The 111385-nt window shown below is 73.8% G+C and carries 105 protein-coding genes and 3 tRNA genes (2 of these 108 cut by a window edge); 68 read left to right on the top strand and 40 right to left on the bottom strand.

Annotation, left to right across the window (positions count from 1 at the left end):
- Both NLU66_RS15880 and NLU66_RS15875 read left to right on the top strand, forming a co-directional pair.
- Positions 1–714 carry the 3' portion of a GuaB3 family IMP dehydrogenase-related protein gene (locus tag NLU66_RS15880; protein WP_259362606.1) on the top strand. Its footprint begins 396 nt before the window's first position, so the window shows 714 of its 1110 coding nt (coding positions 397–1110); the start codon falls outside the window, past its left edge; the stop codon is at positions 712–714.
- 71 nt (positions 715–785) lie between these two features.
- Complete coding sequence (locus NLU66_RS15875; RefSeq protein ID WP_259360575.1) at positions 786–1373, top strand: GNAT family N-acetyltransferase; 588 nt, start codon at positions 786–788, stop codon at positions 1371–1373.
- Between the two features lie 43 nt (positions 1374–1416).
- Here NLU66_RS15875 and NLU66_RS15870 read toward each other — a convergent pair whose 3' ends face one another.
- The 3 genes from NLU66_RS15870 to pta form a co-directional block, all read right to left on the bottom strand.
- On the bottom strand, positions 1417–2004 hold the full coding sequence (locus NLU66_RS15870) for a hypothetical protein (protein WP_259360574.1): 588 nt from the start codon (positions 2002–2004) through the stop codon (positions 1417–1419).
- A gap of 93 nt (positions 2005–2097) precedes the next feature.
- Complete coding sequence (locus tag NLU66_RS15865; protein WP_259360573.1) at positions 2098–3378, bottom strand: acetate kinase; 1281 nt, start codon at positions 3376–3378, stop codon at positions 2098–2100.
- Positions 3375–5483 carry a phosphate acetyltransferase gene (pta, locus tag NLU66_RS15860; RefSeq protein ID WP_259360572.1) on the bottom strand — a complete coding sequence of 703 codons (2109 nt, stop codon included), beginning with the start codon at positions 5481–5483 and terminating at the stop codon, positions 3375–3377. Before pta ends, NLU66_RS15865 begins: the two co-directional genes overlap by 4 nt.
- Before the next feature lie 142 nt (positions 5484–5625).
- Between pta and NLU66_RS15855 the strand changes: the two genes are divergently transcribed.
- From NLU66_RS15855 to NLU66_RS15840, 4 genes are all read left to right on the top strand, one after another.
- On the top strand, positions 5626–6507 hold the full coding sequence (locus tag NLU66_RS15855; protein WP_259360571.1) for an SURF1 family protein: 882 nt from the start codon (positions 5626–5628) through the stop codon (positions 6505–6507).
- Positions 6482–6862 carry a DUF3817 domain-containing protein gene (locus NLU66_RS15850; RefSeq protein WP_103385005.1) on the top strand — a complete coding sequence of 127 codons (381 nt, stop codon included), beginning with the start codon at positions 6482–6484 and terminating at the stop codon, positions 6860–6862. The genes NLU66_RS15855 and NLU66_RS15850 overlap by 26 nt, the downstream gene beginning before the upstream one ends.
- Positions 6863–6939: 77 nt before the next feature.
- Entirely contained in the window at positions 6940–8529 is a 1590-nt protein-coding gene (guaA, locus tag NLU66_RS15845) for a glutamine-hydrolyzing GMP synthase (RefSeq protein ID WP_259360570.1), read from the top strand.
- Positions 8530–8801: 272 nt separating this feature from the next.
- Positions 8802–10004 carry an amidohydrolase gene (locus NLU66_RS15840; RefSeq protein WP_259360569.1) on the top strand — a complete coding sequence of 401 codons (1203 nt, stop codon included), beginning with the start codon at positions 8802–8804 and terminating at the stop codon, positions 10002–10004.
- Positions 10005–10017: 13 nt separating this feature from the next.
- Here the strand turns inward: NLU66_RS15840 and NLU66_RS15835 are convergent, their stop codons facing one another.
- Positions 10018–11007 (bottom strand): LacI family DNA-binding transcriptional regulator, encoded by a 990-nt coding sequence (locus tag NLU66_RS15835; protein ID WP_259360568.1) that lies wholly within the window; start codon positions 11005–11007, stop codon positions 10018–10020.
- 153 nt (positions 11008–11160) lie between these two features.
- Between NLU66_RS15835 and NLU66_RS15830 the strand changes: the two genes are divergently transcribed.
- The 3 genes from NLU66_RS15830 to NLU66_RS15820 are packed head-to-tail and all read left to right on the top strand — an operon-like array spanning position 11161 to position 14439.
- On the top strand, positions 11161–12174 hold the full coding sequence (locus NLU66_RS15830; protein ID WP_259360567.1) for an alpha/beta hydrolase: 1014 nt from the start codon (positions 11161–11163) through the stop codon (positions 12172–12174).
- 1 nt (position 12175) lies between these two features.
- Complete coding sequence (locus tag NLU66_RS15825) at positions 12176–13168, top strand: alpha/beta hydrolase (protein ID WP_259360566.1); 993 nt, start codon at positions 12176–12178, stop codon at positions 13166–13168.
- Positions 13165–14439: an MFS transporter gene (locus NLU66_RS15820; protein WP_259360565.1), complete on the top strand. Its 1275-nt coding sequence runs from the start codon at positions 13165–13167 to the stop codon at positions 14437–14439. The genes NLU66_RS15825 and NLU66_RS15820 overlap by 4 nt, the downstream gene beginning before the upstream one ends.
- A 31-nt stretch (positions 14440–14470) precedes the next feature.
- Here the strand turns inward: NLU66_RS15820 and NLU66_RS15815 are convergent, their stop codons facing one another.
- Together NLU66_RS15815 and NLU66_RS15810 are read right to left on the bottom strand one after the other, a co-directional pair.
- Positions 14471–15547: a GNAT family N-acetyltransferase gene (locus NLU66_RS15815; RefSeq protein WP_259360564.1), complete on the bottom strand. Its 1077-nt coding sequence runs from the start codon at positions 15545–15547 to the stop codon at positions 14471–14473.
- Between the two features lie 137 nt (positions 15548–15684).
- Positions 15685–17436 (bottom strand): MDR family MFS transporter, encoded by a 1752-nt coding sequence (locus NLU66_RS15810; protein ID WP_259360563.1) that lies wholly within the window; start codon positions 17434–17436, stop codon positions 15685–15687.
- A 169-nt stretch (positions 17437–17605) separates the two neighbouring features.
- On the opposite strand from NLU66_RS15810, the gene NLU66_RS15805 reads away from it, so the two are divergent.
- Positions 17606–18238, top strand: a complete 633-nt coding sequence (locus NLU66_RS15805) for a TetR/AcrR family transcriptional regulator (protein WP_259360562.1) — start codon at positions 17606–17608, stop codon at positions 18236–18238.
- Positions 18239–18249: 11 nt separating this feature from the next.
- Here the strand turns inward: NLU66_RS15805 and NLU66_RS15800 are convergent, their stop codons facing one another.
- Positions 18250–19257: an acyltransferase domain-containing protein gene (locus NLU66_RS15800; RefSeq protein WP_259360561.1), complete on the bottom strand. Its 1008-nt coding sequence runs from the start codon at positions 19255–19257 to the stop codon at positions 18250–18252.
- A 92-nt stretch (positions 19258–19349) separates the two neighbouring features.
- On the opposite strand from NLU66_RS15800, the gene NLU66_RS15795 reads away from it, so the two are divergent.
- Positions 19350–20945 (top strand): DUF853 domain-containing protein, encoded by a 1596-nt coding sequence (locus NLU66_RS15795; protein WP_259360560.1) that lies wholly within the window; start codon positions 19350–19352, stop codon positions 20943–20945.
- 111 nt (positions 20946–21056) lie between these two features.
- On the opposite strand, the gene NLU66_RS15790 is transcribed toward NLU66_RS15795, so the two are convergent.
- From NLU66_RS15790 to NLU66_RS15775, 4 genes are all read right to left on the bottom strand, one after another.
- Positions 21057–21683 (bottom strand): C39 family peptidase, encoded by a 627-nt coding sequence (locus NLU66_RS15790; RefSeq protein ID WP_259360559.1) that lies wholly within the window; start codon positions 21681–21683, stop codon positions 21057–21059.
- A gap of 165 nt (positions 21684–21848) precedes the next feature.
- Positions 21849–22595 carry a phosphoglyceromutase gene (locus NLU66_RS15785; protein ID WP_259360558.1) on the bottom strand — a complete coding sequence of 249 codons (747 nt, stop codon included), beginning with the start codon at positions 22593–22595 and terminating at the stop codon, positions 21849–21851.
- Positions 22596–22642: 47 nt separating this feature from the next.
- On the bottom strand, positions 22643–23068 hold the full coding sequence (gene dtd / locus NLU66_RS15780; protein ID WP_259360557.1) for a D-aminoacyl-tRNA deacylase: 426 nt from the start codon (positions 23066–23068) through the stop codon (positions 22643–22645).
- A 7-nt stretch (positions 23069–23075) separates the two neighbouring features.
- Entirely contained in the window at positions 23076–24569 is a 1494-nt protein-coding gene (locus tag NLU66_RS15775; RefSeq protein WP_259360556.1) for a phosphotransferase, read from the bottom strand.
- A 57-nt stretch (positions 24570–24626) separates the two neighbouring features.
- Here NLU66_RS15775 and NLU66_RS15770 point away from each other — a divergent pair, with 57 nt between their 5' ends.
- The 7 genes from NLU66_RS15770 to purM all read left to right on the top strand — a co-directional run bounded on the left by NLU66_RS15770 (position 24627) and on the right by purM (position 30746).
- Complete coding sequence (locus NLU66_RS15770) at positions 24627–25052, top strand: DUF3151 domain-containing protein (RefSeq protein WP_259360555.1); 426 nt, start codon at positions 24627–24629, stop codon at positions 25050–25052.
- Positions 25053–25172: 120 nt separating this feature from the next.
- Positions 25173–26471 (top strand): adenylosuccinate synthase, encoded by a 1299-nt coding sequence (locus NLU66_RS15765; RefSeq protein ID WP_259360554.1) that lies wholly within the window; start codon positions 25173–25175, stop codon positions 26469–26471.
- Position 26472: 1 nt separating this feature from the next.
- Positions 26473–26892, top strand: coding sequence for a sterol carrier family protein (locus NLU66_RS15760; RefSeq protein WP_259360553.1), 420 nt, complete (start codon positions 26473–26475; stop codon positions 26890–26892).
- Complete coding sequence (locus NLU66_RS15755) at positions 26889–27686, top strand: copper homeostasis protein CutC (protein ID WP_259360552.1); 798 nt, start codon at positions 26889–26891, stop codon at positions 27684–27686. Before NLU66_RS15760 ends, NLU66_RS15755 begins: the two co-directional genes overlap by 4 nt.
- Entirely contained in the window at positions 27683–28024 is a 342-nt protein-coding gene (locus NLU66_RS15750) for a hypothetical protein (RefSeq protein WP_259360551.1), read from the top strand. Before NLU66_RS15755 ends, NLU66_RS15750 begins: the two co-directional genes overlap by 4 nt.
- Before the next feature lie 74 nt (positions 28025–28098).
- Positions 28099–29598, top strand: a complete 1500-nt coding sequence (gene purF / locus NLU66_RS15745) for an amidophosphoribosyltransferase (protein ID WP_259360550.1) — start codon at positions 28099–28101, stop codon at positions 29596–29598.
- Positions 29595–30746 (top strand): phosphoribosylformylglycinamidine cyclo-ligase, encoded by a 1152-nt coding sequence (gene purM, locus NLU66_RS15740; RefSeq protein ID WP_259360549.1) that lies wholly within the window; start codon positions 29595–29597, stop codon positions 30744–30746. Before purF ends, purM begins: the two co-directional genes overlap by 4 nt.
- A 99-nt stretch (positions 30747–30845) precedes the next feature.
- Here the strand turns inward: purM and NLU66_RS15735 are convergent, their stop codons facing one another.
- On the bottom strand, positions 30846–31037 hold the full coding sequence (locus NLU66_RS15735; protein WP_103385032.1) for a DUF3073 domain-containing protein: 192 nt from the start codon (positions 31035–31037) through the stop codon (positions 30846–30848).
- Between the two features lie 446 nt (positions 31038–31483).
- Here NLU66_RS15735 and NLU66_RS15730 point away from each other — a divergent pair, with 446 nt between their 5' ends.
- Genes NLU66_RS15730 through NLU66_RS15720 form a run of 3 tightly spaced genes read left to right on the top strand, consistent with a single transcriptional unit; the run spans position 31484 to position 33214 of the window.
- Positions 31484–31699 carry a BldC family transcriptional regulator gene (locus NLU66_RS15730; RefSeq protein ID WP_259360548.1) on the top strand — a complete coding sequence of 72 codons (216 nt, stop codon included), beginning with the start codon at positions 31484–31486 and terminating at the stop codon, positions 31697–31699.
- Positions 31696–32733, top strand: a complete 1038-nt coding sequence (locus NLU66_RS15725; protein WP_259360547.1) for an alpha/beta hydrolase — start codon at positions 31696–31698, stop codon at positions 32731–32733. Before NLU66_RS15730 ends, NLU66_RS15725 begins: the two co-directional genes overlap by 4 nt.
- Positions 32723–33214: a hypothetical protein gene (locus NLU66_RS15720; protein WP_259360546.1), complete on the top strand. Its 492-nt coding sequence runs from the start codon at positions 32723–32725 to the stop codon at positions 33212–33214. Before NLU66_RS15725 ends, NLU66_RS15720 begins: the two co-directional genes overlap by 11 nt.
- A 20-nt stretch (positions 33215–33234) precedes the next feature.
- On the opposite strand, the gene NLU66_RS15715 is transcribed toward NLU66_RS15720, so the two are convergent.
- Positions 33235–34401: a flippase-like domain-containing protein gene (locus NLU66_RS15715; protein WP_259360545.1), complete on the bottom strand. Its 1167-nt coding sequence runs from the start codon at positions 34399–34401 to the stop codon at positions 33235–33237.
- Positions 34402–34461: 60 nt separating this feature from the next.
- Here NLU66_RS15715 and NLU66_RS15710 point away from each other — a divergent pair, with 60 nt between their 5' ends.
- The gene (locus tag NLU66_RS15710) at positions 34462–34797 is read left to right on the top strand and encodes a hypothetical protein (protein ID WP_259360544.1); all 336 of its coding nucleotides are present in this window, start codon (positions 34462–34464) and stop codon (positions 34795–34797) included.
- 74 nt (positions 34798–34871) lie between these two features.
- Complete coding sequence (locus tag NLU66_RS15705) at positions 34872–37646, top strand: UvrD-helicase domain-containing protein (protein WP_259360543.1); 2775 nt, start codon at positions 34872–34874, stop codon at positions 37644–37646.
- Between the two features lie 22 nt (positions 37647–37668).
- Here the strand turns inward: NLU66_RS15705 and NLU66_RS15700 are convergent, their stop codons facing one another.
- Genes NLU66_RS15700 through NLU66_RS15690 form a run of 3 tightly spaced genes read right to left on the bottom strand, consistent with a single transcriptional unit; the run spans position 37669 to position 38785 of the window.
- The gene (locus NLU66_RS15700) at positions 37669–38100 is read right to left on the bottom strand and encodes a VOC family protein (protein ID WP_259360542.1); all 432 of its coding nucleotides are present in this window, start codon (positions 38098–38100) and stop codon (positions 37669–37671) included.
- A complete protein-coding gene (locus NLU66_RS15695) occupies positions 38097–38489 on the bottom strand; it encodes a hypothetical protein (RefSeq protein ID WP_259360541.1) in 393 nt (130 codons plus the stop codon). Before NLU66_RS15695 ends, NLU66_RS15700 begins: the two co-directional genes overlap by 4 nt.
- Positions 38490–38521: 32 nt before the next feature.
- Positions 38522–38785 carry a hypothetical protein gene (locus NLU66_RS15690; protein WP_259360540.1) on the bottom strand — a complete coding sequence of 88 codons (264 nt, stop codon included), beginning with the start codon at positions 38783–38785 and terminating at the stop codon, positions 38522–38524.
- Between the two features lie 189 nt (positions 38786–38974).
- Here NLU66_RS15690 and sucC point away from each other — a divergent pair, with 189 nt between their 5' ends.
- The 5 genes from sucC to NLU66_RS15665 all read left to right on the top strand — a co-directional run bounded on the left by sucC (position 38975) and on the right by NLU66_RS15665 (position 44034).
- Complete coding sequence (sucC, locus tag NLU66_RS15685; RefSeq protein WP_259360539.1) at positions 38975–40141, top strand: ADP-forming succinate--CoA ligase subunit beta; 1167 nt, start codon at positions 38975–38977, stop codon at positions 40139–40141.
- Between the two features lie 9 nt (positions 40142–40150).
- Positions 40151–41041, top strand: coding sequence for a succinate--CoA ligase subunit alpha (gene sucD / locus NLU66_RS15680; protein ID WP_259360538.1), 891 nt, complete (start codon positions 40151–40153; stop codon positions 41039–41041).
- A gap of 144 nt (positions 41042–41185) precedes the next feature.
- Positions 41186–41917, top strand: a complete 732-nt coding sequence (locus NLU66_RS15675; protein WP_259360537.1) for a metal-dependent transcriptional regulator — start codon at positions 41186–41188, stop codon at positions 41915–41917.
- Positions 41918–42139: 222 nt separating this feature from the next.
- Positions 42140–43111, top strand: coding sequence for a C40 family peptidase (locus tag NLU66_RS15670; RefSeq protein ID WP_259360536.1), 972 nt, complete (start codon positions 42140–42142; stop codon positions 43109–43111).
- 95 nt (positions 43112–43206) lie between these two features.
- Positions 43207–44034 (top strand): hypothetical protein, encoded by an 828-nt coding sequence (locus NLU66_RS15665; RefSeq protein ID WP_259360535.1) that lies wholly within the window; start codon positions 43207–43209, stop codon positions 44032–44034.
- Positions 44035–44083: 49 nt separating this feature from the next.
- Here the strand turns inward: NLU66_RS15665 and NLU66_RS15660 are convergent, their stop codons facing one another.
- Positions 44084–44929 (bottom strand): HAD hydrolase family protein, encoded by an 846-nt coding sequence (locus NLU66_RS15660; RefSeq protein WP_259360534.1) that lies wholly within the window; start codon positions 44927–44929, stop codon positions 44084–44086.
- Between the two features lie 36 nt (positions 44930–44965).
- Positions 44966–46228, bottom strand: a complete 1263-nt coding sequence (locus NLU66_RS15655; protein WP_259360533.1) for a multidrug effflux MFS transporter — start codon at positions 46226–46228, stop codon at positions 44966–44968.
- Between the two features lie 49 nt (positions 46229–46277).
- Between NLU66_RS15655 and NLU66_RS15650 the strand changes: the two genes are divergently transcribed.
- The 11 genes from NLU66_RS15650 (at position 46278) to hutH (ending at position 59459) form a co-directional block, all read left to right on the top strand.
- Positions 46278–46751 (top strand): MarR family winged helix-turn-helix transcriptional regulator, encoded by a 474-nt coding sequence (locus NLU66_RS15650; protein ID WP_259360532.1) that lies wholly within the window; start codon positions 46278–46280, stop codon positions 46749–46751.
- Positions 46748–47557, top strand: a complete 810-nt coding sequence (locus tag NLU66_RS15645) for an IclR family transcriptional regulator (protein ID WP_259360531.1) — start codon at positions 46748–46750, stop codon at positions 47555–47557. Before NLU66_RS15650 ends, NLU66_RS15645 begins: the two co-directional genes overlap by 4 nt.
- A gap of 25 nt (positions 47558–47582) precedes the next feature.
- A complete protein-coding gene (locus NLU66_RS15640; RefSeq protein ID WP_259360530.1) occupies positions 47583–48569 on the top strand; it encodes an alpha/beta hydrolase in 987 nt (328 codons plus the stop codon).
- Complete coding sequence (locus NLU66_RS15635) at positions 48566–50053, top strand: alcohol acetyltransferase (protein WP_259360529.1); 1488 nt, start codon at positions 48566–48568, stop codon at positions 50051–50053. The genes NLU66_RS15640 and NLU66_RS15635 overlap by 4 nt, the downstream gene beginning before the upstream one ends.
- Complete coding sequence (locus NLU66_RS15630) at positions 50050–50733, top strand: DUF6320 domain-containing protein (RefSeq protein WP_259360528.1); 684 nt, start codon at positions 50050–50052, stop codon at positions 50731–50733. The genes NLU66_RS15635 and NLU66_RS15630 overlap by 4 nt, the downstream gene beginning before the upstream one ends.
- 117 nt (positions 50734–50850) lie before the next feature.
- Positions 50851–52608 (top strand): urocanate hydratase, encoded by a 1758-nt coding sequence (locus NLU66_RS15625; RefSeq protein WP_259360527.1) that lies wholly within the window; start codon positions 50851–50853, stop codon positions 52606–52608.
- A 1-nt stretch (position 52609) separates the two neighbouring features.
- The gene (locus tag NLU66_RS15620; RefSeq protein WP_259360526.1) at positions 52610–54028 is read left to right on the top strand and encodes a purine-cytosine permease family protein; all 1419 of its coding nucleotides are present in this window, start codon (positions 52610–52612) and stop codon (positions 54026–54028) included.
- Positions 54025–55239, top strand: a complete 1215-nt coding sequence (locus NLU66_RS15615) for an allantoate amidohydrolase (protein WP_259360525.1) — start codon at positions 54025–54027, stop codon at positions 55237–55239. Before NLU66_RS15620 ends, NLU66_RS15615 begins: the two co-directional genes overlap by 4 nt.
- Positions 55236–56615 (top strand): formimidoylglutamate deiminase, encoded by a 1380-nt coding sequence (locus NLU66_RS15610; RefSeq protein ID WP_259360524.1) that lies wholly within the window; start codon positions 55236–55238, stop codon positions 56613–56615. The genes NLU66_RS15615 and NLU66_RS15610 overlap by 4 nt, the downstream gene beginning before the upstream one ends.
- Complete coding sequence (gene hutI, locus NLU66_RS15605) at positions 56612–57871, top strand: imidazolonepropionase (RefSeq protein WP_259360523.1); 1260 nt, start codon at positions 56612–56614, stop codon at positions 57869–57871. Before NLU66_RS15610 ends, hutI begins: the two co-directional genes overlap by 4 nt.
- Positions 57872–57902: 31 nt before the next feature.
- Positions 57903–59459: a histidine ammonia-lyase gene (hutH, locus tag NLU66_RS15600; RefSeq protein WP_259360522.1), complete on the top strand. Its 1557-nt coding sequence runs from the start codon at positions 57903–57905 to the stop codon at positions 59457–59459.
- Between the two features lie 22 nt (positions 59460–59481).
- On the opposite strand, the gene NLU66_RS15595 is transcribed toward hutH, so the two are convergent.
- A complete protein-coding gene (locus tag NLU66_RS15595) occupies positions 59482–60351 on the bottom strand; it encodes a methyltransferase domain-containing protein (protein WP_259360521.1) in 870 nt (289 codons plus the stop codon).
- 40 nt (positions 60352–60391) lie between these two features.
- Here NLU66_RS15595 and NLU66_RS15590 point away from each other — a divergent pair, with 40 nt between their 5' ends.
- On the top strand, positions 60392–60976 hold the full coding sequence (locus NLU66_RS15590; protein WP_259360520.1) for a GNAT family N-acetyltransferase: 585 nt from the start codon (positions 60392–60394) through the stop codon (positions 60974–60976).
- A gap of 58 nt (positions 60977–61034) precedes the next feature.
- On the opposite strand, the gene NLU66_RS15585 is transcribed toward NLU66_RS15590, so the two are convergent.
- On the bottom strand, positions 61035–63398 hold the full coding sequence (locus tag NLU66_RS15585; RefSeq protein ID WP_259360519.1) for an excinuclease ABC subunit UvrA: 2364 nt from the start codon (positions 63396–63398) through the stop codon (positions 61035–61037).
- A gap of 82 nt (positions 63399–63480) precedes the next feature.
- On the opposite strand from NLU66_RS15585, the gene NLU66_RS15580 reads away from it, so the two are divergent.
- Positions 63481–64923, top strand: a complete 1443-nt coding sequence (locus NLU66_RS15580) for a mycothione reductase (RefSeq protein WP_259360518.1) — start codon at positions 63481–63483, stop codon at positions 64921–64923.
- A gap of 42 nt (positions 64924–64965) precedes the next feature.
- Here the strand turns inward: NLU66_RS15580 and NLU66_RS15575 are convergent, their stop codons facing one another.
- Positions 64966–67329: an LCP family protein gene (locus NLU66_RS15575; protein ID WP_259360517.1), complete on the bottom strand. Its 2364-nt coding sequence runs from the start codon at positions 67327–67329 to the stop codon at positions 64966–64968.
- A gap of 95 nt (positions 67330–67424) precedes the next feature.
- On the opposite strand from NLU66_RS15575, the gene NLU66_RS15570 reads away from it, so the two are divergent.
- The gene (locus NLU66_RS15570) at positions 67425–68885 is read left to right on the top strand and encodes a GuaB1 family IMP dehydrogenase-related protein (RefSeq protein WP_259360516.1); all 1461 of its coding nucleotides are present in this window, start codon (positions 67425–67427) and stop codon (positions 68883–68885) included.
- A gap of 59 nt (positions 68886–68944) precedes the next feature.
- Positions 68945–69922, top strand: coding sequence for a UDP-glucose 4-epimerase GalE (gene galE / locus NLU66_RS15565; protein ID WP_259360515.1), 978 nt, complete (start codon positions 68945–68947; stop codon positions 69920–69922).
- Between the two features lie 85 nt (positions 69923–70007).
- Here the strand turns inward: galE and ilvA are convergent, their stop codons facing one another.
- Genes ilvA through NLU66_RS15550 form a run of 3 tightly spaced genes read right to left on the bottom strand, consistent with a single transcriptional unit; the run spans position 70008 to position 72135 of the window.
- On the bottom strand, positions 70008–71333 hold the full coding sequence (gene ilvA, locus NLU66_RS15560; RefSeq protein WP_259360514.1) for a threonine ammonia-lyase IlvA: 1326 nt from the start codon (positions 71331–71333) through the stop codon (positions 70008–70010).
- Positions 71330–71842 carry a 2-C-methyl-D-erythritol 2,4-cyclodiphosphate synthase gene (gene ispF / locus NLU66_RS15555; RefSeq protein ID WP_259360513.1) on the bottom strand — a complete coding sequence of 171 codons (513 nt, stop codon included), beginning with the start codon at positions 71840–71842 and terminating at the stop codon, positions 71330–71332. The genes ilvA and ispF overlap by 4 nt, the downstream gene beginning before the upstream one ends.
- On the bottom strand, positions 71839–72135 hold the full coding sequence (locus tag NLU66_RS15550; protein WP_259360512.1) for a PTS sugar transporter subunit IIB: 297 nt from the start codon (positions 72133–72135) through the stop codon (positions 71839–71841). The genes ispF and NLU66_RS15550 overlap by 4 nt, the downstream gene beginning before the upstream one ends.
- A gap of 112 nt (positions 72136–72247) precedes the next feature.
- On the opposite strand from NLU66_RS15550, the gene NLU66_RS15545 reads away from it, so the two are divergent.
- A complete protein-coding gene (locus tag NLU66_RS15545) occupies positions 72248–73000 on the top strand; it encodes an IspD/TarI family cytidylyltransferase (RefSeq protein WP_259360511.1) in 753 nt (250 codons plus the stop codon).
- A 10-nt stretch (positions 73001–73010) separates the two neighbouring features.
- Positions 73011–73322, top strand: coding sequence for a hypothetical protein (locus tag NLU66_RS15540; protein ID WP_259360510.1), 312 nt, complete (start codon positions 73011–73013; stop codon positions 73320–73322).
- Between the two features lie 106 nt (positions 73323–73428).
- On the opposite strand, the gene NLU66_RS15535 is transcribed toward NLU66_RS15540, so the two are convergent.
- The gene (locus NLU66_RS15535) at positions 73429–74133 is read right to left on the bottom strand and encodes an IspD/TarI family cytidylyltransferase (RefSeq protein WP_259360509.1); all 705 of its coding nucleotides are present in this window, start codon (positions 74131–74133) and stop codon (positions 73429–73431) included.
- A gap of 55 nt (positions 74134–74188) precedes the next feature.
- Positions 74189–74671, bottom strand: a complete 483-nt coding sequence (locus NLU66_RS15530) for a CarD family transcriptional regulator (protein ID WP_137771373.1) — start codon at positions 74669–74671, stop codon at positions 74189–74191.
- Between the two features lie 233 nt (positions 74672–74904).
- On the opposite strand from NLU66_RS15530, the gene NLU66_RS15525 reads away from it, so the two are divergent.
- Positions 74905–75456, top strand: coding sequence for a hypothetical protein (locus tag NLU66_RS15525; RefSeq protein WP_259360508.1), 552 nt, complete (start codon positions 74905–74907; stop codon positions 75454–75456).
- A 102-nt stretch (positions 75457–75558) separates the two neighbouring features.
- On the opposite strand, the gene NLU66_RS15520 is transcribed toward NLU66_RS15525, so the two are convergent.
- Both NLU66_RS15520 and NLU66_RS15515 read right to left on the bottom strand, forming a co-directional pair.
- Positions 75559–76251 (bottom strand): response regulator transcription factor, encoded by a 693-nt coding sequence (locus NLU66_RS15520; protein ID WP_259360507.1) that lies wholly within the window; start codon positions 76249–76251, stop codon positions 75559–75561.
- 1 nt (position 76252) lies between these two features.
- A complete protein-coding gene (locus NLU66_RS15515; protein WP_259360506.1) occupies positions 76253–77473 on the bottom strand; it encodes a sensor histidine kinase in 1221 nt (406 codons plus the stop codon).
- 193 nt (positions 77474–77666) lie between these two features.
- Between NLU66_RS15515 and phoU the strand changes: the two genes are divergently transcribed.
- Positions 77667–78347 (top strand): phosphate signaling complex protein PhoU, encoded by a 681-nt coding sequence (phoU, locus tag NLU66_RS15510; RefSeq protein ID WP_137771369.1) that lies wholly within the window; start codon positions 77667–77669, stop codon positions 78345–78347.
- 90 nt (positions 78348–78437) lie between these two features.
- Here phoU and NLU66_RS15505 read toward each other — a convergent pair whose 3' ends face one another.
- From NLU66_RS15505 to NLU66_RS15470, 8 genes are all read right to left on the bottom strand, one after another.
- Positions 78438–78803 carry a DUF4235 domain-containing protein gene (locus NLU66_RS15505; protein WP_259360505.1) on the bottom strand — a complete coding sequence of 122 codons (366 nt, stop codon included), beginning with the start codon at positions 78801–78803 and terminating at the stop codon, positions 78438–78440.
- A gap of 45 nt (positions 78804–78848) precedes the next feature.
- On the bottom strand, positions 78849–79892 hold the full coding sequence (locus NLU66_RS15500) for an LCP family protein (RefSeq protein WP_259360504.1): 1044 nt from the start codon (positions 79890–79892) through the stop codon (positions 78849–78851).
- A gap of 109 nt (positions 79893–80001) precedes the next feature.
- Positions 80002–80841 (bottom strand): tRNA (guanosine(46)-N7)-methyltransferase TrmB, encoded by an 840-nt coding sequence (trmB, locus tag NLU66_RS15495; protein WP_416232167.1) that lies wholly within the window; start codon positions 80839–80841, stop codon positions 80002–80004.
- A complete protein-coding gene (locus NLU66_RS15490; protein WP_259360503.1) occupies positions 80838–81269 on the bottom strand; it encodes a ubiquinol-cytochrome c reductase iron-sulfur subunit in 432 nt (143 codons plus the stop codon). The genes trmB and NLU66_RS15490 overlap by 4 nt, the downstream gene beginning before the upstream one ends.
- 38 nt (positions 81270–81307) lie before the next feature.
- Complete coding sequence (def, locus tag NLU66_RS15485; RefSeq protein ID WP_137771365.1) at positions 81308–81874, bottom strand: peptide deformylase; 567 nt, start codon at positions 81872–81874, stop codon at positions 81308–81310.
- On the bottom strand, positions 81871–83019 hold the full coding sequence (locus NLU66_RS15480) for a YihY/virulence factor BrkB family protein (RefSeq protein ID WP_259360502.1): 1149 nt from the start codon (positions 83017–83019) through the stop codon (positions 81871–81873). The genes def and NLU66_RS15480 overlap by 4 nt, the downstream gene beginning before the upstream one ends.
- 73 nt (positions 83020–83092) lie before the next feature.
- Positions 83093–85636 (bottom strand): glycoside hydrolase family 65 protein, encoded by a 2544-nt coding sequence (locus NLU66_RS15475; protein ID WP_259360501.1) that lies wholly within the window; start codon positions 85634–85636, stop codon positions 83093–83095.
- Positions 85633–86415: an HAD family hydrolase gene (locus tag NLU66_RS15470; protein ID WP_416232166.1), complete on the bottom strand. Its 783-nt coding sequence runs from the start codon at positions 86413–86415 to the stop codon at positions 85633–85635. Before NLU66_RS15470 ends, NLU66_RS15475 begins: the two co-directional genes overlap by 4 nt.
- Positions 86416–86605: 190 nt before the next feature.
- Here NLU66_RS15470 and NLU66_RS15465 point away from each other — a divergent pair, with 190 nt between their 5' ends.
- The 6 genes from NLU66_RS15465 to NLU66_RS15440 all read left to right on the top strand — a co-directional run bounded on the left by NLU66_RS15465 (position 86606) and on the right by NLU66_RS15440 (position 92449).
- Positions 86606–87379, top strand: coding sequence for an SRPBCC domain-containing protein (locus NLU66_RS15465; protein WP_259360499.1), 774 nt, complete (start codon positions 86606–86608; stop codon positions 87377–87379).
- 79 nt (positions 87380–87458) lie between these two features.
- Positions 87459–88799, top strand: a complete 1341-nt coding sequence (locus NLU66_RS15460; RefSeq protein WP_259360498.1) for an MFS transporter — start codon at positions 87459–87461, stop codon at positions 88797–88799.
- A gap of 128 nt (positions 88800–88927) precedes the next feature.
- Positions 88928–89413, top strand: coding sequence for a VOC family protein (locus NLU66_RS15455; protein ID WP_259360497.1), 486 nt, complete (start codon positions 88928–88930; stop codon positions 89411–89413).
- A gap of 71 nt (positions 89414–89484) precedes the next feature.
- Positions 89485–90186 carry an ABC transporter ATP-binding protein gene (locus NLU66_RS15450; RefSeq protein WP_259360496.1) on the top strand — a complete coding sequence of 234 codons (702 nt, stop codon included), beginning with the start codon at positions 89485–89487 and terminating at the stop codon, positions 90184–90186.
- Positions 90183–91694 (top strand): hypothetical protein, encoded by a 1512-nt coding sequence (locus tag NLU66_RS15445; protein ID WP_259360495.1) that lies wholly within the window; start codon positions 90183–90185, stop codon positions 91692–91694. Before NLU66_RS15450 ends, NLU66_RS15445 begins: the two co-directional genes overlap by 4 nt.
- Positions 91691–92449 carry a class I SAM-dependent methyltransferase gene (locus NLU66_RS15440; protein WP_259360494.1) on the top strand — a complete coding sequence of 253 codons (759 nt, stop codon included), beginning with the start codon at positions 91691–91693 and terminating at the stop codon, positions 92447–92449. Before NLU66_RS15445 ends, NLU66_RS15440 begins: the two co-directional genes overlap by 4 nt.
- A gap of 22 nt (positions 92450–92471) precedes the next feature.
- Here NLU66_RS15440 and NLU66_RS15435 read toward each other — a convergent pair whose 3' ends face one another.
- Positions 92472–93683 (bottom strand): PLP-dependent aminotransferase family protein, encoded by a 1212-nt coding sequence (locus tag NLU66_RS15435; protein ID WP_259360493.1) that lies wholly within the window; start codon positions 93681–93683, stop codon positions 92472–92474.
- A 114-nt stretch (positions 93684–93797) separates the two neighbouring features.
- Here NLU66_RS15435 and NLU66_RS15430 point away from each other — a divergent pair, with 114 nt between their 5' ends.
- A complete protein-coding gene (locus tag NLU66_RS15430; protein ID WP_259360492.1) occupies positions 93798–94238 on the top strand; it encodes a thioredoxin family protein in 441 nt (146 codons plus the stop codon).
- Positions 94235–94747 carry a DUF4395 domain-containing protein gene (locus NLU66_RS15425; RefSeq protein WP_259360491.1) on the top strand — a complete coding sequence of 171 codons (513 nt, stop codon included), beginning with the start codon at positions 94235–94237 and terminating at the stop codon, positions 94745–94747. Before NLU66_RS15430 ends, NLU66_RS15425 begins: the two co-directional genes overlap by 4 nt.
- Positions 94748–94821: 74 nt before the next feature.
- Here the strand turns inward: NLU66_RS15425 and NLU66_RS15420 are convergent.
- Positions 94822–94892, bottom strand: a tRNA-Gly gene (locus tag NLU66_RS15420).
- 216 nt (positions 94893–95108) lie between these two features.
- Here NLU66_RS15420 and NLU66_RS15415 point away from each other — a divergent pair.
- From NLU66_RS15415 to NLU66_RS15405, 3 genes are all read left to right on the top strand, one after another.
- A tRNA-Pro gene (locus NLU66_RS15415) sits at positions 95109–95182 on the top strand.
- A gap of 91 nt (positions 95183–95273) precedes the next feature.
- Positions 95274–96827, top strand: a complete 1554-nt coding sequence (tig, locus tag NLU66_RS15410) for a trigger factor (protein ID WP_259360490.1) — start codon at positions 95274–95276, stop codon at positions 96825–96827.
- Positions 96828–96961: 134 nt separating this feature from the next.
- Entirely contained in the window at positions 96962–97552 is a 591-nt protein-coding gene (locus NLU66_RS15405) for a dihydrofolate reductase family protein (protein WP_259360489.1), read from the top strand.
- 164 nt (positions 97553–97716) lie between these two features.
- Here the strand turns inward: NLU66_RS15405 and NLU66_RS15400 are convergent, their stop codons facing one another.
- On the bottom strand, positions 97717–98535 hold the full coding sequence (locus NLU66_RS15400; RefSeq protein WP_259360488.1) for a C40 family peptidase: 819 nt from the start codon (positions 98533–98535) through the stop codon (positions 97717–97719).
- A gap of 377 nt (positions 98536–98912) precedes the next feature.
- Between NLU66_RS15400 and NLU66_RS15395 the strand changes: the two genes are divergently transcribed.
- From NLU66_RS15395 to nrfD, 7 genes are all read left to right on the top strand, one after another.
- Entirely contained in the window at positions 98913–99542 is a 630-nt protein-coding gene (locus tag NLU66_RS15395) for an ATP-dependent Clp protease proteolytic subunit (protein WP_137771351.1), read from the top strand.
- Between the two features lie 115 nt (positions 99543–99657).
- A complete protein-coding gene (locus NLU66_RS15390) occupies positions 99658–100287 on the top strand; it encodes an ATP-dependent Clp protease proteolytic subunit (RefSeq protein ID WP_137771777.1) in 630 nt (209 codons plus the stop codon).
- 159 nt (positions 100288–100446) lie between these two features.
- On the top strand, positions 100447–101823 hold the full coding sequence (clpX, locus tag NLU66_RS15385; protein WP_259360487.1) for an ATP-dependent Clp protease ATP-binding subunit ClpX: 1377 nt from the start codon (positions 100447–100449) through the stop codon (positions 101821–101823).
- Positions 101823–102182, top strand: coding sequence for a chorismate mutase (locus tag NLU66_RS15380; protein WP_259360486.1), 360 nt, complete (start codon positions 101823–101825; stop codon positions 102180–102182). Before clpX ends, NLU66_RS15380 begins: the two co-directional genes overlap by 1 nt.
- A 75-nt stretch (positions 102183–102257) precedes the next feature.
- Positions 102258–105563 carry a formate dehydrogenase-N subunit alpha gene (gene fdnG / locus NLU66_RS15375; protein ID WP_259360485.1) on the top strand — a complete coding sequence of 1102 codons (3306 nt, stop codon included), beginning with the start codon at positions 102258–102260 and terminating at the stop codon, positions 105561–105563.
- Entirely contained in the window at positions 105560–106555 is a 996-nt protein-coding gene (locus NLU66_RS15370; protein WP_259360484.1) for a 4Fe-4S dicluster domain-containing protein, read from the top strand. Before fdnG ends, NLU66_RS15370 begins: the two co-directional genes overlap by 4 nt.
- Positions 106552–107736 carry an NrfD/PsrC family molybdoenzyme membrane anchor subunit gene (nrfD, locus tag NLU66_RS15365; protein WP_259360483.1) on the top strand — a complete coding sequence of 395 codons (1185 nt, stop codon included), beginning with the start codon at positions 106552–106554 and terminating at the stop codon, positions 107734–107736. Before NLU66_RS15370 ends, nrfD begins: the two co-directional genes overlap by 4 nt.
- A gap of 50 nt (positions 107737–107786) precedes the next feature.
- Here the strand turns inward: nrfD and selD are convergent, their stop codons facing one another.
- Positions 107787–108830: a selenide, water dikinase SelD gene (selD, locus tag NLU66_RS15360; RefSeq protein WP_267136236.1), complete on the bottom strand. Its 1044-nt coding sequence runs from the start codon at positions 108828–108830 to the stop codon at positions 107787–107789.
- Positions 108831–109023: 193 nt separating this feature from the next.
- Here selD and NLU66_RS15355 point away from each other — a divergent pair, with 193 nt between their 5' ends.
- From NLU66_RS15355 to selA, 3 genes are all read left to right on the top strand, one after another.
- A complete protein-coding gene (locus tag NLU66_RS15355) occupies positions 109024–110127 on the top strand; it encodes a fatty acid desaturase family protein (protein WP_259360482.1) in 1104 nt (367 codons plus the stop codon).
- Between the two features lie 92 nt (positions 110128–110219).
- Positions 110220–110314: transfer RNA gene (locus NLU66_RS15350), tRNA-Sec, on the top strand.
- A 60-nt stretch (positions 110315–110374) separates the two neighbouring features.
- Positions 110375–111385 carry the 5' portion of an L-seryl-tRNA(Sec) selenium transferase gene (gene selA, locus NLU66_RS15345; RefSeq protein WP_259360481.1) on the top strand. 324 nt of this gene lie beyond the right edge of the window, so only the first 1011 of its 1335 coding nucleotides appear in the window; the start codon lies at positions 110375–110377; its stop codon lies off the right edge, out of view.

The raw sequence follows: 111385 nt of genomic DNA, 5'->3' as shown, positions 1-111385 counted from the left end.
ACGGCGGCCGGCTCGCTGTCCCCGCAGCGCACGCAGGAGCACTGGAAGACGGTCGTGGACGCGGGCGTGGACCTCTTCTTCATCCGCGGCACCACCGTCTCCGCGGAGCACGTCTCCTCGGACCGCGAGCCGCTGAACCTCAAGCGATTCATCTACGAGCTCGACGTCCCCGTCATCGTGGGCGGCTGCGCGACCTACACGGCCGCCCTGCACCTCATGCGCACGGGCGCCGCGGGCGTCCTCGTCGGCTTCGGCGGCGGAGCCTCGCAGACCACCCGCGAGACCCTCGGCATCCAGGTGCCGCTCGCGAGCGCGGTGGCGGACGTCGCCGCGGCCCGCCGCGACTACATGGACGAGTCCGGCGGCCGCTACGTGCACGTCATCGCCGACGGCGGCCTGGGCCGCTCGGGCGACCTCGTCAAGGCGATCGCCTGCGGCGCCGACGGCCTCATGGTCGGTGCGGCGCTCGCCCGCGCCGAGGAGGCCCCGGGCCGCGGCCACCACTGGGGGAGCGAGGCCCACCACCCCACGCTCACCCGCGGCCACCGCGTCGAGGTGGGCACGGCGGCGCCGCTCGAGCAGATCCTCTTCGGCCCCTCGATCTCCGCGGACGCCACGACGAACCTCGTGGGCGCCCTGCGCCACGCCATGGCCACCACCGGCTACACGGAGCTCAAGGAGTTCCAGCGCGTCGAGGTCGTCACCACCGCCTGAGCCGCGTCGCGCCGGCGCGGACCGATCCGGACCGAGTGGGAATAGCGGACCGAGTGGACCGAGGAGGCCCCATGGAGCACAGCAGGATCCTCACCCGCGGCCCGGTGCGCCTGCGGCCGCTGAGCGTCGAGGACGCGCCGGCGTTCCGCGCCCTCGTCGACGAGGAGATCTGGCACGGGATGTCCTCCCCGCTGCCCGCGAGCGACGAGGCCATGGCCGAGCACCTGCGCGGGCTCATCGACCGTCCGGGCGGTCTCGCCTTCGCCGTCGAGCGGGAGGGGCGGCTCGTGGGCCGTACCACCCTGTACGACCTCGAGCCGGGGCTGCGCGTCGAGATCGGCAACACGATCTACGCCCGGGAGGCGTGGGGCACCGAGGTGAACCCGATCGCGAAGCTGCTGCTGTTCACCTGCGCCTTCGAGGACCTCGGCGTGGGCCGGGTCGCGCTGCGCTGCGATCACCGCAATGCCCGCTCGCACCGGGCGATCGCCCGGCTCGGCGCCCGCTTCGAGGGCACGCTGCGGGCGTTCCGGCCCGCGGCGGACGGCACCGTCGCCGACGTCGACTACTTCTCGGTGCTCGCCGACGAGTGGCCCGCCGTGCGCCAGGACCTCGAGAACCGCCTGCGGCCCGCGGAGCCGGTGCCCGGCATCGCCTGAGCCGCCCCGCGCCCCGGACGGGGCGCGCGGCGGGAGCGGTGCGTCAGGAGCGGACGCGCGCGATGATCCCCCAGATCAGCAGGGCGATCGCGGCGAGGCCCAGCAGCACCGGGACGAGGATCCCGATCCCGAGGCTCACGAACACCCCCGTCATGCCCATCTCGGAGACCGCGGCGGCGGAGGCGCCCTCGCAGTGGACGGTGAGGGTCTGGTCGGCGGTGACCGAGACCTGCCGGACCACCGTGTACTCGCGGCCGTCGAGCGTCGCGACGAGGCCGTCGGAGGAGACGTCCTCGGCGGAGAGATCGGCCGGGGCCGTGCCGTCGACCGTGCAGGTGGCCGAGCCCGCCTCCTCGGTGGGGACGGCGACCATGATGACGTGCATCGAGGAGGCCTCCACGGTGCCGCCCTGCGGCGAGGTCGCCGTGAGGTCGAGCATCCCCATGGCCGCGATGAGCGAGCCGATGATCCCCGCGACGATCGGCATCACCACGAGACCGATCGCGTTCGCGAGGATCCCGAGCGCGCCGAACACGATCCGCTTCGTGCCGCGCTTCCGCGGCGGCGGCGGGGCGTAGGCGCCGTAGCCGGGGATCTGCTGCTGCGACGGGTACGGGACGGGTGCGGACATCGGCGCTCCTGGGATCGTGCGGTGTCCCGCCAGCGTAGGGCAGTCCCCGGATCCTCGCGCAGGCCACAGCCCGGATGGTGGAGGGACGCGGTGTCAGCGGGCGGAGCGCGCCACCTCGAGGGACTGCTGCGCGATCGCGAGCTCCTCGTCCGTCGGCACGACGAGCACCCGCACCGCGGACTCCGGCGCGGAGATCGTGCGCACGCCCTTCTCGCGCCGGGCGTTCGCCGCAGGATCCAGCACGATGCCGAAGGCCTCGAGGCCCTCGAGGGTGCGCTCGCGCACCTCCGGCACGTTCTCCCCGATGCCGGCGGTGAACGCGATCGTGTCCAGACCGCCCAGGGTGAAGGCGTAGGAGCCCACGTACTTGCGCAGCCGGTGCACGTAGACCCGCATCGCGAGCTCCGCCCGCTCGTCCCCGGCGCGGATCGCGGCGGTGATGTCGCGGAAGTCGTTCATCCCGCACAGGCCCTGCATGCCCGAGGACTTGTTCAGGAGCGTGTCGATCTCGTCGATGCTCATGCCCGCGCTGCGGGACAGGTGGGCGTACACCGAGGCGTCGATGTCGCCGGTGCGGGTGCCCATGACGAGGCCCTCGAGCGGGGTCAGGCCCATGGAGGTGTCCACCGGCGCGTCACCGCGCACGGCGGAGGCGGAGGCGCCGTTGCCGAGGTGCAGGACGATCTGGCGCAGATCGGAGACGTCCGTCCCCTCGGAGGCCAGCAGCGCGGAGACCTGCTCGGAGACGTAGCGGTGGCTCGTGCCGTGCGCGCCGTAGCGGCGGATCCGGTACTCGGCGGCGACCTGCGAGTTCAGGGCGTAGGTGCGGGACTCCTCCGGCAGGGCGGTGAAGAAGGCGGTGTCGAAGACGGCCACGTGGGGGATGTCCGGCAGCAGCTCGCGGGCGGCGTCGATGCCCTGCACCGCGGCGGGGTTGTGCAGCGGGGCGAGGGCGCCGAGGTCCGCGATCTGGTTCCGCACCCAGGAGTCCACGAGCTGCGGGGAGCTGAAGCGGGCGCCGCCCTGGACCACGCGGTGCCCCACGGCGACGACGTTCGCCTCCTGGAGGCTCATGCCGGCGTCCTCGAAGAGGCCGGTGACGATCTGCATCGCGACCTTGTGGTCGGGGACCTCACCGGAGTAGGGCTGGCGGAGGTCGCCGGCCTCGAGATGCGCCTGGCCGCGGTCCTGGCCGATCCGCTCGACGATGCCGGAGGCGTGGACCACCTCGGCGACGGGATCCAGGAGCTGGAACTTCAGCGAGGAGGAGCCGGAGTTCAGCACCAGGACCGTCGCGGCGTCCGGGACCCCGGGGAGGCGGCCGCCGGCGTCGGACCGAGGGGCGGAGGAGGCGGGGGAGCTAGGGGGAGTCATGCGGTCTCCTTCGGGGAAGCGCCCGGGGCCGGGCTCTCGTCGGCGGCCTGCGCCTGGATCGCCGTGATCACCACGGTGTTGATGATGTCGTCGACGAGCGCGCCGCGGGAGAGGTCGTTGACGGGCTTGTTCAGGCCCTGCAGCACCGGACCGATCGCGATCGCCCCGGCGGAGCGCTGCACGGCCTTGTACGTGTTGTTGCCGGTGTTGAGGTCCGGGAAGACGAACACGGTCGCGCGACCGGCGACCGCGGAGTCCGGGAGCTTCGTGCGGGCCACCGAGGCGTCCACCGCGGCGTCGTACTGGATGGGTCCCTCGACGTCGAGCCCGGGGGCGAGCTCGCGCACCAGGGCGGTCGCCTCGCGGACCTTGTCGACGTCGGCCCCGCTGCCGGAGGTGCCGGTCGAGTAGGACAGCATCGCGACCCGGGGCTCCACGCCGAAGCGGCGCGCGGTCTCCGCGGACTGCAGGGCGATGTCCGCGAGCTGCTCCGCCGTCGGATCCGGGTTCACGGCGCAGTCGCCGTAGACGAGCACCCGGTCCTGCAGCGCCATGAGGAACACGGAGGAGACGATCTTCGCGCCGGGCTTCGTCCGGATGATCTCGAAGCTCGGCCTGATGGTGTGGGCGGTGGAGTGCACGGCGCCGGAGACCATGCCGTCCGCCTGGCCCGTCTGCACCATCATCGTGCCGAAGTAGGAGACGTCCTGGACCTTCTCCCGTGCCTGCTCGAGGGTCACGCCCTTCTTCGCCCGCAGCCGCGCGTACTCGGCGGCGAAGGACTCCACGAGCTCCGGGTCCTGCGGGGAGACGATCCGGGCCTCGGAGATGTCGTGGCCCAGCTGCGCCGCCCGCGCGCGGATCGCGGTCTCCTCGCCGAGCAGCACGATCCGTGCGACGCCGCGCGCGAGGATCGACTCCGCGGCGGCGAGGATGCGCGGCTCGTCGCCCTCGGGCAGCACGATCGTCTTCTTCTCGCCGCGGGCCCGGGCGAGCAGCTCGAACTCGAACATCATCGGGGTGACGACCTCGCTGCGCGTGACCTCGAGGGCGGAGAGCACGGCGGAGGCGGGGAGGTGCTCGGCGACGGCGCGGCGGGCCGCGTCGAGCTTCTGCGGGCTGTCGCCGCTCAGCCGGCCGCGGGTCCCGGCGACCTTCACCGCGGTGTCGAAGGTCGAGAGGTCCGTCGCGATGATCGGGAGGTCCTGCTGCACGCCCTCGATGAGCCGGTGCACCGCGGGCGGGATGTCGTAGCCGCCGGTCAGCACGATCGAGGAGAGCGCGGGGAAGGTGCCCGAGTGCTGCGCGAGGATCAGCCCGGGCAGCAGGTCGTAGCGGTCCCCGGGGGCGACGACGGTGCAGTTCTCGGTGAGCCGCTCGAGCACGTTGGGCAGGCTCATCGCGGCGACCACGGTCCCGGTGGAGACGCGGCCCAGCCACTCGGGGCTGCCCTGCAGGAGCGTGCCGGAGACGGCGTCCTTCACCTGCTGCACGGTGGGCGCGAGGATCACGGGGTTCTCCGGGATCGCGGAGACCAGCAGGCCCGGCACACGGGCGCTCACCGCCTCGCGCACCGCGTCCAGGCACGCCGGGTCCGCGCGGTTGACGACCACGGCGATGGGGGTCGCGTGGTGGCCGGCGAACTCGCCCTGGGCGACCGCGGCGAGTGCGCCCACCTGGTCCGGGCTGCGGTCCATGCCGGAGAGCACGAGGATCACCGGGGCGCCGAGGTTCGCGGCGACCTCGGCGTTGAAGGCGAGCTCGGTGGGGTTCACGAGGTCGTCGTAGTCGGAGCCGAGCACCACGAGCAGCGAGTACTTCGCGGAGAGCTCGCGGTGGCGGCGCAGGATCTCCTCCTGCGCGGCGTCCGGGTCCGCGAGCACCTGCTCGTAGTCGACGCCGACAGCCTCCTCGTAGGGCTGGTCCACGGCGGGATGCGCGGTCAGCAGGCTGACGGCGTAGTCCGGTGCGCCCGCGGACTTCACCACGGGGCGGAAGACGCCCACCCGCTCGGAGCGGGAGGCGAGGGCTTCGAGGAGACCGAAGGCCACGATGGACTTCCCGGTCATCCCCTCGGGGCTGGCGACGTACACGCTCTGGGACACGGGCTCACCCTACGGCGGGGACGGCGCGGTGGGGAGGCCCGAGGTCCCGCGCGGACCGTCGTGGGAGGTGCACGGGGCCGACGGCGGTGAGGAGGGCCACCTCGCCCCGGCCGCGTCCAGCCGCGGCTCCTACGATGAGGGCATGCTCCGTGCCGCCCTGCGCCCCCGCTCCCTCGGGATGCTCGCCCTCATGGTGGCGGCCACCGTCGTGTGCGGCATGCTCGCGGGCTGGCAGTGGGACCGTGCGCACCGGGCGATCACCGAGCGCACCTCCGCCCCGGCGGAGCTCGGCGACGTGCGCGACGTGCTCGAGATCGGCGGTGTGGTCACCAACGACGACTCCGGCGGCATCGTCACCGCGACCGGCACCTACGACGCGTCCCAGCAGATCCTCGTGGGCGGGCGGCACATCGACGGGACGGACGCCGCGATCGTCGTCACCGCCCTCCACCTGACCCTCGCCGACGGCTCCGAGGCGCTGCTGCCCGTGGCCCGCGGCTGGGTCGCGGCGGCGGACGTCACCGGGGCCGACGGCGAGCTCGACCCGGCCCTCGCCCCCGCCCCGCCGAGCGGCGAGGTGACCGCGACCGGCCGGCTCGAGGCGAGCGAGGCCGCGACCGACGGCGTCGAGGGCGGCATCGCCTCGGAGATCTCCACCCCGCTGCTCGTGAACGAGTGGGGGAGCCCCATGTACGCGGGCTACGTCGCGCAGACCTCCGCCGCGGAGGGCCTGCAGCCGATGCCGGAGGCCGAGTCCGCCTTCTCCCGCGGCCTGGACTGGCAGAACATCGGCTATGCGGCCCAGTGGATCGTGTTCGGCGTCTTCTTCCTGTACCTGTGGTGGCGCACCGTGCGCACCCACCACCTCGACGAGCAGGAGGCGCAGCGGGAGGCCCTGCGCGCCGCCCTCGACGAGGAGACCCCGCGTCCCGCCCCCGGCACGGACGCCCCGACCCCCGCCGGCGCCCCGGGCGCCGCCCATCCCCAGGAGGACGCCGATGCCGGCACCCCGCCCGCTCGATGAGGTGCAGGTGCGCACCTCCTTCGCCCGCTTCCGGGTCGCCTCGATCGTCGAGGGCTGTGCCCTGCTCGTGCTCTGCGCGATCATGATCATGCGCTACCTGGTCTACGGCGGCACCTCCCACACCTGGGAGCAGGTCTCCTCGGTGTGGTCCCCGATCCACGGCCTCATCTACATGGTCTACGTGATCCTCGGCTTCGACCTGTGGCTGAAGATGCGGTGGGCGCTGCCGCGCATGCTGCTGCTCATGCTCTTCGGCGTGGTGCCGGTGCTGTCCTTCTTCGGCGAGCGCTGGACCCACGAGTCGGTCGAGCGCGAGCTCGCCCGTCGGCCCACCCTGCAGGACGGCGAGCGCTGAGGTCCCGCGCACGGTGAGACGAGCACCCCACGGGACGCGGGCGCGCCCGGGGCGCCGCGGCCCGTAGACTCTGCCGGGTGACCGACACCGACCAGCGCCCCGTCCTCGTCGTCGACTTCGGCGCCCAGTACGCCCAGCTCATCGCACGCCGCGTGCGTGAGGCGCGCGTCTACTCCGAGGTCGTCCCCCACACCATGGGTGTGCAGGACGTGCTCGCGAAGCAGCCGCGCGCGATCATCCTCTCCGGCGGCCCGTCCTCCGTGTACGCCGAGGGCGCCCCGCGCCTGGACCCGGCGCTGCTCGAGGCGGGCGTCCCTGTGCTCGGCCTCTGCTACGGCTTCCAGTCGATGGCCGCGGCCCTCGACGGGACCGTCGCCCCCACGGGCGTGCGCGAGTACGGCGCCACGCGCCTCGAGGCCCTCGACGGCGGCTCCGAGCTGCTGCGGGACCAGGACCTCGAGCAGAACGTGTGGATGAGCCACGGCGACTCCGTGACCGAGGCCCCGGCGGGCTTCCGCGTGGTCGCACGCTCGCAGGGCTCCCCGGTCGCCGCCTTCGAGCATCCCGAGAAGCGCCTCTACGGCGTGCAGTGGCACCCCGAGGTGGGCCACAGCGACCGCGGCCAGGAGGTGCTCGAGAACTTCCTGCACCGCGGCGCGGGCATCGAGCCCACCTGGACCACCGGCAACGTCATCGAGGAGCAGGTCGAGCGGATCCGCGCCCAGGTGGGCGAGGGCACCGCGATCTGCGGCCTCTCCGGCGGCGTGGACTCCGCGGTCGCCGCGGCGCTCGTGCAGCGCGCGATCGGTGACCGCCTCACCTGCGTGTACGTGGACCACGGGCTCATGCGCCAGGACGAGTCCGCGCAGATCGAGAAGGCCTTCGGCGAGTCCACCGGCGGTGCCCGGCTCGTCATGGTCGACGCCGAGGAGCAGTTCCTCAGCGCGCTCGCCGGGGTCACCGACCCCGAGGAGAAGCGCAAGATCATCGGCCGCGAGTTCATCCGCTCCTTCGAGGGCGCCCAGGCGGAGATCCTCCGCGAGCAGGGCGTCATCCAGGGCGACCACGCCGAGGCGAAGACCTTCCTCGTGCAGGGCACGCTCTACCCCGACGTCGTCGAGTCCGGCGGCGGCGAGGGCGCGGCGAACATCAAGAGCCACCACAATGTGGGCGGCCTGCCCGAGGATCTCTCCTTCGAGCTCGTCGAGCCGCTGCGCGCCCTGTTCAAGGACGAGGTCCGCGCCGTCGGCTCCGAGCTGGGCCTGCCGGACGAGATCGTCTGGCGCCAGCCCTTCCCGGGCCCGGGCCTCGGCATCCGGATCATCGGCGAGGTCACCAAGGAGCGCCTGGACGTGCTGCGCAAGGCCGACGCGATCGCCCGCGCCGAGCTCACCGCCGCCGGCCTGGACCGCGACATCTGGCAGTGCCCCGTCGTGCTCCTCGCCGAGGTCCGCTCCGTGGGCGTCCAGGGCGACGGCCGCACCTACGGCCACCCCGTCGTGCTGCGCCCTGTCACGAGCGACGACGCGATGACAGCGGACTGGGCGAAGGTCCCCTACGAGGTGCTCTCCCGCATCTCCACACGGATCACCAACGAGGTCAGCGAGATCAACCGCGTCACCCTCGACATCACCTCGAAGCCCCCGGGCACCATCGAGTGGGAGTGACGGCGCGTCCCTGACGCGCCCGCGCACGCGCTCGGCCACCCCGGCCCGGCCCGGCCCGCCCCGCGGCCCGTGCCCCGACCCGCTGGCCGGCGGTCGATGCGCCCCAGCGCCTCCCGCCTGCGCGATGGTCCGATTCCGTTCCAGATCCGCTCGCGATCCGGAACGGAATCGGACCTTCCTGCGTTCCGGGCGCGGGGCGCGCGGGTCGGTGCCGAGACGGGGCGAACCGCGCCGGTGCGCGCCCCTGTCGCACGGATCCGTAGGCTTGAGCGATGATCACGACAGCGCCGTCCCTCGTCCTCACGAACGTCCGCCCCTGGGGCGGTGAGGCGGTGGACCTCGTCATCGGCGGGTCCGAGATCCTCGCCGTCGTCCCGGCCGGCAACGCCCCGTCCGGTGCCGCGCGGGCCCTCGACGGGCGGGGCCTGCTCGCGCTCCCGGGCTTCGTCAACGCCCACGCGCACGTCGACAAGTCCTGGTGGGGCATGCCGTGGCAGTCCTACGGCGGAGAGGCGACCACGCAGGGCCGGATCGCCCACGAGCGGGAGCGGCGCGGCGAGCTCGGCATCCCGAGCGTCCCGGCGACGGTCGCGGTGCTCCGTGAGCTGCTGCGCCACGGGACCACGGCCGTGCGCAGCCATGTCGACGTGGACCTCGGTGTGGGACTGCGCGGGGTGGAGACCGTGCGGGAGGCGGCCGCCGCCCTCGGCGGCGCGATCGAGATGCAGGTCGTCGCCTTCCCCCAGGACGGCGTGGTCCGCCGCCCGGGCGTGCTGGACCTGCTCGAGCAGGCGGCCGCGGCCGGGGTCGACGCGATCGGCGGGCTGGACCCGTGCCTCATCGACCGTGATCCGGTCGCGCAGCTCGACGGCCTGTTCGCGATCGCGGAGCGCCACGGCTGCGGGATCGACATCCATCTGCACGCGGGCGGTGAGCTCGGCGCCTTCGAGTTGAAGCTGATCGTGGACCGCACGCGTCGCAGCGGGCTCACGGGGCGGGTGAACGTGGCGCACGGCTTCGCGCTGGGGGAGCTGCCGCCCGGGCGCCAGGAGGAGCTGCTCGCGCAGTTCGCGGAGCTCGGCATCTCCTGGAGCACCGTCGCCCCGATCCGCAGCGCCCCGCTGCCCCGCGGGCGCATGCGGGAGCTCGGCATGGTGCTCGGTCTGGGCACGGACGGCATCCGTGACCTGTGGTCGCCCTACGGCGACGGGGACCTGCTGCGGGTCGCGCTCGACTTCGCACGCCTGCACGGGGTGCGCCACGACGAGGACTTCGAGGAGGTCCTGCACCTGGCGACCGACGCCGCCGGCCCCTTCGTGGGGCGCGAGGGCGCGGGGCTCGTGCCGGGCGCACGGGCCGACGTCGTCCTGCTGGACGCGGAGAACCCGGCCGACGCACTCGTGCGGGCGCCGCGCCGGGAGACGGTGCTCGCGGGAGGCCGCGTGGTCGTGGAGGCAGGGGAGCTGCTGCTCTGAGGTGCGCCCCTGCTCAGCGCGGGGCGGTCGTGGTGCGGCCGGGCAGCAGGCGGCAGTCGAGCGAGACCGTCCGCACCGCGGGGGAGGTGCCGGCGAGCAGCGCGAGGAGCAGATCGGCCGCGGCCGCACCGCTCTCCGTGAGCGGCTGAGCGATCGTGGTGAGGCCCAGCGCCGTGGCGAGCGGCCCGCCGTCGTAGCCGGTGAGCGAGAGGTCCCCGGGCACGTCGATCCCCGCGGCAGCGGCGCCGGCGAGGATCGAGGCGGCGAGGTCGTCGTGGTTGGCGACCACCGCCGTGGCGCCCGCGGCGAGCGCCCGTGCGGGGAGCTCGGGATCGGCGAGCATCGGCTCGACCGTGCCTCCGGCGGCGGTGAGCGCCTGTGTGAGCCCGTCGAGGCGGTGCATGCCGGAGGAGACGTAGTCGTCGGAGACCTGACCGTCGTGCGCGAACACGACCGTGCGGTGGCCGAGGCCGGCGAGGTGCTCGCCGAGCAGCTGCCCGCCGCGACGGTCATCGGTCGTGACGCTCGGCAGCTGCTCGCCGGGGGAGTCGACGAGGACGGTGGGGATGCCTGCCCGCCGGATCGCGTCCTCGGCGGCCGCGCTGAGCGGGGAGCCCATGATGATCACGCCGTCGATGTCACCGCGCACGGGCAGAGCGTCCAGCAGCGGGGCGGCGACGGCGCTGCTCGAGGGGAGGTCGTGCACGAGCACCTCGAGCCCGGCGGCCGCGGCACGGGGGAGCACGCCGTCCAGCCGCGTGTAGTAGCTGGGCCAGCTCGAGAAGGGGGCGGCGACGGCGATGGTCCGCAGCCCGGACCGGCCCCCGGATCCGGTGCGGGGCCCGCTGCGGTACCCCAGCTCCTGGGCCGCCTCGGCGACGCGCCGGCGGGTCGTGGGGCTCACGCGCCCGGGGTGGTTGAGCGCGAGCGAGACGGTGGAGATGCTGACCCCGGCCGCGGCGGCGACCTCGTAGATCGTGGGGGAGGAGCGCTCGCGGGACATGGGGTGGAGTGTATCGACGTCCGTCGCCGGAGGGCCTTGCCGAGGGCCGACGGCGGGCCTACACTCACGGCCACGAAGATGTTCGATCGAAGAACTTCGATAGCCGACGGAGGCACACGTCGTCGGCGCAGCAGCCGCGACGGAGGGGCCAGGATGGACGAGTTGGACGGCGGCACCCGCGCCTGGATCCGCGCCGAGGCCGGCCTGCGGGCGCTGCTCGCGGAGCTGCCCGGCGCCGGCGCGGACCCGATCACCGCAGGCGCGGCGCCCGGAGCACACCCGTTCACCGCGCGACGTGCGGACGCCCGCCGCCTCGCCGACGCCCTCGCGGCCCTCACCGCCCGGATCCCTCCGGCCGCCTGCCGGATCAGCGAGATCCTCCTGCCCGAGGTCGCCGTGCCCGGCGCCCGCCGGCCGATCCTGCGGATCCACGAGCCCTGGGACGCCACCGGGCCGCTGCCCGCCCAGCTCTTCCTCCACGGCGGAGGGTTCGTGCACGGGAGCTCCCGCGAGAGCGTCAACGACGCCGTGCTCGCCGAGCGCACCCTGCGCACCGGCATCCGCCACCTCTGCCTCGACTACGCGCTCGCGCCCGAGCACCCGTTCCCCGCGGCGCGGGACCAGGCGATCGCCGCGCTGACGGCGCTCCGCGAGCGGGCCGGAGAGCTGGGCATCGACGCCTCCCGGCTCGGGCTCGGCGGGAACTCCGCCGGGGCCTCGATCGCCGCGGCCGCCGCCGTCGAGATCGCGCGCCGCGGTGAGGAGTCCCCGCACCACCTCCTGCTCGAGGTCCCCGCCGTCTCCCTCGAGGCGCTCGGATCCGCCGCCGCGGAGCAGGTCGCCGAGGCGCAGCAGCTCGTCGCCCTCTATGCCCCCGATGCCGGGGCGGAGGCCTTCGTCGCCGACGCCCCGGACCTCCCTCCGCTGCCGCCCACGATCATCGCGACCGCCGAGCACGACCCCCTGCGCGCGGGCGCCGAGCTGCTCGCCCGGCGGCTGCGCGAGGCCGGGGGAGAGGTGCGCGAGATCCTCACCCCCGGCACCGTCCACGGCTCGCCCGGGATCACGGGGATCTCCGCCGCCGCCCGCGACTGGCAGGAGGCCGTGGCCCGCGAGCTCGTGGACCTCTGCGGCTCGACCTCGTTCCCCGACGACGACGGAGCATGAGATGACGCTCGATCCCGAGATCCGCCGGCTGCTGCGTGAGGAGGGCGGCGGGCGACCGACGCCGTGGGGACTGCTGCGCGCACTGCGCACGCCCCGCCCCGAGGAGCGCCGGCTCCGCGGCGCCGAGGCCGACGCCCGACGCGCCGCCCTCCTGGGCCTGCAGGTGCCCGACGTCGACCTCACGACGCTGACCGTGCCCGTCGACGGGCACCCGGACGTCACCGTCCGCATCCACCGGCCGCCGGGCGCCGACGGCCCGCTGCCCGGGATCCTCAGCTTCTTCGGCGGGGCGTTCCGCCAGGGCTCCAACGACTTCGCGACGAACCGCTGGATGCACGCCCGTCGTGCCCTCGACGCCGGGGTCGCGGTGATCGCGGTCGACTACGCGCTCGCCCCCGAGCACCGCTTCCCCTGCCAGATCGAGCAGGGCCTCGCCGCGCTGGGCCGCCTCGTGGCGCACGGGCCCGAGCTCGGCGTGGACCCCGCCGCGCTCGCCGTGGGCGGGCAGTCCTCCGGGGCGGCGATCGCGGCCTGCGTCGCCCAGCGGAACCTCGACGGTCCCCGCCACCCGCTCGCCCTGCAGCTGCTCGAGGTGCCCGGCCTCGACCTCACCGGCGGCCACGCCGACCGTGCCGTGCTGCGCGAGCAGCGGATACCCGGCTTCCTGCTGCGCCGGGAGGTGCGCGGCATCGGCCGCGACTACCTGCCGAGGGGCGTGAGCGCCGCCGATCCCGCGGTCTCCCCGCTGCTGCGGGAGGACCTCCGCGGCCTGCCCCGCACCGTGATCCTCGCCGCGGAGCACGACCCCCTGCGCGGGGACGCGGCCGCCTATCACCGCAGGCTGCGGGCGGCGGGCGTCCCCTCGAGCGCGACGATCGCCCTGGGCCAGACCCACGACTCGGCGGTCCTCGTCGGCATGCTCGAATCCGCGGACCACTGGCACCGCGCCGTCGTCGGCGCCCTGCGCTCGCTGCACGACGGGAACCGCCCGTGACCGCGCGCGAGGCCGCTTCCGCGTCCGGGGAGCTCACGGGGGACGAGATCCTGGGCGGTCCGCAGGGCCGGCAGTTCCTCCCGCTCTTCGTGCTCGCCTGGTTCGGCGCGGGCATCACCCTCGGGGCGATCACCGGCGCCGCGATCCCGAAGCTGCTCACGATCCTGGACGAGCCGGCGAAAGAGGACAACCTCGCCCTCGTCTCCGCCGTGGGCGGGATCGCGATCACCCTCGCGACCCCGCTGATGGGCCGCCTCTCCGACCGCACCACCTCTGCGCTGGGCATGCGGCGCCCGTGGTTCCTCGGCGGGCTCGCCGTCGGGACGATCGGCTGCGTGCTCATGGCCCTCGCGGGCGGCCTCCCCCTGCTCCTGGTGGGGTGGGTCGTCGTGCAGCTCGGCTACGGCGCCGTCGCGATGGCGAACCACACGCTGCTGGCCGATCAGGTCCCCGCCCGGATCCGGGCCCGGGTCGCGGCGGCGGTGGGCGTCGCCACAGCGGTCTCGACGATCCTCGGCGTGGGGCTCGTCGCCGCGCTGCCCTTCGGCAGCAACTGGACCTGGTTCGCCGTCCCCGGGCTGATCGGCCTGCTCGCCGTCGCCCCGATCTGCGTGGGCTACCGGGACGCGGTGCGCACGGGCCCGGTCCCGCCGCTGCGGGCGCGGGAGCTGCTGGGCAGCTACTGGCTGGACCCGGTGCGCTATCGGGACTTCGCCTGGGCCTGGGCCAGCCGCTTCTTCATGACGATGTCGATCCTCACGATCTCGCTGTTCCTGTTCTTCCTGATCATCGACACCCTCGGCTACTCGGCGCAGGAGGCGGGCGGCGTGCAGACCCGCGCGCTCGGCGTGTTCTTCGTGGGCAACGTGGTCGCGACCGTGCTCTTCGGCTGGCTGAGCGACCGGCTCGGGCGCAGGCGCGCGATCGTGTGGGCCTCCGGGCTCTGCTCGGCGGCCGGGGTCACCGTGGTCATGCTGAGCGACGGCATGGGCGCCTTCCTCGTGGGGATGGCGGTCGTCGGCTTCGCGCAGGGCGCCTACATCGCGGTGGACGTCGCCCTCATGACCGAGGTCCTGCCCAGCCGTGAGGACGCGGGCAAGGACCTCGGGATCGTCGCCCTCGCCTATCAGCTCCCGCAGATCATCGGGCCCGTCGTGGGCGCGGCCGTGATCGCGCTCGCGGGCGGCGACTACCGCGGGCTCTTCGTCTTCTCGATCGTGTGCTCGGTGCTCGGCGGTCTCGCCGTGGTGCCGATCCGCGGGGTCCGCTGAACCGGCCCCCGTGCCCTGCGCCCCGGCGGCCTCAGGCCGGCGGCTCGAGCAGGCGCGAGGGATGCGAGGGCGCGGTCGCGTGCCAGGTCTGCGTGCGCTCGAAGGTCGTGAAGCCCATCGCCTCGTAGAGGCCGTCGGCCCCGGTGGGGGAGTCCGCGTCGACCTCGAGCTCCACGCGTGCGCGGCCGCGGGCGGCGGCGTCCGCGAAGGCCGCGCGCAGCAGCGATTTCGCCACCCCGTGCCCGCGGGCGCTGCGGTGCACGCCGAGGTACTCGAGGTAGGTGCCCTCGCCCAGGTCGCCGCGGGGCGCCTGCCGGGCGGCGACGAGGCCGCCCGCGGGGAGCCAGCTGCCCTCGCGCTCGATCTCCGCGATCCACCAGTGGTCCCAGTCCGCCTCCTGCGGGTCCTCGACGAGGCGCTGGACGAACTCGGCGAAGGACTCGCGGTAGGAGCCCCAGTGGTCCGCGAAGGACTCCTCGAGCATGCGGTGCACGGTCGTGACGTCCTGCGCGATGGGGAGGCCCGAGGGATGGAGGTGGACGCGGCGCACGCGGGTGCCGTCGCGCGGGGCGGGCAGGCCCGTCGCCTCCGCCGGGTCGACGGGGCGGCGCATGTGCAGCCAGGTGCGCACGTGGGCGTAGCCGGCGGCCGTGAGCAGGCGTGCGCGGTCCGTGTCGAGCGCGTTCGCCGTCGCGTCGAGCTGGGTCGCGTCCACGCCGCGGTGACGGGCGAAGGAGCCGCCGGCCTCGGCGGCCCAGTCCAGCAGCGCGGCGGCGACGTCGTCCCGGCCGGGCAGGTCGCGGGAGACGGCCCACTGCACGTCGGAGCGACCGGCGGCGCGGTCCTCGATCGCGATCCAGGCGACGGGCGCGGCCGCGGTCGCGGAGCCGTCGGCCGCGGCGGGGACCACGACGACCTGCCGCCGCGCCCACGAGCGCAGCCCCACGAGGCGCGAGCGCAGCGCGTCCTCGGAGACCTCCGCCCCCGGGCTGTGGGTGCGCCGGTCCGCGGTGAGCAGCGCGGCGAGCGGCGCGACGTCGTCCTCCACGGGGAGCCGGGAGGCGAGCCCCGCGGGCAGGACGGGCGGGAAGTGATCGGAGAGCAGCACCCGCCCATCGTTCCACGCCCTGTCCCGGACGTCTGGGCGCGCCCCGGGTTCCTGCCCGGGACGGCCGACGGCCCCCTGCCGCTGGCAGGGGGCCGTCGTGCCCGTGCGGTGCTCTCCCCGGAGCGCCGGTGGGGCGGTCAGCGCTCGGCGGGGCCGTCCGCGCGGTGCGTGTGCCCGGACTCCGGGTCCACGTGCGGGAACTCGCCGGTCGTGGTGACCGACTCGCTCGCGCCGATCGCCGCGAGGGCGCCGGTGGTGGTGTCGCGGAACTCGTGCTTCTCCTCGGCGGTCTCCGTCGCGCCCTCCTCGTGGAAGGAGTCGCGCAGCCTGACCTGCTTGATGAAGAGCGACAGGACGAGCGCGACGACCACGAAGGGCACGGCGGTGAGGAACACGTCGTGCATGGCCTCGCCCATGCCGGTGCGGATCGGGTCCACGAGGAACGCGGGCAGCTCCGCGAGGGCCGACGGGTCGAGCACCGCGGACTCGAGCTGGGAGGCGTCCAGGCCGCCCTGCTGCTGCAGCGCCGCCATCTGCTCGGCGGGGAGCTTCGCGAGCTGCTCGGGGATCGCGGTCGCCATCTGCGCGGTCATCACGGTGCCCAGCACCGCGGTGCCGATGGTCGAGCCGATGTTGCGGAAGAACTGGATCGCCGCGGTCGCGATGCCGAGCTCACGACGGTCCACGACGTTCTGCACCACGAGCGTGTAGACCTGCATGCACAGGCCCAGCCCCAGGCCGATGACGATCATCGCGAGGGTGAGGTGCCACTGCGAGTCGCCGTACTGGAGGTTCGCCAGCAGCAGGTAGCCGCCCACGAGGACGAGGCCGCCGATCACGAGGAAGGGCTTGTAGCGCCCGGTGCGGGTGATGAGCAGGCCCACCACGATCGAGGTGACGATCATGGCGACGGAGAGCGGGATGAGGATCGCGCCGGAGTTCGTGGCGGAGACGCCCATGACGCCCTGCGCGTAGACCGGGATGTAGATGATCGCGCCGAACATGGCGACGGCGATCGCGAAGGACGCGCCGACGGACAGCGCCACGATCGGGCGGGCCAGCAGGTGCATCGGGAGCAGCGGCTCGGAGACCCGCGTCTCGATGACGACGAACGCGGCGAGGAACACGGCGGCCACGGCGTACATGCCGATGATCGTCGCGGAGCCCCAGTCGTAGGTGTTGCCGCCCCAGGTGGTGGCGAGCAGCGCGATGACCAGGCCCGGGGTGAGGGTGAGGATGCCCGGGAAGTCGACCTTGCCGTGCTGGCCGGAGACCGGCAGGTGCAGGTAGCGCAGGATGAAGCCGAAGGCGACCACGCCGAGCGGCAGGGTCAGGTAGAACAGCCAGCGCCAGCCGAAGTTGTCCGTGATCGTGCCGCCGATGAGCGGGCCGACGACGGAGGTGACGCCGAAGACGGCGCCCATGATGCCCTGGTACTTGCCGCGCTGACGCGGCGGGATGATGTCGCCGATGATCGTCTGGGACAGCGGCATGAGCGTGCCCATGCCGAGGCCCTGGACGGCGCGGGCGAAGACCAGGAACCAGAAGCCCTGGGAGAGGCCGGCGAGGATCGAGCCGATCATGAAGACGGCGAGGCCGCCGAGGTAGAACCAGCGGCGACCGTAGAGGTCGGAGAGCTTGCCGACGATCGGCACGGCGACCGCGGAGACGAGCATCGCGGCGGTGGCGATCCAGCTGTAGTGCTCGACGCCGCCGAGCTCGGCGACGATGCGCGGCATCGCGGGGCCGACGATGGTCTGGGACAGGGAGGCCACGAACATGCCGAGCATGAGGCCGACGAAGACGAGCTTGCCCTGCCGGTCGAGGCCGGTGAAGGCGGTCTGGGGTTCGGCGCCGGAGCCCGGCGCCTGGGGGGTGGATGTGCTCACGAGTACCTCGGGGAGATGGTCGGACGGATGCTAGAGGGGCGCGGCGTGCGCGCCCGGCGGTCGCAGCACGCCCTCGGGCTTCGACCTCGCCATGCTAGCCAAGTGTTGCATTGACTGCACTATTGCATCGAGTGCACTTTTTGTGAGATGGCGGACCTACGATGGACCCGTGACCGAGACCCGCCATCACGCCGACGCCCCCGCTGACCCCGCCCCCGCGGAGCTCGGGCTCCGTGAGCAGAAGAAGCGCCAGACCCGCCTGGACATGCACCAGGCCGCGATCGAGCTGGTCGCCGAGCACGGCCTCTCCGCCGTGACCGCGCAGATGATCGCCCAGCGCGCCGGCGTCTCGACCCGCACCTTCTTCAACCACTGGTCCACGAAGGAGGCGGCGATCCTCGGCGTCATCGGGGACGAGGGGCCCCGCGCCGTCGCGTCGCTGCGCGAGAAGATCGGGGTCATGGGGGCCCGGCAGGCGCTGCACGCGGTCATGCGGGACGGCATCGCGAACGTGCCCGTCGACCCCGAGCTGCGCGAGCTCAAGAAGAAGGTCATGGCCAAGGAGCCGAGCCTGCAGAGCATCTCCTCGGGCAACCTCCAGCACATGCAGGCGGAGCTCGTCGACGTGCTCGCCGAGGCGCTCGACGGCGAGTACGCGCGCGACCACGCCGTGATCCTCGTGCAGGTGGCCTTCGCCCTCATGCGCAGCGCCTTCGCGATCTCCATGCGCCGCGGCATCGATCTGGTGCGCGCCTTCGACCAGGTCGTCGCCCTCTACGAGCGGGACGACCTCGACATCTGAGCGCAGCGGCCTCAGCGCAGCAGGCGCCCCGTGCCCCCGGTCCAGCCGCGGCCGTCGGCCAGGCGCTCCGCGACGCCCTGCTCGAGGTGGGTGCGGCGGGGGAGCGAGGCCGGGTCCACGGGCGGACGCAGCCCGAACACGAAGAACAGCGCCGCATCGTCCATGCGGGTGCGCACGAGCATCTGCCAGAGCGCGGCGAAGCGCGCGAGGTTCGAGGTGGGGCCGGTGACCTCGGCGAGCTCCTCGCTCAGCAGCCAGGAGTCGCACGTGAACTCGTGGCCGAAGGCCGGCTCGTCCTCGCCGCGATCGGCGCCGAGATCCGCGTAGTGCTCCGAGAAGTAGGCGGTCGCGGCCGCGAAGGAGGCCTCGACCTCGGCGGGGTCCAGCGGCCCGGTCGCGGGGATGTGCGTGCCGACCACCCAGCGGGAGGGCTCGTCCGGTGAGGTCCGCTCGGCGCCGGTCGCGAGCCGGGCGACCCGCCGGCGCGAGAGGTCGAACTGGAGCCGGCCCAGGTGCACCAGGCGCCCCGCCCAGTTCCCGCCCACCCAGTTCAGCTGGTGCAGGCCCAGGCGGCCGGTGCCCGCGCGGTGCACCCGCATCTGCTGGCCGAGGTCCGCGAGCACGTGCCACGACTGCTCGGTGCTCAGCCCGCGGGCGGCGTGCCAGGCCCGCACGGTCGAGGTCGAGACGAGCAGGGCGAGGATCGGCACGAGGCCCTCGCCGGGAGCGAGGCGCTGCTGGAGGGCGTCGTGGCGGGACTTCTCCGTCTCGAGGTCCACGGCGGGCACCTCGAGGCCCGCGCCGGAGCGCAGACGGTTCGCGAGCGCGGTGACCTCGGTGAGGATCTCCTCGTCGGCCGCGGCGGCGTCGAGCAGCGCGGGGAGCTCCGCGGCATCCTCACCCGTGATCCCGAGGCGGTCGAGGAGGGCGGAGCGCGAGGGGGCGGTGAGCATGACGCGCACGGCGGCGGCCTCGAGCTCGTCCTCGGCGTGCAGGGCGGTGGGCGCAGGCGACGTCATGGGGACACGCTAGTGGGTGACGGGCGCCACGGTGGTTACGATCACGGGGTCCCGTCCACCAGCGCCGTCCCCCGGCGACCAAGGAGCCCTCGATGACCGCCACGCCGCAGGATCCCTCCGCCCCTGCCACCCCGCCCGCCGCCGGCTCCGAGGAGGCGCAGCAGATCCGCGACGCGTACGCCTTCGAGGGCGGCCGCATCCATCTCGGCGCGATGCTCGACGGCGAGGAGCCCGACCCCTCCGTCCCCGTGAACCTCGCGGTCTCCATGCTCAACCGCCACGGGCTCATCGCGGGCGCCACCGGCACCGGCAAGACCCGCACCCTGCAGATCATCGCGGAGCAGGCCGCGCACGCGGGCGCCGCCGTCTTCGTCGCCGACATGAAGGGCGACCTCTCCGGCATCGCCGTCCCCGGCACCGCCTCGGAGAAGCTCACCGCGCGCGCCGCCGCCCGCGGCCAGGAGTGGGTCTCCCGGGCCGCGCCCACGGAGTTCTACACGCTCGGCGGCGAGGGCGAGGGCGTGCCGATCCGCACCACCGTGAGCGACTTCGGCCCCGTGCTCATGGCGAAGGTGCTCGAGCTCAACGAGACCCAGGAGTCCTCGCTGGGCCTGATCTTCCACTACGCGGATTCGAAGGGCCTGGCCCTGCTGGACCTCAAGGACCTGCGCGCGCTCATCCAGTTCCTCACCTCGAAGGAGGGCAAGGGCGAGCTCGAGGGCATCGGCGGGATCTCCTCGGCGACCGCGGGCGTCATCCTGCGCAGCCTCACCGCCTTCGAGGCCTCCGGGGCCGACGTCTTCTTCGGCGAGCCGGCCTTCGACACCCAGCAGCTGCTGCGCACGAAGGACGGCGCGGGGATCATCTCCTGCCTCGAGCTGCCCGGCGTCGCGACGCGGCCCGCGCTCTTCTCGACCTTCATGATGTGGATGCTCGCGGAGCTCTACCAGGAGCTGCCCGAGGTGGGCGACCAGCCCGTCCCTAAGCTCGTGTTCTTCTTCGACGAGGCGCACCTGCTGTTCAAGGACGCCTCCAAGGCGTTCCTGGACCAGGTCGTGCAGACGGTCCGGCTGATCCGCTCGAAGGGTGTGGGGATCTTCTTCATCACCCAGACCCCCAAGGACATCCCCTCGGAGGTCCTCGCCCAGCTCGGGAACCGGGTCCAGCACGCCCTGCGCGCCTTCACCCCGGACGACGCGAAGGCCCTCAAGGCGACCGCGAAGACCTTCCCCACCTCGAGCCACGACCTCGAGGAGGTCATCCCGGCGCTCGGCACCGGCGCCGCGATCGTCACCGTCATGAGCGAGGACGGCGCCCCCACGCCCGTCGCGATCACCGCGGTGCGTGCGCCGGAGTCCTCGATGGAGCCCGCGGGTGCGGAGGTCATCAGCGGGATCGTCGCCGCCTCCCCGCTGCAGGCCGAGTACGGGACCCCGGTGGACCGCGAGTCCGCCTACGAGATCCTGCAGAAGCGCGCGGCCGGCGCCCCGGAGGCCGGTGCGGCCGACGGCGCACCCGCTCAGCAGGGCCGGGCGGCGGAGTCCGAGGCCGAGCCGGCCGCGAAGCCGGAGAAGAAGGAGGAGGGGATGCTCGACAACCCCGCCGTGAAGTCCTTCCTCCGCTCGGCGGGAACCGTCCTCGGCCGCGAGATCAGCCGCTCCCTGTTCGGCACCCGCAAGCGGCGCTGAGCCGCCGGGCGCCGCGCGCGCCAGGGCCCCGGGGACACGCTCCCCGGGGCCCTGGCGTGCGCGAGCCCTCTCGTCGGCGCCGTCGGCCTCATGAGAGGAGGAGCGCACCGATCACCAGAAGTAGCCGCGCCCCGCGCAGTACGTCGCGACCTGCTCGACGCTGAGCCAGTGGTGGCTCGGCAGGGACGGGGAGAGCGTCGCCCCGGCCGGGTCCGCGATCCGCAGCATCCGGCCCTCGGTGCGGTACCCGTCGATCGTGACGAAGTGGAAGATGTCGCTCGTGTTGCCGCCCCAGTCCGGGTACTCCCCGGCGACCACCCACCAGTTGCAGACCGTCGCGTAGCCCGTGTCGACGTTGGCCCGCGCGCGGGACCACAGCAGGTCCGCGTCGGCCTGCGTGGCGCTCGACCCCTCCATCCACTGGTCGCGGTAGGTCGCCCCGGGCAGACGGGCGGTGAGCACGGGGGAGATCGCCCCGAAGTTCGTGCCGGCCTCGGAGGTGCCGAGCTCCGCCGCGAGGGTGTCCAGGCCCGGTGGGGTGACCTTCGCGCTCAGCGCGATCGAGACGGCGGTGGGCCCGCAGTAGTAGAACGTGGGCTGCTCGCGATAGGTCGTGGGCAGCACCCGCTCGTCGGCCGCGGAGGCCCGCGGGGCGAGGGTGAGCGCGCCGAGGCCGGCGGCCGCGCCGACCCCCACGGTCCGGAGGAAGGTCCTGCGATCGGAAGCGATGGTCGTCATGGGATGCCTCGTCCTTCTGCGTCGTCCGCGGTGCGCCGGGGACCCGGCACGGTTCGACGCTGGCACGCCCCCGGCGACCCGGGGAAGGGGGAGAAGTCCCCATGGACAGCACGACGCCCCCACCCTGCAGCAGGATGGGGGCGCCGTGGGCGCGGAGCGCTCAGCTCACTTCTTGCCCTGGTTGGCGACGGCCTCGGCGGCGGCCTTCGCGGCGACCGGGTCGAGGTAGCGGCCGCCCTTCTCCACGGGGGAGAAGGACTCGTCGAGCTCGTAGACCAGCGGCTGGCCGGTCGGGATGTTCAGGCCGGAGATCTCGTCGTCGGAGATGCCGTCGAGGTACTTCACGAGCGCGCGCAGCGAGTTGCCGTGCGCCGCGATCAGCACGACCTTGCCGGAGACGAGGTCGGGCTTGATGCCCTCCTCCCAGTAGGGGAGGAAGCGCTCGACGACGTCCTTGAGGCACTCGGACTTCGGGAGCTGGTCGCCGAGGTCCGCGTACTGCGGTTCCTGGTCCTGCGAGAACTCGGAGCCGAACTCGATGGGCGGCGGCGGGGTGTCGTAGGAGCGGCGCCAGGCCATGAACTGCTCCTCGCCGTACTTCTCCCGGATCTCGGTCTTGTCCAGGCCCTGCAGGGCGCCGTAGTGGCGCTCGTTCAGGCGCCAGTCGCGGCGCACGGGGATCCAGTGGCGGTCCGCGGCGTCGAGCGCGAGGTTCGCGGTCATGATCGCGCGGCGCTGCAGGGAGGTGTGCACGACGTCAGGGAGGATGCCGGCCTCCTTGAGGAGCACGCCGCCGCCGGCGGCCTCCTCACGGCCCTTCTCGGTGAGGGCCACGTCGACCCAGCCGGTGAACAGGTTCTTCGCGTTCCATTCGCTCTCGCCGTGGCGGAGCAGCACGAGTGTGTAGGTCATGCCCTCAGCGTACTGGGCGCGCCCCGGCAGCCGCCGGGCCTCTCATCTCAGGACTCGACGAGCACCGTGAAGGGGCCGTCGTTCAGGAGGCCCACGCGCATCTGCGCGCCGAACACGCCGGTCGCGACGGTGATCCCGCGGCCGCGCAGGTCCGTGACGACGGCGTCGACGAGCGGCTCCGCGACCGGTCCCGGGGCGGCGGCGCTCCACGAGGGCCGGCGACCCTTGCGGGTGTCGCCGTAGAGCGTGAACTGGGAGACGACGAGGACCTCCGCGCCGGAGTCGGCCACGGAGCGCTCGCCGTCGAGGATCCGCAGCTCCGCAATCTTGCGGGCGATCGTGGCCGCCTGCTCGGGGCCGTCCTCGTGGGTGACGCCGACGAGGGCGAGCAGCCCCTCGCCCTCGATCGCGCCGACGACCTCGCCGTCGACCTCCACGCTCGCGCCGTCCACGCGCTGCAGCACCGCTCGCACCGTGGCCTCAACCCGGGAGGTTCGTGGGCAGGCGGCGCTCCTGCGTGGGCGCGTCGTCCTCCACGTCGAGAGGGGGCTGCGGCGCGGTCGCGACGCCGGGCGCCGAGGGGACCCATCGCGTCGGGGCGCCGGAGGGTGCGCCGACGGCCGGCACCGGGGCGGGCGCCGCCGCCGGGACAGGACCCGGGGCCGACGGCGTGGGCGCGACGGGCAGCCGCTGCGACTCCGCCGCCCGTGCCCGCTCGACCCAGTGCTCGGCGACCCGCACGATGGCCTCGGTCGCCGCCTCCCAGGACGCCTCCTGCTGGCGGTGCGGGCCGGTCGCGAGCGAGAGGACCACGCCCGCGGAGCGCAGGGCGAGCTCGGTGGGGTCCACGCGCTGGGCGAAGGTGACCTGCCAGGTCGTGATCGCCTCCTCGACGCGCTGCTGCATCGCCCGATCGATCCGGCCGGCGTTGCCGTAGTCAGCGAGCACGCTCAGGTGCGCGAGCAGGCACGCGAGGTCGTCGGAGCGGCGGCCCGGACCCACGGTGTCGATGTCCAGCAGGCCCACCACGCGGCCGTCCTGCACGAACACCTGCGCCTCGTAGAAGTCGCCGTGGACGACGTCGTGCGGGCGCACGTCCATCCGCCGCTCGAGCGCGGCGAGGCCCTCGCGGATCGCGCGCACGAGGCCGTCCAGGCGCGGCCCGAGGGCGGGGACGGAGGAGGCGACGATGCCGGCGTAGAACTCCACGGAGTCCGTCCACGGCGGGCGCAGCGGCAGCGGGTACAGCGAGGCGGGGAGACGGTCCAGCAGGGCGACCAGGTCCCCGGCGGAGCAGGCCTGCACCCCCTCGTCCACGACCGCCCGGGAGAGCGGGCGGCCCGGCAGCTCGCGGAGCACGACGAGGCCGTCGTGATGGGCGAGGACCTCCGGGACGGGCACGCCGGCGCCGAGCAGCCGCTGGTGGCGGTCCACGATCTCGCCGCTGCGATGGGGCTGCATGACCTTGAGGAAGACGGCGACGCCGTCCTGGCTCGCGCGGAGCACCGCGCGCCGGCCGGGACGGTAGGAGACGACGTCGATCGCGATCGGCGCCTGCGGGTCCGGTCCCAGGGCGACGCCGAGGTCGTGGAGGGTGCGGCCGACGACGTCCGGGTAGCAGACCTGGGGGAGCATCGGCAGCCACGGGTCGTGCGGGTAGCGCCAGACGCGGACGTTGATGTCGCCGTCGGTCATGACGAGGGTCTGCTCGGCGACGTAGAGGTCCTTCTCCCGCTCGCCGATGTGGGCGCTCGCCCCGAACAGCTCCTCGCGGGCGGGGGCGTCCGGCCCGTCGAGCTCCGGCCAGGAGACCATCGTGCGGTACAGGGCCTTCGTGCTCCGGCCGGGACGGTGGTCCACGTGGTCGAGCTGCCAGCTGTGCAGCACCCCACCGGAGTTGCCGACGGCGGAGCGGAGGAGGCCTCCGGCGCCCGTGCCGGTGAGCAGCTCCGAGCCGTCCTGCGTGCGTGCCATGGATCGTTTCTACCAAGCGTCGGGGGATCGTGAAGCGGGCTCGCCTACGATGCGTGCATGGCTGATCGTACCGACACCCCGCGCTCCGCGAACCTCCTGGGGATCCCGGAGACCCTCCTCCCCGATGACTTCGTCGACGTCGAGGTGGCCGAGAAGCTCGTCGACGGGGACCCCCGCGAGATCGCGAGCGCCCACCTCGATTCGCCCCTGGCCTGGGCGATCCTCGCCCAGGACGCCCTCGAGGACGGCGACGAGGTCGCCGCCTACGCCTATGCCCGCACCGGTTACCACCGCGGTCTGGACGCATTGCGACGCAACGGCTGGCGCGGCCAGGGCCCGGTGCCCGCCTCCCACGCCCCCAACCGCGGGTTCCTGCGGGCCCTGGTCATGCTGGGGGAGACCTCCCGCCGGCTGGGCGACGAGGCCGAGCACGAGCGGGTGCAGGACTTCCTGCGCGAGGCGGATCCCACACTCCTGCCCTGATCCCCGGGAATCCCCCGGGGACCCTGAGGCCCCTGTCGCCGCGGCGGCGGCTCCCGGCCCGGTCACGGGTGGCGCTTGGTACGATCCTCGCGTCCTTCCACCGTCCTCCGAGGAGTCGCCATGCCCGCCGTCGTGATCGTCGGAGCCCAGTGGGGCGACGAGGGCAAGGGAAAGGCCACCGACCTCCTCGGTGAGCGCGTCGACTTCGTCGTCAAGCCCAACGGCGGCAACAACGCCGGGCACACGGTCGTCGTCCACGGCGAGAAGTTCGAGCTCAAGCTCCTCCCCGCCGGCATCCTCTCGCCGCAGGTGACCCCGGTCATCGGCAACGGCGTCGTCGTGAACCTCGAGGCGCTCTTCGAGGAGATCGCGACGCTCGAGTCCCGCGGCGTGGACACCAGCCGGCTGCGGATCAGCGCGAACGCGCACGTCGTCGCCCCGTACCACCAGACCCTCGACAAGGTCACCGAGCGCTTCCTCGGCAAGCGCGCGATCGGCACCACCGGCCGCGGCATCGGCCCGGCCTACATGGACAAGATCGGTCGCCTCGGCATCCGCGTCCAGGACCTGCTGGACGCGTCGATCCTGCGCCAGAAGGTCGAGGGGGCGCTGCGCCAGAAGAACGAGCTGCTGGTCAAGCTCTACAACCGCCGCTCCGTCGACGTCGACGAGATCACCGACGGCCTGCTCGCGTACGCCGAACGCCTGCGCCCGATGATCGTGGACACCACCGAGCTGCTGAACTCGGCGCTGGACCGCGACGAGGTCGTCCTCATGGAGGGCGGCCAGGCCACCTACCTCGACGTGGACCACGGCACCTACCCGTTCGTCACGAGCTCGAACCCCACCGCGGGCGGCGCGTGCACCGGCACGGGCATCGGCCCCACCCGGATCGACCGCGTGATCGGCATCGTCAAGGCGTACACCACGCGCGTGGGCGCCGGACCGTTCCCGACCGAGCTCGAGGACAAGTGGGGCGAGTACCTCCAGCGCGTGGGCCACGAGGTCGGCGTGAACACCGGCCGTCCCCGCCGCTGCGGGTGGTACGACGCGCTCATGATCCGCCACGCGGTGCGCATCAACGGCTTCACGGACATCGTGCTCACGAAGCTCGACGTCCTCACCGGCATCGAGGAGGTGCCGATCTGCACCGCGTACGACGTGGACGGCGTGCTCCACCACGACATGCCGATGACGCAGACGGACTTCCACCACGCGAAGCCGGTGTTCGAGACCCTCCCCGGCTGGACCGAGGACCTCTCGCTCGCCCGCAGCTTCGAGGAGCTGCCCGAGAACGCGCAGAACTACGTGCGCCGCCTCGAGGAGCTCGCCGGCTGCCGGATCAGCGCGATCGGCGTGGGACCGGACCGCGAGGACACGATCGTCGTGCACGAGCTGCTCCCGGCGGCGACCCGCTGACGTGGTGACCCGCCGCACCGATCCGCAGGAGGGACGGGACGCGCTCGCCGCCTGGGCCCGCGATCCCGAGGGCGCCCGTCGGCCCGTGCTCGCCCCGGCCGTGCGGCACACCCTCGAGCTGTTCGCCGAGGAGTACCCCGGGGGCGCCGTCGAGCTGCGCGTCCCGCCCTACGCCGCGGTCCAGGCGGTCCCCGGCACCCGGCACACGCGCGGCACCCCGCCGGCCGTCGTCGAGACCGATGCCGCGACCTGGCTCGCCCTCGTGACCGGCGGCCTCACCTGGGCCGAGGCCCGCGCCGCCGGCCGCCTGACGGCCTCGGGGGAGCGCAGCGACCTCTCCGAGCTGCTGCCGCTGCCCGGTCCCCGTCGCACCGTCCGCACGGCGCTCGCCCCGGGAGCCGCGGAGGAGGGGACCGCATGAGCGTCGCCGTCGAGATCGCCGTCCAGGACCTCGCGGGGCTCGAGATCGCCGCCCTCGCGGGCGCCGACAGGGTCGAGCTGTGCGTGGACCTCGAGCGCGGCGGCATCACCCCGCCCGTCGACCTGGTCGCCGAGGCGGCGGAGCGCGCCGCGGCGCTGGTCTCCGTGCGCGACGCCCGGCCCCAGTTCGACGTCCATGTGCTGCTGCGCACCCGCGCGAGCACGGGCGACTTCCTCGGCCGGCCCGAGGAGTTCGTGCACGACGCCGAGGAGATCTCGCTGCTCGCCGCGCAGGCCGCCGAGGTCGTCGAGGCGGGCGCCGCGGGCGTGGTCCTCGGCGCGCTCACCCCCGCCGGCGAGCTCGACGTCCCCGCGCTCACCACGATCCGCGACGCGGCCCTGGGCGCCGCGCAGTCCGCGATGCGCGGGCTCACGCTCACCGCGCACCGCGCCGTGGACGCCCTGCCCGGCCGGGACGCCCGCGAGGAGACCGTGCGCACGCTGCTCGGCCTCGGATTCCACCGGGTGCTGAGCTCCGGCGGCGCCGCGCGGGCCCTCGACGGCGCCGCCGACCTCGCCGCCATGGTCCGTGCGGGCGAGGAGCTCATCGACATCTGCGCCGGAGCGGGCATCCGCCCGGCGGACATCGCCGAGCTCGTGCGCACCACGGGCGTCGCCGACGTCCATCTCTCCGCCCGCCGCCGCCCCGGCTCCGCCGTCGAGGCGGACGCCCCCGACACCCCCACCGACCCGGCGATCGTCGCCGCCGCGGTCGACGCCGCAGGAGCACTGTGAACGACACGTCCCACCCCGCCAGCCCGTCCACCCCCGAGGCCGCCCCGGTGGCACCCGCCGCCGAGGGCGCTCCGACGGAGCCGGAGCTCGCGGGCGCCACCACGCTCTACAAGCGCACCGGCCGGGTGCCCACGCTCGGCTTCTGGATCGTCATCGCCTTCCTCGCCCCCGTTCTGGTCGCCCTGATCGTCTCCCCGTTCCTGCAGCTCGGCGGTCTCGCCGGCGCCGTGACCCTCGCGCTGGACGCGGCGCTCTTCGTGGGTGTGCCGCTCGCGGCCATCGTCTGCCTCGTCGAGATGCTCGTGCTCCGCGCACGCTCCCGCCGCACCGGCCGCTGACCAGCGACTCCGTCGCCGGAACGGGCGCGCGGACGACCGTCGCCGGGTATCTGGCGCTGTGGCAGAATGGCCGGGTGGCACGCGGCGACGGAACCCTCTCCCACGACCTCCTCCCCGGCGAGAAGGGCCCCCAGGACGCCTGTGGCGTCTTCGGAGTCTTCGCCCCGGGGGAAGAGGTCTCCAAGCTCACCTATTACGGGCTCTACGCCCTGCAGCACCGCGGGCAGGAGTCCGCGGGCATCGCGACCTCCGACGGCTCGCAGATCCTCGTCTACAAGGACATGGGGCTCGTCTCCCAGGTCTTCGACGAGACCAGCCTCGAGGCGCTCCAGGGGCACATCGCGATCGGGCACACCCGCTACTCGACGACCGGCGGCTCGATCTGGTCCAACGCCCAGCCCACGCTGGGCCCGCGGCCGGACGGCACCGTCGCCCTCGCCCACAACGGCAACCTCGTGAACACCGAGGAGCTCCTCGCGCTCGTCGAAGAGCGTCACGGCGGGCAGTCCCGCGGCGAGATCGCCCGCGGCAACACGACGGACACCGCCCTGGTGACGGCCCTGCTGAACACCGAGGGGTCCCTCGAGGACTCCCTCGCCGAGATCATGCCCCGCCTGCACGGCGCCTACTGCTTCACGCTCATGGACGAGCGCACCCTCTACGCCGCACGGGACCCCCAGGGGATCCGCCCGCTCGTGCTGGGCCGTCTCGAGCGCGGCTGGGTGGTCGCCTCCGAGACCGCCGCCCTGGACATCTGCGGCGCGAGCTTCGTGCGGGAGGTCGCCCCGGGCGAGATGCTCGTCATCGACGAGCAGGGCCTGCGCAGCCGCCAGGTCATCGAGCCGCAGCCCAAGGGCTGCGTCTTCGAGTACGTCTACCTCGCCCGCCCGGACACCCGCATCGCCGGCCGCAGCGTCAACGAGTCGCGCACCGAGATGGGCCGACGCCTCGCCCGCGAGCACCCCGTCGAGGCGGATCTCGTGATCCCCACCCCGGAGTCCGGCACGCCCGCCGCGATCGGCTACGCGCAGGAGTCCGGCATCGCCTACGGCCAGGGCATGGTGAAGAACGCCTACGTGGGCCGCACCTTCATCCAGCCCAGCCAGACGATCCGCCAGCTCGGTATCCGCCTCAAGCTCAACCCGCTGCGCGAGGTCATCGCCGGCAAGCGCCTCGTCGTCATCGACGACTCGATCGTGCGCGGCAACACGCAGCGCGCCGTCGTGCGCATGCTGCGCGAGGCCGGGGCGGCGGAGGTGCACGTGCGCATCTCCTCGCCGCCCGTGCGCTGGCCCTGCTTCTACGGCATCGACTTCGCCTCGCGGGCGGAGCTGATCGCCAACGGCCTGGACACGGAGGAGATCGCCCGCTCGATCGGCGCCGACTCCCTCGGCTACATCTCCGAGGACGGGATGATCGCGGCGACCGGCCAGGACCGCGGCGCCCTGTGCACCGCCTGCTTCTCCGGCGAGTACCCCGTGTCCCTGCCGGACCCCGTCGCCCGCGCGCAGGGGATCCCCGCCTCGGCGAACTCCTCCACCCTCGAGCACCGCACCGTCAAGGAGCCCGCATGACCACGAGCGAGTCCGCCTCGCCCTCCGGCCTGACCTACGCCGCCTCCGGCGTCGACACCGCGGCGGGCGACCGCGCGGTGGACCTCATGAAGGAGGCGGTGGCCGCGACCCACGGCCCCGAGGTGCTCGGCGGGATCGGCGCCTTCGCGGGCCTCGTCGACGTCAGCGCCCTGAAGGACTACCGTCGCCCGCTGCTCGCCTCCTCGACCGACGGCGTCGGCACGAAGATCGCGATCGCCCGCGCCCTGGACGTGCACGACACGATCGGCCAGGACCTCGTGGGCATGGTCGTGGACGACATCGTCGTGGTCGGCGCGCGACCGATCGCGATGACCGACTACATCGCCACCGGCAAGGTCGTCCCCGAGCGGGTCGCGGACATCGTCCGCGGCATCGCCGAGGGCTGCCGGCTCGCGGGCTGCGCGCTCGTGGGCGGCGAGACGGCGGAGCACCCGGGCCTCATGGCCGCCGACGACTACGACGTGGCCGGAGCGGCCGTCGGCGTCGTCGAGGCCGATGCGCTGCTGGGCGCGGAGCGGGTGCGGCCCGGCGACGTCGTGCTCGGCATGGACGCCTCGGGGCTGCACTCCAACGGCTTCTCCCTCGTGCGCGCCGTCCTCGACGGCGCCGGCATCGCCCTGGACCAGCACGTGGAGGCCTTCGGTCGCACGGTGGGGGAGGAGCTCCTGGAGCCCACCCGCATCTATGCGGCGGACGTCCTCGCCCTGCTCGAGGACGCGCGCACCACGGGCGCGGTGCACGCCCTGAGCCATGTCACCGGCGGCGGGCTCGCCGCGAACCTCGCCCGCGTGGTGCCCGAGGGCGTCGGGGTGCGGATCGACCGCTCGTCCTGGACCCCGCTGCCCGTCTTCGGGGAGATCGTCCGCTGGGGCGCGGTCCCGCAGCTCGACCTAGAGGGGACCCTGAACATGGGGATCGGCATGATCGCGGTCCTCGACGCGGGGAGCGCCGAGGCCGCGATCGCCGTGCTCGCCGAGCGCGGTCTCGGGGCGCGCGTGATCGGTGAGGTCCGCGAGCCCGCGGCGCTGCCCGCCGCGTCCGGCCCGATCGAGCACGTCGTCACCGGCGCCAAGGGCGTCGAGGGCGGCGCGGTGCTCATGGCCGGCCAGCACCCGGGCTGGGCCTGAGCGGGCTCGGACGCTCACCAGGAGCATGACGGAAAGACGGAGGGCCGCCCCGATGGGGCGGCCCTCCGTCGCACGGATCCGGTGCGTGACCGGGGAACGTCAGCGGCGACGTGCGGACGGTGCGTCCTCGTCGGCCCAGTCGTCGCTGTCCTCGTTCCCGTCGCTCTCGCCGACCTCGCCTCGCTGGTTCTGCAGCTCGCGCTGGAGCGCGGTGAGGTCGGTGGGCGGGCTGTAGTACTTGAGGTCCCGTGCCACCTTGGTCTGCTTGGCTTTCTGTCGGCCGCGACCCATGGATCTGACCCCCTGTGCGTCGGCTGGCGGGCGCTCTGACGGGCCCGGGAGATGGCAATGTTTCGGATCCCAAGAATACATGCCTGCACCACCTTCCGCCCACCGCGTCGGAGGAGACGTGGGCGACTCCCTCGACGCGGGGGCCGACGGGAGGTTCGACGAGGTGGACCCTGAGGTGTTCGGGAGGTGGTCGGGAGATGTCCGGCGAGGTCCGTGCGGAGCGGTCGTGCACATGTGGACACGTGTCGCGGGACACGGCACCGCAAACGTTTTACGATGCAGTGCATAGACGTACATAATGCAGGCCGCATCGGTGTGCGATGGGTCCGTTCCAGCTCCTCGGATGGACGGACCCCGACCGTGGGCGTCTACGCTTGCCCCCGGCTCGTCGGGTTCCCCCCGTCCCGCAGCCGCTCTCCCCGCCCCCGTCGAAAGGCCCACCTCCGATGAACGGATCCTCGGAAGCACCCACGAACGGTGACGAGCAGACACAGCTGCTCACGCCGGCCGAGGTGGCCCAGATGTTCCATGTCGACCCGAAGACCGTGACCCGCTGGGCGCAGGCCGGGAAGCTGTCCTACATGCGGACCCTCGGCGGTCACCGCCGCTACCACCGCCACGAGGTCATCGAGCTGCTCAAGGAGAGCTCCGGGGACGCATGATCCGCGACCCCGTCTTCGGGGCCGGATACACGGCACGGCGGATCGATCTCGGCGAGGACGCCGAGGGGCCGCTGATCGCCACCCTCGTCCACCGCGAGCAGGAGGACGCACCGCAGGAGCGACGACTCCCCCCGGTGCTCGCGCTGCACGGGTGGTCCGACTACGTGCTGGACCGGGACCTGCTCGACCACCTCGGCGCGTCCGGTCACGACGTCTGGGGACTGGACCTGCGCAAGCACGGCCGCAGCCTGCTGCCGGGCCAGACGCCCACCGCGATCGACCACCTCTCCCGGTACGACCGTGAGCTCGATGCCGCGCTCCGGATCATCGGGACGCCTCCCGTCCTGCTCGCGCATTCCACGGGCGGGCTCGTCGCCGCGCTGTACGCGCAGCGCCGACCGGGCGCCGTCGCCGCGCTCGCGCTGAACTCCCCGTGGCTCGAGATGCACCTGGGCCGGGCCGCCCGGGCCCTGCTCGAGGCGCCGATCGCGGCCCTCGCGGCGCGGCGGGGCGACCTGCCCGTGCTCCCGCCGGGGCCGTCGCACTACGTGCGCACCGTGCACCGCGACTTCGGCGGGGAGTACCACTACGACCTCGAGCTCAAGCCGCCCGGCGGCCACCGCTTCCCGACCTCCACGCTCGCCGCGGTGCTCGACGGCCAGCACCGCCTCGCCGCGGCCGGTCCGCTCACCGTGCCGGTGCTCGTCCTGCACTCCGAGCGCAGCCGGCTCGGATTCCGCTTCCAGGAGTCGATGCGCCGCGCGGACGTGGTGCTCGACGTCCGCGCGATCGCCGCCGCGGGGAGGCGGCTCGGGCCGTCCGTGCGGGTCGTCGCGCTCCCCGGCGCCCGCCACGACGTGTTCCTCTCGGAGGAGTCCGTGCGGACAGCCGCGATCGACGTGCTCGACGGGTGGCTCGAGGAGCTTCCCGCGCCGCCGGACGGCCCTACGATGGGCAGGCAGCAGTCCCCGGGCGGCACGGCCGGGGGCCCGAGGACGGCGAGCAGCGGGGGTGCACCGAGCGATGGACTCTGACCTGCGACTTCACGCCTCCGCCCTGCGTCGCGGCGCGGACCGCCTGACCCTCCTGCGGCTGCGCGTCTCCCACGGGCTCGGCGCCCTCGCCGGATCCGGTCCGGAGCCGGAGCCTTCCGGGGCCGACGGTCCTGCCGCGGGCGAGGCCGTGGGGGAGGACCTCCTGGAGCAGTGGTCGGAGGGCGCCTATCCCGCGCTGGGCCGGGCCGCCGCGATGCTGCGCGGACGCGCCGGGGAGCTCGAGCGGCACGCCGAGCGGATCGAGCGCCGCAGCGGTCGCCGGCTCGGCGGCTACGCGGGCGCCGGGTTCCTGGGGCGAGGCGAGGAGGCCGGGCACCACGTGCGGGCCGTCGCGCGCTTCGTGGGGGCGGAGCAGGGCGCCGGGATCGGCGGGTTCCCGCTGCCCGGAGGGGCGACGCCTGCCCCGCTGCACGTCTCCGACGACCTCGGCCAGTCCACGCCGGACGATCTCGAGGACTGAGCCGTCGCCTGAGGCGACCCTCAGGCGGAGGCGCTGCGCCGCCGGGGCAGGAGCGCCGCGGCGACCGCGCCGATCGCGATCGGCACGAGGGTCGTCGTCACCATGAGCAGCAGCATCGCGGAGGCCGCGGCGGCGGCCGGGACGCCGATCGCGACGAGCAGCGCCGCCCCGGCGGTCTCCGCGATCCCCGTGCCGCCGGGGGTGAGCGGGACCAGGGCGAGCAGCCGCCCCAGCGCGTAGACGACGAGCACGAGCAGCAGCGGGAGCACGACGTCCACCGCCCGCAGCGCCAGCCAGAGCGAGAGCAGCTGCACGGCGCGGGCGAGCAGGGTGGGGACCAGAAGGCCCGCGGGGCGACGCCGGAGCAGGGTGACCAGCCGGTCCCGCTGCTCGAGCACGGTGCCGAGGAAGACGGCCCGGCGGGACTCGTCCTGCTCCGCGGGGGCGAGGGCGGCGTCGGCCTCCTTCCGTGCGGGATCGCGCAGGTCCGGGAGGTCCGTGAGGCGACCCGCCTGCTCCAGGAGGGTGCTCAGCACTCCCCGGCGCAGCGCGAGCATCAGCAGGCCCAGGCACAGCAGGGCGACGAGGACGGTCGCGATCGCCGCGCCGATCCCCCCGGGCAGATCCACGGACGCCGCACCGGTCGACGAGACGACCGCGTAGCTCCCGAGCCCGAGCACGGGGATCAGCATGGAGCCGATCACGAGCTCGACGAGGGAGGCGGCGATCACGCCCACGAGGATCGTGAGCAGGGCGCTTCCGCGCCGGCGGAGCACGAGACCCAGCAGGAAGGTCCCGATGATCCCGCCGCCGGGCACGGCCACGGAGACCGCGGTCGCGGCGGCATGCCCCTGCAGCGCCGCGGGATAGCGCGAGCCGGTGACGGCGACCTGCACAGTGCGGGCCTCGAGCGCGAGCGCGAGCGCCCCGGAGAGCACCGCGGCGGGCAGCGCCCAGGCGGGCAGGGCGCCCAGCGCGCCGCCGATCTCGGTCCACGTGGTGCCGGTCAGGCGGGGCAGCGCCCAGCCCAGCAGCGCTCCCACGAGGAGCAGGGAGGCGAGGGCCGCGAGGACCCGGCCGCGGCCCAGGCGCGGGGCCTGCGCGGCGAGCTGCTCGTCGGTCAGCCAGGCCGGATCCGCCGACTCGTGCGAGGGCGGGGGAGCGGCGTCGCGGCGGGGCTCGGGCATCTGCCGATTCTCGCACGTGACCTGGGGAACCGGCGGGGACCGGGGACGTACCCTGGAGGCATGTCCTTCCTGATCTCCCTGTTCGTCGTCCTGCACATGATCTGCTGGGCCATGGCCCTCGGCACCTGGGTCGCGGCCGCCCGCACGAAGGAGCCGAACCCCGGCATGGCGCACGCCGCCGCGGGTGCGCTCGTGTTCGGTCTCGTGCTGATGATCCTGGTGTCCTTCGGCGGTGACGCGAACCAGGCCAAGCTCGGCGTGAAGTTCCTGCTCGCGCTGGTCGCGACCGCCTTCGCCTTCGTCGCGAAGAACCGCCGCGCCGAGACGCCCGACGTCGTGTGGTTCGGCATCCCCGTCGCGATCGTCGCGAACATCGTCATCGCCGTCTTCGTCTGAGCCGCGGAGACCTCGTCCACACCGGGCCCCGTCGGCGCTGCGCCGTCGGGGCCCGCGCCTATCCTGGGTGGGCCATGAGCTCACTCTTCGACGACCTCTCCCTCCCTGACTCCTTCCGCGCCCTCGAGGGGGTGCGGGCGGATCCGGCCGCCCCCGCGCGCCGGGACGACCCCGACGCGGAGGTCCCGCCGGAGGAGGCGCCCGTCGAGGACGCCCCGCCGGAGGAGGACGCCCCGCCGGAGGAGGACGGCCCCGAGGAGGAGGACCCCTTCGCCGGGGACGCCCCGTGGACCCCGGCCCCGCCCGCGCCGCGACGCCAGGTCGACCCCGCCGCGCTCGCCGTGCTCGTCGAGGACCTCAACGGGCCCCAGCGCGAGGCCGTCGAGCACCGCGGCGGGCCGCTGCTGATCGTCGCGGGCGCCGGCTCCGGCAAGACCCGGGTCCTCACCCGGCGCATCGCCCACCTGCTCCGCTCCGGCGAGGCGCTGCCCGGCGAGATCCTGGCGATCACCTTCACGAACAAGGCCGCCGCGGAGATGCGCGAGCGCGTCGCGGAGCTCGTGGGCCCTGCGTCGGCCGGTATGTGGGTCTCCACCTTCCACAGCGCCTGCGTGCGGATCCTGCGCCGCGACGCGCAGGCAGCGGGCCTGAAGAGCTCCTTCACGATCTACGACAGCGCGGACTCCCTGCGGCTGATCACCACGATCTCCAAGGACCTCGAGCTGGACACCAAGAAGAACGCGCCGCGCGCGATCGCGGCGCGGATCTCCGCGCTCAAGAACGAGCTCGTGGACCCGATCGACTTCGCGGACCAGGCGGAGACCGCGAAGAACCCCTTCGAGAAGACCCTCGCGCGCATCTACACGAACTACACCGAGCGCCTCCGCCAGGCGAACGCGGTGGACTTCGACGACCTCATCGGCCTCACGGTGCAGATGCTGCGGGAGAACCCGGCGATCCGCGAGGGCTACCGGCGCCGCTTCCGCCACCTCATGGTGGACGAGTACCAGGACACGAACCCCGCCCAGTACGCGCTCGTCCAGGAGCTCGTGGGGGAGGACCCGCGGGCGGACCTCACCGTCGTCGGCGACTCCGACCAGTCCATCTACGCGTTCCGCGGCGCGACGATCCGCAACATCGTCGAGTTCGAGCAGGACTTCCCCTCCGCGCGCACGATCGTGCTCGAGCAGAACTACCGATCGACGCAGAACATCCTCTCCGCGGCGAACACGCTCATCGCGGGCAACGAGGGACGGCGCCGCAAGAACCTGTGGACCGACCACGGCTCCGGGGAGAAGATCACCCTCTACGTCGCGGACGACGAGGCCTCCGAGGCCCGCTACATCGGCCGGCAGATCGACGCCCTCGTCGACGCCGGGCGCCGCGCGGGCGACGTCGCGATCTTCTACCGCGCCAACGCCCAGTCGCGCGCGCTCGAGGACCAGCTGATCCGCGTGGGCCTGCCGTACAAGGTCGTGGGCGGGACGCGCTTCTACGAGCGCCGCGAGATCAAGGACGCCCTCGCCTACCTGCAGGTCCTCGCGAACCCTGAGGACGAGGTCAACCTGCGCCGCATCCTCAACGTGCCCAAGCGCGGCATCGGGGACCGGGCGGAGGCCGCGGTCGCCATGCTCGCCGAGCGGGAGCGGATCGGGTTCGGCGAGGCGCTGCGCCGCGCCGAGGAGGCGCCGGGCATCGCCACGCGCTCCCTGAACGCCGTGCGTCTGTTCGTCGTCATGCTCGACGAGCTGCGGGAGCTGAGCGAGCAGGGCGTGACGCCCGCGGAGCTGCTCGAGGCGATCCTCACGAAGTCCGGCTACTACGCGGAGCTGCAGGGCAGCGACGACCCGCAGGACGAGTCGCGCCTCGAGAACCTCGCGGAGCTCATCAGCGTCGCCGCCGAGTTCGAGGCACAGCAGGAGGCCATGGCCGCCGCCGCGAGCGAGGCGGAGGACGAGGAGCTCGACGGGGCCGTCGGCGCGGACGGGGCCGACGGCACCGCCGCGTCCGACGGGGCCGGGACCGCCACGGCCGGTGGGGCTGCCGCCGCAGGTGCCGACGCGGCGTCGGCCGCCGAGGGCGCGGGGGACGGCGCGGCGGGCACGCGCCTGCCGAGCGTCGAGGACCCTGACGCGACGCTGCTGGACGCCTTCCTCGAGAAGGTCGCCCTCGTGGCGGATGCGGACCAGGTCCCCGGGGGTGAGGACCAGTTCGTCACCCTCATGACCCTCCATACCGCGAAGGGCCTCGAGTTCCCGGTCGTGTTCCTCACCGGCATGGAGGACGGCACCTTCCCGCACCAGCGCACCCTCTCGGATCCCACGGAGCTCGAGGAGGAGCGGCGGCTCGCGTACGTGGGCATCACCCGTGCCCGCGAGAAGCTCTACCTCACGCGCGCCCAGATGCGGGCGACCTGGGGTGCCCCGCAGTTCATGCCCGCCAGCCGTTTCCTCGACGAGGTCCCCGACGAGGTGCTCGACGTCGCGCGCGCCGGCTCCTCGCTGAGCGGCGTGGGCTACGGCGGCGGCTACGGGGGCCGGGGCGGATCCGGCGGCTACGGGGGCACGGGCGGATCCGGTGGTCGCGGGCCCTCCTTCTCCGGCGGGCTCGGCGGCGGCCGCAGCGACGTCAAGCGCGCGAGCAGCTTCGGCTCGGGCCGCACACCCACGCCGACCGCCTCGCTCCCGCAGCTCGCGGTGGGGGACCGGGTCACCCATGACTCCTTCGGCATGGGCACGGTCTCCGAGGTCGCCGGCCAGGGGGAGAAGACCCAGGTCGAGGTGCAGTTCAAGGCGCCGCACGGCACCAAGCGGCTGCTGCTGCGCTACGCCCCGCTCACGAAGCTCTGAGCCCCGGGGCGGTCGCCGGGCCTCAGGGGCCGGCGACCACCTCGACCTCGATGCCCTCCGCGGTCTCCGCGAACCAGGCCGTGTGGTCGGGGCCGCCCGCATGCGGGTAGGCCTCCGCGAACAGCTCGGTCCAGCCGTGCACGGGACCCTCCGCGCGCAGGCGGTCCAGCAGCGGGACGCTGTCGGCCCGCAGGGCGAGATGGTTCATGTCCGGTGCCGTCCGCTCGGCGCGGTCGCCCGTGAGGTCCGGGGACTGCTCGAGCACGAGATAGACCTGGGCGGCGCCGTCGCCGTGGCGCCAGATCAGGCCGCGGTCCCAGCCCTCGACGCGCTCGCCGCGCCAGCCGAGGCGCGTGAGCAGCCAGTCCCAGGCCGGAGCCGCGGCGGCGAGGTCGCCGGTCCACAGCTCGAGGTGGTGCAGCGCGCCGCGGGCGCCGGGGAAGGGGACCGTCACCGGTCGCGGGGATCCGCGGCGCGCTCCCGCTGCCGGCGGACGTTCGCGTAGAGGCTGCTCGCGAAGGCGATGAGCACGATGATCAGCACCGCGACGATCACGGCCGTGAACGGGATGGGCAGCCCGGCGGCGTAGAGCACGCCCCAGATCGCGAGCAGCGAGCCGCCGATCAGCAGCGCGTCGCGGAAGGCGCGGGCGATCTTCCCGCCCAGGCCCTCCGCCTTCGCCCGGTCGCCCGCGCGCTGCGCGGTGCGGCCGGCGACCGTGGCGTACGCGTTCGCGCTGCGCCGGGCGCGGTCAGCGGAGTCCTGCACGGCGCGCTTCGCCCCGGGCGCCTGCTTCTTGGCCGTGTTCTGCGCGGCCTTCACATAGGTCTTCCAGTCGGCCATCGCGTCTCCTCGTGCTCTGTCCTCGCCGCGGCTCAGCGGCGGTCGTCCTCGCGCCAGCGGATGTCCCCGCCGCCCTGCGCCGGCGGGTTCCGCCGCGCGGTGCGGGCGCGGTGCTCCGACCAGTAGGACAGGCCGACGTTCAGCGCGAGGGTGATGAGCACGCTGAAGAAGAAGCCGGAGACCGTGGAGCGGACCCCGAGCAGGCGCAGCAGGATGAACAGCACGAGGATCGCGACCACGCTGAAACCGAGGTGCTCGCGGATGCGCTGGGAGAGGCTGCGGGAGGAGCGGCTCATCACGCCATCGTAGTCGTGGACCCTGGGACCTGCGTCACGGGAGCCGCGGCCGCTGTGACGGCGGGCACGCTGCCGCGGAGGCGTCCGGGAACCCCTGGTGGAGCGGCTACGCTGGCACCGATCACAGGGGCGGCCCCGAGGCCGAAGGCGGCCGGTCGCCCGCTGCCGACTGGGAAGGAAACTCACCCCGTGGACCTGTTCGAATACCAGGCCCGCGACATCTTCGAGAAGCACGGGGTTCCCGTGCTCGGAGGAGTCGTCGCGGAAGATCCCGCCGCCGCCCGAGCAGCCGCAGAGCAGCTCGGCACCCCCGTCGTCGTCGTCAAGGCCCAGGTCAAGACCGGCGGTCGTGGCAAGGCAGGCGGCGTGAAGGTCGCGAAGTCCCCCGAGGAGGCGGAGCAGAAGGCCTCCGAGATCCTCGGCATGGACATCAAGGGCCACACCGTGCACCGCGTCATGGTCGCCGCCGGTGCCGACATCGCCGAGGAGTACTACTTCTCGCTGCTGCTGGACCGCGCGAACCGCAACTACCTCGCCATGTGCTCCGTCGAGGGCGGCATGGAGATCGAGCAGCTCGCCGTCGAGCGGCCCGAGGCCCTCGCCCGCGTCGCCGTGGACCCGAACGTGGGCATCGACGAGGCCAAGGCGAAGGAGATCGTCGAGGCCGCGAAGTTCGACGCCGAGACCGGCGCGAAGGTCGCCCCCGTGCTGCAGAAGCTCTGGGACGTCTACCGCGAGGAGGACGCGACCCTCGTCGAGGTGAACCCGCTCGTGAAGACCGGCGCCGGCGACATCGTCGCGCTCGACGGCAAGGTCACCCTCGACGAGAACGCCGAGTTCCGCCACGAGGACCACACCGCCCTCGTGGACACCAGGTCCGAGGACCCGCTCGAGGCGAAGGCCAAGGCCCTCGACCTCAACTATGTGAAGCTCGACGGCGAGGTCGGCATCATCGGCAACGGCGCCGGCCTGGTCATGTCGACCCTCGACGTGGTCGCCTACGCCGGTGAGGCGCACGGCGTGAAGCCCGCGAACTTCCTCGACATCGGCGGCGGCGCCTCCGCGGAGGTCATGGCCAACGGCCTCGACGTCATCCTCGGCGACGAGCAGGTCTCCGCCGTGTTCGTCAACGTCTTCGGCGGCATCACCGCCTGCGACGCGGTCGCCAACGGCATCGTGGGCGCGCTGCAGAAGCTCGGCGACGCCGCCACCAAGCCGCTCGTGGTGCGCCTCGACGGCAACAACGTGGAGGAGGGGCGGAAGATCCTCGCGGACTTCGCCCACCCCCTCGTCACCCAGGCCGACACCATGGACGGCGGCGCGGCCAAGGTCGCCGAGCTCGCCGCCGGAAAGTGAGGGACCGCCATGTCGATCTTCCTCGATGAGAACAGCAAGGTCATCGTCCAGGGCATGACGGGCTCGGAGGGCATGAAGCACTCCCAGCGCATGCTCGACTCGGGCACCCGGATCGTGGGCGGCGTGAATCCGCGCAAGGCCGGCCAGTCCGTCGCCTTCGAGGGTGGCCACGAGGTGCCGGTCTTCGGCTCCGTCGCCGAGGCCATGGAGGCCACCGGCGCGAACGTCTCGGTCGTCTTCGTGCCGCCGAAGTTCGCCAAGGACGCGGCGCTCGAGGCCATCGACGCGGCGATCCCGCTGCTCGTGGTCATCACCGAGGGCATCCCGGTGAAGGACTCCGCGGAGTTCTTCAACTACGCGCAGGGCAAGGGCACCACCCGCATCATCGGCCCGAACTGCCCGGGCCTCATCAGCCCCGGGAAGTCCAACGCCGGCATCACCCCCGCGAACATCACGGGCGCCGGCAAGCTGGGCCTGGTCTCCAAGTCCGGCACGCTGACCTACCAGATGATGTACGAGCTCGCGGACATCGGCTTCACGACCGCGATCGGCATCGGCGGGGACCCGGTCATCGGGACCACGCACATCGATGCGCTCGAGGCCTTCGAGAATGATCCCGACACCGTGGGCGTCGTGATGATCGGCGAGATCGGCGGCGACGCCGAGGAGCGCGCCGCCGCGTACATCAAGGACAACATGTCCAAGCCGGTGGTCGGCTACGTCGCGGGCTTCACCGCCCCCGAGGGCAAGACCATGGGCCACGCCGGCGCGATCGTCTCCGGCTCCGCCGGCACCGCGCAGGCGAAGAAGGAGGCCCTCGAGGCCGCCGGCGTGAAGGTGGGCAAGACCCCCACCGAGACCGCCGATCTCATGCGCGAGATCGTCAAGGGCCTCGCCTGAGCGAGCCCGCACCGCACCGGCGCCGCCGGTGAGCGCGCCCCGGAGCCCCACGGCTCCGGGGCGCGCCCGCGTCGGGGCGGGGCGGGGCGTCCGCGCGGACGACTAGGCTGGGGTGATCTGCCGGCCGACCAAGGAGGGGACCGAGTGAGCGGCGATCTCATCGACACCACCGAGATGTACCTGAAGACGGTGTTCGAGCTCCACGAGACGGGGACCGCGCCGATGCGCGCCCGCATCGCCGAGCGACTGGGTCATTCGGGACCCACCGTCTCGCAGACGGTCGCACGCATGGAGCGCGACGGCCTGCTGCACCTCGACGAGAACCGTCGGATCCAGCTGACGGACGCGGGCCGGGAGCTCGCGACGGACGTCATGCGCCGCCACCGGCTCGCCGAGCGGCACCTGCTCGACGTGATCGGGCTCGACTACGCGCTCGTCCACGAAGAGGCGTGCCGCTGGGAGCACGTCATGAGCCGTGAGGTGGAGCGTCGCATCGCCGAGCGCATCACCCCGCCCTACGTGGACCCCTACGGCAACCCGATCCCGGGGCTGCGCGAGCTCGGCGTCACCCTCGCGGGTGGCGAGGAGCAGGTCACCCCGGAGGGTCAAGAGCGTGCCAAGGCGATCGCGGACCTCGGCGACGTCGTCGCCGACGGCGCCCGCGCGGAGGTGCGCATCGAGCGGATCGGTGAGGTGCTCCAGTCCGATCCCGGCCAGCTCGGCGAACTCGCAGACCACGGCATCGTCCCCGGTGCGGTCGCGGACGTCGACCGGGTCGCCGACAGCTTCGTGCTGCGCGGGCCGGCCGGCGGTGAGATCGGCGTCCCGCTCGCCGTCGCAGGTCAGCTGCGTGTGACCGTGATCTCACACGGGTAAAGGCTTCTCCAAGCTCTTCCCCAGAAGCGCCCAGCGTGCGCGCAGGGGCGGGTGGGTCCCCCTAGGGTCGGACGCGTGCCGCGGCGAGGATCGCCCGGTTCGTCCCCCGGGTCCCCCACTGCGCACCGGGCAGGACAGCGAGGAGATCCGTGCGCAGGGCGAGAGCCCCGGGGATCGGGAGCTCACGTGTCGAAGACTGCGAACAACACTCACCGTCGCGCCATGCGCACGGTGACCCCTGCCGTCCGCGCCGGGCGCGCCGCCGCCGGTGCTGCCGTCGCCGCGGGCCTCATGCTCGGCGGGGCCTCCGCCGCCCTCGCCGATCCGCAGTCCGACTCCGCTCCGCAGGCCGAGGCCGCCGCCGCGCCCGTCCTCGCCCCGGTGACCGCCCCCGCCGTCGGCATCCCCGCGGTGCAGGCCTCCGGTGACGACGAGGCCGAGGCCGCCCCGGCGCTCGCCCCCGCCGCCGGCACGATCTCCATCGAGCTGCCGCCCGAGCCCGAGCCCGTCGTCGAGGAGACCACGACCGAGGACGACACGACCTCGGACGAGGCCACCGACGAGGACACCACCACGGAGGACACCTCCTCTGAGGCCGCCGACGACTCCTCGGAGGACACCTCCTCCTCGCAGGAGACCCGCTCGGAGAGCTCCTCCTCGCGCAGCACCGAGCGCACCTCGACCGATGACGACGACGAGGACTCCTCGAGCTCCTCCTCGTCCTCCTCGAGCGAGAAGAAGTCCTCCTCGAAGAAATCCTCCACGAAGAAGAAGTCCTCCTCGTCCTCGGACAGCGACTCCTCGGACGACTCGTCCTCCTCGGAGGAGTCGGAGAGCTCCGCCCCGGCGCCGTCCGCCGGCAAGGGCTCCTCGATCCTCGCGACCGCCCGCAACGGCATCGGCGTCCCCTACGTGTACGGCGGCTCGACGACCTCCGGCTGGGACTGCTCGGGCTTCACCGCCTGGGTCTACGCCCAGCACGGCGTCTCGCTGCCCCACAGCGCGGGCGCGCAGGCCGCCATGGGCACGAAGGTCTCCGCCTCCGAGGCCCGCCCGGGCGACCTCGTCTACAAGCCCGGCCACATCGGCATCTACGCCGGCAACGGCAAGTTCGTGGACGCCGGCAACAAGCGCGTGGACACCTCCGAGCGCAACATCTACTCCGGCAGCTGGACCTACATCCGCATCGGCTGATCCTCGGCCCGCCCGCCGCGGCCCCGCATCCCTCCTCGGATGCGGGGCCGCGGTGCGTCCGGGGACCCTCAGGCGCCGCCGGTACCGTGGGGCCCGTGACCGCCCTCCGCGACCTGCTCTCCGTCCTGCTGCTCCTCGGCGCCCTCGTGCTCGGGGCGGCCTGGCTGCCCGCCGTGTGGTTCGAGCAGAACGTCGTCGACCAGGAGGGCTTCCTCGCGGTGACGCAGCCGCTCGCGGACGACCCCGCCTTCCGCACCACGCTCACGGACAGCGCCGTCGAGCAGCTCCTCGCCGACGACGCCGTGCCCTCCTGGATCCAGGAGTCGCTGACCCCGCTCGCCCAGGACCAGGCCTCGCAGCTCGCCGGGACCGACGCCTACGCGGCCATGTGGGACGAGACGATGGTCCAGCTGCACGGCGCGCTGTTCACCCCCGGCGGCGCCCCGGTCGACGTCGACCTCGCCCCCGGGATCGACGCGATCCTCGACGGGGTGGAGACGCACCTGCCGATCACCCTGCCGCGCCCGGACAGCGCCTCCGTCACGCTCTTCACGGTGCCGGATGTCCCGTTACTCCACCATGCGACGGTGCTGGACCCGTGGGCGCAGCGTCTGGGGCCGATCGCCCTGGGCATGGCGCTGCTCGCCCTGCTGATCGGCGGCCACCGCCGAGGGCTGCTGCTGCTCGCCGGGATCGCCGCGGCGGCCGCGGGGGCGCTCGACTGCCTGCTCGCCTCGAGGATCGAGCAGGTGGTGCCCGATGCCGTGGACCAGGCCGCGTTCCTGGGCCCGCTCGTGCAGGTCTTCGAGGGCCGCTTCGCCGATCAGCTGCCGGCGCAGGCGGTCGTGCTCATGGGGGCCGGGGCGCTCGTCGCCGTCGCGGGCCTCGTGCTCCTGGGCCTGCGCCGGCGTCCGGTGCGCTGAGGCCGCCGGGCGCCGGGCGCTCGTTCGCGGCTCCGTCGCGGGGAGGGCCTCAGAGCAGGCCGAGGCGCTCGAAGGCCAGGGCGAGGCCTGCCTCCTCCGGGCCGGGGACCACAAGATCCGCCGCCTCGAGCACCGACGCCGGGGCGCCCTCGATCGCGATCGAGGTGCCCGTGGCACGCAGCATGCCGAGATCGTTCAGCCCGTCGCCGGCGCCGACCGTGGCGTCCATGCCGAGCCCGAGGTGCTCCGCCGCCAGCTGCACGCCGCCCGCCTTGTCGAGGTGGCGCAGGAACAGCTCCCCGGCGCTGCCGTCCACCCGGCTCATCGAGCTGGGCAGCGCGGCGATCTCCTCACCGATCTCCGCAGCGAGCTGCTCGACGGCCACAGGGGAGCGCCACAGCGAGATCTTCGCGAAGGAGCAGCTCGCGAGATCCTCGGGGAGCCGCACGGCGCGCGCCAGGTCGAGGGTGCCGCCGCCCACGGTGCCAGCTGCGGCGGGCGGGAGCGCCTCGGCGCGGTCGCGGATCCACGCGGCCATCGCCGGGGTGCACAGCAGGGCGTCGGGGGCCTCGAGCACGAAGGGGACCTCGTGCGCGGTGAGCACCTCGACGGCGCGGCGGCCGAGCGCCTCCGGGTAGCGCTCGTCCCGCAGCAGGGCGTCGCCCACACGCACGTGGGCGCCCGCGGAGCAGACCGCGCCGTCGAGCAGGTCGAGCACCTCGGGGGCGACGATCGAGGCGCAGCGGCCGGTGCTGAGCAGCACCGCGTGGCCGTTCTCCCGCACCGCCCGCACGGCCTCGACATGGGCGGCGGGCACGACGCCCTGCTCCGCGAGGGTCCCGTCGTAGTCGAGGAAGACGGCGCGGCGGTCGGACGGGGCGGGGGTGGTGGGCACGACGCTCCTGGTGCGGTCGGGACGGATGCTCCCAGCCTATGCCGTGCGCACGGTCGGGGGAGCGGCCTCGTCGGGGGCGGTCCGCGCGATCAGCCCACCCGCCGCGGCGGCGAGCGTGCACACCGCCATGACGAGCAGCATCGGCAGCGCACCGGTCCCGTCGCCGAGGCTGACGAGCGGGGTGACGAGCGCCCCGAGGCCGAACTGCAGCGCCCCGAGGACGGCGGAGGCGGTGCCCGCGCCCTGGGGGACGGACGCGAGGGCGAGTGCGGTGGCGTTGCCGAGGATCAGGCCCTGGGCGGCGGTCGCCGTGAGGATCGGCAGCATGAGCCAGCGCGGGTCCGCGCCGGTGAGGCAGAGCGCGAGGCCGGCGGCGACGGAGATCCCGAGCGCGGTGATCCCGATCCGGAGCAGGCGTGCGGGGTCCATGCGGGCGGCGAGCCGGGCGGAGAGGGCGCTGACGGCCATGAGGGCGAGGGCGTTGGCACCGAAGGCCGCCCCGTAGGCGGCCGTGCCGAGGCCCATGAGCTGCTGGTAGATGAACGGCGAGGCGGAGATGTACGCCATCATCGCGGCGAAGGAGCAGGCGAAGGTGATCGTGCGGCCGAGGTAGACGCGGCTGCGCAGGGGGCTCGTGGTGGCGGCGCCCGCGGCCCGCTCGCGGCGGCGGGTGCGCCGCGCGGACGGGAGGGTCTCGCGGGTCCCGAGCAGCACGGTGAGAAGCATGATCAGGGAGAGTGCGAGGACGAGGGAGAGGAGGCCCCGCCAGCCCAGCCGGTCGCCGAGAAGGCCGCCGAGGACCGGGGCGATCACCGGGGCAACGCCGCTGACGAGCATCATCAGGCTGAAGGCCCGTGCGGCGGCGGGCCCGGCGGCCAGGTCGGCGATCATCGCGCGGCCGATCACCATGCCTGCGGCCCCTGCGAACCCCTGGACGAGCCGGGCGGCGACGAGCACGGTCGGATCGGGGGCGAGCACGCAGGCGAGGGAGGCGGCGACGAGCAGCGCGGAGCCGATCACGAGGGGCACTCGTCGGCCGAAGCGGTCGGAGAGGGGGCCGAAGACCAGCTGTCCGACGGTGAGGCCGAGGAGGAAGGTGGTCAGGGTCAGCTGGATCACGGTCGAGCTGGTCCCGAGCTCCGCCGCCATGGTCGGGAAGGTCGGGAGGTAGAGGTCGGTGGCGAGCGGGGCGATCGCGCTGAGGAGCCCGAGCGCGAGCAGGACGGTGGTGCCGATGGCGTCGGCGGTGGGGGCGTCGGTGCGAGTGGCCCGGGTGCCGGGCGGGGAGGTGGCGGTCATAGATAGTTATGAAAGCATAACTAGTGTGGGGGGCGATAGGATCCGGGACGTGACATCGCCGACGTCGAAGGGCGCCCACCCCGCACCGCCGCCGGACTCGGTGCTCGCCGACCTGGGGGACGAGATCGTGCAGCTCGCACGCCACCTCCAGCGCGGAGCCCACGAGCGCAGCGGCGCCGTCCCGCTCACGGGGACCGAGGTCATGGTCCTGCGGTACGTCGACCACCATCCCGGCGCGGGCCCGAGCGCCGTCGCGGAGGGCCTCGGGCTGCGCAGGCCGAACCTCTCCGCCGCCCTGCGCGGTCTCGAGAGCAAGGGCATGCTCGCGCGGCGTCCGGACCCCGAGGACTCGCGCGCCACGCGCCTCGAGCTCACCGACCGCGCCGCGGAGAGCAACCGACGCATCCGCGAGCACTGGGGACGCGAGCTCTCCGCCCGGCTCGGCACGCTCACCGACCACGAGCAGGAGGCGCTCGCCCGCGCCGTCGCGATCCTCGCCCGCGCCGATCAGGCGGTGACGTGACGAGCGGACGCGACCGCGACGCCGGCGCCGCCCCGGGCAGATCGAAGGTCCCCGCGGCCGATGCCACCCTGCGCATCCTCACGCACCTCGCGACCCAGCAGGGCCCGGTCGCCGCGGCGCGGATCGCGCAGGACCTCGACCTCCCGCGATCGCGGACCTACGACCTGCTCTCGGCACTCACCGAGCACGGGTACGTCGTGCACCTGGGGGAGGAGCGTCTGTACGGGCTCGGGCCGTCGGCGCACGAGCTCTCCGGCGGCCACCTGCGCCAGGTGCCGCTCGCGAGGATCGGCCGGCGTGTCGTGGAGACCATGGTCGACGAGGTGGGGGAGTCCGGGCACCTCGCCGTGCTGCGCGGGGCCGACGTCCTCTACGTCGTCGAGGAGCGCGCGCCACGGCGCCCGAGCCTCGTCACCGACATCGACGTGCGGCTCGCCGCGCACCTCACGGCGAGCGGCCGGGCGATCCTCGCGCAGCTCCCCGCGGCGCAGCTGCGCGCCCTCTACGGGCGCGAGGCGGACTTCTCCGCCCGCACCGACGTCCCCGGCCCCACCTCGCCGCGGGAGCTACGGGAGCTGCTCGCGCGGGTGCGCGCCGAGGGCGTCGCCCACGAGCACGGGGAGGTGACGGCGGAGCTCGCCTCCGTCGCGGCGGTGGTCCGCGACCATGCCGGCTACCCCGCGGCCTCCGTCGCCCTCACCTATCCCGCCCCGCAGGAGGGCGGGAACCTCGCGGCGCGCTGCGAGGCGGCCGTGCGCAGCGCCGCCGCGGAGATCACCCGGCGGCTGCGCGGCGTCGCGGCCTGAGCCGCGCGCCGCCTATCCTGCGCCCATGGACCCTTCCGACCGTGCCCGCCCCCGGACCGGCTCCGGGCGCCCTCCCGTGGGCGAGCTGCGGTCGCGGCTGCTGGGCCTGTTCTCCGCACCCCGCGTGAACATGCGCGAGGACTACGCGAAGGTGCGCCGCCTGCAGCGCGCGCTCGCCGGTCTCCCCTCGCTGCGCTACCAGCCGATCGACGTCACCGCCCGCTACGGCGAGGGCACCCATCCGGTGCCGATCCGGATGTTCCTGCCGCGCGAGCGGAGCCGCGAGGAGGTGGTCCTGTTCCTCCACGGCGGCGGCTGGGTCACCGGGGACGTGGACAGCTACACACCCGCCTGCGCCGCGATCGCGGACGCGCTGGGCTGCCCCGTGGCCTCCGTCGACTACCGGCTCGCGCCCGAGCACCCGTTCCCGGCCGGTCTCGAGGACTGCTACCGCGTCGCCAGGATGTTCCTCGCGGAGCCCTGGCGGGTGGGCCTCGAGGACGCCCGCTCGCTCGTGCTCATGGGCGACTCGGCCGGCGGCAACCTCGCCGCCGTCGTCTCCCAGCGGCTCGCCCGCGAGGGGCACGGGGTGCCGCGGCGGCAGATCCTGCTCTACCCGGTCACGCAGGAGGACCACGACCCGGCGACGAGCCCCTTCGAGTCCGTGCGCCGCTACGGGGAGGGGCTGCGGCTGACCTCCGCCGAGGTGCGCGACTACCTGGAGCTCTACGTCCCCGATCCCACGCGCCGGCACGATCCGGAGGTGGCCCCGCTGCACGGCACCGACCTCACGGGGCAGCCCGACACGCTCGTGATCACCGCGCAGCTCGACCTGCTCGCGGACGAGGGCGCCGCCTACGCCGCCGCGCTCGAGGCGGCCGGGAACCGGGTGCGCCTGCACGAGGTGGCGGGCGCCCTCCACGGCTTCATCACCCTGCCCCGCCGGGCCCGCGCACCCCGCGAGGCGCTCGGCGTCATGACGGCGTTCCTCGACGACGGGCCGCCCGGGTGAGCACCCGCGCCTGGGCACGGCTCGACAATGCCTCGAACATCTTCCTCGCGGCGCGCAGCGCCCGCGATCCCAAGGTGTTCCGCCTCGGCGCGGAGCTCGACCACGAGGTGGATCCGGTGCTGCTCCAGCGGGCGCTCGAGCTCACCGTGGACCGCTACCCGCTGTTCCGGGCGGTGCTGCGCCGCGGGCTGTTCTGGTACTACCTGCAGGGCAGTGACAAGCATCCGCAGGTCGTGGCCGACGTCCTGCCGCCCTGCGCCCCGCTCTACGAGCCGGGACACCCCGGCCTGCTGTTCCGTGTGGTCCACCACGCGGACCGGGTGGGCCTCGAGGTCTTCCACGCGCTGGTCGACGGCACCGGAGCGCTGTGGTTCCTCGGCGACCTGCTCGCCGCGTACCTGCGGCTGCGGGGAGAGGGACGGGACGCGAGCGACGAGGAGGCCGAGGGGGAGCGCCGGGAGGCCGCCCAGGAGGCGACCCGGGACGTGAACGAGGCGGAGGCCTCCGCGCACCGGGGGATCACGGTCGACGCCTTTCGCCACCACTTCCGACGCCGCCGGATCCGTGACCGGGCCCCCGATCCCGCCCGCTTCGCCCGCGACGCCGCCCCCGCGGCCCTGCGTGCCGCGGAGGAGCTCGCCTCCCTCGTCTCCACGGGGGCGACCGGGCGGGGCGGTCGCCCCGCTCGCATCTCCGGGGCCGACGGCGCCCACCACCGCTCCCGCGTCCACCGGGTCCACGGGGAGCTCACCCCGGACCTCCGCCCCCGCACCGTCGAGCTGTCGATGCCCGCGGACCAGGTGCTCGTCCTCTCCCGCGCGGCGGGTGTGTCCCTCTCCTCGTACCTCACGGCGCTGCTGCTCGAGGGGGTGCGCCGCTCCTCCGGCGGCCTCGGCACGGCCCGCACGCTCGCGGTCTCCGTGCCCGTGAACCTGCGGCAGTTCTTCCCCTCGCACTCCCCGCGCAACTTCTTCGCGACCGTGCGCCTCGAGCACACCTATGCGCCCCACGAGGCGGTTCCCGAGGTCGAGGTAGACCTCGACGAGCTCGCCCGGTCCCTCGAGGAAGGGTTCCGCCCGCAGGTGAGCGCGGAGGCGCTCGCGGCGCGGCTGCGCCGGTTGATCGGCCTCGAGCAGATGCTCGTGCCGCGACTGGTGCCGCGCCCGCTCAAGGACCTGCTGCTGCGGGTCGTCAACGCGCGCGTGAACCGCAGCCTGACTCTCGCCGTCTCGAACCTGGGCCGGGCGCAGCTGCCGGAGCCCGCGGAGGCGCATGTGCGGCGGATGATGTTCGAGGTCTCCGCGGTGCGCCCGCAGTTCTGCGCGATCTCCCACGCCGGGATCCTCACCGTGAGCTTCACCGCGCCCTTCGTGCGCACCGACCACGTGCGGGAGGTGGTGCGGCTGCTCGTCGCGCGCGGCGTCGAGGTGTCCGTCGCGGCGACCCGCGTGACCGAGCACGAGCTCGCCGAGGTGGGCGTGTGAGCCGCTGCCGCGGGTGCGAGGCCCGGATCGAGGGGAGCTGGACGCGCTGCCCGCTGTGCGGCACGGAGCTCGAGCCGTTCACGGACGGGACCGGCCCCGGCTCGCCCCGTCCCGCGGAGCCGTTCCCCGCCGTCGCGCTGCGCTACTCGGGCCGGCGCGTGCTGCGGGTGCTGCTGCTGGTCTCCGTGGGGATGGTGCTCGCCTCCTTCGCGCTGCAGCTGCTGCTGCCGCACACCGAGTCCGGCTGGGGCTGGCTGCGCGCCTCCTGGCTGGGGCTCGCGACGACCTGGCTGCTGGTCCTCATCGCGCTGCGGGAGCGGCGCAACCTCGCCCGGGCGACGGCCTATCTCGTGGTGCTCGTGGGGCTGGTGAGCGCGTACTGGGACTACCTCACCGGCTGGCACGCCTGGTCGGTGACCTACACCGTGCCGATCGTGTGCGGCAGCTCGATCATCGCAGTGCTCGTGCTGGTCCGGGTGCGGCGCATGGAGCCGGGGGACCACGTCCTGTACGCGGCGCTCACGATCGCACTGGGCCTGGTCCCGCTGCTCTTCCTGGTCCTGGGCTGGGTGACGACGCCGCTGCCCTCGCTGCTGTGCGCCGCGCTCGCGCTCGCGCAGATCACCGCCTCGCGGGGCCGGGAGGTCCTGCGGGAGCTCTCGAGGAGGCTCCATCTGTGACAGGCGTGAGAACTGTCCGGGATACCGGACAGTGACCGATCGGGGGCTCTCGACGGCCGGGGCCCCGGATGGTGTCCTGGATCTCACCCCGATCCCCATCCCGCAGCAGGAGTCCCGATGTCCCTCCCCGGCGCACGCCCCGTCCGCGCACCGCGCGGCACCGACCTCACCGCGAAGTCCTGGCAGACCGAGGCCCCGCTGCGGATGCTCATGAACAACCTCGACCCCGAGGTCGCCGAGCGTCCCGACGACCTCGTCGTCTACGGCGGCACCGGCCGCGCCGCCCGCAGCTGGGAGGCCTTCGACGCGATCGTCGCGACCCTGCAGGACCTCGAGGAGGACGAGACCCTGCTCGTGCAGTCCGGCAAGCCGGTGGGCGTGCTGCGCACCAACCCCTGGGCGCCGCGCGTGCTCCTCGCGAACTCGCACCTCGTCCCGGACTGGGCGACCTGGCCCGAGTTCCGGCGCCTCGAGGGGGAGGGCCTGCTCATGTACGGGCAGATGACCGCCGGCTCCTGGATTTACATCGCGACGCAGGGCATCCTCCAGGGCACCTACGAGACCTTCGCGGCGGTCGCCCGCGCCCGCTTCGGCGGCACCCTCGCCGGGACGATCACCCTCACCGGCGGCTGCGGCGGCATGGGCGGGGCGCAGCCGCTCGCCGTGACCCTCAACGGGGGCGTGTGCCTCATCGCCGACGTCGACCGCTCGCGCCTCGAGCGCCGCGTCGCCAAGCGCTATCTCACGGAGATCGCGGAGGACCTCGACGACGCCGTCGCCCGCGCCCGCGCCGCCCGCGACGAGGAGCGCGCCGTCTCCATCGGCATCGTCGGCAACGCCGCCGAGGTCTTCCCCGCGCTGCTCGAGCGCCACCGCGCGGGGGACCTGCGGATCGACGTCGTCACCGACCAGACCTCTGCCCACGACCCGCTCTCCTACCTCCCGCTCGAGCACGAGGTGGGCTCCTGGCAGGCCGAGGCCGCCGCGGACCCCGAGGGCTTCACCAAGAAGTCCCGTGAGTCCATGGCCCGCCAGGTCCAGGCCATGGTCGACTTCCAGGACGAGGGCGCCGAGGTCTTCGACTACGGCAACTCGATCCGCGACGAGGCCCGCACCGCCGGATGCGAGCGCGCCTTCGCCTTCCCCGGCTTCGTCCCCGCCTACATCCGCCCGCTGTTCTGCGAGGGCCTCGGCCCGTTCCGCTGGGTCGCCCTCTCCGGCGACCCGCAGGACATCGCCGTCACCGATGCCGCGCTCAAGGAGCTCTTCCCCGGGAACGAGCACCTGCACCGCTGGCTCGACGCGGCCGGCGAGTACGTCGAGTTCGAGGGCCTCCCCGCCCGCATCTGCTGGCTCGGCTACGGCGAGCGCCACCTCGCCGGGCAGCTCTTCAACCGCCTCGTGAAGGAGGGGAAGGTCTCCGCACCGATCGTCATCGGCCGCGACCACCTCGACTCCGGCTCCGTCGCCTCCCCGTACCGGGAGACCGAGGGCATGCTCGACGGCTCCGACGCGATCGCCGACTGGCCGCTGCTGAACGCCCTCACCGCCGCGAGCTCGGGCGCGACCTGGGTGTCCCTCCACCACGGCGGCGGCGTCGGCATTGGCCGCTCGATCCACGCCGGCCAGGTGGGCGTCGCCGACGGCACCGACCTCGCCGCCGCGAAGCTCACCGCGCTGCTCACCAACGACCCCGCCATGGGCGTGATCCGCCACGTCGACGCCGGCTACTCCCGCGCCGCCGAGGTCGCGGAGGAGCGGGGCGTCCGTGTCCCCCTGCCCCCGCACGTGCGCGACGCGGGGGACCCCGCCGGCGCCCAGCGCGAGGCGACCGCGCGCGCCGCGTCCCGCACCGCGCCGAAGGCGGGTGCCTGAGATGGCCCCCGCCGTCGCGGGCCTCGAACGGCGCAGCATCGACTTCGTCCCGGACGCCGAGCGGCACGGCCGCGTCTCCCAGCAGCTCACCCTCTGGTTCGGCGCGACCACGCAGATCACCGCCGTCGTGGACGGCGCCCTCGCGGTCGTCTTCGGCTCCCACGCCCTGTGGGCGATCGTCGGGCTCACGCTCGGCAACGTCCTCGGCGGGACCGTCATGGCACTGCACTCCGCGCAGGGACCCCGGCTGGGACTGCCCCAGATGATCTCCAGCCGCGCCCAGTTCGGCGTGATCGGGGCGGCGCTCCCGCTGGTCCTCGTGATCCTCATGTACCTCGGGTTCGCGGCGACGGGCACCGTGCTCTCCGGCCAGGCGATCAACCGCGTCCTGCACGTCGACGCCCCCTGGGTGGGGATCGTGCTGTTCGGCCTGATCACCTTCGTGGTCGCCGCGGTCGGCTACCGGTGGATCCACGGGCTGGGGCGGATCGCCACGGTGATGGGTGTGCTGGGCTTCGCCTGGATCACGCTGCGGCTGTTCACCGCGTACGACGCCGCGGGCCTGCTCTCCGACGCGACCTTCGACGCGGTGCCCTTCCTCCTGGCCGTGTCCCTCGGCGCCGGCTGGCAGCTGACCTTCGGCCCCTACGTCGCGGACTACTCCCGCTACCTCCCCGCGGGGACCCCGGCCCGCCGGACCTTCGGGGCGACCTTCGCCGGATCGGTGATCGGCTCCACCTGGGCCATGGCGATCGGGGCGCTCATCGCCTCCGTCCCGGGCTCCACCTTCCTGGACGACCAGGTGGGCTTCGTCGGCGAGCTGGCCGGAGGCGGGGCGATCGCGATCGTCATCTACCTCGTGATCGTCTCCGGCAAGCTCACCGTCAACACGCTCAACGCCTACGGCGGCGCGATGACCATGCTCACCACCGTCACCGGCTTCTCGCGGCGCGTCGTGGTCCGACCCGGCATGCGCCTCGCCTTCGTGCTCCTGTTCCTCGCGCTCTCCGTGATCATCGCGATCGCCGCCTCCGCGGACTTCCTCGCGAACTTCAAGAACTTCGTGCTGCTGCTGCTCATGGTGTTCACGCCGTGGAGCGCGATCAACCTCGTGGACTTCTACCTGGTCTCCCGGGAGCGGGTGGACATCCCCGCCCTCTACGACCCCCACGGCCGCTACGGCGCGTTCCGCGCGCCCGCCCTGGTCACCTACGTGATCGGCGTGCTCGTGCAGATCCCGTTCCTCGCCCAGACGATGTACACGGGCCCGCTGACGGTCGCCCTCGGCGGGGCGGACGTGAGCTGGATCGTGGGCCTCGTGGTCCCCGGCGCGCTCTACTGGGTGTGGGGCCGCGCCACGGACGTCTCGCCCGAGCGCACGATCCTCCCCGTCGACGCGCAGGAAGGGGCCCGGTCATGAGCGCCGTGCACGCCGGCTTCGACCGCCGCTGGGCCGAGCTGCTGCCTGTGGGCCGCGACGCCGCCTCGGGCGGCTACCGCCGCTTCGCCTGGACCCGCGAGGACCACACCCTGCGCGAGTGGTTCGCGGGGGAGTGCGAGGCCCTCGGCCTCGACCTCACCGAGGACCGCATGGGCAACCAGTGGGCCTGGTGGGGCGATCCCGACGAGACGCCGGGCGTCGTCATCGGCTCCCACCTCGACTCCGTGCCCGACGGCGGCGCGTACGACGGCCCGCTCGGCGTGGTCTCCGCGCTCGCCGCCGTGCAGGTCCTCCAGGAGGAGGGGTTCCGCCCCTCCGTCCCGATCGGCGTCGTGAACTTCGGGGACGAGGAGGGGGCGCGCTTCGGCGTCGCCTGCGCGGGCTCTCGCGTCATCACGGGAGCCATGACCGCGGAGCGGGCCCTGGGCCTGCGCGACGCGGACGGCGTGAGCATGGCCGAGGCCCTGCGCGCCGCCGGGCGCGGCCTCGGCCTCGGACCGGACCCGGCGACCCTCGCCCGCGTCGGCTCCTTCGTCGAGCTGCACGTCGAGCAGGGGAAGGCGCTCGCGCTCATGGACCCGGGGACCTCCGCGGTCGCCGTCGGCACCGACATCTGGCCGCACGGCCGCTGGCGCGCGGACTTCGCCGGCCGCGCCGACCACGCCGGCACCACGGCCCTCGCCGACCGGGCGGACGCGATGCTCGAGGCCGCGGCCTTCGCCCTCGCCGCCCGGGAGGCCGCCGCCCGCCGCGACGACCACGAGCACCGCTGCGTGGCGACCGTCGGCAAGCTCGAGGTGACCCCGGGCGGGATCAACGCGATCCCCTCCCACGTGACCGCCTGGCTCGACGCCCGCTCCCCGCGCGAGGACCTCGTGCAGGGGGTGATCGCGGACCTCCACGGGCTGTTCCCCGAGGCGCTGCGCGAGGAGTCCTGGACCCCCGCCACCCGCTTCGACGAGACGCTCACGCTGCGGGTGCGGGACGCGCTCGGGGAGGCCACGCCGCTGCTGGGCACGGGCGCCGGCCACGACGCCGGGATCCTCGCGAACGCCGGCGTGCCCACCACCATGCTGTTCGTCCGCAACCCCACCGGCTCCTCCCACACCCCCGAGGAGCATGCGGAGGCCGCGGACTGCCACGCGGGCGTGGACGCCCTGGTCACCGTCGTGAAGGAGCTCGCGGCATGAGCGGGACGGACGCCAGGGGCGCGCGGCGCACCCTCTGGTGCGAGCACGCGCTGCTGCCCGAGGGACACCGCCGCGGGGTGCGGATCGGCATCGACGCCGCCGGCCGGCTGGACCGGGTCGAGGTCGCCCCGCGGCAGGACGGCGACGAGATCCTGTCCGGCGTGACCCTGCCGGGCCTCGCGAACACCCACAGCCACGCCTTCCACCGGGCGCTGCGCGGCCGCACCCACGATGCGGGCGGCACCTTCTGGACCTGGCGCGAGCGGATGTACCACGTGGCCGCGCGCCTGGATCCCGAGCGCTATCTCGCCCTCGCCCGCGCCGCCTACGCCGAGATGGCGCTCGCCGGCGTCACCGCCGTCGGCGAGTTCCACTACGTCCACCACGCCCCCGGCGGCGCGCCCCATGCGGATCCGAACGCCATGGGCCGTGCGCTCGAGCAGGCCGCCGCGGAGGCGGGGGTACGGCTCACCCTGCTGGACACGCTCTACCTCGCGGGAGGCCTCGACGCGGGCGGGCACCTGCCCCCGGCTCCCGAGCAGCGCCGCTTCGCCGATCGCGACGCGGACGCCTGGGCGCAGCGGGTCCGGGACCTGCAGGAGCGCGAGGCGCCGCAGGGGGACATGCTCGTGGGCGCCGCGGCCCATTCCGTGCGCGCCGTGCCGCTCGACCAGCTCGAGCGGCTCGCCGCCCTGCTCCCCGAGCTCGGCGGGGGCGGGCCGCGCCTGCCGCTGCACGTGCACGTGAGCGAGCAGCCCGCGGAGAACGAGGCCTGCCTCGCCCATCACGGCCGCACCCCCGTGCGCCTGCTCGCCGACGCGGGCCTGCTGGACGAGCACCTCACCGCCGTCCACGCCACGCACCTCACGGCGGAGGACCTGCGCCTGCTCGGGGCGGCCCGGGCCTGGGCGAGCTTCTGCCCCACCACCGAGCGGGACCTCGCCGACGGCATCGGCCCCGCGCGGGCCCTGCGCGAGGCCGGGGCGCGGCTGTGCCTGGGCAGCGACCAGCACGCCGTGATCGACCTCGTCGAGGAGGCCCGCGCCCTCGAGATGCACGAGCGGCTGGCGAGCGGCGAGCGCGGCCGCCTCACCCCCGCGCAGCTGCTCGAGGCCGCGACCGGCCACGGCAGCATCGGGCGCCCCGACGCCGGGCGCCTCGCCGTCGGCGCCCCCGCGGATCTCGCGGTGCTCTCCCTGGACACGGTGCGCACGGCCGGCTCTGACCCGGCGCAGATCCTGCTCACCGCGACCGCGGCGGACGTCACCACCGTGATCCGCGGCGGGGAGACCATCGTCGCCGAGGGCCGTCACCGCCTGGGCGACGTGGCCCGCCTGCTCCAGGACGCCATCAGCCCCCTCTGGGAGGACGCATGACCAGCACCCTGCTCACCGGCATCAGCGAGCTGTGGACCCTCGACCCGGCCCTCGAGGAGCCGGACGAACGGGGCGCCGCTCCCGGTCAGGTGCTTCGCGACGCCGCGCTCGTGGTCGAGGACGGCCGTGTTGCCTGGACCGGCCCCGCCGCCGAGGCCCCCGCGGTGGATGCCCGCGAGGACCTCGGCGGCCGCGCCGTGCTCCCCGGCTGGGTCGACTCCCACACCCACCTCGTCTTCGACGGCGACCGCGCCGCCGAGTTCGAGGCGCGCATGGCGGGGGAGTCCTACGCCGCGGGCGGCATCGCCGTCACCACCGCCGCGACCCGCGCCGCGAGCGACGAGCGGCTCCTCGCCCTCGTCCGCTCCCGGATCGCGGAGGCCGCCGCAGGCGGCACCACGGCCCTCGAGACGAAGACCGGCTACGGCCTCACCGTCGGCGAGGAGGCCCGCGCCGCGCGCCTGCTCGACTCCCTCGCCCGGGCCGGGGAGATCGACGAGGTGACCTTCCTCGGTGCCCATCTCGTGCCCGAGGAGCACGCGGGCCGCGCGGAGGCCTACGTGGACCTCGTCGTGGGGGACATGCTGCAGGCGGTCGCCCCGCACGTGCGCTGGATCGACGTGTTCTGCGAGGACGGCGCCTTCGACCCGGGGCAGTCCGCCCGCGTGCTCGCCGCGGGCGCCGCCGCGGGCCTCGGACTTCGTGTGCACGGCCATCAGCTGGGCCGCAGCGGCGGCGTGGAGCTCGCCGTGCGCCACGGCGCCGCGAGCGTCGACCACCTCAACCACCTCGATGCGGGGGACGTGGACGCGCTCGCCGCGACCGCCTCCCTGCCCACCGCCCCCGGGGACGCCCCGGGCCGTCTCGCGGTGGATGCGGGGCCGACGGTCGCGACCGTGCTGCCCGCGTGCGACCTCTCCACCCGTGCCCCGCTCGCCCCCGCCCGCGCCCTGCTCGACGCGGGCGCCCACCTCGCGATCGCCTCGAACTGCAACCCCGGCACGAGCTACACGAGCGCCCTGGGCTTCTGCGTCGCGACCGCGGTGCTGCAGATGCGCCTCACCCTCGCCGAGGCGATCCGGGCCGCGACCCGCGGCGGGGCGCTCGCCCTGCGCCGCGACGACGTCGGCCACCTCGGCGTGGGAGCCCGCGCGGACCTCCACGTGCTCGACGCCCCCGCCGCGATCCACCTCGCCTACCGCCCCGGCATGCCGCTCACCCACGAGGTGCGCCGTGCCGGCCGGCGCCTGCCCTGAACCCGCCTCCCTTCGACCGAGAGGACCCGCCATGACCTCCCCCCGCACCCCCGAGACCGTCACGCTCTCCGGCACCGACATCACGCCGGAGCAGGTGCTCGCGGTCGCGCGCCGCGGCGCCCGCGTCGAGCTCGACCGCGCCGCCCGCGAGCACGTCGCCGCCGTCCGCGCCCACATCGACGCCCTCGCCGCGGGGGAGACCCCGGTGTATGGCGTCTCCACCGGGTTCGGCGCCCTCGCGGACACCTCCATCCCGCCGTCCATGCGCCACGCCCTCCAGCGCTCCCTCATCCGCTCCCATGCGGCGGGCGCCGGTCCCGAGGTGGAGAGGGAGGTGGTGCGTGCGCTGATGCTGCTGCGCGCCCGCACCCTCGCCTCGGGCCGCACGGGCGTGCGGCCCGTCGTCGTCGAGACGATGCTCGCCCTGCTGAACGCCGGCATCACCCCGATCGTCCACGAGTACGGCTCGCTCGGCTGCTCGGGGGACCTCGCCCCGCTGTCGCACTGCGCGATCGTCCTCATGGGGGAGGGGCGCGCCCGCGACCGCGACGGCGCGGAGCGTCCCGTCCCGGAGCTGCTCGAGGAGGCCGGGATCGCCCCCGTGCTGCTCGAGGAGAAGGAGGGCCTCGCCCTCATCAACGGGACCGACGGCATGCTCGGCATGCTGCTCATGGCCCTCGCGGACCTCGACGAGCTCGTGCGCACCGCGGATCTCACCACGGCCCTGACCGTGCAGGGCCTGCGCGGCCGGGACGGCGTCTTCCGTCCCGAGCTGCACGCGCCGCTGCGCCCGCACCCCGGGCAGGCGGCCTCCGCCGCGAACGTGCTGGCCCTGCTCGAGGGCTCCCCGATCATCGCCGACGTCGCCGCAGAGGGCTCCCGCGTCCAGGACGCCTACTCGCTGCGCTGCGCCCCGCAGGTCGCGGGCGCCGTGCGGGACACGATCGCGCACGCCCGCACCGTCGCCGAGCGGGAGCTGGCGAGCGCGATCGACAACCCCGTCGTGCTCGAGGACGGCACCGTCACCTCGAACGGCAACTTCCACGGCGCCCCGGTGGCCTACGTGCTCGACTTCCTCGCGATCGCGAGCGCGGACCTCGCCTCGATCGCCGAGCGGCGCACAGACCGGATGCTCGACAAGGCCCGCTCCCACGGGCTGCCGCCCTTCCTCGCCGACGACCCGGGCGTCGACTCGGGCTTCATGATCGCCCAGTACACGCAGGCGGCGCTGGTCTCCGAGATGAAGCGCCTCGCGGTGCCCGCGAGCGTGGACTCGATCCCCTCCTCGGCGATGCAGGAGGACCACGTCTCGATGGGCTGGCACGCGGCCCGCAAGCTCCGCACCTCCGTGGAGGACCTGCGCCGGGTGCTCGCGATCGAGCTGCTCACGGCCGCGCGGGCCGTGGACCTGCGCGCCCCGCTGCAGCCCTCGGCCGCGTGCGCCGCGGTGATCGGCGCGCTCCGCGAGGACGTGGAGGGGCCGGGGCCGGACCGCTTCCTCGCCCCGGACATCGCCGCCGCGGAGGCGGGCCTGCGGGACGGCTCCCTGCTCGCCGCCGCGGAGGGGGTCGTGGGCCCGCTCGCCTGATCCCGCGCGTGGACGGTGCGGGTCAGCGCACCGTCCACGCGCTCACCCGGACCGAGAGCGTCACCTCGAGCACGTCCGGCAGCGCGAGCGCGGCCGGGTCGACGTGGCGGGCGCTCGGGGTCATGAGCACGAGGTCCGCGGCCGCCTCCGCGCCGAGCCGCAGCGGCGCCCGCACGATGATCTCGGGGCCCGCCGTGAAGTGCGGGTCCAGGGCGGCGGCGAGCCGCTCCTCCTTGCGCGGGTCGATGCCGACCATCGCGGGCACCGTCTCCCGCAGCTCGGCGAGGTGGTCCGGTGCGGGGCGGGCCACGACGAGCCGGCCGCCCGGGCGCAGCACCCGTGCGAACTCGGGCGGGTTGCGCGGGGAGAACACGTCGAGCACGACGTCCACGGAGGCGTCGGCGAGCGGCAGGCGGGAGAAGAGGTCCGCCCCGACCGCGGCGAGGTCCTCGTGGGCGCGGGCCGCGAAGCGCAGGGAGCGGGTCGAGGTGTCCAGGCCGATGCCGAGGGTCCCCGGCTGCTCCGCGAGCAGGGCGGCGAGGTACCAGCCCGAGCCGCAGCCCGCGTCCAGGACCGTCCGACGGGCGGCGGCGGGGCTCCCGTCGGGGCCGGCGCAGGCCTCCGGGGCGGCGAGGTCCAGCACCGCGTCCCGCAGCGGGCCGTAGGCGCCGGTCGCGAGGAAGCGGTCCCGGGCCCGGGCCATGTCGTCGTCGTCCCCGCTCACGGGCGCGGGACCGGAGAGCAGGGAGACGGATCCGCCGCGCGCCGCGTCGAAGCGGTGGCCGCCCGCGCAGCCCAGGGTGCGCTCCCGGGCGTCGAGCGGCAGCGCGCACACGGGACAGCGCAGCAGCGGCAGCGCGGCGAGCAGGGCGGCGGGGAGCGGGCGGGTCACGGGGACACGGTACGGGGTGCACCGGCCCTACGCTGGCGCCATGACGGCACAGCGGCAGGACCATCACGAGCGCGTGGCCCCGGAGCGGATCGCCCTGCGGCTCCTGCTCGAGGAGGACGCCGCACGCCTCGCCCACCTCGAGACCGTGAACCGCGAGCACCTGCTCACCGGGGCCCCGGTGCGCCCCGAGGGATGGGCGACGGAGGAGGGGCAGCGGCGCATGATCCGCTCGCTGCGCACCCAGCTCGAGGCCGGGTCCGCGGTCCCGCTCGTCATCACCGTGGACGACGAGGTCGTGGGCCGGCTGACCCTCAGCGGCGTGCTGCGCGGCCCCGCCCAGTGGGCGAGCCTCGGCTATTGGGTCGATGCGGGGGCGAGCGGGCGCGGTGTCGCCTCCTGCGCCGTGCGCGAGGCCGTCGATCTCGCCTTCGGCGCGCTCGACCTGCACCGCGTCGAGGCGAGCGTCGCCGTGGGCAACGAGGCCTCCGCCCGGGTCCTCGAGCGCAACGGCTTCACGCAGATCGGCCTCGCCCCGCAGTACCTCCGGCTCGGCTCGGCGGGCGGCGGCTGGGCGGACTGCCGCCTGTTCCATCGGATCAACCCCGCCTGGCGCGGCGAGGGCTGAGCCGACGGGGCCGACGGCGCCGTCGGCCGTCCCGGCGTCGGCCCCGTCGGCAGGCCCCTCAGGCCCCGACGTACTGCGCGAGCGCCTCGCCGGTGAGGCCCGCCCGCTCGGCGACGAGCTGCGCGGGCGTGCCCTCGAAGACGACGGTGCCGCCGTGCTGGCCGGCGCCGGGGCCCATGTCGATGATGCGGTCCGCGTGCGCCATCACGGCCTGGTGGTGCTCGATGACGATCACGGACTTCCCCGCGTCCACGAGGGCGTCCAGGAGCGCGAGCAGCTGCTCGACGTCCGCCATGTGCAGCCCCGAGGTGGGCTCGTCGAGCACGTAGATCCCGCCCTTCTCGCCCATGTGGGTCGCGAGCTTGAGGCGCTGCCGCTCGCCGCCGGAGAGGGTCGTGAGCGGCTGGCCGATCGTGAGGTAGCCGAGGCCCACCTGGTCCAGGTGGCCGAGGATCCGCGCCGCGGCGGGGACCTTCGCCTCCCCGTCGGAGAACAGCTCGCGCGCCTCCGCGACGGACATCTCGAGCACGTCGGCGATGCTGCGCCCGCCGAGGGTGTGCTCGAGCACGGACGCCTGGAAGCGGCGGCCCTCGCACTCCTCGCACACCGACTCGACGGTCTCGAGGAAGCCCAGCTCGGTGTACGTGACGCCGGCGCCGTTGCACACGGGGCAGGCGCCCTCGGAGTTCGCGGAGAACAGGGCGGGCTTGACGCCGTTCGCCTTCGCGAAGGCCTTCCGGATCGGCTCGAGCAGTCCCGTGTAGGTCGCGGGGTTCGAGCGGCGCGAGCCGCGGATCGGGGACTGGTCCACCATGACGACGTCCGCGTCGCGGGGGAGGGAGTCGTGGATGAGCGAGCTCTTGCCGGAGCCTGCCACGCCGGTGACGACGGTGAGCACGCCGAGCGGCACGTCGACGTCGACGTCGCGCAGGTTGTGGGTGCTCGCCCCGCGGATCTCGAGGGCCCCGGTGGGCTCGCGCACCGTCTCCTTGAGGCGGGTGCGGGCGGCGAGGAAGCGGCCCGTGAGGGTGCCGGAGGCGCGCAGCCCCTCGACGTCCCCCTCGAACACGAGCTCGCCGCCGTCGCGGCCGGCCCGCGGGCCCAGGTCGACGACGTGGTCCGCGATCTCGATGGTCTCCGGCTTGTGCTCGACGACGAGCACCGTGTTGCCCTTGTCCCGCAGCTCCAGGAGCAGCTCGTTCATCCGGGAGATGTCGTGGGGGTGCAGGCCCACCGTCGGCTCGTCGAAGACGTAGGTGACGTCGGTGAGGGCGGAGCCGATGTGCTGGACGAGCTTCGTGCGCTGCGCCTCGCCGCCGGAGAGCGTGCCGGAGGGGCGGTCCAGGGAGAGGTAGCCGAGGCCGATCCCGACGAAGGCGTCGAGCAGGGCGCGGAGGTTCGCCAGCAGCGGGCCCACGCCCTCGTCGTCGAGGCCCGCGACCCAGTCGCGCAGGTCGGTGACGGGCAGGGCGGAGACGTCGGCGATGGAGACCCCGTCGATGAGGGACGTGCGGGCGTGCTCCGCCAGCCGCGTGCCCTCGCAGTCGGGGCAGGTGATGAAGGTGACCGCGCGGTCCACGAAGGCGCGGATGTGCGGCTGCATCTGGTCGCGGTCCTTGGACAGCATGGACTTGCGGATCTTCGGGACGAGCCCCTCGTAGGTGAGGTTCACGTCCCCGATCTTCACCTTCGTGGGCTCCTTGTAGAGGAAGTCCTCGCGCTGGCGGGCGGTGAAGTCCTGGATCGGGACGTCCGGCGGCATGAACCCGGACTCGCGGATGATCCGCACGTTCCAGCCGTCGCCCGTGTAGCCGGGGATCGTGAACGGATCCTCGGAGAGGGTCTTCGTGCCGTCGTACAGCTCCGTCAGGTCGAGGTCGCTCACGTTGCCCATGCCCTCGCAGCGCGGGCACATGCCGCCCACGCGGGAGAAGTCCGCCTTCTCCGCGAGGGTCCTCCCGCCCTTCTTCACGGTGATCGCGCCGGCGGCGGAGACCGAGGGGACGTTGAAGGAGTACGCGCCGGGGCCGCCCACATGGGGCTCGGCGCGGCGGGAGAAGAGGGTGCGCAGGTAGGCGCTCGCATCCGTGATGGTGCCGACGGTCGAGCGGGGGCCGCCGCCGAGGCGCTCCTGGTCCACGACGATCGCGGAGGTCACCCCGGAGAGCACGTCCACCTCGGGGCGCGAGGTCGAGGGCATGAAGCCCTGCACGAAGGCGCTGTAGGTCTCGTTGAGCAGGCGGCGGGACTCCGCGGCGATCGTCCCGAACACGAGCGAGCTCTTCCCGGAGCCGGAGACGCCCGTGAAGACGGTGAGGCGGCGCTTGGGGATGTCGACGTCGACCCCGCGGAGGTTGTTCTCGCGGGCCCCGACCACGTGGATCACGTCATGGGCGTCGGCGGGATGGGCGGCGGCGGTCATGGCGGCTCCTGGGTGCGGTGGGGCGTCGGGACCGATTCAACCAGGATCACCCCGCCGGCGCGCGGCGGACTAGCCTGGCACGGTGAACGCGCAGACCCATTACGACATCGCCCTCATCGGCTCCGGCTCGGTGAACTCCTTCCCGGGACCGGACCTCGCGGGCCGCAGCATCGTGCAGATCGACCGCGGGGTGGGCCCGCAGGCCGTCTTCGGCGGCACCTGCCTGAACCTCGGCTGCATCCCCACGAAGATGTTCGTGCGCACCGCGGATCTCGCGCTCGCGCCGTCGGAGTCCGCCGCGCTCGGTGTGCGCGAGCGGCTCGAGGGCGTGGACTGGCCCGCGATCCGGGACCGGATCTTCGGCCGGATCGACCCGATCTCCGCGGGCGGCGAGGAGTACCGCGCCTCCCACGAGGACAATGCGAACCTCACCCTGCTGCGCGGCGAGGCCCGCTTCACGGGCCCGAAGACCCTGCGGGTCGAGCTCGCGGACGGCACCACCCGTGAGATCACCGCGGACACGATCGTCCTCGGCGCCGGCTCCCGCCCCGAGATCCCCGCGATCGACGGGCTCGCCGACGCCGCCCCGCAGACCTCCGACACGGTCATGCGGATGGACGCGCTGCCCGCCTCGATGCTGATCCTCGGCTCGGGGATCATCGCCGTCGAGTTCGCGCACGTGCTCGACGCGCTCGGCGTGGACGTCACCCTCGTCGCCCGCTCGCAGCGGGTGCTGCGCGCGGCCGACGCCGACGTCTCCGCCCGGCTCACCGAGATCCTCGGCGGCCGGATCCGGCTCGAGACGGGCCTGGACACGACCTCCGTGCGCCGCACCGAGGGCGGTGTCGAGCTGCGCGGCACGCGCGGCCGGGAGGAGGTGGTCCTGCAGGCGGAGGACGTGCTCGTCGCGACCGGTCGGCGTCCCAACTCCGACCGGCTCGACGTGGCCGCCGGCGGGATCGGCCTCGCCGAGGGCGGCCGGGTCGCCGTGGACGCCTACCAGCGGGTGCTCGACCCGGAGGGCCAGGTCCTCCCCGGCGTGTGGGCGCTCGGGGACATCTCGAGCCCCGATCAGCTCAAGCACGTCGCGAACCATCAGCTGCGGATCGTGCGGCACAACGTGCTGCACCCGGAGGAGATGCGCCGCTCCGACGAGATGCCCGTGCCCTTCGGCGTCTTCACCCATCCCCAGGTGGCCTGGGTGGGGGTGGACGAGGAGACGGCCCGCGCGGAGGCCGAGCGCTCCGGCCGCGAGATCCGCGTCGCCGTGCAGGAGTACGCCTCGATCGCCTACGGCTGGGCGATGGAGGACACCACCGGGTTCCTCAAGCTCGTCGTGGACGCGGAGTCCACGGCGATCCTCGGCGCGCAGATCATCGGCCCGGAGGCGACCTCGCTCATCCAGCTGCTCGTGCAGGCGATGAGCACAGGGCAGACGGCCCGGGACCTCGCGCGCACCCAGTACTGGATCCACCCGGCGATGCCGGAGCTCGTGGAGAACGCCCTGCTGCAGGTCGCTGACTGACCCGTCCCCGTCACCGGGGAGGGCCGGGGGAGGACCCGTCGGTCAGTTCCCCTCCTCGGCCCCCGGCAGGCAGGACTTCAGCGGGTCCTGCTCGATCACCGGGGCGGCGGACTCGCTCGAGGTCTCGTCCTCCGAGGAGGAGGACTCCTCCTCGGAGGACGTGGCCTCCTCGGTCGTGGTCTCCTCCTCCTCGGCGGAGGAGCTGGACTCCTGGTCCGGGGCGGCGCCCGTCTCCGCGGGCTCCGTGGAGCCTGCCTTCGTCTCCCCGGTCACGGACTGCGCACCGGTGGACTGCATGGAGTCCTCGATCGAGGCCTGGGTCCACTTCTTGAGGTAGTCCCAGTCGGCGTCGTAGCTCGGCGTGACGTCCTGCGTGATCGGGTAGGACTTGAAGCCCGCGTCCTTGATCCGCAGGGCGAGCTCGGCGAAGGCGTCGATGTCCGAGGTCGGGATGTCGGTGACGATGTTGTTCTCGGTCGCCGTGACGAGGCCCGGGATCGACATGGCGAGCGTCGCCGGGTTGGACTCCTCGGTGACCACGCGCACCATGCGCTGCTGGCGGCACATGCGGTTGAAGTCGTCGGAGCCCTCACGGGAGCGGGCGTACCAGAGGGCGTGGTAGCCGTCGAGGTGCTGCTGGCCGGGCTCGATGTACCCGGTGATCGGGTATTTGCCGCCCGTGGCCTGGTTGGTGCCGCCGCCGATCGGGATGCGGCGCTCCACGACCATGTCCACGCCGCCGATCGCGTTGACCATGTCCTCGAAGCCCTGCAGATTCACCTGCGCGTAGTAGTCGGTCTTCAGGCCGAGGGTCTCCTCGACGGCCCAGGTGGTCGCGGTGAGACCGGGGCTGTCGTCCCCGGGGAAGAGGTCCTTGTTCTCCTCCGCCCAGGTCCACACGGCGTTGATGAGGTTCTGGTTCTTCCCGTAGTAGTCGAAGCCGTCGGGGAACTTCTCGGCGGCGACTGTGCCCTCGGGGAAGCGCACCTTCTCGAGGTTGCGGGGGATCGAGAAGAGGGCCGTCTTGCCGGTCGCGGTGTCCACGGAGGCGACCATGATCGTGTCCGGTCGGGTGCCCGTGCGGTCCTGCCCGGCGTCCTGGCCGAGCATGAGGATGTTGATGCGCCCGACGCCGGCCCACGGGTCCTCGCCGTCCGCGAGGGTGGAGGAGCCCGAGCGGGAGAACACGGAGTCGGAGCCGAGCAGCCCCTGGGTCGCCCACAGCGACTGGACGCCGCGGCCGAAGGGCAGGCCGACGGCGATCACCATGACGGCGGCGAGGCCGAGCGCGACGAACCGGCGCCGGCGCTCGAGCCGCTGCGCCGTGGAGTGCGCGAGGGCGGCGAGGACGATCTGCACCATCCACACGATCATCGCGACCGCGGCGGCGACGAGCAGGGCGATCAGCACGCCGCGGTGGGTGACGAGCTTGACGCCCGTGCGCAGGGGGTCGCCGAGCAGCAGGAAGGCCGCGACGCCGAGGACGACGGCGGCGAGCACGCCGAGCAGCACCCAGCCGAGCTTCCGCATCCGGGTCGTGACCAGGCCCAGGCCCGGCAGCACCGTGGTGCCGACCGTCCAGGCGGCCACGCGTCCCAGGCTCCCGCCGCGGCGGGAGGGCTCGGGGCGCTCGTCGCGAGGGCCCCGATCCGAGGGAGGCTCGTCCCCGGAGCCGGAGCCGGAGCCGGAGCCGGAGCCGGAGCCGGAGCTCGCGGCCGCGGCGGAGCCGGCGGCGGCTGCGGGAGCGGCGGCGGTGACGTCGGCCGGGCGCGAGGGCTCTCGCGGGGGGACGGCGCCGCGCTCGGCGGCCGCGGCGGGACGGCCGGCGGTGGACCAGGCGTCGTGCTCCTCTGTGGGCTCGGGGGAGGAGGCCGCCGCCGCGAGATCGTGCTCGGCGGCGATCGGGCGCGCCGCGCGCCGGCCGTGGCCGGTGCGACGCGCCGGGGGGACGGCGGACCCGCTGGGGTCGGCGACGGGCGCCGCAGCGCTAGTCGGGCTCCCGGAGGGTGCGACGGGGTCCGCGGCCGGGCGGAGGGGCTCCGTGGGCGGTTCGGCGGAGGCCGCCGGCGCGACGGGACGGGAGGAGGCCGCGGGGCGATCGCCGTGCTCGCCCCGGTCGGCGTGCGCGGTCCGATCGGCGTGCACCGTCGGATCGGCGGGCGCGCTCGCTGCGGTCCGCCCACCCTGTGCGGCCTGGTCGACCGGTGTGCTCGGCGCGGCGGGGTCGACGGGATCCGCGCCGCGATCGGCGGGGGCGTCCACCCAGGTGCGGGGGGACGTGCCGAACGCCTGCTCCCGGTTCTGCCGGGCGACGTCGGGAGGGAGGGGGCGGGACGAGTCGCGGCGGACCGGCTGCTGATGCCGGCCTCCACGACGATTCCTGCGCCACGAGGCCGAATCCGTCATACGGGCCATCCTAGGTTCTCCCTCTGCAGGACCCGGGACGCGCCTGTGAGGGGATCGTGGAGGTCGCAGGGATCCGGGATCCCTATCCTGAGGACATGCGCCTCATCCACACCCCGTCGACGGACCTCACCTACGACGACTGCTTCTTCCTCCCCGCCCGCTCCGACGTCACCTCCCGGTTCGACGTGGACCTCGCGAGCGACGACGGCACCGGCACCACGATCCCCCTGGTCGCGGCCAATATGACCGCCGTCTCCGGCCGCCGGATGGCCGAGACGATGGCGCGCCGCGGCGGCCTCGCCGTGCTCCCGCAGGACCTCTCCGCGGAGCGCATCGACTCGATCGTCCGCTCGCTGAAGACCCGAGACCTGCTTGTCGACCACCCGCTCACCCTCACCGCCGACGCCACCCTCGGCCAGGCCGCGTCGCTGCTGCCCAAGCGGCCCCACGGCGTCGTCGTCGTCGTGGACGGGGAGCGTCGCCCGCTCGGCGTCGTCGGCCCCGAGGAGATCGCGGGCCGGGACTCCTTCGCCGCCGTCGGCGACCAGCTCGCCGCGGACGTGCTCGTGCTCCGTCCCGCGGATCTCGAGGCGGAGCCCGCGGCGCTGCACGCCCGGATCGCCGCGACCCACCACGACGCGGCCGTCGTCGTCACCGAGGACGGCGTGCTCCAGGGCGTGCTCACCGCGACCGGCGTGCTCCGCTCCACGATCTACCGCCCGGCGACCGACGCCGAGGGCCGCCTCCGCGTCGCCGTCGCCGTCGGCATCAACGCCGACGTCGCCTCCCGCGTCACCGACCTCGTCGCCGCCGGCACCGACGTCATCGTCCTGGACACCGCCCATGGCCACCAGGACAAGATGATCGAGGCGCTCCGCACCGCGCGCGCCGTGCTCGGCCCCTCCGAGGGGACTCCCGTCCGGCTCGTCGCCGGCAACATCGTCACCGCCGAGGGGACGCGCGAGCTCATCGAGGCCGGCGCCGACATCGTCAAGGTGGGTGTGGGTCCGGGCGCCATGTGCACGACCCGCATGATGACCGGCGTCGGCCGGCCTCAGTTCTCCGCCGTGCTCGAGTGCGCCGCCGAGGCCGCCCGCCACGGGAAGCACGTGTGGGCGGACGGCGGCGTGCGCCACCCCCGCGACGTGGCCCTCGCGCTCGCCGCGGGCGCCTCGAACGTCATGATCGGCTCCTGGTTCGCGGGGACCTTCGAGTCGCCCGGCGAGATGCGCACCGACGAGCACGGCCGCCGCTACAAGGAGAGCTTCGGCATGGCCTCCAAGCGGGCCGTCTCCCACCGCACCGCGCACGAGGACGCCTTCGCCCGGGCCCGCAAGGGCCTGTTCGAGGAGGGCATCTCGAGCTCGCGCATGTACCTCGCGGAGGGCTCCGGCAGCGTCGAGGGGCTCATCGACGAGATCACCGCCGGCGTGCGCTCCTCCTACACCTACGCCGGCGCGCGCAGCACGCCCGAGTTCCGTGACCGCGCGGTGATCGGCCTGCAGGGCGCGGCGGGCTACGCCGAGGGCCGGCCGCTCTCCAGCTCCTGGACCTGACGCCCGACCGGGGAGCGGCAAGGCCGCCGCTCCCCGGGCGACCCGGTAGGCTCGCGCCCATGACGACTCTCGTGATCGGTGGTGCCGGGTACATCGGGTCGCACGTGGTGCGGCTCCTCCTCGACAAGGGGGAGCGGGTGATCGTCGTCGACGACCTGTCGACCGGCTTCCGCTCCCGTACGGAGGGGGCCGAGCTGCTCGAGCTCGACGTGACCCTCCCCGACGCGGTCGAGAAGCTCGCCTTCGCCCTGCGCTCCTCGGGCGCCGACTCCGTGATCCACTTCGCCGCCCACAAGCAGGTCGGCGAGTCCGTCGCGAACCCGGAGATGTACTGGCACGACAACGTCGGCGGCCTCGCCAACGTGCTCGCCGCCTGCGCGAGCGCCGAGGTGCGCGACGTGGTCTTCTCCTCCTCCGCCGCCGTCTACGGCGTGCCCGACGTCGACCTCGTCACCGAGGACCTCGCCCCGCAGCCCATCAACCCCTACGGCGCGACCAAGTACGTGGGGGAGTGGATGCTCGCCGACGCCGAGCGCGCCCACGACATGCGCACCGTCGCCCTGCGCTACTTCAACGTCGCCGGGGCCGGCTGGCCGGAGCTCGCCGACACCCAGGTCATGAATCTGGTGCCGATCATCCTCAACGCCCTCGAGAAGGGGCGCACGCCCACCGTCTTCGGCGACGACTACGACACCCCGGACGGCACCTGCATCCGCGACTACGTGCACGTGCTGGACCTCGCCCACGCCCACATCGCGGCGCTGGACTACCTGCGCGGCGAGGAGCGCCCGCACCGCGTCTTCAACGTCGGGACCGGCGAGGGCTCGAGCGTGCTCGAGGTCATCGACGCGGTCGCCCGCGTCAAGGGCATCGACATCACCCCGGAGATCGGCCCGCGCCGTGCGGGCGACCCCGCCCGCCTGATCTGCTCCGGCGACCGGATCGCGCAGCACCTGGGGTGGAAGTCCGAGCACGGGCTCGAGGACATCGTCCGCTCCGCGGTTGAGGCCCGCGCCCAGGGCGTCGACCCGTCCTGATCACCGCGCCCGCAGCACGACGACGGCGCCGGTCCCCTCGGGGTCCGGCGCCGTCGTCCGTCCCGGCGAGTCCGGGCCGCGGTGATCAGGTGAGGTAGCGGTAGATCGGGTCGTGCGGGTCGATCCGCTCGATCTGCATCTGGGAGGCGGCCATCCGTCCCATGAGCGGCTCGAGATCGGCGCGGGAGCCGATCTCGACGCCCACCAGGGCCGGGCCCTCCTCGCGGTTGTTGCGCTTGATGTAGTCGAACAGGACGATGTCGTCGTCCGGCCCGAGCACGCGGTCCAGGAAGCGCCGCAGCGCCCCCGGCTCCTGCGGGAAGGTCACGAGGAAGTAGTGCTTGAGCCCCTCGTGGACGAGGGAGCGCTCGACGATCTCCGTGTACCGCGAGACGTCGTTGTTGCCGCCGGAGACGACGACGATGACGTCACCCTCCCCGTCCTCGTCCGCGGTGAGGCCGCGGACCGCCCCGGTCGCGACGGCCGCGGCGGCGAGGGCGCCTGCCGGCTCGGTGATGATCCCGTCCACCTGGTAGAGCGAGAGCATCTCGGTGCACACGGCGCCCTCGTCGACGCTCAGCAGCTCCGGCTCGATCGCCTGGACCATGCGCAGCGGCCCCGCGCCCACACGGCGCACGGCGGCGCCGTCGACGAAGCGGTCGAGCTCGCGCAGGGTCACCGGGTGGCCCGCGCGCACGGCGGCCGCCATGGACACGGCCCCGGCGGGCTCGACGCCGACGATGCGCATCGTCGGCGTGCGCTCGCGCAGCCAGGCCCCGCAGCCGCCCAGCAGACCGCCGCCGCCCACGGGCAGCACCATGGTCGACGCCTCGCGGCCGTGCTCGTGGCGCAGCTGCTCGACCGCCTCGAGGGCCACGGTGCCCTGGCCGGCCATGATCGTCGGATGGTCGAAGGGCGGCACCGTCACGGCGCCCGTCCGCTCGGCGTCGTCCGCCGCGGCGGAGGCGGCGTCGTCGAAGGTGTCCCCGGTGAGGACGAGCTCGACGAGGTCGCCGCCGATCGCGACGATCCGGTCCCGCTTCTGGCGCGGGGTGGTGCCGGGCACGTAGATGCGGCCGCGGATGCCGAGCTCGCGGCACGAGCGGGCGACGCCCTGCGCGTGGTTCCCGGCGCTCGCGGCGACGACGCCCGCGGCGCGGGACTCCTCGTCCAGCGCGGCCATGAACAGGTGGGCGCCCCGCAGCTTGTACGAGCGCACGGACTGCAGGTCCTCGCGCTTGAGCCACACGGGCACCCCGGCGATCTCGCTGAGCCGCTCCGAGCGGTGCAGGGGCGTGCGGCGCAGCACGGGGGCGAGGGTCGCCGCGGCGGCCTCGACGTCCTCCGCGGTGAGCGGGAGGGGACCGGCGGCCTGGTCGGCCTGCTGCTCGTGGGGGGAGGGCGCGGTCACGGGCGGGGCTCCTCGGGGTCGGTGGGCACCGGGACGACGAGCGCGGTCGCGATCGCGGCGACCCCCTCGCCGCGGCCGGTCAGGCCCAGGCCGTCGGTCGTGGTGCCCGAGACGGAGACCGGTGCGCCGGCGGCGGCCGCCATGGCCGCCTCCGCCTCGGCGCGACGACGGGAGATCGGGGGACGGTTGCCGATCACCTGGACGGAGACGTTGCCGATCCGGAAGCCGGCGGCGGTGACGAGCCGCGCGGCCTCCGCGAGCAGGGTCGTGCCCGCCGCGCCGGCCCACTCGGGCCGATCGGTGCCGAAGTGCGCGCCGAGGTCGCCGATGCCGGCGGCGGCGAACAGCGCGTCGCAGGCCGCGTGGCAGGCGACGTCCGCGTCGGAATGGCCGACGAGACCTCGCTCACCGTCCCACCGCAGCCCGGCGATCCACAGCTCCCGGTCGGAGCCCGCGGGCGCGAGGGCGTGGACGTCCGTGCCGGTGCCCACGCGGGGCAGCGCGGTCATCGCGGCGTGCTCTCGAGACGGTCGAGGATCGCGTCGAGATCGGTGTAGGTCAGCGCGGGGTTCGTGCCGAGCAGCAGCGGCATCCCGTTGACGCGGGGGATGCCGAGGGTCGAGGGGAGGTCGACGGTGGAGACCACGACATCGGCCGTGAACTGGGGGGAGAGCAGGTCGATCACGGTGGACTGGACCACCTCCGCGTCCCCGGTGCGGTGCGCGAGGTGGTCGCGCACCTGCTGGGCGATGAGGGCGGAGGTGGCGATCCCCGCCCCGCAGACGACGGCGATCGTGAGCATGCGTGCTCCTGGTGCTCGAGGGAGGGCGAGAGGTGCCCCGGGACGATCCTCGATTCTTCCATGCCCGGCGGGGTCGGTCCACGCGGCGCCGCTCGCCGTCTACGATGCCGGGGTGAGCCAGTCCCGCCGTCACCGCCCCTCCCGCCTGCGCGGGCGGGCCGCGGGCATCGTGCTCGCCGGGGGATCCGGGACGCGGGTGGGCGCCGGCATCAACAAGGCCTTCCTGCCGCTCGCGGGGCGCAGCATCGCCAGCTGGGGGCTCAACACGCTGGGATCGGTCGACGGCGTGGGACTGCTGGTCTTCGTGGTCCGGCCCGACGACCTCGAGCACGCGCGCTTCGTCGCCTCGCGGGAGAGCGCGCACCACCTCGAGATCATCACCGGCGGCGACACCCGCCAGGAGTCCGAGCTGCTGGCCCTGCGCCATCTCGCGGACAGGATCGACCACGGCGTCATCGACACGGTGCTGATCCATGACGCGGCGCGCCCGCTCGTCTCCCACGGCCTGGCCGCGGCGGTGCTGCACGCGGCCCGCGAGGCCGGGGGAGCAGTGCCGGGCATCCCGGCCGAGGGGATCGCCCCGGTGGACGGCCCGGACGCCCTCGCGACGGGCGCCTTCTCCCCGGACTCCCTGCTGCGCGTGCAGACCCCGCAGGGCTTCGACGCGGCGACGATCCTGGACGCGTACGAGCAGGCGGCCCGGGACGGCTTCGTGGGCACGGACACGGCGTCCTGCGCCGAGGAGTACACGGACATCCCCGTCACCTGGGTGCGCGGCGAGGAGACCAACTTCAAGATCACCTATGCGCAGGATCTGCTCCTGGCCCAGGACGTCGTCACCGCGCTAGGTTTGAGATCCGTGTGAGGAGGGGATGATGGCCGTCGAGGAGAGCTTCCTGCGCTGCACCGCATGCGACCAGGAGGCGGAGCACGTGGTGATTTACGCCGGTCGCTTCGTCTCCGAGATCCAGTGCACCGGGTGCGGAGCGGTCACCAAGCTCGACGTGAGCGACGAGTACCTTCCGGACCTCCGCCAGCGGATCTCGAGCAAGCCCGGCCGGCTCCTGCGCCGCCTGTGCGCGGATCCCGGTGAGCTCGCGAGCACCCTGCCCGTGCGCACGCTCTCGAAGCCGGCGCGGATGGTGGAGGAGTTCCGGACGGTCTGGCGCTCGCGTCGCAGCCGGTGACGGAGCGCTCGCGCCGACGGGGCTGACGGAGCGCTCGCGCCGACGGGGCTGACGGAGCGCTCGCGGCGCCGGGGATGACCGAGCGGGTCCCGCGGTGACGCCGCGCTCAGGTGCGGCGGGCGAGACCCTGCCGCGAGGTGGTGTCGCGGGCGAGGCCCAGCGAGATCTGCGCCTGCCACAGCGTGAGACGGTCCACGACCGCGAAGCCGTCGTGCGAGCCGTGCATGGTCCGCACGTCCCCGCCGCCGGCGAGCACGGCGAGGATCTCGTCCTCCGGGGCGTCGGCACCGGTGCCGACCGCACCGGCCATGCGGGCCGTCGCCGCGCGGAGCGCCTCGCGGCGCAGCAGCCGGGGGCTCTGGAGGACGGCGAGGGTGCTGCGGTCGATGTTGCGCAGCCCCGCGCTCCCGGCCTCCTTGACGGAGTCCGTCATGGCGACGGTGGGCACGACGGCGTCCACGCCGTCGACGAGGGCCGCCATCACCTCCCGGTGCGCGGAGGCGGGGGTGAGGGCGCGCTCGGCGTCGTGCAGGAGCAGGGCCGGCTCGTCGCACGCCTCGAGCGCGGCGAGGATCTGGTCGCGGCGGGAGCCGTCGCGGGGGACGAGCACCGCTCCGTGCGGCAGCGTGCCCTCGAGCCGCACGGCGATCGCCGAGGGCGCCACCACCACAGCGGGCGGCGGGCACACCTCGGCGAGTGTTCCCAGGAGCCGGTCCACGAGCCGGGAGCCGCCCAGGAGCTGCAGGGCGGGGGCAGTGGTCGCGCCCCGCTCCTCGGGCCCCGAGGGGGCCACGAGGACGACAGGGCGCACCGCTGCTCCGGCGCGGGGGACGGGCACGGAGGGAGGCGGGTTCAGGGCCGCGCCTTCAGGAGGCGAGGACCTCGTCGAGGATCGACTCGGCGCTGGACTCGTCGGTCTTCTCGGCGAGGGCGAGCTCGGAGACGAGGATCTGACGGGCCTTGGCGAGCATGCGCTTCTCCCCGGCGGAGAGACCGCGGTCCTGGTCGCGGCGCCAGAGGTCGCGCACGACCTCGGCGACCTTCTTCACATCGCCGGAGGCCAGCTTCTCGACGTTCGCCTTGTAGCGGCGGGACCAGTTGGTGGGCTCCTCCGTGTACGGCAGGCGGAGGACCTCGAAGACCTCGTCGAGGCCCTTCTTGTCGACCACGTCACGGACGCCGACCATGTCGACGTTGTCGGCCGGGACCTCGATGGTCAGATCGCCCTGGGCGACCTTGAGCTTGAGGTAGGTGCGTTCCTCGCCCTTGATGGTGCGGGTCTTCACCTCCTCGATGAGGGCTGCACCGTGGTGCGGGTAGACGACGGTCTCGCCGACGACAAAGTTCATGTGTCTGGTCCCCTTTCCGCGGAACAGTCTATCACCGACCACCTGTGCTACTCTTCGCGCGCTCATGCCCGCTAGCAGGTGAGAGGGCCCGGCATGATGTCCGACCCGACGCCCGGCCGAGCGCCCGGCCCGGCCGGCACCGTGCCCGGAGGGGGTGTCCGAGTGCGGTACCCTGGCAGGGCTGTCCCTGCCCCTCCCCGTCGTGCCTGCAGTGCACCGAACAGGAGTTCCCCGTGCGTCGTCCCCGCCGACTCGTGCTCTCCGTCGCCGCCCTCGGCCTCGTCGCCGCGGCCTCCGGCTGCTCCTACTTCAACCCGGTGCAGACGCACGACTTCTACCAGGCGGCCGACGGCACCAACGCCAACCTCGAGCAGGACTCCGGCGCCCTCGCGGCGGGCGTGCGCAACGCGATCGTCGTCGTCGACGACTCCGGCAGCGCCGAGCTCCGCGGCTCCGCGGTCAACTACCTCGAGGACGACATCACCCTCGACCTCGAGGGCTCCGTCGACGGCGCCTCCGCCTTCACCGCGTCCGTCGCCGTCCCCGCCGGCGGCTCCGTCGAGCTGGGCCCGGGCGAGGGCGAGCAGGCCGTGGACATCGCCGCGCTCGACGTCGCCCCCGGCGACATCATGCAGCTGACGGTCACGCTGGACGGCGAGTCCACCGAGATCTCGCTGCCCGTCACCGACACGACGCTCGCCTACTACCAGGACTCGAGCACGGACCCCAACGGCGAGGGCGCGGCCTCGGACGGCGGCGGCGCCTCCGACGGCGGCGAGGGCTGAACCGCCTCGCACCAGGTATGACGAAGGGCCCCCGGGATCACCCGGGGGCCCTTCGTCGTCGCCGGGCCCGTCGGCCGGCAGCCCTGCGCGGTCCCTGCGCGGTCAGGCGCCGGTGGACTCGAACTTGTAGCCCAGGCCGCGCACGGTCACGAGGTGCACGGGGTTCTTCGGGTCGTCCTCGATCTTCGCGCGCAGCCGCTTTACGTGCACGTCGAGGGTCTTCGTGTCGCCCACGTAGTTCGCGCCCCACACCCGGTCGATCAGCTGACCGCGGGTGAGCACCCGGTCGACGTTCCGCAGCAGCATCTCCAGCAGCTCGAACTCCTTGAGCGGGAGCGCGACGTCCGTGCCGTGCACCTGCACCACGTGCCGCTCCACGTCCATCATGATGTGGCCCGCGGTGAGCGTCGCGGACTCCTCGGACTCCGCGCCGTCGCTCCCGCGACGCAGCACCGCCTTGATCCGGGCGAGCAGCTCGCGCGAGGAGTACGGCTTCGTGACGTAGTCGTCCGCGCCGAGCTCGAGCCCCAGCACCTTGTCGAACTCGTCGTCCTTCGCGGTGAGCATGATGACCGGCACGGAGGAGGTGCGGCGGATCTCGCGGCACACCTCGGTGCCGCTCATGCCCGGGAGCATGAGGTCCAGGAGCACCAGATCCGCCCCGTGCGCGGAGAAGATCCTCAGGCCGTCCGTGCCGTTGTCCGCCACGGCGACCTCGTACCCCTCCTTCCGGAGCGAGTAGGAGAGGGGATCGGAGAACGACTCCTCGTCCTCGACGATCAGGATGCGCGTCATCTCAATGTCCCTTCCGTGGGGTCTGCTGGGGATCCGAGGGCCGCGACGGGGGCGTCGCCCCGCTGACGGTGACGGCGCCGGTGCGCCCCATCTCGGGGAGGCGGAGGGTGAAGGTGGAGCCCTGCCCGGCCATGGACCAGGCGGTCACCTCCCCGCCGTGGTCGGTCGCGATGTGCTTGACGATGGCCAGGCCCAGCCCGGAGCCGCCCGTCGCGCGGGACCGTGCCCGGTCCACGCGGAAGAAGCGCTCGAAGACGCGCTCCAGGTTCTCCTTGGAGATGCCCATGCCCTGGTCCTTCACCGACAGCTCGACCATGCCCTGGTCACGCCGCACGGAGATCCCCACCCGGGTGTCCGGCTCGGAGTAGCTGATGGCGTTGGAGACGAGGTTCGACAGCGCGGTCGTGAGCATCGAGGCGGAGCCGAACACGCGCAGACCGCCCGTGCCGCCCGTGACCACCTCGATGCGGGAGCCCAGGGCGAAGTTCCGGTTCAGCGCGACCGCCTCGGCGACGACGTCGTCGATCTCGACGGGCTCGGCGTCCGGCAGCGCGGAGGTGCCCTGCACGCGGGAGAGCTCGATGATCTCCTGGACCAGGTGGCCCAGCCGGCGGGACTCCGTCTGCATCCGCTCCGCGAAGCGGCGCACCGCGTCGGGATCCTCCGCGGCGTCCTCCATCGTCTCGGCGAGCAGGGTGATCGCCCCGACCGGGGTCTTCAGCTCGTGGGACACGTTCGCCACGAAGTCGCGGCGGGTCTCCTCGACGCGCACGGCGCGGGTGAGGTCGTCGGCGAGCAGCAGCACACCCGTCTCGCCGAGCGCACCGATGCGCACGTCGATCACGGCGTCGTCGTCCTCCTGGCCGGAGCGGCGCAGGGAGAGGCGCTCGTCGCGCCAGCCTCCCCCGCGGCCGACGTCGGCCGCGAGCTCGAGCAGCTCGGGGCTCGCGAGGCGCGGGTAGTCGTTCCCGGAGGCGCGGACGATGCCGTAGGAGTAGGCCAGAGGCGAGGCGCGCAGCACGTCGCCGCTCGCGTCGAGCACGACGTACGCCGAGCGCAGGATCGTGAGCACCTCGGCGACCTGCTCGGGGAGCGTCCCGGGGGAGTCGGCCTCGGCGCGCTCGCGCTCGCGGCCCTCGGAGCGGTGCATCGCGTACATCGCGGCGCACCCGATCACGAGGCCGGTGAGACCGGCGAGCAGGAGGAGGACGGAGAGCGGCACCGGTACAGCCTATTGCCGATAGGGTGATGACTCGCTCCTGCCCCGCACCTCGAGCGGTGCAGGGACCAGGAGTTCACCGGGACTCCGCCTCGAGTTCACCCCACGGCGATCGCTGTTCATCCGCCATTGCCAGACTCGACGGTCGGGGAACCCCCTACTTCCCGCTCGGAACCGGCATCAGGAGTGTGCACACATGCGCGAGGCGTACCAGAGCGACCTGCGTCATCTCGTCGACGACCTTCTCGACATGGCGTCCCTCGTCAGCTCCGCGCTCGAGGACGCCACCACGGCGCTGCTCGAGGGCGACCTCGGACTGGCGGAGCGGGTCATCGCCGCGGATCCCCACATCGATCAGCGCCAGTACGACCTCGACACCAAGATCGTCGAGCTGCTCGCGCGCCAGAACCCCGTGGCCGGCGACCTCCGCCTGCTCGTCTCCTCGCTGCGCATGAGCTCCTCGCTCGAGCGCATGGGCGACCTCTGCGGCCACATCGCGCTCACCGCACGCCGCACCCACCCCGAGCCGGCCGTCCCCGAGCAGCACCACGCGCAGATCCGCGAGATGGCGCGTCTCGCCGGCGAGGCGCTCGCCAACGCCTCGACCGTGATCGCCGAGCGCGACCTCGCCCTCGCCGCACGGGTCGAGGAGGAGGACGAGAAGATCGATGCGCTCCTCCAGGAGGTCGCGCGCGAGCTCGCGAAGGGCGGCGAGGCGTACACCAACGCGCAGATCGCCGACATGACGCTGCTCATCCGGTTCTACGAGCGGATCGGCGACCACGCCGTCTCCCTCGTGCGCCGCATCGGCTTCCTCGTCACCGGCGACTCGATCGACACCCTCAGCGGCGGCGGGACCGAGGTCTCGGAGATCTGAGCGCAGATCTGAGCGCGCCGCCCCGCGTGCAGGAGCGCCCGTCCCCCGGAAGGGGACGGGCGCTCCGTGCATCGGGGGCGGTCGCCGGGATCAGCCCCGGTTCGCGCGGGGGCGGCGGGAGACGACCCGCTCGGTGCCCTTCTTCGCGTACTGCTGGGCGAGCTGCTTGAAGCCCTGCAGCAGGACGCCGGAGATCAGCGTCCACAGCATGACCTTCCAGACGGGCTGCTCGTCCATCGGGTCGCGGATCTCGTCGATCTCCGCCTTGCTCAGCCCGTCCTTCTTCGCCTGCTTGCGGCGGGCGGCGGTGTCCTTCTTCGAGGCGCGGTTCGCCTTGACGGTGGGGGCGTCCTCACCGAACACCGCGCCCCATCCGGAGCGCGCGGCCCTCGATCCCACCTGCGCGGCGAGGATGCCGGCGATCGGGACGACGATCTTCACGAGCGGATTGGCCACGGGGATCCTCCTGCGGGGTCAGTGGGGTTAGCGGGGGCGGCGGGGTCAGCCGTTACTGACGTGGTCAGCGTAGTACGAGGACATGGTGTCCTCGCGCAGAGCGGTGCGGAGCAGGTCCATCGCCTCCTCGTCGGTCCCGACCACGCTCGCGCCGCCGCTCGTGGTGTAGGGGCCCGAGTTCGGCACGGCGAGGTAGTGGATGTCGCCGCTGCGGATCGAGCGCAGCGACAGGCCCAGCTCGATCATGGCGCCCGAGTCGAGGCCGTCGTCGGTCGTCATGTACGGGGCGATCGTCGAGATCGTGTCGCGCAGCTTCGCCGGGTCGGTGAGGGTGTCCGCGCTGATGAGCTTCGAGATGATCCCCTGCAGGACGGCCTGCTGGTTCCGGTTGCGCTGGAAGTCGCCCTCGGAGAACTGCTTGCGGGCGCGGACGAAGGCGAGCGCCTCCTCGCCGTTCAGGTGCTGGGTGCCCTCGGTGTACTGGTGGCCGTCGGCCTCGAAGTCCTCGGGGACCTTCACGTCCACCCCGTCGAGGGTGTCGACGAGCCCCTGGATGCCCTCGAAGTCGATGAGCGCCACGTGGTCGACCGGCACGCCCGTGTAGTTCTCGACGGTGGTCACGGCGAGGCTCACGCCGCCGTAGGCGAGCGCGGAGTTGATGCGGCCCTTGCCGTGGCCGGGGATGTCCACGTACAGGTCGCGCGGGAAGGAGGTCACGTAGGCCTCCTTGTTGTCCGCAGAGATGTGCACGAGCATCATCACGTCGGAGCGCTGGCCGCTCACGTTCTCGGCCTTCGCGTCCTCCTCGCTGCGCTTGTCCGAGCCCAGCAGCAGGAAGTTGCGGCCCTGGCCGTCCTCGGGACGCTCGCCATCCGAGGCGCCGCGGGAGATGGACACGGTGGTGACCTTCTCGTAGGCCGAGCGCAGCGAGTTGAGGTAGGCGCCCACGGCGATGACCGCTCCGAGCACGAGCACGCCGGCGAGGCCCAGCGCGATGAGCGCGAAGCGGCGGCTGCGACGGGCACGGGGATCCGGCTCGGAGTCGTCCTCCCAGTCGGAGGGCAACTGAAGGTCGTCGGGGGCGTTCATGAGGGCTCGCTCTCGTCCGGTGCCGAAGGGGGAGAAGATCGGGTGCGGGTCGGTCCGACCTCGCAACGGCAGTCGGCGCGCTCCCGCGACGTGGCCGCAGGAACCGCGCTCACGGCGCAGGGGTGTACGCCAGATCCCATACTAGGCGTCCGGCACGGGCGCCCTTGTTCTCGAAGCTGGTCTTCACACGACCCTCGAATCTGGGCGCCCAGCCCTTCACAGGGAGGTCCTCGGGCACGGGATCGGCGGCCTCCCCCTCCGGGCGCGGCCCGTCGGGGTGGAGGCTGCGCAGCCGAGGATCCGCGTCGAGCACCTGCCGCATGTGGTGCGCGTACTGGGCCCAGTCCGTCGCGAGGCGGAGCACGGCGCCGGGCGCGAGCAGCGGGAGCATCGCGTCGAGGAACGGCGGGTTCACGAGGCGTCGCTTGTGGTGGCGGGACTTGTGCCACGGATCGGGGAAGAACACCCACAGCTCCTGCACCGACCCGGCCGGCAGCAGCACGGGCAGCGACCGCTGGGCGTCCAGGGGGAGCAGGCGCACGTTGCCCGGCAGCCCCGCCCGCTCGATCCGGTCGAGGGTCTGGGCGAGCCCCGGCAGGTACACCTCGACCGCGAGGTGGTCCCGCTCCGGATGCGCCGCCGCGGCCGCGGCGATGTTCTCGCCGAGCCCGCTGCCCACCTCGATCACGAGCGGCGCGCGCCGCCCGAAGATGCTCTCGAGGTCGAGGGAGACGCCCTCCTCCGGGAGCGTGTCCCGCTCGCCGCGCGGGAGGTCCAGCACGTAGCGCCCGGCGAGGCGGTCCCAGGCGTCCTGGCGGCTCGTCGAGAGCCGTGCCCCGCGGCGCACGAAGGAGACGACGTCCCGCGACGGGCGCCCGGCCGATGCGGTGGCCTCCGCGGGAGCGTCCGCGGAGGCGGATCCCTCGCGGCCGCCGTCGGGCACGGTCACGAGGTCACGCGGCGCACCGCGCCGTCCTCGACGCTCACGGCGACCTCCGGGAGGTGCGTCGTCGCCGGGCCGCGCAGCACCTCGCCGGTGAGGGCGTCGAAGCGCGAGCCGTGGCACGGGCAGTCGAGCTCCTCCTCGTGCTGCGCCAGGGCGCAGCCGTTGTGGGTGCAGTAGCCGGAGAAGCCGGAGACGTCCTCGCCGTCACCGCGCACGAGCAGCACGAAGGGGCGCTCCCCGCCGAAGTTCACGAGCGCCGCGCCGTTCTCGGGGACGTCGGTCAGCGGGACCGAGCCGTCCTCCTGGGCGCGGATCGGCTCGGCGTCGCCGAAGCCCTCGTCCTGCGGGGCGCAGGCGGCGAGGGCGCCGAGGCCGGCGACGGAGGCGGGGAGGGCGAGCGCACGGCGGCGCGACAGGCAGGGACGATCCATGCCCGCAGGATAGTGCGCCCACCTGAGCGAGGAGGAGCTCAGACCTCCTCGGCGAGGCGCTCCCGCGGGTCCCAGGTGAGGATCCCGCGAGCACGCCAGGCGCGGGCGGTGACGGCGTCGAGCGCCTCGCGGCGCCGGGCGGGGGAGAGGCGGTCCAGGTACAGGGAGCCGTCGAGGTGGTCCACCTCGTGCTGCAGGCAGCGCGCGAGCACCCCGCCCTCGTCCTCGACGACGACCTCCTGGCCGTCCAGATCCGTGCCCGTCACCCGGGCGCCGCGATGACGCGCCGTGGCGAAGCCCTCACCGGGCACCGAGAGGCAGCCCTCGAGGGTCTCCTCGTCGAGGTCCAGCGGTCCCCACCGCTCGAGCCGCGGGTTGATGACGACCCCGCGGCGCAGCTCCCCCGAGGCGTCCTTGCAGGAGTACACGAACAGCCGCCAGCGCGAGCCGACCTGGGTGGCCGCGAGTCCCGCGCCCTTCGCGGCGTCGTTGGTCTCGAACATGTCCGCGACGAGGGTGCGGAGGTCCTCGGTGACCTCGCGGACCTTCTTCGTGCGCTGCTCGAGGGCGCGGTGGCCGATGATCGTGATCGGACGGACGCTCATGCGGCGGGGTCTCCTGGTGTGCTCTGGCCGATCCCCTCACGCGGGTCCTCGGCGTCGGTGCTGGTAATGCGGTGGTGCTGGGGCGGGTTGACCGCCGTGATCGCGGTGGACTCGGCCACCCACGCCGATCTCGCGCGGGTCAGCGGCTCGCCGGTGCGGGCGGCGATCGCGACCTCCCGGCCGATCGCCTCGGCCTGCTCCGCGTCCTGGGCGAGGAAGTCGAGGGTGTGGGTCGCGTGGGCGTCCAGCACGATCGTGTGCCACGCGTCGAGGCCCGCGGCGATCTGGCGCGCCCGCAGGAACTCGGCGTCGAGCGCGGCCCCCGCGACGATGACGATGTTCGCGACCCACAGCAGCAGCAGGATGCCGATCAGGCCGTTGAGGACGGTGAGGACCTCCGCGAAGCTCGTCACGAGCGCGGCGAGGCGGCCCGCCAGCAGCGCCGCGCCGAAGAGCACGAGGACGGACACCGTCGAGCCGAGCGTCATGAGCCGGTAGCGCGGAAGGCGCACGTTCGGGAACAGGTAGTAGGCCATCGACACCCCGATGACGAGCAGCACGAGCAGGATCGGCCACTTCACGAGGTTCCACGCCTCGAAGGCGAAGCGGGGGATGCCCACGATCTCGCCGAGCGCCTGTGAGGCCTCGTTGCCGATCACGAGGATGCCGAGGGCCAGCAGCACGAGGGTGACGATGACGACCGTCTCCCCGAACACGATCGTGCGGAACCACAGGAAGGGGCGCCCCTCGCGGGTGTCGTACACGCGGTGCAGCGCCCGGTGGAAGGCGGCGACGCCGTTCGAGGCGCTCACGAGGGAGCCGGCGGTGCCGACGACCAGCCCGATCACGCCGCCGTTCGTCGTGGACACCGCGATGATCGCGTCGACGAACGGATCCGGGTCGAAGGTCGGGAAGATCTCCCGGATCGCGACCGCCGCGGCGTCCAGCGGCTCCTGCTCGATGCCGAGCATCGACATGAGGGACACCGCCGCGACCGCCCCGGGGAACAGCGACAGCAGCGTGTAGAAGGTCATCGTCCCCGCGACGTCCCACACCTGGATGTCGAGCAGCCGCATCCGCACCCGGTTCAGGACGTGCCAGATCGTCAGCCGCGGTCGCACGTACTCGCGCTGGTCGGCGGCCATGGTCCTCCTCCGGGGCGTGACGTGCGGGTGCGCTGGGAGCCTACGTCAGCGCGGGACCGTGGCCGGGGAGCGCTCAGGCCTCCTCGATGATGTCGTCGGGATCGGTGTGCACCGGGTACTCCCACGGGTCCTCGGGATCGGCGGGCACCGCGGAGGTGACGATGGTGCCGTCCGCGCGCCGGTCCCCGACGCCGACGGGCGTGGCCAGCACGGCGTCGTCCAGCACCGGGCCCTGGTCCGCGAGCGGCACGGTCGCGCCGTCGGCCGTCACGCGCACGCTCTCGCCGCGCACCGTGACCTCGACCTCCTCGCCCGTCTCGAGGGTGAAGGAGATCTCCTCGGGGCGCAGGCGCACCCGGAAGCGGGAGCCGCGCAGGGTGAGCGGGAAGTCCAGCCCCTCCCAGCCCTCCGGGAGGCGGGGGTCGAAGGCGAGCGCGCCGTCCTCGTGCCGCATGCCGCCGAAGCCGTGCACGAGGGCGTTCCACACGCCGCCGGCGGAGGCGATGTGCACGCCGTCGCCGGTGTTGTGGTGGAGGTTGCCGAGGTCCACGAAGAGCCCGGCGCGGAAGTAGTCCAGCGCCGCCTTCTGGTGGCCGACCTCCGCCGCGATGATCGACTGCACGACCGCGGAGAGCGAGGAGTCGCCCGTGGTGATCGGGTCGTAGTACTCGAAGTCCGCGCGCTTCTCCTCCGCGGTGAACTCGCTGCCGCGCAGGAACAGCGCGAGCACGACGTCCGCCTGCTTGAGCACCTGGAAGCGGTAGATCACGAGCGGGTGGTAGTGCAGCAGCAGCGGGAACGCCTCGTCCGGGGTCGAGGAGAGGTCCCAGACCTCTCGCTCGAGGAAGGCGTCCTCCTGGAGATGGATGCCGAGGGCGTCGTCCTTCGCGATGAACATGCCGTCCGCGCACGCGTCCCACTGGTCCAGCTCCTTCTCGTCGAGCTCGAGCTCGACGGTGAGCGCCTCGTACGCCGACGCGTCCGCCTCGCGCAGCTCGCGCACGGCGCGGGCCGCCCGGCGCAGGGTGTGGCGGGCCATCACGTTCGTGAACATGTTGTTGTTGACGACGGCCGTGTACTCGTCCGGGCCGGTCACGCCGTGGATGTGGAAGATCGCGTCGCCCTGGGCGGTGACCCGCCAGAACCCGAGGTCCGCGAACATCCGCGCGGTCTCCACGAGCACCCGCACCCCGTCGCGGTGCTGGAAGTCGGTGTCCCCGGTGACGTCCACGTACTGGGCGAAGGCATAGGCGATGTCCGCGTCGATGTGGTACTGCGCGGTGCCCGCCGCGTAGTAGGCGGAGGCCTCCTCGCCGTTGATCGTGCGCCACGGGAACAGCGCGCCGCGCTGGTTCAGCTCCCGCGCGCGCTCCCGCGCCTTGGGCAGCAGGTGGGTGCGGAAGCGCAGGGCGTTGCGCGCCCACTCCGGTGAGGTGAACGTGAGGAACGGGACCACGTACACCTCGGTGTCCCAGAAGTAGTGGCCCTCGTAGCCGGAGCCCGTGAGACCCTTCGCCGGGATGCCCCACTGGTCCGATCGCGCCGAGGCCTGCGCGAGCTGGAACAGGCACCAGCGGGTGGCCTGCTGCTCCGCGGGCTGTCCCGGCAGCTCGACGTCGCTGCGCAGCCAGAAGTCCTCGAGGTAGCGGCGCTGGTCCTCGAACTGCGCGTCGAAGCCCTCCTCGCGGATCCGGTCCAGGGTGCGCCGGCAGCGGTCGAAGAGCTCCCGGTGGGGGACCGTGCGGGAGGAGTGGTACGAGATCGCCTTGCGGACCGTGATCCGCTGGCCGGTGCCGAGGTGGGCGCGGGCCACCATCCGCCCGCGGTCCGGCGTGGTCTCCAGGAAGCGGTCCACCTCGATGTCGGCGTCGATGTCGTGGTCCGCGCCCACGGCGAGGGACATGCGGCTCGAGACGGTGCGGTAGCCCAGCAGCATGCGGCGCTCGCTGTGGGTGTCCTCCTGCGGCTCGAGCACCCGGTGGGTGAAGGCGGTGGTCTGGCGCGGGTCGTCCTTGTCGGTGAGCGCGCCGCTCACGCCCTGGCCGAAGTCGTCGGCGGTGTCCTCGCGGTTGATGATCTGGGAGGAGATCGCGATCGGCGCGGAGCCGTCGAGCATCTCCACCTCGAGCGTCATGAGCGCGAGGTGCCGCTGGGTGAAGGAGACCATGCGGGAGGTGCGCACCCGCACGCGCTTCCCGGCCGGGGTGCGCCACACGAGATCGCGGCGCAGCACGCCCTCGCGGAAGTCGATCCAGCGCTCGTACTCGAGCAGGTCGGCGGTGTTCAGCAGCAGCGGCTCGTCGTCCACGTACAGCTTCATCACCGTGGAGTCCGGCACCGAGACCATGGTCTGCCCCGTGCGGGCGAAGCCGAAGGCGGACTCCGCGTGGTGGATGTCCCAGGTCTCGTGGAAGCCGTTGAGGAAGGTGCCGTGGGCGTGCGCGTCGCGGCCCTCCACGGGCGTGCCGCGCATGCCGAGGTAGCCGTTCGCGGTCGCGAAGAGCGTCTCCTTGAGCGCCTGGTCCCCGCCGGGGCGGGACTCGACGAGGCGCCACGGGTCCACCGGGAGGTGGGTGCGGTCCACCGGATCCGCGGGCACGGAGCGCAGGCGGCTCATCGGCCGGACTCCGTCGCGTCCGACGAGGCGGAGGGGACGAGCGCGTCGAGGTCGTCGACCACTCGGGTCGCTCCCGCGCCGCGCAGCTCCTCGTGGCCGGCCCCGCGGTCCACGCCGACGACGGCGCCGAAGCCGCCCGCGGCGCCCGCGGCGACGCCGGAGACCGCGTCCTCGTAGACGACGGCGTCGCCGACGGCGACGCCCAGCAGCTCGGCGGCGCGCACGAAGGTGTCCGGCGCGGGCTTGCCCGGCAGCCCCTCGGCGGCGGCGACCATGCCGTCGACGACGACCTCGAAGCGCTCGCGCAGCCCTGCGCCCCGCAGCACCTCCTCGGCGTTGCGGGAGGAGGAGACCACGGCGAGGCGCGCACCGGCGGGCAGCGCGTCGAGGTAGGCGACGGTGCCCGGGTACGGGGCGACGCCCTCGGTGCGGATCAGCGCGAGCACGCGATCGTTCTTGCGGTTGCCGAGCCCGCGCACGGTCTCCTCGCCGGCGGCCTGGTCCGCAGGGTCGTCGTCGGCGCCCTCGGGGATCGTGATCCCTCGGGAGGCGAGCAGCTCGCGCACGCCGTCGTAGCGGGGACGGCCGTCCACGTGCGCGAAGTAGTCGCGCTCCGTGTAGGGCTCCTCGACGCCGCGGCTGCGCAGGAAGGCGTCGAACATCTCGGCCCAGGCGCGCATGTGCACCTCGGCGGTCGGGGTGATCACCCCGTCCAGGTCGAAGAGATGAGCGGTGAAGTCGGGTTCGGGGCGGGTCTGCTCGGCATTCACCCGGTCCATGCTAGAGGCAGTGCGCGCCCCGACGGGAGGTCGGCGCGGCGGTGCGCCGAGCTGTGACCTGCAGGGAGCGGAGCCCCTGTGCGCGACGGCACGGGGTCTGTGCGGGAGGTGCGGCCGTGGGCTACTCTCGCTCCGTCCGCGCCCGCGCCACGGCGCCGGTGCGGAGCGGTGACGACTCTTCGAGGAGACCATGACGACCCTGCGGTCGCAGACCGTGACGGACGCGGTGCGACGAGCGCTCGAGATCGACGACCTGGGGGAGCAGCTGCGGCTGCGGCTCTCCCTCTCCACGGCCGTGGACCTGGCCCCCGCACGCCTCTGGCCGCTGCTCACCACCCCCGACGGCCTCGCCTCCTGGTACGGACCCGTGCAGGGGCAGCTCGGCGAGGGCGGGCGGTTCGCGCTGCCCGCCGCCGAGGGATCCCTGCTCGCCCTCACCGGCCCCGAGCCCGTCGAGGGCAGCGTGCTCGAGGTCGAGGGCCCCCACCGCCTCGTCCTCTCCTGGGAGCGCGGGGGCCGCACCGACCTCCTGACGCTGCTGCTGGACCCCGAGGACGACGGCACCACCTCGCTCGTGCTCACGCACACCCTCGTGCGGGAGCGCGCCGACGTCGAGGAGCGCGGACCCGGCGTATGGGCCGTGGGCTGGGAGCTGATGCTGCTCGCCCTCGCGGCGGAGACCGACGGCTGGCGCAGCACCTGCCGCTCCCGTCCCGAGCGTCCCACCGGGACCTGGCTCGCGGGCGAGGGCGGCGCCGACGCCCTCGAGGCCTGGGCCGTCCGCTGGGCGGCCGAGGCGCTCGCCGCGGGGCTCGACGAGGAGCAGGTGCGGCGCGGCGAGGAGGCGACCCGCGCATCCGTGGGTCCCGGCGGCCCCGCCGCCCATGCCGTCCCCGGGCCGCCGGTCGCCGGCGCCGGGCGGACCGCGCTCCCGCTCACCGCCGCCCGTCGCCCCGGCGCCTGAGGAGGCCGCCAGGGAGGCGTGCGTCCCACCGGACGGGAGATCGTTGCCCGAGCTCACGAACCGGTGACAGACTGCCCGCGTGACCGCTGCGCCCCCGCCCTCCCGATCGGCGGAGGAGCGCACCACCGCCCAGGTCATGCGCCAGCTCGTGCCGTCCGTGTACGTGCCCACGCTGCTCGAGTTCAGCGGCAACTCGGCGCTGCTGCCGGTCGTCCCGCTCATGGCCCTGGCCCTCGGCTTCGACGTCCCGCAGGCGGCCGCCCTGAGCCTCGTCTTCGGGATCTTCTCGTTCCTCGGCCCGATCCCCGCGGCCCGCCTCATCTCCCGGATGGGCGCCCGCCCCGCGCTCGTGCTCACCGGTGCGCTGCTCGTCGTCTCCAACGTCGTCGCCTATCTCCTGATCACCCCGGGGCTGCAGGGAGACCCCGCGCTCCGCCACCGGCTCGCGCTGATCGCCGCCCTCGTCGTCATGGCCGCCTGCTCGCAGGTGTGGACGCTGGGCCGACAGGCCTACCTCGGCAGCGCCCTGCCGCCCGGCATGCGGGCCCGCGGCATGACCGCCTTCGGCGGCATGATCCGGATCGGCCAGGTGGTCGGTCCGCTGCTCGGCGCGATCGTGCTGGGCCTCGGGCAGGACTCCGTCGTCTTCCTGCTCTACGCCGTGACGACCGCCGCCGCGACGGTCATGGTCGGCCTCTTCCTGCCCGTCGGCGAGACCCGGGGGAGCGCCCGCACGATCCCGCGCGGGCGGAGCCGCAGCCCGCTGCACCGGCGGCTCGACCGCGCCGTGCTGCTGCGCATGATCTCGATCGGCTGCGGGATCGCGCCCGTGATGATCTCCCGCGTCAACCGACCGGTCATCGTGCCGCTGCTCGGCGCCTCCCTGGGCCTGGACTCGACCCTCATCTCCCTCGTGTTCGGGGCGAGCGCGGTGCTCGAGATCATCATGGTCATTCCCGCCGGGGCGCTCATGGACCGGTTCGGGCGGGCCGCGGTCGCCGTGCCCTGCGGCCTGATCATGGGGGCCGGCTACGTGCTGCTCGCGGTGCTCGCCGCCGTTCTCGAGGGGCACGGCCAGGCGGCCGCGCTGGTCGCGCTGCTCGTGCCGAGCGCCCTCATCGCCCTCGGCAACGGGCTGGGCTCCGGCATCGTCATGACCCTCGGCATCGACGTGTCCCCGGTGCACGGCCGCACCGGCTACCTCGCCTGGTGGAACACGCTCATGGGCGCGGGGCGGCTCGTCGCCCCGCTCGTCGTCTCCGGCGTCACCCTCGTCGCGCCGGTCGCCGCCGCGGGCGCCGTGACCGGGGTGCTGTGCCTCGCCGGCGGGCTCTGGCTGCTGCGGGCGCTGCCCCGCCTCACCCCCTCGGGCGGCACCCGCGCGGGCGGCGGGCGACCCGTCGCCGCCCGCCGCGGCTGAGACCCCCGGCGCATCCCCTCGACCCCTCCCGTCCGTCGCCCAGCGCCCCTACGATGAGCGCGGCGCCGGCCCCGGCGCCGCCCCGTCGTCGACCGGCCCGCCCGGCCGACCGCTCCCTGGAGGACCCGATGACCGTCCAGCTCCGCGCGTACCTCAACTTCCCCGGCACCACCCGCGAGGCCCTCGAGACCTACCGCGACATCTTCGGCGGCGAGCTCACCCTCAGCACCTTCGGCGAGTTCCACGCCGTCCCCGAGGGTCACGAGGCCGCCGGGAAGATCATGCACGCCGAGCTCTCCACCGAGCACTTCGTGCTGAACGCGGCCGACGCGATCCCCGACATGCACCCCGTGACCATCGGCGACAACGTCAACCTCGCCCTCATGGGCACCGGCGAGGAGGACCTCGCCGCGCTCACGGCGATCTTCGACCGTCTCGCGGAGGGCGGTGAGGTCGAGATGCCGCTCCAGAAGCAGATCTGGGGCGACGTCTACGGCGCGGTCGTGGACCGCTTCGCCATGCACTGGATGATCAACGTCGGCGGCGTGGGCGGAGACGGCGGGGACGCTGCCGGCGAGGAGCAGGCCGCCCCGGTCGCCGACCCCACCCGCTGAACGCCCCTCGACACCGGATCGTCGACGGAGGTCGGGTGCCGCGGGTCCGGGAGCAGGGGTTCCATGGACCCATGGCCCGCCGCTCGCGCACCCGATCCCTGCCGTCCCCCTCCGAGGGCGGCGCCGTCGTGCGCGCCGAGGAGGCCGGCGCCGCGGAGGGGGAGGTCGAGCTGCTCAGCCCCGTCTCCCTCCGGGTCGGCGCGGGCGAGGTGCTCGCGCTGAGGGGTCACAACGGGTCGGGGAAGACGACGCTCCTGCGCCTCCTGGCGGGGCTGCGGCGCCCCTCCACGGGCAGCGTCGAGGTGCTCGGCCACGCCCCCGACGACCGCGACCCCGCCCTGCGCACCGCGCTCGCCGCGCTCATCGGGCCCCCGCAGACGGCCCGCGACCTCACCGTCCGCGAGCACCTCCGGTTCCTCGGCGCGACCTGGGGCCGGGCGGCCGGACCCGCACAGGTGGAGGCCGACGCCCTGCTCGAGGAGCTCGCGCTGACCCCGCTCGCCGCGCGCTTCCCGCACGAGCTCTCGAGCGGGCAGTCCCAGCTCCTCGCCCTCGCCCTGACCCTGGGGCGCCCCTCCTGCGTGCTGCTGCTCGACGAGCCCGAGCAGCGGCTGGATCCCGACCGTCTGACCCTCGTCGCGGAGGCCCTGCGCGCACGGGCGGAGGCCGGCGCCGCGATCGTCCTCGCGAGCCACAGCCCCGCGCTCGTCGACTCCCTCGCGACCGCCGAGCTCACGCTCACGGCGGCCGGCACCGTGGGCGCCGCCCGATGAGCGGTGACCTCGCCGGGGTCCGTGAGGTCTGGGCCGGTCGCTCCACCGCCCGCGGCACCTGGGCGCAGGTGGAGCTCCTCTATCTCGTCGTGATCTCGATCCTCGTGCTCGTCGTCCCCGCCCTGGGGAGCGTCGGCGGTCTGCTCGCGCGGCCCGACGTGCTCCCGCTGCTGCTCGCCCCCGCCGCGCCCACGGTCGCCGTGCTCGCCGTGGCCGTCGCCGCGGCGGGCGCCGTGCTCGTGGGCGGCACCCGCGGACCGGCGCTGCTGGACCCCTTCCTCACGACGACCCTCGCGGGCAGCGCGCTCCGTCGCCGGACCGTGCTGAGCCGCCCCGCCGCCCGCGCCCTGCTCTCCCCGCTCGGTGCGTGCCTCCTGACCGCCGCGGTCGTGGGGACCGTGCTGCTGGAGGCCGACGTCGCCTCCGGCGCGGAGCTCGCCGCGCTGCTGGTCGCCGCGACCGGCACCGGCCTGCTGCTCGGCCTGTGCTGGCTCGCCGGGGAGCTGCTGGCCCCCGCCGCGCGACCGGTGCTCGCGCTCGGGGTGCTCGCCCTCGGTCTCGTGCTCGCACTGCCGGGGCAGGACGGACCGGCCGCCCTGGTCCCGGGACCGGCGCCGGCCGGCGCCGTCCCCTGGTCGTGGGCCCTCGGGATCGCGGTCGCGGGCCTGCTCGCCGCCGTCACCGGGTGGGCGCTGCTGGACCGCCTGCGCGGCGCGGTGCTGCTCGAGCAGTCCCTGCGCTGGGACGCCGCCCGCACGAGCGCGGACACGGGCGACCTCGCGGGCGCCGCCGCCGGCTTCCGCAGCCCGCCCCGGGCGGGGCGCCGGCTCCCGGCCGTCGGCCCCGGCCCCCTCGCGCTGCTCTACGCACGCCGCGACGCCGTGGCGTGGCTGCGCAGCCCGGGACGCAGCGCCCTCGGGGCGATCGGGGTGATCGCCGGCGCCGCCCTGCTCACCGCCGGGACGATCCTCGTGACGGGCCCCGCTGCGGTCATCGCCGTGCTCGTCGGCACGCTGAGCGCGTGGCTCGGCAGCGGGCCCTTCGTCGACGGGCTCCGCCATGCGGTGCACACCCTCGGCGCGCCCGCCCTGTTCGGGCAGTCCGCCCCGGTGCAGGCGCTCCTCCACCTGATCGCCCCCACGATGCTGGTGCTCCTGCTCGCGGCCGCCGGGACCCTGCCCGTCGCGCTCCTCGACCCCCGTCCCCTCGAGCACCTCGCCCCCGCGCTGCTGCTCGCCCTCCTGCTCGTCCCGGCCCGCCTGCGGGACGCCGCGAAAGGACCCATGCCGCTCGCCCTCACCGTCCCCCTGCCGACCGCCCAGGGCGACGCCTCCGTGCTCCCCCTGCTCGCCTGGCAGTCCGACGCGCTGCTCCTCGCCCTCGCGACCGGGGGAGCGCTCGTCCTGGCCGCCGGGCTCGGGCTCCCCGCGGCGCTCGCCGCCGCCGCGCTGATCGGCGCGCTGCTCGCCCTCATGACCGCCCTCCGGCTCCGGGCGCTGCGCGCATGAGCGCCGACGGCCCCCGCGAGCCCTTCGACCTGCGCACCACGAGGAACGCCCTCGTCCGGGCCGCGGGGAGGCAGCTCGGGCGCTGGAACGCCCGACACCCGTGGGACCACAACGCCCACTTCCACCGCTGGGTGCTCGCGGGTGTCCCCGCCGGTGCCCGGCGCGTGCTCGACGTGGGCAGCGGCCGCGGAGACCTCGCCCGCGCGCTGCGAGGCGTCGCCGCTGAGGTGGAGGGCATCGACCCCGACGCCCGCATGGCCTACGCCGCCGCGAGCGCGCTGCGGGACCTCGACGGCGTGCACATCGCCCGCCGCACGTTCGCCGAGCATGCCGCGGACCCGTCCCGCCACGGTGCCTACGACGTGGTCTCGATGATCGCCTCGCTCCACCACCAGGACCCCGTCGCCGCCTTCGCCCAGGCCCGGGCGCTGCTGCGACCGGGAGGACGGCTGCTCGTGGTGAGCCTCGTGCGGCCCGTCGGCCCGGTGGACCGGATCTGGGACCTCGCGAACGTGCTCACCAACCCGCTGATCGGCCTCGTGAAGCACCCGCGCCCCGTCCTGGCGCTGCCGCCGGCCGACGCCGCCGGGCCGGGACGGCGCGAGGACGCGATGCCGGTCACGGACGCGGCCTTCTCGACGGCGGAGCTGCGCGAGCTCGCCCACGAGCACCTGCCCGGCGCCCGCGTGCGCCGCCGCACGGGGTTCCGAGTGACGCTGCGCTGGACCGCGCCCGCGGAGCAGGACGCCCGCTGAGCAGCTCCCTTGCGGGGAGGGCTCAGCGCCCGCCGTGGCGCGCGATGACCTCGCCGAGCCGGCCGATCGCCTCCGCGATCACCGCGGGGGAGTGGGTGACGAAGCTCAGCCGCATCGTCGAGCGGTCCGGGTCCTCCGCGAAGAACGACCAGCCGGGCAGGTAGGCGACGCCCGCGGCGACCGCGTCCGCGAGCATCTCCTGCGCGTCGAAGCCCTCGCCGAGCGCGGCCCACAGGAACATGCCGCCCTCGGGCCGGGTCACGTGCGCGCCCGCGGGCAGCACCGGCGCGAGGGCCTCGGCGAGCGCATCCCGCCGCTCCCGGTAGACCGCGCTGACCGTCCTCACGTGCGCGTCGAGCTCCGCCGTCTCGAGATACCGCGCGACCATCAGCTGGTCCACCACGGAGGACTGCATCGAGATCGCCGCCTTCGCGACGGCGAGCGTCTCCAGGACCGGCCCCTCGCCGCGGATCCAGCCGATCCGCACGCCCGGGCTCATGAGCTTGCTCATCGAGTTCAGCAGCAGGGTGCGCTCCGCCATGCCGGGGAGCGAGGCGATCGGCGGCATGACGACGCCCGTGAAGGACAGCTCGCCGTAGGGATCGTCCTCGATGAGGGGGACCTCGTGGCGCAGCAGCACCTCGGCGACCGCGCGACGACGCTCGAGCGGCATCGTCCGGCCCGTCGGGTTCTGGAAGGAGGGGATGAGGTAGACCATCCGCGGGTGATGCGTGCGGATCGCCTCCTCGAGCGCCGCCGGGTCCACGCCGTCGTCGTCCGTCGCGACGCCCACCATCCGCGCGCCGTGCACGGCGAAGGCCTGCACCGCCGCGAGGTAGGTGGGGGACTCCACGAGCACCACGTCGCCGGGCTCGAGCAGCGCCTCCGCGACGACGAACAGCCCCTCCTGGGAGCCGGAGGTGACGCGGATCTGCGAGGCGTCGGTGGGCAGGGTGCGGGAGACGCGCCGCGCGGCCTGCTCACGCAGCTCGGGCTCGCCCTCGCTCACCCCGTACTGCAGCGCGCGGGCCCCCTGGTGGGAGAGCACCCAGTCGTAGGCGGCGGTGACGGTGCCGAGGTCAAACAGCTCCGGGTCCGGGATGCCGCCGGCGAAGGAGACCACGCCGGGTGCGGCGGCGAGGTCGAAGATGCTCTTCAGCGGCGAGGACGCCATGCCGGCGTAGCGGCCGGCGACGGGGAAGCGGAACGGGGCGGTGGTCTCGGGCACGGTCATGGAGCCCATGCTTCCACGACCCGGCGGCTGCGCCGGGCAGGGGCGGGGCACCGATCGCGACGTCTTCGGTCACGTTCGGTGCGCCGCGCGGCACCGCACCCCTACAGTGCCGCCATGACGACGGCCTCGGCGCTGCTCCTGGTGGTCGGTGTGATCCTCGTGGCCACCGCACTCGGGCTGCTCCTGCGCGCCCTCCCGAGCAGACGGCGCACCGTCCGCCTCCCGAGCGGGGACGCCGCCGGGGCCGCCCGGGAGATCGGGGTCGACGTCGACGGGGGGCGGTGCACCTTCGTCCTGTTCAGCACCGTCCACTGCGCCCGCTGCCCGGGTGTCCGGCGGGCGCTGAGGCCCGTCGCCGCGGGGCACGGGATCACGTGGCGGGACGTCGACCTGACCGACTCCCCGGAGATCGCCGCACGGTGGAAGGTGCTGACCACCCCGACCCTCGTCCTGCTCGATCCCGCGGGCTCGCCCCTGGCCCGCTGGACCGGCGCCGTGACCGCCGCGGCCGTGCGCCAGGAGCTCACATCCCTCTCCCCTCAGGAGTCACCATGACCGACCCCGCTCCCGCCTCGGCCCCCGCCGGGATCGATCCTCGCCAGCCCCGCGTCGCCGCGGCGATCACCGCGACGCTGCTCGCCCTGGCGCTCCTGCTCGCCCTCACCGGGGCCGGGACTCGCACCGGCACCACGCTCGGTGAGCGCGTCGCCGATCCCGGACTGCTGCTGTCGGCGGTGCTCGCCGGGCTGTTCGCCTGGGGCTTCCTCGCTCCGCGCACCGCGCCGTGGGGGGTCCTCTACCGCGCGCTCCTCGGGCCCCGGCTCCCTCCGCCCGCCGAGCTCGAGGACCCCCGCCCTCCCCGCTTCGCACAGGTGGTCGGCTTCACCGTCGTCACGGCCGGGGTGCTGCTGCACCTCGTCGGGGTGCCGTTCGCGCTCCCCGTCGCGGTGGCCGCCGCCTTCGTCGCGGCGTTCCTCAACGCGGTGTTCGACTACTGCCTGGGATGCCAGCTCTATCTGCTGCTCGCGCGAGCAGGGGCGCTCGGGCGGCCGGCACGGGGATGAGACACCGCGACGCACCGCCACGACGCACAGGAGCCGCGATCCCTCGGTCGAGGGGTCGCGGCTCCTGGTGGCGGAGCGGATGACGGGAATCGAACCCGCGTAATCAGTTTGGAAGACTGAGGCTCTACCATTGAGCTACATCCGCGTGGCCTGCATCGATGCCGTGAGGCGGGGGACAGGCCCGAGCCGAGCGGCAGGCATCTCGCGATGGTCCTGCTCATGCGGCGAGGCCTATTGAACCAGATCTCGGCGCCCCCGGCCGTGCCGCGCGCCCCGTCGCGGGCATGGGTCTCCTCACAGCGCGGAGGGACGGCGAGCGCGGCCCCGCGCGTGAACCGGTAGTATCTGGCGGGTTGCCCTCCGGGGTGTAGCTCAGCTTGGTAGAGCACCCGCTTTGGGAGCGGGAAGTCGCAGGTTCAAATCCTGTCACCCCGACTCCGCCCGCCGGGTCGCCGCCTGCGGCCGCGCCGGGGGCGCCCGTGACAACACACGTCCTAGACCACCGATGAACAGGGAGACCTGACCAGTGAAGACCGCGTCCGAGAAGCTCGGCCCCACCCGGGTGAAGCTCACCGTCGAGGTGCCGTTCGACGAGCTGAAGCCGGCCATCGAGGCCGCCACCGTCAAGATCGCCGACCAGGTGCAGATCCCGGGCTTCCGCAAGGGCAAGGTCCCCAGCCGTCTGGTCGAGCAGCGCTTCGGCCGTCCGGCGATCCTGCAGGAGGCCGTCAACGACTCCCTGCCGGACTTCTACCAGAAGGCCGCCGCGGAGGCGGAGATCAAGCCCGTCGGCCGCCCCGAGGTCGAGGTCGTCGAGATCCCCGGCCTGGACGGCAAGGACGAGGGCGACCTCGTCTTCACCGTCGAGCAGGACGTCCGCCCCGAGCTCGATCTCCCGGAGTTCTCCTCCGTCGAGCTCGAGATCGAGGAGCCGACCGTCGACGACGACGCCGTGCAGGTGCGCCTGGACCAGCTCCGCGAGCGCTTCGGCACCCTCGTGGGCGTCGATCGTCCCGCCGCGGACCGCGACTTCGTCTCGCTCGACATGACCGCCACCATCGAGGGCGAGGAGATCGAGTCCGTCGAGGGCGTCTCCTACCAGATCGGTGAGGGCAACATGCTCGAGGGCCTGGACGAGGCGCTCATCGGCCTCTCCTCCGGCGAGTCCACCACTTTCGTCTCGCAGCTCGCCGGTGGCGACCGCGCCGGCGAGGACGCCCAGATCTCCGTGACCGCGCAGTCCGTCAAGGTGCGCGAGCTCCCCGAGGCCGACGATGAGTTCGCCGAGCTCGCCTCCGAGTTCGACACCATCGACGAGCTCAAGGACGACCTCAAGAAGCAGGCCGAGGCGGACGCCACCTCGAACCGCGTGGGCCTCGCCCGCAACGCGCTCCTCGAGAAGCTCCTCGAGGACCTCGAGATCCCCGTGCCCGAGCAGCTGGTCGAGGACGAGATCCTGTCCCACCTGCAGAACGAGGGCAAGGAGGCGGGCGACCCGCACGCCGAGGAGATCCGCGAGGACACCGTCAAGGCGATCCGGACCCAGTTCCTGCTCGACGAGATCCACGCGACCCGCGAGGTCTCCATCGAGCAGAACGACCTCATGGACTACATGACGCAGCTCTCCGCGCAGTACGGCATCGAGCCGAACCAGCTGCTGCAGATGCTCGCCCAGTCCGGCCAGCTCGAGCAGATCTTCTCCGAGGTCCAGCGCTCCAAGGCCCTCGACGTCGCCCTCTCCGAGGTCGTCGTGAAGAACGAGAAGGGCGAGGTCCTCGACCTCGGCCTGGCCAAGGCCGAGGACTCCGCCGAGTCCGAGGACGCCCCCGCTGCCGACGAGGCCGCCGAGGAGAAGGCGCCCGCGAAGAAGGCCCCGGCCAAGAAGGCCCCGGCCAAGAAGGCTCCCGCGAAGAAGGCCCCGGCCAAGAAGGCCGCCGCTGCCGACGCCGAGGAGCCGGCCGCCGCCGACGCCGCCGAGGAGAAGCCCGCCGCCAAGAAGGCCCCGGCCAAGAAGGCGCCCGCCAAGAAGGCTCCGGCCAAGAAGGCCGCCGAGGCGACCGAGGCCACCGAGGCCGAGTGATCACCGCTCGCTGACCCGCCGCGCGCGGGCTCCGCGAGCACAGGAGCGGGCCGTCACCCTTCGGGGTGGCGGCCCGTTCCGTCGTCCCGGCGGCCGTGGCAGACTCGGGGCCTACCGCCACGAGGAGGAACGGGATGGGCACGGTCGTCTGGGGATTTACCGCATCGATCGACGGGTTCCTCGCCGCCCCCGGTCACGACATGAGCTGGCTCGAGGAGATCGCCGCGCGGGAGGCCGCCGCGTCCCCCGAGCCCGACGGTCCCGATCTCACGGCGACGCTCGCGGCACCGGTTGCGGTGATCATCTCCGGGCGCCGCGGCTACGACGCCGCACTCGCCCAGCGGGAGACCCGCGGGGAGCTGACCTCCGAGGCGTACGGCGGGGCGTGGTCGGGGACGGAGATCATCCTGACCCACCGGCCCGAGGAGCTCGCCGGGGACGACACCGTCCTCGCGTGGGACTGCGACATCCGGGAGGCGGTGCGGCGGGCGCAGGAGATCGCCGGTGAGGGCGAGATCCAGATCATCAGCGCGGACATCGCACGGCAGGCGCTCGAGGCGGGGCTCGTCGACGAGATCCAGGTGATGTGCGCGCCCGTCCTGCTGGGGGACGGGACGCGGCTGTTCGAGGTCCCGGGCGGGCGCCGCGTCGACGTGGAGCTCGTGGGCCCGATCCCCGGGGCGGAGCGGGCGTTCGGCCGCGTGTACCGGCCGCTGCGCCGGTGAGCCCGACGGGCGTGGGGCACGGCGGGGCATCTGCTCGCCCGTCGCTCGTTCCTGTCTCGAGCCCCTGTCCCACCGGACCCGCCCGCACGACGAAGGACCCGGCCCCCGCAGCAGCGGGGACCGGGTCCTCTCGGTGGTGATCGGCGGCGCGGGGGCCGCGCGGATCAGCGGTAGGTGACGAAGCCCTTGGGGGAGCCCCAGATGTCGCGCTCGACGACCTGCTGCTTCGAGCCGGAGGCGTCGATGATGCGGCCGTTGCCCACGTAGATCGCGACGTGGCCGGAGTAGACCACGACGTCGCCGGCCTGGGCCTCGGACTGCGAGATCCAGCGGCCGCCGTCGGCGATCGCGCCGGACTGGTGGGGGAGGGAGATGCCGGCGGCCTTGTAGGCGTACTGCACGAGGCCGGAGCAGTCGAAGCCCTCGCTCGGGGAGTTGCCGGCCCAGGTGTACTGGGTGCCGACGACGGAGCGGGCGCGGTCCACGATCGAGCTGGAGGAGCTCGAGGAGGACGAGGTGCTGGCGGAGGCGCCGGAGGTGCGGATCGACTCGCCGCCGTTGAGGGAGGCGCGGGTCTTGGGGCCGACGACGCCGTCCACGGCCAGGCCGTGCTCGCTCTGGTACTCGCGCACCGCGGAGTTGGTCTTCTTGCCGAAGACGCCGTCCTCGGCGAGGTTCGCGCCGTTGTCGTTGAGGGCGCTCTGCAGGTCCTCGACGGCGTTGCCGCGGTCGCCGGAGCGCAGCTTCTGGGTGCTGGTGAGCTTCGCGGCGGAGGCCTCGGTGGGCGCGGCGGGGGACGCGGTGGCGGCGGCCGGGGCGGCCGGCGCGGCGGGGGCCGCGTTGGCGGCGGTGCCGGCGAAGGCGGTGCCGACGAGGACGGTGCCGAGGACGGCGGCGCCGCCGAGACCGCGGGCGGCGCGGTTCGCGGAGACGAGGGGGGTGACGGCGCGGCCGGCGGCGCGGTGCGAGTTGTGCTGAGCCATGATGAGCAGTGGTTCCTTCCGACCCCGAGTGGACCGGGGGTACGTGCAGTACGTCGTGCATCCCAGGGCGGTGGCGCTCCGTGGGGGGGGTGGTACCAACGTAGGGGTGGGGGACAGCCCGGGGTAGTGGGCTTGAAGCACCCCGTCCGGGTCCTTTCCCGGAGCTTTACCCGGAAACAGTCAACGTGACCGAAACGGGGGGAGGCTTGACCCTCGGGAAGGGTGTGAACCACATCCGCGGCGTTCCGCGAGGGGCTCCCGGGGCCCTGCCGCACGGCCGTCGGCGAGTGTGCGCCCGCGGCGAACAGCACCCCGGAGGCCCCGGGGCACCGCCTAGAGTCGACCCCATCGAACAACCCGCCACGAAGGAGACACCCGTGACCTCCCAGAGCACCGAGAACCGGCCCCGTGCCGCGGCCGGGGACTACCCCCTGGGCCTCGACGACAACGTCTACCAGCGCCTGCTGCGCGAGCGCATCGTCTGGCTGGGCTCCGAGGTCCGCGACGAGAACGCCAACGCGATCTGCGCGAAGATGCTGCTCCTCGCCGCCGAGGACCCCGAGAAGGACATCTACCTCTACATCAACAGCCCCGGCGGCTCCATCACCGCCGGCATGGCCATCTACGACACGATGCAGTTCATCCAGCCCGACGTCGTGACCGTGGCCATGGGCATGGCGGCGTCGATGGGGCAGTTCCTGCTGTCCTCCGGCACGCCCGGCAAGCGATACGCGACCCCGCACACGCGCGTGCTCCTGCACCAGCCGCTCGGCGGCCTGGGCGGCACCGCCTCGGAGATCAAGATCCAGGCCGAGCTCATCCTCTCGATGAAGCAGCAGATGGCCGAGCTGACGGCGCAGCAGACGGGCAAGTCCCTCGAGCAGGTCACCGCCGACGCCGACCGCGACCACTGGTTCACCGCACCCGAGGCCCTCGAGTACGGCTTCATCGACCAGATCGTCACCCGCGCCGGCGACGTCACGGGCGGCGGCGGCACCGAGGGCTGATCCCCTCGGCGCCTCCTGCGCCTCCTGCGTCCTCTCCGACCCACTCGACCTCATCTCATCAGGAGAACCCGTGACCTTCGATCCCCGCCTCGCCGGCTTCGCCCAGGCCGGCCCGATGCCCACCAGCCGCTACGTGCTGCCGCAGTACGAGGAGCGCACCGCCTACGGCTTCAAGCGCCAGGACCCGTACACCAAGCTCTTCGAGGACCGCATCATCTTCCTCGGCGTGCAGGTGGACGACGCCTCGGCCGACGACGTCATGGCGCAGCTGCTCGTCCTGGAGTCCCAGGACCCCGACCGCGACATCACCCTCTACATCAACAGCCCCGGCGGCTCCTTCACGGCGCTGACGGCCATCTACGACACGATGCAGTACATCAAGCCGGACATCACCACGGTGTGCCTCGGCCAGGCCGCCTCCGCGGCCGCCGTGCTGCTCGCGGCCGGCAGCCCCGGCAAGCGCCTCGCGCTGCCCAACGCCCGCATCCTCATCCACCAGCCCGCGATGGGCGGCCAGGGCGGCGGCGGGCAGGCCTCGGACATCGAGATCCAGGCCAACGAGATCCTGCGCATGCGCGAGTGGCTCGAGCAGACCCTCGCCCATCACACGGGTCGTGCCGCCGAGGAGATCAGCCGCGACATCGAGCGCGACAAGATCCTCACCGCCGCGAGCGCCCGCGACTACGGCCTGGTCGACCAGGTACTCGCGAGCCGCAAGGACGTGCCGGGCCAGATCGCCCGCTGATCCGGACGCGCGGCCCCGACCTCCCTCGCGGAGGCCGGGGCCGCGCGCCTCCGTCCCCGCCCGGCCGTGCTGGGCTACCGTGGTCCAGGCGGTCCTGGCCCGCACCGGAACTTCCCCCGAGACCCCACCGCTCCCCGTCGGGAGAGAAAGAGGACGGTCATGGCGCGCACGAGCGACGGAGCCGACGTGTTCAAGTGCTCCTTCTGCGGAAAGTCGCAGAAGCAGGTGGAGCGGCTGATCTCGGGCCCGCAGGTGTACATCTGCGAGGAATGCATCGAGCTGTGCAACGAGATCATCGCCGAGGAGATCCAGGCCGCGCAGCCCGCCCCCGAGAAGCAGGAGCCGCTGCCTTCCCCGCAGGAGATCTTCGACTTCCTCGAGCAGTTCGTGGTGGGCCAGGAGCCGGCCAAGCGCTCGCTCGCGGTGGCCGTCTACAACCACTACAAGCGGGTGCGCGCCCAGGAGGCGCAGGCCGCCGCCGGTCCCGCGCGGGCCGGCAAGGGTGGCCGTCCCGGCCCCGCCGCGGTGCACGCGGACGAGGACGGCGAGGCCGAGGCGCCCGACGATCTCGACGGCGTCGAGGTCGCGAAGTCCAACGTGATGATCGTGGGCCCCACCGGCTGCGGCAAGACGTACCTCGCGCAGACCCTCGCCCGCATGCTCGACGTCCCCTTCGCGATGGCGGACGCGACCGCCCTCACCGAGGCCGGCTACGTGGGCGAGGACGTCGAGAACATCCTGCTCAAGCTGCTCCAGGCCGCGGACTACGACGTCGAGAAGGCGCAGCGCGGCATCATCTACATCGACGAGGTCGACAAGATCGGCCGCAAGGCGGAGAACCCGTCGATCACGCGCGACGTCTCCGGCGAGGGCGTGCAGCAGGCGCTGCTGAAGATCCTCGAGGGCACGGTCGCCGCGGTGCCGCCGCAGGGCGGCCGCAAGCACCCCCACCAGGACTTCATCCAGATCGACACGACGAACGTGCTGTTCATCGTCGCCGGCGCGTTCGCGGGCATCGAGGACATCATCGGCAACCGGATCGGTCGCCGCGGCATCGGGTTCGGCGCGGATCTGCACACGCCCATGGAGCAGGAGCAGATCTACGGCGAGCTGCTGCCGGAGGACCTCCTGAAGTTCGGGCTGATCCCCGAGTTCATCGGCCGCCTGCCCGTGATCACGAGCGTGTCGAACCTGGACCGCGAGGCGCTCATCTCGATCCTCACCGAGCCCCGCAACGCGCTCGCCCGCCAGTACCAGAAGATGTTCCGTCTGGACGGCGTGGAGCTCGACTTCGACCGCGGCGCCCTCGAGGCGATCGCGGAGAAGGCGATCTCCCGCGGCACCGGTGCGCGCGGCCTGCGGGCGATCCTCGAGGAGTCGCTGCAGCCGGTCATGTTCGAGGTCCCCTCCCGGGACGACGTCGCCAAGGTGGTCATCACCGAGGGCGTCATCACCGAGGGACGGCCCCCGCTCATGCTCACCACCTCGGAGGCCGAGCGCGACGAGGCGGGCGACCGCCGCGATCGGAGCGCCTGATGACCGAGGCCCCCACTGCACCGGGCTCGGACCCGGAGGACGTCGCCCGTGCGCGTGAGGTGCTCGCGCTCGAGAGGCGCAGCATCGACAACATCGACGCCGCGCTCGTGCACCTCCTCGCCGAGCGCTTCTCGCACACGCAGCGTGTGGGCCGGCTGAAGGCCGAGCACGGGCTGCCGCCCGCGGATCCCAGCCGCGAGCAGGCCCAGATCGACCGGCTCCGCGCGCTCGCGGACGACGCCGGCCTCGATCCGACCTTCGCGGAGGCGTTCCTGCGCTTCATCGTCACCGAGGTCATCCGCCACCACGAGCGGATCCGCGAGGAGGAGGCGGGCGCCCCGTCGGGCGACGAGGACTGAGCCCTCGACCGCTGAGCCCCGACCGCTCCGTCGGACCGCACCCCCGCCGGTCACCGCGCTGTTAGCATCGATCCCATGGCTCGACCTGTGCTCCTGAACTGGCCGGTGCTGCGCCAGCTGCGCGGCGCCGACCGGGCGGGCCGCGGCGCCGCCGTCACCTCCCCGGCGACCCGCGCCACCACGCCCCGCACCGCCACGGCGGACGGCATGGCCGAGAGCGTCTGCCCCTACTGCGCGGTGGGCTGCAGCCAGCGGGTCTACCACCGCGACGGCAAGGTCGTGCAGATCGAGGGCAACCCCGACTCGCCGGTCTCCCGTGGCCGGCTCTGCCCCAAGGGCGCCGCGAGCGAGCAGCTCGTCAACTCCCCGCTGCGGCAGACGACGGTGCGCTACCGCGCCCCCTACGCGAGCGACTGGCAGGACCTCGACCTCGACACCGCGGTGGACATGATCGCGGACCGCTTCCTCGAGGCGCGCCGGAACCACTGGCAGGACGAGGACGAGCACGGCCATCCGCTGCGGCGGACGATGGGCATCGCGAGCCTCGGCGGCGCGACCATCGACAACGAGGAGAACTACCTCGCGAAGAAGTTCTTCACCGCCGCGGGCGCCATCCAGATGGAGAACCAGGCGCGCATATGACACTCCGCGACGGTTCCCGGTCTGGGAGCCTCGTTCGGACGCGGCGGCGCGACGCAGTCGGTGCAGGACATCGCGAACGCTGATTGCATCGTCATCGAGGGATCCAACATGGCGGAGGCGCACCCGGTCGCCTTCCAGTGGGTCATGGAGGCGAAGAAGCGCGGCGCGCGCGTGATCCACGTGGACCCGCGGTTCACCCGCACCTCCGCCAACGCGGACCGTCACGTGCCGATCCGCACGGGCACCGACGTCGTGCTGCTGGGCGGGCTGATCCGCCACGTGCTCGAGAACGACCTGTGGTTCGAGGAGTACGTGCGGCTGTTCACGAACGCCTCGACGATCCTCTCCGAGGAGTACGCGGACGCCGAGGACGGCGACGGCCTGTTCTCCGGCTACGACCCGGAGACCGGCACCTACGACAACGCCACCTGGGCGTACGCGGGGGAGCACGAGCAGGTGCGGCGCGGCCTGCCCGAGCGGGACGAGACCCTGCAGCACCCGCGCAGCGTGTTCCAGGTCCTGAGGCGCCACTACGCCCGCTACACCCCGGAGATGGTGGAGGCCACCTGCGGCATCTCGCCGGAGGACTTCGCCTACCTCGCGGAGTCGATCACCTCCGCCTCCGGCCGCGAGCGCACCACCTGCTTCGTCTACGCGCTGGGCTGGACCCAGCACCAGGGCGGCGCGCAGATGATCCGCACCGCGGGCGTGCTGCAGCTCCTGCTCGGGAACGTGGGCCGGCCCGGCTCCGGGATCATGGCGATGCGCGGCCACGCCACGATCCAGGGCTCCACGGACATCCCGACGCTCTACCACATCCTCCCCGGCTACCTGCCGATGCCGAAGGCCGGTCAGGACGACTTCCGGGAGTACGTCGACGCGATCGGCCACAAGGAGCAGAAGGGCTTCTGGGCGAACGCGGAGACCTACACGGTGAACCTGCTGAAGGCCTGGTGGGGTGACGCGGCGACCGCCGAGAACGACTGGGCGTACGACTACCTGCCGAAGCTGACCGGCGCCCACGGCACCTACCAGACGACGATGCGGATGCTCGAGGACGGGGTCGACGGCTTCTTCCTGCTGGGCCAGAACCCGGCGGTGGGCTCCGCCAACGGGCGCCTCCAGCGGGAGGCGATGAGCCACCTCAAGTGGCTCGTGGTGCGCGACTTCCACATGATCGAGTCCGCGACCTTCTGGAAGGACGGCCCGGAGATCGAGACCGGGGAGATGCGCACCGAGGACATCGGCACCGAGGTGTTCTTCCTGCCCGCCGCGAACCACACGGAGAAGGCCGGCTCCTTCACCCAGACCCAGCGCATGGTCCAGTGGCGCGACAAGGCCGTCGACCCGCCGGGCGACGCCCGCAGCGAGCTCGACTTCGTCTACGAGCTGGGGTGCCGCGTGCGCGAGAAGCTCGCCGGCTCCACCGACCCGCGGGACCGCCCGCTGCTCGACCTCACCTGGGACTACCCGACGGACGAGCACGGCGAGGTCGAGGCGGAGGCGGTGCTCGCGGAGATCAACGGCCGCCACCTCACGGGGGAGAAGGCAGGGCAGCCGCTCTCCGCCTTCGCGGAGATGACGGCCGACGGCGCGACCGACGGCGGCTGCTGGATCTACGCCGGCGTCTTCGCCGACGGCGTCAACCAGGCCCGTCGCCGCACCCCCGGCGCGGAGCAGGACGAGATCGCCGCGGACTGGGGCTGGGCGTGGCCCGCGAACCGTCGGATCCTCTACAACCGTGCTTCCGCGGACGCCGAGGGCAGGCCGTGGAGCGAGCGCAAGAAGCTCGTGTGGTGGGACGAGGAGCAGGGCCGCTGGGTCGGCCACGACGTCCCCGACTTCCCGGCGACGAAGCGCCCCGACGACCCCGGCGACCCCGGCAAGGGCGGCGCCGCGGCGCTGTCCGGCACCGACGCCTTCATCATGCAGGCCGACGGCCGCGGCTGGCTCTTCGCCCCGACCGGCCTGGTCGACGGCCCGCTGCCCACGCACTACGAGGCACCCGAGTCCACGGTCCCGAACCCCCTGTACCTCCAGCAGACCAACCCGACCCGGGTGGGCTTCACGGCGGGGGAGGACAACCTCAACTCGCCCGGCGCCCTGGGCCTCGGCGGGCGCGTGTACCCGTACGTGTTCACGACCTACCGCATCACCGAGCACCACACGGCGGGCGGCATGAGCCGCTTCCTGCCCTATCTCTCCGAGCTGCAGCCCGAGCTCTACATGGAGGTCTCGCCGGAGCTCGCCGCCGAGGTGGGCCTCGAGCCGTACGGCTGGGCGACGGTGATCTCCGCCCGCTCCGCGATCGAGACGAAGGTGCTGGTCACCGAGCGGATGACGCCGCTGCGGATCGGGGGCCGCACGATCCACCAGGTGGGCCTGCCCTACCACTGGGCCCGCGGGGACCAGGCGATCGTCACGGGCGACGGGGTCAACGACCTCATCGGCATGAACCTCGACGCGAACACGCAGATCCAGAACTCCAAGAACAACGCGTGCGCGATCCGGCCAGGACGCCGCCCGCGCGGCCCGGCGCTGCTCGAGCTCGTCGAGGAGTACCGTCGCCGGGCGGGCATCGTGGACGCCGAGCACCATGTGCTCGAGCGCCCGGACAGCCCGCGCGAGGCGCAGCTCGATCCGACCGACGAGTCCGTCGCGCACCACGCGCGCGGACCGGAGGAGGCCCCCGCCGTGCCCGTCGCCCAGCCGTCCCAGCGCGAGATGAGGAACCGATGACCCCGCCGCTGCCGCCCCTGCTCGCCGGACCGGAGGGCCCCGCGGCCGATTCCGGCTGGGGCGCCGGCACCGAGCGCAAGGGGTTCTTCACCGACACGTCGATCTGCATCGGCTGCAAGGCCTGCGAGGTCGCCTGCAAGGAGTGGAACCGCAACCCGGTCGACGGCGACCTCGAGATCCTCGGCTCGAGCTACGACAACACGGGTGCCCTGGGTGCGAACACCTGGCGGCACGTCGCCTTCGTCGAGCAGAGCAAGGACCGCATCGAGGAGGCCCGCGAGTCCGGTCGCCGGCTCGTGAGCCTCGGGATGCCGAGCATCGGCCCCAAGGAGCGGGCGGTGCCCGCGGCGTCCGCGGACACGACCCCGCCGGACACCCCCGAGTTCCGCTGGCTGATGTCCTCGGACGTGTGCAAGCACTGCACGAACGCGGGCTGCCTGGACGTGTGCCCCACGGGCGCGATCTTCCGCTCCGAGTTCGGATCGGTCGTCGTGCAGTCCGACGTCTGCAACGGCTGCGGCACCTGCGTGGGCGCCTGCCCGTTCGGCGTCATCGAGCGCCGCGACGACGGCACCGTCTCCGCGAAGGTGGACCGCGAGGAGCCCGTCCCGCACCGCGGCACGGCGAACAAGTGCACGCTCTGCTACGACCGGCTCGTGGACGGCGAGCAGCCCGCCTGCTCGGCCACCTGCCCCACCCAGTCGATCACCTTCGGCGACCGCGAGGACCTCGTCGAGGAGGCCCGGGCCCGTCTTGCGCAGATGCACTCCCAGGGCCGCACCGAGGCCCGGCTCTACGGCGCGAACAGCGACGACGGCGTGGGCGGCACCGGTTCGGTGTTCCTGCTGCTGGACGAGCCCGAGGTCTACGGCCTCCCGCCGGACCCGCAGGTCCCCACGAAGGACATGCCGATGATGATGCGGCAGGTCGGCGTCGCCGCGCTCGGCATGGCCGCCGCGACGGCCCTCGCCTTCCTGGGAGCCCGTCGATGACCCTCACGCCCTTCGACGCGGACCGCCCTCCCGAGCGCCCGCGCCGCCGCCGTCGGCCGGCCTCCTCCGGCAGCACCGAGGGCCGACGCCCGCTCGACCCCTCGGGGAGGCGCCGCGGCGCGGGAGCGGATGCCGGTGACCGCGAGATGTCCCTCGTCGGGGACATGGAGTTCGAGTCCTACTACGGGCGGCCCATCGTCAAGGCGCCGCCGTGGGAGGAGCCGATCGCGCTGTACCTGTTCGTGGGCGGCGTGGCGGGCGGCTCCGGCCTGCTGGCCCTCGGCGCGCACGCGAGCGGTCGCCCCGGCCTGCGTCGCGCGGCCCGGCTCACGGCCCTCGGCGCGATCGGGGTGGGCACCCCGGCCCTCGTCGTCGACCTCGGCCGCCCGGAGCGCTTCCTCAACATGATGCGCACCGTGAAGATCACGAGCTTCATGAGCATGGGCACCTGGATCCTCTCCGCCTCCGGGGCGGTCGCGGGCGTGAGCGCCCTGATCGAGGTGGACCGCCTGAGCGGGGAGCGGCTGCCGCTGGGCCCGCTGCGCCCTGCTCTGCACGCCCTCGACACGCCCGCCGCGATCGCCCAGGCGGGCACCGGCGCGCTGCTCGCCACCTACACCGGCGGCCTGCTCGGCGACACGGCCGTGCCCACGTGGTCCGCCGGCCGGCACGACCTGCCGCTGCTGTTCGGCTCCTCGGCGACGCTCGCCTCCGCGGGCGCCGCCCTCGTCCTCGCCCCGGGGCGCGAGCTGGGGCCCGCGCGGGCCCTCGCCGCAGCGGGCGTCGCGGGGGACCTGCTGAGCATGCACCGCATGAAGGCGTCGATGCACCCGCTCGAGGCGGAGCCGCTCGAGACCGGCCGGGCGGGGCGCCGCCTGCGCTGGGCGGAGCGGCTCGCCGTGGCCGGCGGCGTGGGAGCCGTGGCCTCCGGGCTGCTGTCCGCGGGTTCGGGCGCGGGCACCGGCTCGGGGCGCTCCCGGGTCCGGACGGCCGGTCGGGTGCTCACGGCCGCGAGCGGCCTCGCCCTGCTGGGCGCCTCCGCGCTCACCCGCTTCGGCGTGCTCGAGGCGGGGCTCGAGTCGGTGAAGGATCCTCGGCGCGTGGTCGAGCCGCAGAAGGCGCGGCTCGCGGCCCGACGGGCGGCCGGCACGTTCGACGACTCGATCACCACGGGCGCCTGAGCTCGCACCGAGTGCTGCGGCACGGTGCCGCGGCGCGGCACCGGGGCGGGTCAGCGGACGCGGATCCCGGAGCCCTCCACGGTCTCGCCGATCACCGGGTAGCCGGGCACCTCGCCGACCACGAGCAGCCCGCCCGAGGTCTGGGCGTCCGCGAGCAGCAGCAGGTCCTCCTCGGTGCGGCCGGCGTCGGCCGTGACATGGGGGCGCACCCAGTCGAGGTTCCGGCGGGTGCCGCCGGAGACGAAGCCGTCCCGCAGCGCCTCCGCCGCGCCGTCCACGAGCGGCACCGCGGAGCGGTCGATCACGGCGCCCACCCCGGAGGCCCGGGCCATCTTGTGCAGGTGCCCCAGCAGGCCGAAGCCCGTCACGTCCGTCGCGGCGCGCGCCCCGGCCTCGAGCGCGGCGAGCGAGGCGTCGCGGTTCAGCTGCGTCATCGTCGCGATCGCCGCCTCGAACACCTCGCCGGTGCTCTTGTGGCGGTTGTTCAGCAGGCCCACGCCGATCGGCTTGGTCAGCGTGATCGGCAGGCCGGCCTCCGCGGCGTCGTTGCGCAGCAGGCGCTCCGGGTCCCCGATGCCCGTGACGGCCATGCCGTACTTGGGCTCGGGATCGTCCACGCTGTGCCCGCCGATCACCGGGACCCCCGCCTCCCGGCCCACGGCGAGGCCGCCGCTGAGCACCTCGCGCAGCAGGTCGAAGGGGAGCACGTCCCGTGGCCAGCCCACGAGGTTGATCGCGACGACGGGGGTGCCGCCCATCGCGTAGATGTCGGAGAGCGCGTTGGCGGCGGCGATGCGGCCCCAGTCGTAGGGGTCGTCGACGACGGGGGTGAAGAAGTCCGCGGTGGAGAGCACCGCCCGGCCGCCGTCGATCCGCACCGCGGCCGCGTCGTCGCCGTCCTCGAGCCCCACGACCACCTGCTCGTAGGACTGCCCGGCGAGACCCGCGACGACCTCCTCGAGCTCGCCCGGCGGGATCTTGCATGCGCACCCGCCGCCGTGGGCCATCGTCGTCAGACGGACGGCCGGGGCCGACGGCGCCGACGGGGCGGGGGAGGAGGCAGGTGAAGAAGCTGGGGCGTCGCTGCTCGTCATGCTCCCGAGTCTAGGCATGCCCGTGGCCAGGGGGGGGCGAGCAGGGGAGCGGCCCGTCCCGCCCGGACCCGGCGCGCATGCGTGGGGCTCCCAGGCGGCACCCGTAGCCTCCTCGCGTCGGGACACTCCTCGGCACCTGCGCCCCGCGCAGCCGCGATGGCGCCACCGGCGTCCCCCCGAAGGCAGGTGCCCGATGACGGCCCTCACCCCCGCCCGCGCCACCGCCCCTCCCGGCGCCCCCACCACCGGCCAGATCGACGCCTCCTCCTTCCCTCCGCAGCTGCGCGCCTTCGCGGAGGTCTCCCGGCTGGTGAAGGCGGAGGGTCTGCTCGAGCGCGCCCGCGGCTACTACGCCGTGGTCGGCGCGGTGCTCGCCCTCGCGCTCGCCGCGTGCGGGGCGGGGATGATCCTGCTGGGGGAGAGCTGGTGGCAGCTGCTGATCGCCGCCGCCCTCGGCGTGATCTGCACCCAGATCGCCTTCATCGCCCATGAGGCCGGGCATCGTCAGGTCCTCGCCGGCGGGCGCGCGAACACCCGGCTCGCGCGGCTGCTGGCCGGAGTGGTGGGCCTCAGCTTCAGCTGGTGGGACTCCAAGCACTCCCGTCACCACGGCAACCCCAACCAGGTGGGCAAGGACCCGGACGTCGAGGTGGACACGATCTCGTTCCTCCCGTCGGACGCCGCCGAGGCCCGCGGTCTGCGGCGCTGGATCACCCGGCGCCAGGGCTGGCTGTTCTTCCCCCTGCTCACCCTCGAGGGTCTGAACCTCCACCTGCACAGCGCCCGTCACCTGCTCTCCCGTCGCCCCACGACGCGCCGCTTCACCGAGATGGCGCTCATCCTGGTACGCACAGCCGTGCTCGCCGTGCCCGCTTTCCTGCTGCTGCCGCCGCTCATGGCGGTCGCCTTCCTCGCGGTCCAGGAGGCCGTGTTCGGCGTGTGCATGGGGGCGTCCTTCGCCCCGAACCACAAGGGGATGCCGGTCGTGGCGCCCGCGGCCCGCCTCGACTTCTTCTCCAAGCAGGTGCGCACCTCCCGCAACATCGCCGGCGGATGGTGGGCGACGCTGCTCTACGGCGGCCTGAACCACCAGATCGAGCACCATCTGTTCCCGTCGATGCCGCGCCCGCACCTCGCGCGGGCCCGCGCGATCGTGCGCGAGCACTGCGCCCGGCTCGAGGTCCCCTACGCGGAGGTCCCGCTGCACCGCTCCTACCTCATCGTGGTGCGCCACCTCAACGAGGTCGGCCTCGCCGCCCGCGACCCCTTCGAGTGCCCGATGCTCGGCGCGCGCTGAGCGCCCGGCGCCGGGTGCCGGGCGCACCGGCGGGGAGCGATAGTCTTCCCGAGGGATGGGATGCCCGGCGCGAGCCGACGGCCTCGTCCCAGGGAGGCGTCCGTGTCCTGGTGGGCGCCGTGGTCTTCAAAACCATCGAGCCCGAGCATCTCGGGCTGGCGGGTTCGATTCCCGTCCGCCTCCGCCAGTCCGGGCCGCATGCCCGGTCCATCCCGCCGGGTCCGGCCCGGCCGTGCGAGGAGAGTCGATGACGCAGGGGAGCGCGCCGCAGGGCGCCGAGCACGAGGACCCTCGCCGTCGGATCCCGCGCACCGACGCGCTGCTCGCGCTGCCGGCCGTGGAGCGGGCCCGTGCGAGCCTCGGCGAGACCGTGCTCCGCGGGATCGTGCGCGCCGCCCAGGACCGTGCCCGTGCCGGGGAGATCACGCCCGAGCAGGTGGAGGACGCGGTGCTCGGCGCGATCGGCGACCACTCCGCCGCCTCGATGCGGCCCGTCCTCAACGCAACCGGCGTCATCGTCCACACGAACCTCGGTCGGGCGCCGCTCTCGGCGCCGGCCCGCGCCGCCCTGCAGGACGCCGCCGGATACACGGACGTCGAGCTCGACCTGGTGACCGGTGCCCGCTCCCGCCGCGGCGCCGGTGCCCGGGCCGCGCTGCTCGCGGCCTGCCCCGCCGCGGAGGACGCCCTCGTCGTCAACAACGGTGCCGCGGCGCTGCTGCTCGCGACGACCGCGCTCGCCGCCGGGGACGAGGTGGTGTGGAGCCGCGGGGAGATCGTGGAGATCGGCGCCGGGTTCCGCCTCGCGGACCTCGTCGCCTCCGCGGGAGCGCGCGTGCGCGAGGTCGGCACCACCAACCGCACCCACGCCGCGGACTACACCGCCGCCTGCGAGGACGGGCAGGTGGGCGCGCTGCTGAAGGTCCACACGAGCAACTACCGCATCGAGGGCTTCACGAGCGAGGTCGGCATCGACGAACTCGCCGGGATCGCCCACGAGCACGGCCTGCCGCTCATCGCGGACCTCGGCTCGGGGCTGCTGCGCCCGGAGCCCGTGCTGCCTGGGGAGCCTGATGCGGCCGCGGCCCTCGAGGCCGGGGCCGACGTCGTCATCACGAGCGGCGACAAGCTCCTGGGCGGTCCGCAGGCCGGGATCCTGCTGGGCACCGCCGCGACCATCGCCCGCCTCGCCCGGCACCCGCTCGCCCGCGCCGTGCGCGCGGACAAGCTCGCCCTCGCCGCCCTCGAGGCGACCCTC

Origin of the sequence: Brachybacterium sp. NBEC-018 (assembly GCF_024860185.1) — a bacterium.
Lineage (GTDB): Bacteria > Actinomycetota > Actinomycetes > Actinomycetales > Dermabacteraceae > Brachybacterium > Brachybacterium rhamnosum.
Note: the sequence above shows the minus strand (reverse complement) of the source record. Positions and strands in the feature narration are given on the sequence as shown.

What these genes read in the sequence shown, in the direction of transcription:
- NLU66_RS15640 (WP_259360530.1), top strand. Translation starts at nt 47,583, where the DNA reads ATGGACCCTTCCGACCGTGCCCGCCCCCGGACCGGCTCCGGGCGCCCT.
- phoU (WP_137771369.1), top strand. Translation starts at nt 77,667, where the DNA reads ATGCGCGAGGCGTACCAGAGCGACCTGCGTCATCTCGTCGACGACCTT.
- NLU66_RS15480 (WP_259360502.1), bottom strand. Translation starts at nt 83,019, where the DNA reads ATGGCCGCCGACCAGCGCGAGTACGTGCGACCGCGGCTGACGATCTGG.
- clpX (WP_259360487.1), top strand. Translation starts at nt 100,447, where the DNA reads ATGGCGCGCACGAGCGACGGAGCCGACGTGTTCAAGTGCTCCTTCTGC.
- selD (WP_267136236.1), bottom strand. Translation starts at nt 108,830, where the DNA reads ATGACGAGCAGCGACGCCCCAGCTTCTTCACCTGCCTCCTCCCCCGCC.
- NLU66_RS15840 (WP_259360569.1), top strand. Translation starts at nt 8,802, where the DNA reads ATGATCACGACAGCGCCGTCCCTCGTCCTCACGAACGTCCGCCCCTGG.
- NLU66_RS15835 (WP_259360568.1), bottom strand. Translation starts at nt 11,007, where the DNA reads ATGTCCCGCGAGCGCTCCTCCCCCACGATCTACGAGGTCGCCGCCGCG.
- NLU66_RS15785 (WP_259360558.1), bottom strand. Translation starts at nt 22,595, where the DNA reads ATGACCTACACACTCGTGCTGCTCCGCCACGGCGAGAGCGAATGGAAC.
- NLU66_RS15455 (WP_259360497.1), top strand. Translation starts at nt 88,928, where the DNA reads ATGACCGTCCAGCTCCGCGCGTACCTCAACTTCCCCGGCACCACCCGC.
- NLU66_RS15770 (WP_259360555.1), top strand. Translation starts at nt 24,627, where the DNA reads ATGGCTGATCGTACCGACACCCCGCGCTCCGCGAACCTCCTGGGGATC.
- ispF (WP_259360513.1), bottom strand. Translation starts at nt 71,842, where the DNA reads ATGACCGCGCTGCCCCGCGTGGGCACCGGCACGGACGTCCACGCCCTC.
- NLU66_RS15865 (WP_259360573.1), bottom strand. Translation starts at nt 3,378, where the DNA reads ATGACTCCCCCTAGCTCCCCCGCCTCCTCCGCCCCTCGGTCCGACGCC.
- NLU66_RS15615 (WP_259360525.1), top strand. Translation starts at nt 54,025, where the DNA reads ATGAGCGCCGTGCACGCCGGCTTCGACCGCCGCTGGGCCGAGCTGCTG.
- NLU66_RS15590 (WP_259360520.1), top strand. Translation starts at nt 60,392, where the DNA reads ATGACGGCACAGCGGCAGGACCATCACGAGCGCGTGGCCCCGGAGCGG.
- nrfD (WP_259360483.1), top strand. Translation starts at nt 106,552, where the DNA reads ATGACCCTCACGCCCTTCGACGCGGACCGCCCTCCCGAGCGCCCGCGC.
- NLU66_RS15530 (WP_137771373.1), bottom strand. Translation starts at nt 74,671, where the DNA reads ATGAACTTTGTCGTCGGCGAGACCGTCGTCTACCCGCACCACGGTGCA.
- NLU66_RS15790 (WP_259360559.1), bottom strand. Translation starts at nt 21,683, where the DNA reads ATGACGACCATCGCTTCCGATCGCAGGACCTTCCTCCGGACCGTGGGG.
- NLU66_RS15855 (WP_259360571.1), top strand. Translation starts at nt 5,626, where the DNA reads ATGCTCCGTGCCGCCCTGCGCCCCCGCTCCCTCGGGATGCTCGCCCTC.
- NLU66_RS15425 (WP_259360491.1), top strand. Translation starts at nt 94,235, where the DNA reads ATGACCGACCCCGCTCCCGCCTCGGCCCCCGCCGGGATCGATCCTCGC.
- NLU66_RS15710 (WP_259360544.1), top strand. Translation starts at nt 34,462, where the DNA reads ATGTCCTTCCTGATCTCCCTGTTCGTCGTCCTGCACATGATCTGCTGG.
- NLU66_RS15575 (WP_259360517.1), bottom strand. Translation starts at nt 67,329, where the DNA reads ATGACGGATTCGGCCTCGTGGCGCAGGAATCGTCGTGGAGGCCGGCAT.
- NLU66_RS15775 (WP_259360556.1), bottom strand. Translation starts at nt 24,569, where the DNA reads ATGGCACGCACGCAGGACGGCTCGGAGCTGCTCACCGGCACGGGCGCC.
- NLU66_RS15620 (WP_259360526.1), top strand. Translation starts at nt 52,610, where the DNA reads ATGGCCCCCGCCGTCGCGGGCCTCGAACGGCGCAGCATCGACTTCGTC.
- hutH (WP_259360522.1), top strand. Translation starts at nt 57,903, where the DNA reads ATGACCTCCCCCCGCACCCCCGAGACCGTCACGCTCTCCGGCACCGAC.
- NLU66_RS15690 (WP_259360540.1), bottom strand. Translation starts at nt 38,785, where the DNA reads ATGAGCCGCTCCTCCCGCAGCCTCTCCCAGCGCATCCGCGAGCACCTC.
- NLU66_RS15440 (WP_259360494.1), top strand. Translation starts at nt 91,691, where the DNA reads ATGAGCGCCGACGGCCCCCGCGAGCCCTTCGACCTGCGCACCACGAGG.
- NLU66_RS15725 (WP_259360547.1), top strand. Translation starts at nt 31,696, where the DNA reads ATGATCCGCGACCCCGTCTTCGGGGCCGGATACACGGCACGGCGGATC.
- purM (WP_259360549.1), top strand. Translation starts at nt 29,595, where the DNA reads ATGACCACGAGCGAGTCCGCCTCGCCCTCCGGCCTGACCTACGCCGCC.
- NLU66_RS15610 (WP_259360524.1), top strand. Translation starts at nt 55,236, where the DNA reads ATGAGCGGGACGGACGCCAGGGGCGCGCGGCGCACCCTCTGGTGCGAG.
- NLU66_RS15450 (WP_259360496.1), top strand. Translation starts at nt 89,485, where the DNA reads ATGGCCCGCCGCTCGCGCACCCGATCCCTGCCGTCCCCCTCCGAGGGC.
- NLU66_RS15355 (WP_259360482.1), top strand. Translation starts at nt 109,024, where the DNA reads ATGACGGCCCTCACCCCCGCCCGCGCCACCGCCCCTCCCGGCGCCCCC.
- NLU66_RS15520 (WP_259360507.1), bottom strand. Translation starts at nt 76,251, where the DNA reads ATGACGCGCATCCTGATCGTCGAGGACGAGGAGTCGTTCTCCGATCCC.
- NLU66_RS15720 (WP_259360546.1), top strand. Translation starts at nt 32,723, where the DNA reads ATGGACTCTGACCTGCGACTTCACGCCTCCGCCCTGCGTCGCGGCGCG.
- NLU66_RS15795 (WP_259360560.1), top strand. Translation starts at nt 19,350, where the DNA reads ATGACCGCCACGCCGCAGGATCCCTCCGCCCCTGCCACCCCGCCCGCC.
- NLU66_RS15430 (WP_259360492.1), top strand. Translation starts at nt 93,798, where the DNA reads ATGACGACGGCCTCGGCGCTGCTCCTGGTGGTCGGTGTGATCCTCGTG.
- NLU66_RS15825 (WP_259360566.1), top strand. Translation starts at nt 12,176, where the DNA reads ATGACGCTCGATCCCGAGATCCGCCGGCTGCTGCGTGAGGAGGGCGGC.
- NLU66_RS15875 (WP_259360575.1), top strand. Translation starts at nt 786, where the DNA reads ATGGAGCACAGCAGGATCCTCACCCGCGGCCCGGTGCGCCTGCGGCCG.
- NLU66_RS15550 (WP_259360512.1), bottom strand. Translation starts at nt 72,135, where the DNA reads ATGCTCACGATCGCCGTCGTCTGCGGGGCGGGGATCGCCACCTCCGCC.
- NLU66_RS15570 (WP_259360516.1), top strand. Translation starts at nt 67,425, where the DNA reads ATGCGCCTCATCCACACCCCGTCGACGGACCTCACCTACGACGACTGC.
- NLU66_RS15850 (WP_103385005.1), top strand. Translation starts at nt 6,482, where the DNA reads ATGCCGGCACCCCGCCCGCTCGATGAGGTGCAGGTGCGCACCTCCTTC.
- hutI (WP_259360523.1), top strand. Translation starts at nt 56,612, where the DNA reads ATGACCAGCACCCTGCTCACCGGCATCAGCGAGCTGTGGACCCTCGAC.
- NLU66_RS15755 (WP_259360552.1), top strand. Translation starts at nt 26,889, where the DNA reads ATGAGCGTCGCCGTCGAGATCGCCGTCCAGGACCTCGCGGGGCTCGAG.
- NLU66_RS15765 (WP_259360554.1), top strand. Translation starts at nt 25,173, where the DNA reads ATGCCCGCCGTCGTGATCGTCGGAGCCCAGTGGGGCGACGAGGGCAAG.
- NLU66_RS15380 (WP_259360486.1), top strand. Translation starts at nt 101,823, where the DNA reads ATGACCGAGGCCCCCACTGCACCGGGCTCGGACCCGGAGGACGTCGCC.
- NLU66_RS15655 (WP_259360533.1), bottom strand. Translation starts at nt 46,228, where the DNA reads ATGACCGCCACCTCCCCGCCCGGCACCCGGGCCACTCGCACCGACGCC.
- sucD (WP_259360538.1), top strand. Translation starts at nt 40,151, where the DNA reads ATGTCGATCTTCCTCGATGAGAACAGCAAGGTCATCGTCCAGGGCATG.
- NLU66_RS15465 (WP_259360499.1), top strand. Translation starts at nt 86,606, where the DNA reads ATGACGACCCTGCGGTCGCAGACCGTGACGGACGCGGTGCGACGAGCG.
- NLU66_RS15475 (WP_259360501.1), bottom strand. Translation starts at nt 85,636, where the DNA reads ATGAGCCGCCTGCGCTCCGTGCCCGCGGATCCGGTGGACCGCACCCAC.
- NLU66_RS15585 (WP_259360519.1), bottom strand. Translation starts at nt 63,398, where the DNA reads ATGACCGCCGCCGCCCATCCCGCCGACGCCCATGACGTGATCCACGTG.
- NLU66_RS15735 (WP_103385032.1), bottom strand. Translation starts at nt 31,037, where the DNA reads ATGGGTCGCGGCCGACAGAAAGCCAAGCAGACCAAGGTGGCACGGGAC.
- NLU66_RS15695 (WP_259360541.1), bottom strand. Translation starts at nt 38,489, where the DNA reads ATGGCCGACTGGAAGACCTATGTGAAGGCCGCGCAGAACACGGCCAAG.
- NLU66_RS15370 (WP_259360484.1), top strand. Translation starts at nt 105,560, where the DNA reads ATGACCCCGCCGCTGCCGCCCCTGCTCGCCGGACCGGAGGGCCCCGCG.
- NLU66_RS15870 (WP_259360574.1), bottom strand. Translation starts at nt 2,004, where the DNA reads ATGTCCGCACCCGTCCCGTACCCGTCGCAGCAGCAGATCCCCGGCTAC.
- NLU66_RS15670 (WP_259360536.1), top strand. Translation starts at nt 42,140, where the DNA reads ATGCGCACGGTGACCCCTGCCGTCCGCGCCGGGCGCGCCGCCGCCGGT.
- NLU66_RS15730 (WP_259360548.1), top strand. Translation starts at nt 31,484, where the DNA reads ATGAACGGATCCTCGGAAGCACCCACGAACGGTGACGAGCAGACACAG.
- galE (WP_259360515.1), top strand. Translation starts at nt 68,945, where the DNA reads ATGACGACTCTCGTGATCGGTGGTGCCGGGTACATCGGGTCGCACGTG.
- NLU66_RS15830 (WP_259360567.1), top strand. Translation starts at nt 11,161, where the DNA reads ATGGACGAGTTGGACGGCGGCACCCGCGCCTGGATCCGCGCCGAGGCC.
- NLU66_RS15405 (WP_259360489.1), top strand. Translation starts at nt 96,962, where the DNA reads ATGGGCACGGTCGTCTGGGGATTTACCGCATCGATCGACGGGTTCCTC.
- NLU66_RS15705 (WP_259360543.1), top strand. Translation starts at nt 34,872, where the DNA reads ATGAGCTCACTCTTCGACGACCTCTCCCTCCCTGACTCCTTCCGCGCC.
- NLU66_RS15490 (WP_259360503.1), bottom strand. Translation starts at nt 81,269, where the DNA reads ATGGATCGTCCCTGCCTGTCGCGCCGCCGTGCGCTCGCCCTCCCCGCC.
- NLU66_RS15715 (WP_259360545.1), bottom strand. Translation starts at nt 34,401, where the DNA reads ATGCCCGAGCCCCGCCGCGACGCCGCTCCCCCGCCCTCGCACGAGTCG.
- NLU66_RS15390 (WP_137771777.1), top strand. Translation starts at nt 99,658, where the DNA reads ATGCCCACCAGCCGCTACGTGCTGCCGCAGTACGAGGAGCGCACCGCC.
- NLU66_RS15470 (WP_416232166.1), bottom strand. Translation starts at nt 86,415, where the DNA reads ATGGACCGGGTGAATGCCGAGCAGACCCGCCCCGAACCCGACTTCACC.
- NLU66_RS15625 (WP_259360527.1), top strand. Translation starts at nt 50,851, where the DNA reads ATGTCCCTCCCCGGCGCACGCCCCGTCCGCGCACCGCGCGGCACCGAC.
- NLU66_RS15540 (WP_259360510.1), top strand. Translation starts at nt 73,011, where the DNA reads ATGGCCGTCGAGGAGAGCTTCCTGCGCTGCACCGCATGCGACCAGGAG.
- NLU66_RS15400 (WP_259360488.1), bottom strand. Translation starts at nt 98,535, where the DNA reads ATGGCTCAGCACAACTCGCACCGCGCCGCCGGCCGCGCCGTCACCCCC.
- def (WP_137771365.1), bottom strand. Translation starts at nt 81,874, where the DNA reads ATGAGCGTCCGTCCGATCACGATCATCGGCCACCGCGCCCTCGAGCAG.
- NLU66_RS15445 (WP_259360495.1), top strand. Translation starts at nt 90,183, where the DNA reads ATGAGCGGTGACCTCGCCGGGGTCCGTGAGGTCTGGGCCGGTCGCTCC.
- NLU66_RS15500 (WP_259360504.1), bottom strand. Translation starts at nt 79,892, where the DNA reads ATGAACGCCCCCGACGACCTTCAGTTGCCCTCCGACTGGGAGGACGAC.
- NLU66_RS15800 (WP_259360561.1), bottom strand. Translation starts at nt 19,257, where the DNA reads ATGACGTCGCCTGCGCCCACCGCCCTGCACGCCGAGGACGAGCTCGAG.
- NLU66_RS15435 (WP_259360493.1), bottom strand. Translation starts at nt 93,683, where the DNA reads ATGACCGTGCCCGAGACCACCGCCCCGTTCCGCTTCCCCGTCGCCGGC.